This window comes from Sphingomonas sp. SUN039 (genome assembly GCF_024758725.1).
Classification (GTDB): domain Bacteria; phylum Pseudomonadota; class Alphaproteobacteria; order Sphingomonadales; family Sphingomonadaceae; genus Sphingomonas_O.
In genome coordinates this window covers 1714745-1827599 of sequence record NZ_CP096972.1, presented here as the reverse complement: position 1 = coordinate 1827599, position 112855 = coordinate 1714745, and the positions used below count along the sequence as shown (strand labels likewise).

Annotated in this window: 113 protein-coding genes, 3 tRNA genes and 2 pseudogenes (2 of these 118 cut by a window edge); 58 read left to right on the top strand and 60 right to left on the bottom strand. The window is 64.4% G+C overall.

The window, feature by feature from the left end; genetic code table 11:
- A protein-coding gene (gene rpoC / locus M0209_RS08965) for a DNA-directed RNA polymerase subunit beta' (protein WP_258887931.1) crosses the window boundary here: on the bottom strand, window positions 1-2719 show its 5' portion. The gene continues 1550 nt to the left of window position 1, outside the view; 2719 of the gene's 4269 nt are visible here — the first part of the coding sequence; the start codon lies at window positions 2717-2719; its stop codon lies off the left edge, out of view.
- Between the two features lie 75 nt (window positions 2720-2794).
- A complete protein-coding gene (rpoB, locus tag M0209_RS08960; protein ID WP_258887930.1) occupies window positions 2795-6961 on the bottom strand; it encodes a DNA-directed RNA polymerase subunit beta in 4167 nt (1388 codons plus the stop codon).
- 264 nt (window positions 6962-7225) lie between these two features.
- Here rpoB and M0209_RS08955 point away from each other — a divergent pair, with 264 nt between their 5' ends.
- Together M0209_RS08955 and M0209_RS08950 are read left to right on the top strand one after the other, a co-directional pair.
- Complete coding sequence (locus M0209_RS08955) at window positions 7226-7576, top strand: beta/gamma crystallin family protein (protein WP_258887929.1); 351 nt, start codon at window positions 7226-7228, stop codon at window positions 7574-7576.
- Between the two features lie 93 nt (window positions 7577-7669).
- A complete protein-coding gene (locus tag M0209_RS08950; protein WP_258887928.1) occupies window positions 7670-8755 on the top strand; it encodes an LPXTG cell wall anchor domain-containing protein in 1086 nt (361 codons plus the stop codon).
- A 103-nt stretch (window positions 8756-8858) separates the two neighbouring features.
- On the opposite strand, the gene rplL is transcribed toward M0209_RS08950, so the two are convergent.
- A complete protein-coding gene (rplL, locus tag M0209_RS08945) occupies window positions 8859-9239 on the bottom strand; it encodes a 50S ribosomal protein L7/L12 (RefSeq protein ID WP_258887927.1) in 381 nt (126 codons plus the stop codon).
- Window positions 9240-9278: 39 nt separating this feature from the next.
- Window positions 9279-9794, bottom strand: a complete 516-nt coding sequence (rplJ, locus tag M0209_RS08940) for a 50S ribosomal protein L10 (protein WP_258887926.1) — start codon at window positions 9792-9794, stop codon at window positions 9279-9281.
- Between the two features lie 363 nt (window positions 9795-10157).
- Here rplJ and M0209_RS08935 point away from each other — a divergent pair, with 363 nt between their 5' ends.
- Together M0209_RS08935 and M0209_RS08930 are read left to right on the top strand one after the other, a co-directional pair.
- The gene (locus tag M0209_RS08935) at window positions 10158-11288 is read left to right on the top strand and encodes an agmatine/peptidylarginine deiminase (RefSeq protein ID WP_258887925.1); all 1131 of its coding nucleotides are present in this window, start codon (window positions 10158-10160) and stop codon (window positions 11286-11288) included.
- Window positions 11285-11737, top strand: coding sequence for a hypothetical protein (locus M0209_RS08930; protein WP_258887924.1), 453 nt, complete (start codon window positions 11285-11287; stop codon window positions 11735-11737). Before M0209_RS08935 ends, M0209_RS08930 begins: the two co-directional genes overlap by 4 nt.
- Before the next feature lie 96 nt (window positions 11738-11833).
- Here M0209_RS08930 and M0209_RS08925 read toward each other — a convergent pair whose 3' ends face one another.
- The 14 genes from M0209_RS08925 to M0209_RS08860 form a co-directional block, all read right to left on the bottom strand.
- A complete protein-coding gene (locus M0209_RS08925) occupies window positions 11834-12454 on the bottom strand; it encodes a murein L,D-transpeptidase catalytic domain family protein (protein ID WP_408988194.1) in 621 nt (206 codons plus the stop codon).
- 5 nt (window positions 12455-12459) lie between these two features.
- A complete protein-coding gene (locus M0209_RS08920; protein ID WP_258887923.1) occupies window positions 12460-12771 on the bottom strand; it encodes a hypothetical protein in 312 nt (103 codons plus the stop codon).
- Window positions 12772-12773: 2 nt separating this feature from the next.
- Window positions 12774-14216: a L,D-transpeptidase family protein gene (locus tag M0209_RS08915; protein ID WP_258889607.1), complete on the bottom strand. Its 1443-nt coding sequence runs from the start codon at window positions 14214-14216 to the stop codon at window positions 12774-12776.
- 190 nt (window positions 14217-14406) lie between these two features.
- Entirely contained in the window at window positions 14407-15102 is a 696-nt protein-coding gene (gene rplA, locus M0209_RS08910; RefSeq protein WP_258887922.1) for a 50S ribosomal protein L1, read from the bottom strand.
- A gap of 2 nt (window positions 15103-15104) precedes the next feature.
- Window positions 15105-15536 carry a 50S ribosomal protein L11 gene (rplK, locus tag M0209_RS08905; RefSeq protein WP_258887921.1) on the bottom strand — a complete coding sequence of 144 codons (432 nt, stop codon included), beginning with the start codon at window positions 15534-15536 and terminating at the stop codon, window positions 15105-15107.
- A 173-nt stretch (window positions 15537-15709) separates the two neighbouring features.
- Window positions 15710-16015 carry a PspC domain-containing protein gene (locus M0209_RS08900; RefSeq protein ID WP_258887920.1) on the bottom strand — a complete coding sequence of 102 codons (306 nt, stop codon included), beginning with the start codon at window positions 16013-16015 and terminating at the stop codon, window positions 15710-15712.
- A gap of 264 nt (window positions 16016-16279) precedes the next feature.
- Window positions 16280-16816 carry a transcription termination/antitermination protein NusG gene (gene nusG, locus M0209_RS08895; protein ID WP_258887919.1) on the bottom strand — a complete coding sequence of 179 codons (537 nt, stop codon included), beginning with the start codon at window positions 16814-16816 and terminating at the stop codon, window positions 16280-16282.
- A gap of 23 nt (window positions 16817-16839) precedes the next feature.
- Entirely contained in the window at window positions 16840-17040 is a 201-nt protein-coding gene (gene secE / locus M0209_RS08890) for a preprotein translocase subunit SecE (RefSeq protein ID WP_258887918.1), read from the bottom strand.
- A gap of 144 nt (window positions 17041-17184) precedes the next feature.
- Window positions 17185-18153 carry a serine protease gene (locus M0209_RS08885; RefSeq protein ID WP_258887917.1) on the bottom strand — a complete coding sequence of 323 codons (969 nt, stop codon included), beginning with the start codon at window positions 18151-18153 and terminating at the stop codon, window positions 17185-17187.
- Window positions 18150-20009: a di-heme-cytochrome C peroxidase gene (locus M0209_RS08880; protein ID WP_258887916.1), complete on the bottom strand. Its 1860-nt coding sequence runs from the start codon at window positions 20007-20009 to the stop codon at window positions 18150-18152. Before M0209_RS08880 ends, M0209_RS08885 begins: the two co-directional genes overlap by 4 nt.
- 108 nt (window positions 20010-20117) lie before the next feature.
- Entirely contained in the window at window positions 20118-22913 is a 2796-nt protein-coding gene (locus tag M0209_RS08875; RefSeq protein WP_258887915.1) for a DUF3857 domain-containing protein, read from the bottom strand.
- Between the two features lie 139 nt (window positions 22914-23052).
- A tRNA-Trp gene (locus M0209_RS08870) sits at window positions 23053-23129 on the bottom strand.
- A gap of 64 nt (window positions 23130-23193) precedes the next feature.
- Window positions 23194-25548: a bifunctional diguanylate cyclase/phosphodiesterase gene (locus M0209_RS08865; protein WP_258887914.1), complete on the bottom strand. Its 2355-nt coding sequence runs from the start codon at window positions 25546-25548 to the stop codon at window positions 23194-23196.
- Between the two features lie 63 nt (window positions 25549-25611).
- Window positions 25612-27366 carry a fatty acyl-AMP ligase gene (locus M0209_RS08860; RefSeq protein ID WP_258887913.1) on the bottom strand — a complete coding sequence of 585 codons (1755 nt, stop codon included), beginning with the start codon at window positions 27364-27366 and terminating at the stop codon, window positions 25612-25614.
- A gap of 84 nt (window positions 27367-27450) precedes the next feature.
- Between M0209_RS08860 and M0209_RS08855 the strand changes: the two genes are divergently transcribed.
- From M0209_RS08855 to M0209_RS17375, 5 genes and pseudogenes are all read left to right on the top strand, one after another.
- Window positions 27451-27981 (top strand): regulatory protein RecX, encoded by a 531-nt coding sequence (locus tag M0209_RS08855; protein ID WP_258887912.1) that lies wholly within the window; start codon window positions 27451-27453, stop codon window positions 27979-27981.
- A 107-nt stretch (window positions 27982-28088) separates the two neighbouring features.
- Window positions 28089-28604: a cold-shock protein gene (locus M0209_RS08850; protein ID WP_258887911.1), complete on the top strand. Its 516-nt coding sequence runs from the start codon at window positions 28089-28091 to the stop codon at window positions 28602-28604.
- On the top strand, window positions 28604-29071 hold the full coding sequence (locus tag M0209_RS08845) for a DUF192 domain-containing protein (protein WP_258887910.1): 468 nt from the start codon (window positions 28604-28606) through the stop codon (window positions 29069-29071). Before M0209_RS08850 ends, M0209_RS08845 begins: the two co-directional genes overlap by 1 nt.
- A 19-nt stretch (window positions 29072-29090) precedes the next feature.
- Window positions 29091-29495: an NADH:ubiquinone oxidoreductase subunit NDUFA12 gene (locus tag M0209_RS08840; protein WP_258887909.1), complete on the top strand. Its 405-nt coding sequence runs from the start codon at window positions 29091-29093 to the stop codon at window positions 29493-29495.
- A gap of 1 nt (window position 29496) precedes the next feature.
- Window positions 29497-29889, top strand: a pseudogene (locus M0209_RS17375) (DUF2155 domain-containing protein); the annotation flags it as partial.
- A 35-nt stretch (window positions 29890-29924) separates the two neighbouring features.
- Here M0209_RS17375 and aat read toward each other — a convergent pair.
- The 10 genes from aat to M0209_RS08785 all read right to left on the bottom strand — a co-directional run bounded on the left by aat (window position 29925) and on the right by M0209_RS08785 (window position 36514).
- Window positions 29925-30671: a leucyl/phenylalanyl-tRNA--protein transferase gene (gene aat / locus M0209_RS08830; protein ID WP_258887908.1), complete on the bottom strand. Its 747-nt coding sequence runs from the start codon at window positions 30669-30671 to the stop codon at window positions 29925-29927.
- On the bottom strand, window positions 30668-31408 hold the full coding sequence (locus M0209_RS08825) for a ParA family protein (RefSeq protein WP_258887907.1): 741 nt from the start codon (window positions 31406-31408) through the stop codon (window positions 30668-30670). Before M0209_RS08825 ends, aat begins: the two co-directional genes overlap by 4 nt.
- A gap of 9 nt (window positions 31409-31417) precedes the next feature.
- The gene (locus M0209_RS08820) at window positions 31418-32368 is read right to left on the bottom strand and encodes an alpha/beta fold hydrolase (protein WP_258889606.1); all 951 of its coding nucleotides are present in this window, start codon (window positions 32366-32368) and stop codon (window positions 31418-31420) included.
- A gap of 618 nt (window positions 32369-32986) precedes the next feature.
- A complete protein-coding gene (locus M0209_RS08815; protein ID WP_258887906.1) occupies window positions 32987-33724 on the bottom strand; it encodes a hypothetical protein in 738 nt (245 codons plus the stop codon).
- A gap of 45 nt (window positions 33725-33769) precedes the next feature.
- Complete coding sequence (locus M0209_RS08810; protein ID WP_258887905.1) at window positions 33770-34126, bottom strand: arsenate reductase family protein; 357 nt, start codon at window positions 34124-34126, stop codon at window positions 33770-33772.
- Window positions 34123-34728 (bottom strand): aquaporin, encoded by a 606-nt coding sequence (locus tag M0209_RS08805; protein WP_258889605.1) that lies wholly within the window; start codon window positions 34726-34728, stop codon window positions 34123-34125. Before M0209_RS08805 ends, M0209_RS08810 begins: the two co-directional genes overlap by 4 nt.
- A 32-nt stretch (window positions 34729-34760) precedes the next feature.
- Window positions 34761-35231: an ArsI/CadI family heavy metal resistance metalloenzyme gene (locus M0209_RS08800; RefSeq protein WP_258887904.1), complete on the bottom strand. Its 471-nt coding sequence runs from the start codon at window positions 35229-35231 to the stop codon at window positions 34761-34763.
- Window positions 35228-35563: a helix-turn-helix transcriptional regulator gene (locus tag M0209_RS08795; RefSeq protein ID WP_258887903.1), complete on the bottom strand. Its 336-nt coding sequence runs from the start codon at window positions 35561-35563 to the stop codon at window positions 35228-35230. Before M0209_RS08795 ends, M0209_RS08800 begins: the two co-directional genes overlap by 4 nt.
- A gap of 32 nt (window positions 35564-35595) precedes the next feature.
- Complete coding sequence (locus M0209_RS08790; protein ID WP_258887902.1) at window positions 35596-36099, bottom strand: GNAT family N-acetyltransferase; 504 nt, start codon at window positions 36097-36099, stop codon at window positions 35596-35598.
- A 115-nt stretch (window positions 36100-36214) separates the two neighbouring features.
- Complete coding sequence (locus M0209_RS08785) at window positions 36215-36514, bottom strand: putative quinol monooxygenase (protein WP_258887901.1); 300 nt, start codon at window positions 36512-36514, stop codon at window positions 36215-36217.
- A 145-nt stretch (window positions 36515-36659) separates the two neighbouring features.
- Between M0209_RS08785 and M0209_RS08780 the strand changes: the two genes are divergently transcribed.
- The gene (locus M0209_RS08780; RefSeq protein WP_258887900.1) at window positions 36660-37139 is read left to right on the top strand and encodes a hypothetical protein; all 480 of its coding nucleotides are present in this window, start codon (window positions 36660-36662) and stop codon (window positions 37137-37139) included.
- 1 nt (window position 37140) lies between these two features.
- Here the strand turns inward: M0209_RS08780 and M0209_RS08775 are convergent, their stop codons facing one another.
- Genes M0209_RS08775 through aroQ form a run of 4 tightly spaced genes read right to left on the bottom strand, consistent with a single transcriptional unit; the run spans window position 37141 to window position 40245 of the window.
- Window positions 37141-37920, bottom strand: coding sequence for a hypothetical protein (locus tag M0209_RS08775; RefSeq protein ID WP_258887899.1), 780 nt, complete (start codon window positions 37918-37920; stop codon window positions 37141-37143).
- 37 nt (window positions 37921-37957) lie between these two features.
- Window positions 37958-39316: an acetyl-CoA carboxylase biotin carboxylase subunit gene (accC, locus tag M0209_RS08770; protein WP_258887898.1), complete on the bottom strand. Its 1359-nt coding sequence runs from the start codon at window positions 39314-39316 to the stop codon at window positions 37958-37960.
- Window positions 39317-39781: an acetyl-CoA carboxylase biotin carboxyl carrier protein gene (gene accB / locus M0209_RS08765; protein WP_258887897.1), complete on the bottom strand. Its 465-nt coding sequence runs from the start codon at window positions 39779-39781 to the stop codon at window positions 39317-39319. It abuts the gene before it with no gap.
- Between the two features lie 32 nt (window positions 39782-39813).
- Window positions 39814-40245: a type II 3-dehydroquinate dehydratase gene (gene aroQ, locus M0209_RS08760; protein ID WP_258887896.1), complete on the bottom strand. Its 432-nt coding sequence runs from the start codon at window positions 40243-40245 to the stop codon at window positions 39814-39816.
- 198 nt (window positions 40246-40443) lie between these two features.
- Here aroQ and M0209_RS08755 point away from each other — a divergent pair, with 198 nt between their 5' ends.
- A complete protein-coding gene (locus tag M0209_RS08755; RefSeq protein ID WP_258887895.1) occupies window positions 40444-41598 on the top strand; it encodes a hypothetical protein in 1155 nt (384 codons plus the stop codon).
- A gap of 222 nt (window positions 41599-41820) precedes the next feature.
- Window positions 41821-41955, top strand: coding sequence for a hypothetical protein (locus M0209_RS08750; RefSeq protein ID WP_258887894.1), 135 nt, complete (start codon window positions 41821-41823; stop codon window positions 41953-41955).
- Window positions 41956-41959: 4 nt separating this feature from the next.
- On the opposite strand, the gene M0209_RS08745 is transcribed toward M0209_RS08750, so the two are convergent.
- Together M0209_RS08745 and M0209_RS08740 are read right to left on the bottom strand one after the other, a co-directional pair.
- Complete coding sequence (locus tag M0209_RS08745) at window positions 41960-42556, bottom strand: 2-hydroxychromene-2-carboxylate isomerase (protein ID WP_258887893.1); 597 nt, start codon at window positions 42554-42556, stop codon at window positions 41960-41962.
- A complete protein-coding gene (locus tag M0209_RS08740) occupies window positions 42556-43284 on the bottom strand; it encodes an SDR family oxidoreductase (RefSeq protein ID WP_258887892.1) in 729 nt (242 codons plus the stop codon). The genes M0209_RS08745 and M0209_RS08740 overlap by 1 nt, the downstream gene beginning before the upstream one ends.
- 76 nt (window positions 43285-43360) lie before the next feature.
- Here M0209_RS08740 and thiS point away from each other — a divergent pair, with 76 nt between their 5' ends.
- Together thiS and M0209_RS08725 are read left to right on the top strand one after the other, a co-directional pair.
- Window positions 43361-44356: a sulfur carrier protein ThiS gene (gene thiS, locus M0209_RS08730; RefSeq protein ID WP_309547057.1), complete on the top strand. Its 996-nt coding sequence runs from the start codon at window positions 43361-43363 to the stop codon at window positions 44354-44356.
- An 86-nt stretch (window positions 44357-44442) separates the two neighbouring features.
- Window positions 44443-44625: a CsbD family protein gene (locus tag M0209_RS08725; RefSeq protein ID WP_258887891.1), complete on the top strand. Its 183-nt coding sequence runs from the start codon at window positions 44443-44445 to the stop codon at window positions 44623-44625.
- Window positions 44626-44678: 53 nt separating this feature from the next.
- Here the strand turns inward: M0209_RS08725 and M0209_RS08720 are convergent, their stop codons facing one another.
- From M0209_RS08720 to M0209_RS08710, 3 genes are read right to left on the bottom strand one after another with little or no spacing between them, the layout of a single operon-like run.
- Entirely contained in the window at window positions 44679-45386 is a 708-nt protein-coding gene (locus M0209_RS08720) for a hypothetical protein (RefSeq protein ID WP_258887890.1), read from the bottom strand.
- Entirely contained in the window at window positions 45383-47038 is a 1656-nt protein-coding gene (locus M0209_RS08715) for a thiamine pyrophosphate-binding protein (protein ID WP_258887889.1), read from the bottom strand. Before M0209_RS08715 ends, M0209_RS08720 begins: the two co-directional genes overlap by 4 nt.
- Window positions 47035-48465, bottom strand: coding sequence for an NAD-dependent succinate-semialdehyde dehydrogenase (locus M0209_RS08710; protein WP_258887888.1), 1431 nt, complete (start codon window positions 48463-48465; stop codon window positions 47035-47037). Before M0209_RS08710 ends, M0209_RS08715 begins: the two co-directional genes overlap by 4 nt.
- 70 nt (window positions 48466-48535) lie before the next feature.
- Here M0209_RS08710 and M0209_RS08705 point away from each other — a divergent pair, with 70 nt between their 5' ends.
- The 10 genes and pseudogenes from M0209_RS08705 to leuC all read left to right on the top strand — a co-directional run bounded on the left by M0209_RS08705 (window position 48536) and on the right by leuC (window position 56765).
- Window positions 48536-49453, top strand: a complete 918-nt coding sequence (locus M0209_RS08705) for an SMP-30/gluconolactonase/LRE family protein (RefSeq protein WP_258887887.1) — start codon at window positions 48536-48538, stop codon at window positions 49451-49453.
- A gap of 1 nt (window position 49454) precedes the next feature.
- Window positions 49455-50146: pseudogene (locus tag M0209_RS08700) on the top strand (VIT family protein).
- A gap of 68 nt (window positions 50147-50214) precedes the next feature.
- Window positions 50215-50922, top strand: coding sequence for a CoA transferase subunit A (locus M0209_RS08695; RefSeq protein ID WP_258887886.1), 708 nt, complete (start codon window positions 50215-50217; stop codon window positions 50920-50922).
- Complete coding sequence (locus M0209_RS08690) at window positions 50922-51557, top strand: 3-oxoacid CoA-transferase subunit B (protein ID WP_258887885.1); 636 nt, start codon at window positions 50922-50924, stop codon at window positions 51555-51557. The genes M0209_RS08695 and M0209_RS08690 overlap by 1 nt, the downstream gene beginning before the upstream one ends.
- Window positions 51558-51977, top strand: coding sequence for a nucleotidyltransferase substrate binding protein (locus M0209_RS08685; protein WP_258887884.1), 420 nt, complete (start codon window positions 51558-51560; stop codon window positions 51975-51977).
- Window positions 51964-52290 (top strand): nucleotidyltransferase family protein, encoded by a 327-nt coding sequence (locus M0209_RS08680; protein WP_258887883.1) that lies wholly within the window; start codon window positions 51964-51966, stop codon window positions 52288-52290. Before M0209_RS08685 ends, M0209_RS08680 begins: the two co-directional genes overlap by 14 nt.
- Window positions 52287-52967, top strand: coding sequence for a glutathione S-transferase family protein (locus M0209_RS08675; protein WP_258887882.1), 681 nt, complete (start codon window positions 52287-52289; stop codon window positions 52965-52967). The genes M0209_RS08680 and M0209_RS08675 overlap by 4 nt, the downstream gene beginning before the upstream one ends.
- Window positions 52968-53093: 126 nt before the next feature.
- Complete coding sequence (locus M0209_RS08670; protein WP_258887881.1) at window positions 53094-54380, top strand: serine hydrolase; 1287 nt, start codon at window positions 53094-53096, stop codon at window positions 54378-54380.
- Between the two features lie 43 nt (window positions 54381-54423).
- The gene (locus M0209_RS08665; RefSeq protein WP_258887880.1) at window positions 54424-55323 is read left to right on the top strand and encodes an alpha/beta hydrolase; all 900 of its coding nucleotides are present in this window, start codon (window positions 54424-54426) and stop codon (window positions 55321-55323) included.
- Window positions 55324-55331: 8 nt separating this feature from the next.
- Window positions 55332-56765 (top strand): 3-isopropylmalate dehydratase large subunit, encoded by a 1434-nt coding sequence (gene leuC / locus M0209_RS08660; RefSeq protein WP_258887879.1) that lies wholly within the window; start codon window positions 55332-55334, stop codon window positions 56763-56765.
- A gap of 4 nt (window positions 56766-56769) precedes the next feature.
- On the opposite strand, the gene M0209_RS08655 is transcribed toward leuC, so the two are convergent.
- Window positions 56770-57177, bottom strand: a complete 408-nt coding sequence (locus M0209_RS08655; RefSeq protein WP_258887878.1) for a hypothetical protein — start codon at window positions 57175-57177, stop codon at window positions 56770-56772.
- A 55-nt stretch (window positions 57178-57232) separates the two neighbouring features.
- Window positions 57233-57517, bottom strand: coding sequence for a helix-turn-helix transcriptional regulator (locus tag M0209_RS08650; protein ID WP_258887877.1), 285 nt, complete (start codon window positions 57515-57517; stop codon window positions 57233-57235).
- Between the two features lie 62 nt (window positions 57518-57579).
- Here M0209_RS08650 and vapB point away from each other — a divergent pair, with 62 nt between their 5' ends.
- From vapB to grxD, 7 genes are read left to right on the top strand one after another with little or no spacing between them, the layout of a single operon-like run.
- Entirely contained in the window at window positions 57580-57828 is a 249-nt protein-coding gene (vapB, locus tag M0209_RS08645) for a type II toxin-antitoxin system VapB family antitoxin (protein ID WP_309547056.1), read from the top strand.
- Between the two features lie 11 nt (window positions 57829-57839).
- A complete protein-coding gene (locus M0209_RS08640; protein ID WP_258887876.1) occupies window positions 57840-58241 on the top strand; it encodes a PIN domain-containing protein in 402 nt (133 codons plus the stop codon).
- Window positions 58238-58837, top strand: a complete 600-nt coding sequence (gene leuD, locus M0209_RS08635; protein ID WP_258887875.1) for a 3-isopropylmalate dehydratase small subunit — start codon at window positions 58238-58240, stop codon at window positions 58835-58837. The genes M0209_RS08640 and leuD overlap by 4 nt, the downstream gene beginning before the upstream one ends.
- Window positions 58834-59832 (top strand): NADPH:quinone oxidoreductase family protein, encoded by a 999-nt coding sequence (locus M0209_RS08630; RefSeq protein WP_258889602.1) that lies wholly within the window; start codon window positions 58834-58836, stop codon window positions 59830-59832. The genes leuD and M0209_RS08630 overlap by 4 nt, the downstream gene beginning before the upstream one ends.
- Window positions 59833-59865: 33 nt before the next feature.
- Window positions 59866-60189 (top strand): DUF1476 domain-containing protein, encoded by a 324-nt coding sequence (locus M0209_RS08625; protein WP_258887874.1) that lies wholly within the window; start codon window positions 59866-59868, stop codon window positions 60187-60189.
- Window positions 60189-60422: a BolA/IbaG family iron-sulfur metabolism protein gene (locus tag M0209_RS08620; RefSeq protein WP_258887873.1), complete on the top strand. Its 234-nt coding sequence runs from the start codon at window positions 60189-60191 to the stop codon at window positions 60420-60422. Before M0209_RS08625 ends, M0209_RS08620 begins: the two co-directional genes overlap by 1 nt.
- A 6-nt stretch (window positions 60423-60428) precedes the next feature.
- Window positions 60429-60761 carry a Grx4 family monothiol glutaredoxin gene (gene grxD / locus M0209_RS08615; protein ID WP_258887872.1) on the top strand — a complete coding sequence of 111 codons (333 nt, stop codon included), beginning with the start codon at window positions 60429-60431 and terminating at the stop codon, window positions 60759-60761.
- A 203-nt stretch (window positions 60762-60964) separates the two neighbouring features.
- Here the strand turns inward: grxD and M0209_RS08610 are convergent, their stop codons facing one another.
- Window positions 60965-62197, bottom strand: coding sequence for a DNA sulfur modification protein DndB (locus tag M0209_RS08610; RefSeq protein WP_258887871.1), 1233 nt, complete (start codon window positions 62195-62197; stop codon window positions 60965-60967).
- A 275-nt stretch (window positions 62198-62472) separates the two neighbouring features.
- Here M0209_RS08610 and M0209_RS08605 point away from each other — a divergent pair, with 275 nt between their 5' ends.
- The 6 genes from M0209_RS08605 (at window position 62473) to M0209_RS08580 (ending at window position 68992) form a co-directional block, all read left to right on the top strand.
- A complete protein-coding gene (locus M0209_RS08605) occupies window positions 62473-64599 on the top strand; it encodes a S46 family peptidase (protein ID WP_258887870.1) in 2127 nt (708 codons plus the stop codon).
- A 529-nt stretch (window positions 64600-65128) separates the two neighbouring features.
- Window positions 65129-66004 carry an MBL fold metallo-hydrolase gene (locus M0209_RS08600; RefSeq protein ID WP_258887869.1) on the top strand — a complete coding sequence of 292 codons (876 nt, stop codon included), beginning with the start codon at window positions 65129-65131 and terminating at the stop codon, window positions 66002-66004.
- Window positions 65989-66672, top strand: coding sequence for a DUF4230 domain-containing protein (locus M0209_RS08595; RefSeq protein ID WP_258887868.1), 684 nt, complete (start codon window positions 65989-65991; stop codon window positions 66670-66672). The genes M0209_RS08600 and M0209_RS08595 overlap by 16 nt, the downstream gene beginning before the upstream one ends.
- Before the next feature lie 59 nt (window positions 66673-66731).
- Complete coding sequence (locus tag M0209_RS08590) at window positions 66732-67526, top strand: hypothetical protein (protein WP_258887867.1); 795 nt, start codon at window positions 66732-66734, stop codon at window positions 67524-67526.
- 81 nt (window positions 67527-67607) lie between these two features.
- Window positions 67608-68594 (top strand): quinolinate synthase NadA, encoded by a 987-nt coding sequence (gene nadA, locus M0209_RS08585; RefSeq protein ID WP_258887866.1) that lies wholly within the window; start codon window positions 67608-67610, stop codon window positions 68592-68594.
- Window positions 68591-68992, top strand: a complete 402-nt coding sequence (locus M0209_RS08580) for a hypothetical protein (RefSeq protein WP_258887865.1) — start codon at window positions 68591-68593, stop codon at window positions 68990-68992. The genes nadA and M0209_RS08580 overlap by 4 nt, the downstream gene beginning before the upstream one ends.
- Before the next feature lie 90 nt (window positions 68993-69082).
- On the opposite strand, the gene M0209_RS08575 is transcribed toward M0209_RS08580, so the two are convergent.
- Complete coding sequence (locus M0209_RS08575; protein WP_258887864.1) at window positions 69083-71362, bottom strand: penicillin acylase family protein; 2280 nt, start codon at window positions 71360-71362, stop codon at window positions 69083-69085.
- A gap of 130 nt (window positions 71363-71492) precedes the next feature.
- Here M0209_RS08575 and M0209_RS08570 point away from each other — a divergent pair, with 130 nt between their 5' ends.
- Window positions 71493-71966: a TspO/MBR family protein gene (locus M0209_RS08570; RefSeq protein ID WP_258887863.1), complete on the top strand. Its 474-nt coding sequence runs from the start codon at window positions 71493-71495 to the stop codon at window positions 71964-71966.
- Here the strand turns inward: M0209_RS08570 and M0209_RS08565 are convergent.
- The gene (locus M0209_RS08565; RefSeq protein ID WP_258887862.1) at window positions 71963-72760 is read right to left on the bottom strand and encodes a glucose 1-dehydrogenase; all 798 of its coding nucleotides are present in this window, start codon (window positions 72758-72760) and stop codon (window positions 71963-71965) included. The two genes, M0209_RS08570 and M0209_RS08565, sit on opposite strands and share 4 nt — an antisense overlap.
- A gap of 53 nt (window positions 72761-72813) precedes the next feature.
- Here M0209_RS08565 and nadC point away from each other — a divergent pair, with 53 nt between their 5' ends.
- From nadC to M0209_RS08550, 3 genes are read left to right on the top strand one after another with little or no spacing between them, the layout of a single operon-like run.
- The gene (gene nadC, locus M0209_RS08560) at window positions 72814-73662 is read left to right on the top strand and encodes a carboxylating nicotinate-nucleotide diphosphorylase (RefSeq protein ID WP_258887861.1); all 849 of its coding nucleotides are present in this window, start codon (window positions 72814-72816) and stop codon (window positions 73660-73662) included.
- 37 nt (window positions 73663-73699) lie between these two features.
- Window positions 73700-74143: a hypothetical protein gene (locus M0209_RS08555; RefSeq protein ID WP_258887860.1), complete on the top strand. Its 444-nt coding sequence runs from the start codon at window positions 73700-73702 to the stop codon at window positions 74141-74143.
- Entirely contained in the window at window positions 74095-74838 is a 744-nt protein-coding gene (locus M0209_RS08550; protein ID WP_408988193.1) for a ribonuclease T2 family protein, read from the top strand. Before M0209_RS08555 ends, M0209_RS08550 begins: the two co-directional genes overlap by 49 nt.
- On the opposite strand, the gene M0209_RS08545 is transcribed toward M0209_RS08550, so the two are convergent.
- Together M0209_RS08545 and M0209_RS08540 are read right to left on the bottom strand one after the other, a co-directional pair.
- Entirely contained in the window at window positions 74835-75254 is a 420-nt protein-coding gene (locus M0209_RS08545; protein ID WP_258887859.1) for a DUF4112 domain-containing protein, read from the bottom strand. The two genes, M0209_RS08550 and M0209_RS08545, sit on opposite strands and share 4 nt — an antisense overlap.
- 95 nt (window positions 75255-75349) lie before the next feature.
- Window positions 75350-76813 carry an ABC transporter substrate-binding protein gene (locus tag M0209_RS08540; RefSeq protein WP_258887858.1) on the bottom strand — a complete coding sequence of 488 codons (1464 nt, stop codon included), beginning with the start codon at window positions 76811-76813 and terminating at the stop codon, window positions 75350-75352.
- A gap of 162 nt (window positions 76814-76975) precedes the next feature.
- On the opposite strand from M0209_RS08540, the gene M0209_RS08535 reads away from it, so the two are divergent.
- Window positions 76976-78025 carry an aromatic ring-hydroxylating dioxygenase subunit alpha gene (locus M0209_RS08535; RefSeq protein ID WP_258887857.1) on the top strand — a complete coding sequence of 350 codons (1050 nt, stop codon included), beginning with the start codon at window positions 76976-76978 and terminating at the stop codon, window positions 78023-78025.
- Window positions 78026-78105: 80 nt separating this feature from the next.
- Here M0209_RS08535 and M0209_RS08530 read toward each other — a convergent pair.
- The 7 genes from M0209_RS08530 to aroA form a co-directional block, all read right to left on the bottom strand.
- Window positions 78106-78191, bottom strand: a tRNA-Leu gene (locus M0209_RS08530).
- A gap of 22 nt (window positions 78192-78213) precedes the next feature.
- On the bottom strand, window positions 78214-78492 hold the full coding sequence (gene ihfB / locus M0209_RS08525) for an integration host factor subunit beta (protein WP_258887856.1): 279 nt from the start codon (window positions 78490-78492) through the stop codon (window positions 78214-78216).
- A gap of 166 nt (window positions 78493-78658) precedes the next feature.
- Complete coding sequence (rpsA, locus tag M0209_RS08520) at window positions 78659-80377, bottom strand: 30S ribosomal protein S1 (RefSeq protein ID WP_258887855.1); 1719 nt, start codon at window positions 80375-80377, stop codon at window positions 78659-78661.
- Window positions 80378-80623: 246 nt separating this feature from the next.
- On the bottom strand, window positions 80624-81658 hold the full coding sequence (locus M0209_RS08515; RefSeq protein ID WP_258887854.1) for a retroviral-like aspartic protease family protein: 1035 nt from the start codon (window positions 81656-81658) through the stop codon (window positions 80624-80626).
- Between the two features lie 12 nt (window positions 81659-81670).
- On the bottom strand, window positions 81671-82291 hold the full coding sequence (cmk, locus tag M0209_RS08510) for a (d)CMP kinase (RefSeq protein ID WP_258887853.1): 621 nt from the start codon (window positions 82289-82291) through the stop codon (window positions 81671-81673).
- A complete protein-coding gene (locus M0209_RS08505) occupies window positions 82288-82542 on the bottom strand; it encodes a CBU_0592 family membrane protein (protein WP_258887852.1) in 255 nt (84 codons plus the stop codon). The genes cmk and M0209_RS08505 overlap by 4 nt, the downstream gene beginning before the upstream one ends.
- Entirely contained in the window at window positions 82539-83855 is a 1317-nt protein-coding gene (gene aroA, locus M0209_RS08500) for a 3-phosphoshikimate 1-carboxyvinyltransferase (protein ID WP_258887851.1), read from the bottom strand. The genes M0209_RS08505 and aroA overlap by 4 nt, the downstream gene beginning before the upstream one ends.
- 110 nt (window positions 83856-83965) lie before the next feature.
- Between aroA and M0209_RS08495 the strand changes: the two genes are divergently transcribed.
- Together M0209_RS08495 and M0209_RS08490 are read left to right on the top strand one after the other, a co-directional pair.
- A complete protein-coding gene (locus tag M0209_RS08495; RefSeq protein WP_258887850.1) occupies window positions 83966-84286 on the top strand; it encodes a TIGR02300 family protein in 321 nt (106 codons plus the stop codon).
- Between the two features lie 64 nt (window positions 84287-84350).
- Window positions 84351-84426: transfer RNA gene (locus M0209_RS08490), tRNA-Ala, on the top strand.
- A 16-nt stretch (window positions 84427-84442) separates the two neighbouring features.
- On the opposite strand, the gene M0209_RS08485 is transcribed toward M0209_RS08490, so the two are convergent.
- The 3 genes from M0209_RS08485 to M0209_RS08475 form a co-directional block, all read right to left on the bottom strand.
- On the bottom strand, window positions 84443-88135 hold the full coding sequence (locus tag M0209_RS08485; RefSeq protein WP_258887849.1) for a tail fiber protein: 3693 nt from the start codon (window positions 88133-88135) through the stop codon (window positions 84443-84445).
- A gap of 286 nt (window positions 88136-88421) precedes the next feature.
- Complete coding sequence (locus tag M0209_RS08480) at window positions 88422-89435, bottom strand: OmpA family protein (protein ID WP_258887848.1); 1014 nt, start codon at window positions 89433-89435, stop codon at window positions 88422-88424.
- Between the two features lie 76 nt (window positions 89436-89511).
- Entirely contained in the window at window positions 89512-90723 is a 1212-nt protein-coding gene (locus M0209_RS08475) for a S8 family serine peptidase (protein WP_258887847.1), read from the bottom strand.
- A gap of 24 nt (window positions 90724-90747) precedes the next feature.
- Here M0209_RS08475 and M0209_RS08470 point away from each other — a divergent pair, with 24 nt between their 5' ends.
- Window positions 90748-91293: an RNA polymerase sigma factor gene (locus tag M0209_RS08470; RefSeq protein WP_258887846.1), complete on the top strand. Its 546-nt coding sequence runs from the start codon at window positions 90748-90750 to the stop codon at window positions 91291-91293.
- Window positions 91290-91991: an anti-sigma factor gene (locus M0209_RS08465; RefSeq protein ID WP_258887845.1), complete on the top strand. Its 702-nt coding sequence runs from the start codon at window positions 91290-91292 to the stop codon at window positions 91989-91991. Before M0209_RS08470 ends, M0209_RS08465 begins: the two co-directional genes overlap by 4 nt.
- Before the next feature lie 9 nt (window positions 91992-92000).
- Here M0209_RS08465 and M0209_RS08460 read toward each other — a convergent pair whose 3' ends face one another.
- The 3 genes from M0209_RS08460 to M0209_RS08450 all read right to left on the bottom strand — a co-directional run bounded on the left by M0209_RS08460 (window position 92001) and on the right by M0209_RS08450 (window position 95720).
- The gene (locus M0209_RS08460; RefSeq protein ID WP_258889600.1) at window positions 92001-93500 is read right to left on the bottom strand and encodes a CoA-acylating methylmalonate-semialdehyde dehydrogenase; all 1500 of its coding nucleotides are present in this window, start codon (window positions 93498-93500) and stop codon (window positions 92001-92003) included.
- 100 nt (window positions 93501-93600) lie between these two features.
- On the bottom strand, window positions 93601-94896 hold the full coding sequence (locus M0209_RS08455; RefSeq protein WP_258887844.1) for an MFS transporter: 1296 nt from the start codon (window positions 94894-94896) through the stop codon (window positions 93601-93603).
- Between the two features lie 11 nt (window positions 94897-94907).
- Window positions 94908-95720, bottom strand: a complete 813-nt coding sequence (locus M0209_RS08450) for a 2-keto-4-pentenoate hydratase (RefSeq protein WP_258887843.1) — start codon at window positions 95718-95720, stop codon at window positions 94908-94910.
- A gap of 100 nt (window positions 95721-95820) precedes the next feature.
- On the opposite strand from M0209_RS08450, the gene M0209_RS08445 reads away from it, so the two are divergent.
- The 5 genes from M0209_RS08445 to M0209_RS08425 all read left to right on the top strand — a co-directional run bounded on the left by M0209_RS08445 (window position 95821) and on the right by M0209_RS08425 (window position 101133).
- A complete protein-coding gene (locus M0209_RS08445) occupies window positions 95821-96885 on the top strand; it encodes a LacI family DNA-binding transcriptional regulator (protein ID WP_258887842.1) in 1065 nt (354 codons plus the stop codon).
- A 73-nt stretch (window positions 96886-96958) separates the two neighbouring features.
- Complete coding sequence (gene kduI, locus M0209_RS08440) at window positions 96959-97798, top strand: 5-dehydro-4-deoxy-D-glucuronate isomerase (RefSeq protein WP_258887841.1); 840 nt, start codon at window positions 96959-96961, stop codon at window positions 97796-97798.
- Window positions 97795-98550 carry a 2-dehydro-3-deoxy-D-gluconate 5-dehydrogenase KduD gene (gene kduD / locus M0209_RS08435; RefSeq protein ID WP_258887840.1) on the top strand — a complete coding sequence of 252 codons (756 nt, stop codon included), beginning with the start codon at window positions 97795-97797 and terminating at the stop codon, window positions 98548-98550. Before kduI ends, kduD begins: the two co-directional genes overlap by 4 nt.
- Window positions 98547-99557 carry a sugar kinase gene (locus tag M0209_RS08430; protein ID WP_258887839.1) on the top strand — a complete coding sequence of 337 codons (1011 nt, stop codon included), beginning with the start codon at window positions 98547-98549 and terminating at the stop codon, window positions 99555-99557. Before kduD ends, M0209_RS08430 begins: the two co-directional genes overlap by 4 nt.
- Window positions 99544-101133: a carboxylesterase/lipase family protein gene (locus tag M0209_RS08425; RefSeq protein WP_258887838.1), complete on the top strand. Its 1590-nt coding sequence runs from the start codon at window positions 99544-99546 to the stop codon at window positions 101131-101133. The genes M0209_RS08430 and M0209_RS08425 overlap by 14 nt, the downstream gene beginning before the upstream one ends.
- A gap of 2 nt (window positions 101134-101135) precedes the next feature.
- On the opposite strand, the gene M0209_RS08420 is transcribed toward M0209_RS08425, so the two are convergent.
- The gene (locus M0209_RS08420) at window positions 101136-102485 is read right to left on the bottom strand and encodes a polysaccharide lyase family 1 protein (protein WP_258887837.1); all 1350 of its coding nucleotides are present in this window, start codon (window positions 102483-102485) and stop codon (window positions 101136-101138) included.
- A 231-nt stretch (window positions 102486-102716) separates the two neighbouring features.
- Between M0209_RS08420 and M0209_RS08415 the strand changes: the two genes are divergently transcribed.
- From M0209_RS08415 to M0209_RS08405, 3 genes are read left to right on the top strand one after another with little or no spacing between them, the layout of a single operon-like run.
- Entirely contained in the window at window positions 102717-105596 is a 2880-nt protein-coding gene (locus M0209_RS08415; protein ID WP_258887836.1) for a TonB-dependent receptor, read from the top strand.
- A 12-nt stretch (window positions 105597-105608) separates the two neighbouring features.
- Complete coding sequence (locus M0209_RS08410; RefSeq protein WP_408988230.1) at window positions 105609-107225, top strand: family 43 glycosylhydrolase; 1617 nt, start codon at window positions 105609-105611, stop codon at window positions 107223-107225.
- Entirely contained in the window at window positions 107222-108208 is a 987-nt protein-coding gene (locus M0209_RS08405; protein ID WP_258887835.1) for an alpha/beta hydrolase, read from the top strand. Before M0209_RS08410 ends, M0209_RS08405 begins: the two co-directional genes overlap by 4 nt.
- Here the strand turns inward: M0209_RS08405 and M0209_RS08400 are convergent.
- A complete protein-coding gene (locus M0209_RS08400; protein ID WP_258887834.1) occupies window positions 108205-108990 on the bottom strand; it encodes a DUF2189 domain-containing protein in 786 nt (261 codons plus the stop codon). The two genes, M0209_RS08405 and M0209_RS08400, sit on opposite strands and share 4 nt — an antisense overlap.
- Before the next feature lie 113 nt (window positions 108991-109103).
- Here M0209_RS08400 and M0209_RS08395 point away from each other — a divergent pair, with 113 nt between their 5' ends.
- The 4 genes from M0209_RS08395 to M0209_RS08380 are packed head-to-tail and all read left to right on the top strand — an operon-like array spanning window position 109104 to window position 112703.
- Window positions 109104-110030 carry an ATP-binding protein gene (locus M0209_RS08395; RefSeq protein WP_258887833.1) on the top strand — a complete coding sequence of 309 codons (927 nt, stop codon included), beginning with the start codon at window positions 109104-109106 and terminating at the stop codon, window positions 110028-110030.
- Window positions 110030-111685 carry a magnesium chelatase subunit D gene (locus M0209_RS08390; protein ID WP_258887832.1) on the top strand — a complete coding sequence of 552 codons (1656 nt, stop codon included), beginning with the start codon at window positions 110030-110032 and terminating at the stop codon, window positions 111683-111685. Before M0209_RS08395 ends, M0209_RS08390 begins: the two co-directional genes overlap by 1 nt.
- Complete coding sequence (bchO, locus tag M0209_RS08385) at window positions 111682-112569, top strand: alpha/beta fold hydrolase BchO (RefSeq protein WP_258887831.1); 888 nt, start codon at window positions 111682-111684, stop codon at window positions 112567-112569. Before M0209_RS08390 ends, bchO begins: the two co-directional genes overlap by 4 nt.
- Window positions 112566-112703 (top strand): hypothetical protein, encoded by a 138-nt coding sequence (locus M0209_RS08380; RefSeq protein WP_258887830.1) that lies wholly within the window; start codon window positions 112566-112568, stop codon window positions 112701-112703. The genes bchO and M0209_RS08380 overlap by 4 nt, the downstream gene beginning before the upstream one ends.
- Window positions 112704-112729: 26 nt before the next feature.
- Here M0209_RS08380 and M0209_RS08375 read toward each other — a convergent pair whose 3' ends face one another.
- A protein-coding gene (locus M0209_RS08375; protein WP_258887829.1) for a M48 family metalloprotease crosses the window boundary here: on the bottom strand, window positions 112730-112855 show its 3' portion. The gene runs 1053 nt beyond the window's last position; the window shows 126 of its 1179 coding nt (coding positions 1054-1179); its start codon lies off the right edge, out of view; the stop codon is at window positions 112730-112732.

Below are 112855 nucleotides of genomic sequence, written 5' to 3'. Positions count from 1 at the left end.
TGTTCACCGGCGTTCCGCGGGCAAGATCACGTCCGTAGCAAGCGCCGCAGACGCCGCCGACGCTTTCGCAGATCAGCGGGCTGCGGATTTTGACGGCCTGCGTGCCGACGGCTTCGATCTGAATGATCATCGCTTCGTCGAGCAACGTCCCCGAAGCGATGACGGTTTCACCCGTCTTGCTGTCGGTGATGTCCTCCGCCGTCGTACGGCCGAGGATACGCTCGCCGAGCGACGCGATGACCGAGCCGCCCTGAACGATCGCCTTCATTTCGAGTGCGCGCTCGGTGCCGCAATCGAGTTCGACGATGACGCAGTCCTGCGACACGTCGACCAGACGGCGGGTCAGGTAACCCGAGTTCGCGGTCTTCAACGCCGTATCCGCGAGACCCTTGCGGGCGCCGTGGGTCGAATTGAAGTACTCAAGGACGGTCAGGCCTTCCTTGAAGTTCGAGATGATCGGTGTTTCGATGATCTCGCCCGACGGCTTGGCCATCAGCCCGCGCATACCCGCAAGCTGCTTGATCTGTGCCGGCGAACCACGCGCGCCCGAATGCGCCATCATGTAGATGGCGTTGATCGGCTTCTCGCGGCCCGTTTCCGGATCGCGCTTCACGCTCTTGATTTCGTCCATCATGGCCGCCGCCACCTGGTCGCCGCAACGGCTCCAGGCGTCGATCACCTTGTTGTACTTTTCCTGCTGCGTGATCAGGCCGTCCTGATACTGCTGCTCGAAGTCCTTCACGAGCGCGCGGGTATCGTCGACTGTCGCTTCCTTGCTGTCCGGAATGATCATGTCGTCCTTGCCGAACGAAATGCCCGCTTGGAACGCGTGCTTGAAGCCCAGTGCCATGATCGCGTCCGCGAACAGCACCGTCTCTTTCTGGCCCGCGTGGCGATAGACGATGTCGATGACGTCGCCGATTTCCTTCTTGGTCAGCAGGCGGTTGATCGTTTCGAACGGCACTTTGTGGTTCTGCGGCAGGGTCTCACCCAGCAACATACGACCCGGTGTCGTTTCCACGCGCTTGAGGTAGCTCTTGCCAGCTTCGTCGACCTGCGGAACGCGGGTCGTGATCTTGCTGTGGAGGGTCACGGCCTTGGCGTTCAGCGCCTGGTGCACTTCGGACATTTCGCCGAGCAGCATCCCTTCGCCGGGTTCGCCTTCCTTCATCATCGACAGGTAATAAAGCCCCAGCACCATATCCTGCGACGGCACGATGATCGGCTTGCCGTTGGCGGGCGACAGGATGTTGTTGGTCGACATCATCAGGACGCGCGCTTCCAGCTGCGCCTCGAGCGACAGCGGAACGTGCACGGCCATCTGGTCGCCGTCGAAGTCGGCGTTGAACGCCGAGCAGACCAGCGGGTGAAGCTGGATCGCCTTGCCCTCGATCAGGACGGGCTCGAACGCCTGGATGCCGAGACGGTGAAGCGTCGGCGCGCGGTTCAGCATGACCGGGTGCTCGCGAATGACCTCGTCGAGGATGTCCCAGACTTCCTTGCGCTCCTTCTCGACCCACTTCTTGGCCTGCTTGAGCGTCATGCTGAGGCCCTTGGCGTCGAGGCGCGCGTAGATGAACGGCTTGAACAGCTCGAGCGCCATCTTCTTGGGCAGGCCGCACTGGTGGAGCTTCAATTCCGGCCCGGTCACAATGACCGAACGACCCGAATAATCGACGCGCTTGCCGAGCAGGTTCTGGCGGAAGCGGCCCTGCTTGCCCTTCAGCATGTCGGACAGCGACTTCAGCGGACGCTTGTTGGCACCCGTGATCGTGCGACCGCGACGGCCGTTGTCGAACAGCGCGTCGACGGCTTCCTGCAGCATGCGCTTTTCGTTGCGGACGATGATGTCCGGCGCACGCAGCTCCATCAGCCGCTTCAGGCGGTTGTTACGGTTGATGACGCGGCGATACAGATCGTTGAGATCCGACGTCGCGAAACGGCCGCCGTCGAGCGGCACCAGCGGGCGCAGTTCGGGCGGAATGACGGGCACGACTTCGAGGATCATCCATTCGGGGCGGTTCCCTGAATCGATGAAGCTCTCGACGACCTTCAGCCGCTTGATGATCTTCTTGGGCTTCAGTTCCGACTTGGTGACGGCCAGCTCGTCGAGCAGGTCCTTGCGCTCGCCTTCGAGGTCGAGTTCCTCGAGCATGCGGCGTACGGCTTCGGCACCGATGCCGGCGCTGAACGCGTCTTCGCCGTACTCGTCCTGTGCTTCTAGGAGCTCGTCCTCGGTCAGCAGCTGGAATTTCTCGAGCGGGGTCAGGCCCGGCTCGATGACGATATAGGCTTCGAAATACAGGACGCGCTCGAGCTGCTTCAGCTGCATGTCGAGCAACAGGCCGATGCGCGACGGCAGCGACTTCAGGAACCAGATGTGCGCGACGGGGGCGGCCAGCTCGATATGGCCCATGCGCTCACGACGAACCTTCGAGACGGTGACCTCGACGCCGCACTTTTCGCAGACAATGCCCTTGTACTTCATGCGCTTGTACTTGCCGCACAGGCATTCGTAATCTTTGATCGGACCGAAGATGCGCGCGCAGAACAGGCCGTCACGCTCGGGCTTGAACGTGCGGTAATTGATGGTTTCCGGCTTCTTGATCTCGCCGAACGACCACGAGCGGATGCGCTCGGGCGACGCGATGCCGATCTGGATCTGGTCGAACGTCTCGGCCTTGGCGACCGGGTTCATGAAGTTGGTCAGTTCGTTCATTTCTTCATCCCTCAGCAGGGTAAAAATCTAGGTGCGGACGTTGCAGGAGCGCGGCGGTCGCCGCGCTCCGCATTGTCACTCCGCCGCGATCGCCGGTGTGTCGTCCTCGTCGGGGATCACGTCGTTCATATTCAGTTCGACGTTGAGACCCAGCGAGCGCATTTCCTTGACGAGCACGTTGAAGCTTTCGGGAATGCCTGCCTCGAACGTGTCGTCACCCTTGACGATCGCCTCATAGACCTTGGTGCGGCCGACGACATCGTCGGACTTCACCGTCAGCATTTCCTGCAGCGTATAGGCGGCGCCGTAAGCCTGGAGCGCCCAGACCTCCATTTCGCCGAAACGCTGTCCGCCGAACTGCGCCTTGCCGCCCAGCGGCTGCTGGGTGACGAGCGAGTACGGCCCGATCGAACGTGCGTGGATCTTGTCGTCGACCAGATGGTGCAGCTTGAGCATGTAGATATACCCAACCGTTACTTTGCGGTCGAACGCATCACCCGTGCGGCCGTCGTACAGCTCGACCTGACCCGACGTATCGAGGCCCGCGAGCGTCAGCATCTCCGACACATCGGCTTCGCGCGCGCCGTCGAAAACCGGCGTTGCCATCGGCACACCGTTCTTCAACAAGCCTGCCATATCGACGATTTCCTCGTCGGTACGTGCAGCGATTTCGGCGTGATACTTCTCGCCGTACACGGTCTTCAGCCGCTCGCGGACGGCCTCGGGCGGTTTCGCCGCCTTGGCATCCGGATTGGCTTCGCGCCATGTTTCGAGCGCCTCGGTGATCTGCTTGCCAAGACCGCGCGCGGCCCAGCCCAGATGCGTTTCGAAGATCTGCCCGACGTTCATGCGGCTCGGCACGCCCAGCGGATTGAGCACGATGTCGACATGCGTGCCGTCCTCGAGGAACGGCATGTCCTCGCACGGCAGGATGCGCGAAATCACACCCTTGTTGCCGTGGCGGCCGGCCATCTTGTCGCCGGGCTGCAGCTTGCGCTTCACCGCGACGAACACCTTGACCATCTTGAGCACGCCGGGGGGCAGCTCGTCGCCGCGCTCCAGCTTCTCGACGCGGTCCTCGTACTTGGCGTTGATGATGCCGACAGCGTCGTCATACTGCGCCTTGACCGCTTCCAGATCGGTCTGACGCGCATCGTCGGCCACCGCGATCTTCCACCATTCGAACTTTTCGACGAGGTCGAGTGCGGCATCGTCGATGACGGCACCTTTCTTGAGCGCCTTGGGCGCGGCGCTGACCGTCTGGCCGAGCAGCATTTCGCGCAGGCGCGACCAGCTGGCCCGATTCAGGATCGAACGTTCGTCGTCGCGGTCCTTGGCGAGGCGTTCTTTTTCCTCGGCCTGGATCGCCCGCGTACGGTCGTCGATGTCGATACCGTGACGGTTGAACACGCGCACTTCGACCACCGTTCCGGCAACACCGGGCGGCAAGCGGAGCGAGGTATCGCGGACGTCCGACGCCTTTTCACCGAAGATGGCGCGGAGCAGTTTCTCCTCCGGTGTCATCGGGCTTTCACCCTTCGGCGTGATCTTGCCGGCAAGAATATCGCCCGGCTCGACCTCGGCCCCGATGTAGACGATGCCCGCCTCGTCGAGGTTGCGCAGCGCTTCTTCGCCGACGTTAGGGATGTCGCGGGTGATGTCCTCCGGCCCCAGCTTGGTGTCGCGGGCCATCACTTCGAACTCTTCGATGTGGATCGACGTGAACACGTCGTCCTTCACGATGCGCTCGGAGATGAGGATCGAGTCCTCATAGTTATACCCGTTCCACGGCATGAACGCGACGAGCGTGTTGCGGCCTAGCGCCAGCTCGCCGAGTTCGGTCGAGGGACCGTCGGCAATGATCTGGCCCTTCATCACCGCGTCGCCGACCTTCACCAGCGGACGCTGGTTGATGCAGGTGTTCTGGTTCGACCGCTGGAACTTCATCAGCGTATAGATGTCGACGCCCGAATGGCCGCTGTCGATCTCGCCGGTGGCGCGGATGACGATACGCGTTGCATCGACCTGATCGACGATGCCCGCGCGGCGGGCGCCAATGGCGGCACCCGAATCGCGCGCCACCGTCTCTTCCATGCCGGTGCCGACGAACGGCGCCTCGGCCTGGACGAGCGGCACGGCCTGACGCTGCATGTTCGATCCCATCAGCGCGCGGTTGGCGTCATCGTTTTCCAGGAACGGAATGAGCGAGGCCGCGACCGACACCAGCTGCTTGGGGCTGACGTCCATCAACGTGATGATGTCGCGCGGCGCCATCAGGAATTCGCCGGCCTGACGCGACGAGACGATGTCCTCGATGAAACGGCCGTCCTTGTCGAGTTCGGCGTTGGCCTGCGCGATAGTGTGCTTGGCTTCTTCCATCGCCGACAAATACTGGACGTCGTTGGTAACCTTGCCGTCGACGATCTTGCGGTACGGCGTTTCGATGAAGCCGTATTTGTTGACGCGGCTGAACGACGCGAGGCTGTTGATCAGGCCGATGTTCGGCCCTTCCGGCGTCTCGATCGGGCAGATGCGGCCGTAGTGGGTCGGGTGAACGTCGCGCACTTCGAAGCCCGCACGCTCGCGCGTCAGACCGCCCGGCCCGAGCGCCGAAACGCGACGCTTGTGCGTCACTTCGGACAGCGGGTTGGTCTGGTCCATGAACTGCGACAGCTGCGACGAACCGAAGAATTCGCGCACCGCGGCGACCGCAGGCTTGGCGTTGATCAGGTCGTTCGGCATCACGGTCGAGACGTCGACCGACGACATGCGCTCCTTCACGGCGCGCTCCATGCGGAGCAGACCGACGCGATACTGGTTCTCGAGCAGTTCGCCGACCGAACGGACACGGCGGTTGCCGAGGTTGTCGATATCGTCGATTTCGCCCTTGCCGTCCTTCAGGCCGACCAGCGTCTTGACGACCGCCAGAATGTCCTCGGTGCGCAGCGTCGTGTGATCGTCGGGCGCGTCGAGGTCGAGGCGCATGTTCAGCTTCACGCGACCGACGGCGCTCAGGTCGTAGCGGTCGGCGTCGAAGAACAGCCCGGCGAACAGCGATTCCGCCGTCTCGCGCGTCGGCGGTTCGCCGGGGCGCATGACGCGGTAGATGTCGCTCAGCGCGTGATCGCGGTCCTCGGCCTTGTCGGCGCGCAACGTGTTGCGGATCCAGGGGCCGGTGTTGACATGGTCGATGTCAAGCAGTTCGAGCCGGTCGAGACCCGCCTTGTCGATTTTTTCGAGGTTCTCGGCCGACACTTCGTCGCCTGCCTCGATGTAGATTTCGCCGGTCTTCTCGTTGATGAGGTCCAGAGCCGAATAGCGGCCGAAGATCTCCTCGGTCGGGATCAACAGGGCTTCGAGGCCGTCCTTGGCGGCCTTGTTGGCGGCACGCGGCGAAACCTTTTGCCCCGCCGGGAACACGACTTCGCCGGTCTTGCCGTCGACGACGTCATAGGTCGGCTTCTGCCCGCGCCAGTTCTCGGCGACATAGGGAACCTGCCAGCCGCCGGTGCCGCGAACCCAGGTGACGGTGTTGTAGAACTCGGCGAGAATGCCCTCGGGGGTCAGGCCGAGCGCGAACAGCAGCGCGGTGACCGGCAGCTTGCGCTTGCGGTCGATACGGACGTTGACGATGTCCTTGGCGTCGAATTCGAAATCGAGCCACGACCCGCGATACGGAATGACCCGCGCGGCGAACAGATATTTGCCCGACGAGTGGGTCTTGCCGCGGTCGTGATCGAACAGGACGCCGGGCGAGCGGTGCATCTGGCTGACGATCACGCGCTCTGTGCCGTTGATGATGAAGGTGCCGTTCTGCGTCATGAGCGGCATGTCGCCCATGTAAACGTCCTGCTCCTTGATATCGAGGACCGAACGGGTTTCGGTCTCGGTGTCCACTTCGAACACGATCAGGCGCAAGGTCACGCGCATCGGGGCGGCATAGGTGATGCCGCGCTGGCGGCACTCGTCGGTGTCGAACTTGGGGTCTTCGAGTTCGTAATGGACGAAGTCGAGCTCGGCGGTGCCGGCGAAATCGCGGATCGGGAACACGCTGCGCAGCGTCTTTTCGAGGCCCGAGACATAGCCGATACTTGGGTTCGAGCGCAGGAACTGCTCATAGGATTCGCGCTGCACCTGAATCAGGTTCGGCATCTGCGTGACTTCGTGGATGTTGCCGAAGACCTTGCGGATGCGGGGACGGTTCGCGTCGGTATGCGAATCGGGAGCGAGCTGCGTTGCCATAGGAATGTCGTACCTTCGTTCGTGTCTCGAAACGCACATGACGACACGATAAGCCCCCATACGGAGGCTCGTTTCCGGTGTCGCATGAAGGCCCGGGTCAGTTCATTCGTTCGGCACGCTGCGCGACGGCGTACCATGTCTCGAACGGAAGGGCAGAGCGGGTATATAGGAAGCGGTGGACGGCTTGTCCAGCATCGGCGCAAAGCCGGTTGACGGGTTCGCCCGAATGACGAAAGAACTCACATCCCGTCAGGAGTTCAAACCATGATCCGTACTGCTATCGCCTGCTCAGCCGTTCTTGCCATCGCGGCATCGGCCGCTGCGGCAAAGCGGGAGCCCGGCAACATGACCGATCAGGGTGTCGTGACACTCTATGAAGGGCAAAAGTTCGAAGGCGAAACCGTCGAAATCAAAAAGGATATGCCCAGCATCTCCTACGACATAACCATCGGCAGCATCGGCATTTACCCGGGCGAAAAATGGGAGCTGTGCGAACAGACGCGGTTCCGCGGGGTGTGCAACATCTTGTCGGCCAACGAGACCAAGCTCGGCAAGATCGTCATCCGCTCGGCCCGGATGATCAAGCCGCCGGTGGCAACCAAACCCGCGATGTGAAAAAGTCGACCGGTCGGACGAAACACGTCGGTTCAGCGCGTTTCGGTGCGGTTTGCGCGACCGAATGTGCGCATGCGCTGTTGACGCAGCGTTATGAAACAGACCTCACCCGCTTCGTCCTGTGCACTGGTCCTGCTCGCAGCCACTGCGCTTTCGGCAACCCCGCTCGTAGGGCAAGAGGCGGTAACCGCACCGCCTGTCGTTGCCACGGTGCCGCCGCCCGCCGAGCAGCCGGCGCCGGCATCTGCAACGCCTCCGGCCATTGTGTTCGCGCCCCGGCAGGAGGTCGTCCAGCAACTGCCGGTTCGCCCTTCGCCTGTCGCGACGCCCGAGGCGGCACCGGAACAGGCGCGCACCATTCCGCGTGCGGAAAGACGCGCGCCAGTCGCCTCGACTGTCGCAACCGCACCGGTGCGGTCGCAGGTCTCCGCCCCTGATCTGGACGGGCCTTCGGCGGTCGCCGCTGCGCCCTTGCCGGTTCCACAGCCGCCGGTCGCGACCGAGACGCTGCCACCCTCAGCGCCTGTCCCCGCTGAAACGCCGGTGGTCGAGACCACAGCAACGACCGGAACCAGCATGTGGACGTGGGTCGTCGGCGCGGCCGTCATCCTGCTCGCAGCGCTCGGGTTGCTGTTTTCGCGCCGCCGTCGTCCGACCGGTTATGCCGAAGAACCGGTTTACGGGGCCGTACCTGTCGCCGGAGTACAACCCGTGGTCGTTCCGGTTGCCGAAGCGATCGCGACGCCAGCGGGTGTTCCCGCAACCGAAACCTTTGCGGAGCGTCCGTGGATACGGATGACGCTGGAGCCGACGGCCACCGAGCCGCGCGGAAGTGACATGATCATGACTTACCAGCTGATCGTGGAAAACGAGGGGCCGGTAGACGCACATGACGTGCAGATTTCGAGCTTCCTGTTCCGTGACCGTGAGTCGTCACCGATGGAACAGTTGCTGATCGACCCCAGGGCCCTGCGCGGACGCGTCGATGTTCCTGCCGGTCGCAGCGTCCGCGTCGAAGCGAGCGTTGTCGTTCCGGGCAGCGAGGAAGCGAGAATCGTGGCCGACGCCCGCTATCCGCTGCCTGACGGTGGAGAAGGCCACCTTGCGGCGCGTTTCGCGGTCGATACCGCCTCCGCCGAAATGGAAACTCGGGTCGACGACGTGCTCGACCGGGTCTGACCGACGATAACTTCGATAAAAAAAGGCGGGCCTCCGGAGAGGACCGCCCTTTTTCTAAGGCAGGCTTGCGGGGCGGCGCAGCATGCACCGCCTCCGCTTCGCCTTACTTCAGTTCGACCGTCGCGCCGGCTTCTTCGAGCTGCTTCTTCAGCTTCTCGGCCTCGTCCTTGTTGACGCCTTCCTTGACCGCCTTCGGGGCGCTCTCGACCAGCGTCTTGGCTTCGGTCAGACCGAGGCCCGTGATCGCACGGACTTCCTTGATGACGTTGATCTTCTTGCCGCCGTCGCCGGTCAGGATCACGTCGAATTCGGTCTGCTCTTCGGCAGCGGGGGCGGCAGCGCCACCGGCGGCAGCGGGACCGGCAACCGCGACTGCGGCAGCAGCGGACACGCCCCACTTTTCTTCGAGCAGCTTCGACAGCTCGGCAGCTTCGATAACGGTCAAGGCCGACAGGTCGTCGACGAGTTTGTTGAGATCAGCCATGTGAATGTTCCTTGAGTTGATTGAGATTGCAGTTGAAAACTACGCCGCTTCTTTCGCCGCATAAGCGCCGAGGACGCGGGCGAGCTGCCCGGCCGGTGCCTGTACGATCTGGACGAGCTTGGTCGCCGGTGCCTGGACGAGACCCAGGATCTTGGCGCGCAGTTCGTCGAGCGAGGGAAGGGTCGCGAGCGCCTTCACGCCGTTCACGTCGAGGAGCGTATCGCCCATCGCACCGCCCACGAGTTCGAACTTGTCGTTCGTCTTCGCGAATTCGACCGCTACCTTGGCGGCAGCAACCGGGTCGGTCGAGGTGGCGAACGCCGTCGGACCGGTCAGCATCGAGCCGATCGGTTCATAGGGCGTGCCCTGGATCGCGAGCTTGGCGAGGTTGTTCTTCGTGACCTTGTAACTGGCCCCGGCATCGCGCATTTTCGTCCGCAGATCGGTCGATTGGGCGACCGTCATCCCGAGATTTCGGGCGACGACGACCACGCCGACTGTGGCGAGGCTTGCGTTCAGTTCGGTGACCAGATTGGCTTTTTCGAGCCGATCCATGCCATTACTCCACGTGTTACGGACAGCGCGACATGCACTGCCCGGTGCTTGAGCCGCATCTGGTCTGGAGCGTCCGGCAATGCCGGGGTCCGGGCCATAACGGCCCGTCCGAGGGGTTGGTCACCCGTCGGTACGCGGCAGTGGACCCGTACCGATGAAAACTTTTCCCCGTCTCGGCGAGAAATCAAGCCGGGCAGAACCCCGGCACTCGCTGTCTCGAACGGAACGCCTACAGGCAGGCCTGCATGCGAAGTACTCGCCTATAACGGGGCGGGCGCGGAGGTCAAGCGCGAGAGGGTGTGTCCGGCGGAATGCCTGCATTCGTGCATGACAGTAAGGATGGCGGTAATTAGGACTGTCGAGATGGAGAGAGAGCGCATCCAGCAAGGCCGAAGGCAATTGTTGCGCGCAAGCGTTGGCATGGCGATTACGCCATTCGCGTTTGGGTACGCCGAAGCCAAATCCGCCGCTGCACCGGCATTAAGCGGCTTCGAAATGCCACTCGAGTCCGCGCCTCACGAGCGCACCTTCATGCAGTGGCCGACCAGCCTCGATGTCTATGATCGGGCTTCGCTCGTTGATGTCCAACTCAGCATTGCACGCATCGCCAATACCATCTCCCGCTACGAACCGGTCGTGATGCTCGTCGGAAGGGACAAGGCGGCGGCGGCGCGCAGGACCCTGTCTGGCGATGTTGCGCTTTGGGACATACCTGCCGACGATTTATGGTGTCGTGATTCTGGGCCGACATTCGTGCGAAATGCTAAGGGTGAACTGGCCGTAGCGCACATCCGTTTCAACGGATGGGGCAACAAACAGACACATCGCAACGATGCGATGATCGCTCCCCACATTGCCAAACGCCTTGGGCTGTCCTTGCTAGATACAGGGCTGGTCGGCGAACAGGGCGGGGTGGAGCATGACGGGGCCGGAACGCTGCTGGCCCATGCAAGCTGCTGGGCCAATCCCAATCGCAACCGGCAGAGCGAGGCAGAAGTCGGAAAACGGTTGCTTGGCGCGCTGGGTGGTAAGAAGATGATTTGGGCACCCGGCGTCAAGGGCAAGGACATCACCGACGATCATATCGACGCGCTCGCCCGCTTCATCGCGCCCGGCAAGGTGCTGATCCAGCTGGACGACCAGATCGACTACAGCGACCCCTTCTCCGTTTCCGGCCATGAAACGCTGCGGATCCTCGAACAGGCGACCGATGCCCGTGGAAAACGCCTTGAAATTATCCGCCTGCCAAATCCGGTCGATATTCGCAGCAAAAACGATGATTTTGTTGCCAGCTACGTCAATTACTATGTCTGCAACGGCGCCGTGATCGCGGCGCAATTCGGCGACCGGCGGGCGGATGCACAGGCGAGGGCATTGCTGCAATCGCTTTACCCGACGCGCAAGGTGGAAATGATCGACATCGACCCCATCGGCGAGTCCGGTGGGGGTATCCACTGCGCGACACAGCAACAACCACAGACGGGGCACGCGTGAACTACTGGCTGGAACTGAACTCCAAGGCGTTGCAGAGCCTGGGCGCGATCGTAATGGCCGTTGCATCGGTGGCAGCGTTGGTCGGCGTCAAGGTTCAGATTGACTCCAATGCCCGCCAGCAGCGTGAGCAATCGGCGCGTGACATTTACCGCGAATTTCTGAACCTTTCGATCAGCAAACCCGAACTCGCCAGTCCGGACTATTGCGCGATCAAGGGCAGCGCGAACGCCGGGGCATATGAAAATTACGTCGAGTATATGCTCTACACGACCGACCAGCTTCTTGCTGTGTCGCCCGAATGGGAGCCAACGATGACCGAGCATTTTGCAGGGCACCGCGACTATTTATGCGCCCAGCAGGACTGGTCGGACGATTCAAAGGAAGTCCGCGCGATTATGGCGCGCTTCCACGCAAGGCAGTGCAAAGGCCTGAAGCCATCATGCCCCTGAGCCAAGGCATCTAAGTCCCGGTACTCATTGTTTGTCGAACGCCTGTGTCCGGCACGCGTGCCAAATGTCCGAAAGCTTGTCGTGCGCTGAACCGGTTTACACCTTGTCCGCGAACAGCATCCGCCCCGGCCCCAGCAGCCCGAGCACCGCCTCCAGCATGTGCGGGGCGACGGCGAAGCACCCTTCGCTGCGGCCCAACTTGCCCCATTTGGCGACATGGTCCTCGGTCGCATAGGGCGCGCCATGGATGACGATGGCACGCGGGTCGGCAAGGTCGTTGGTCGGCTCCAGCCCGATCAGGCGCATCGCGCGGCCATGGACGCCGAAATAGATGTCGCCGGTCTTGTACGTCCCCGCCGACGTTGCCAGCGACCCCATGTCGTTGGAAAAGCGCTGCAAATAGCCGGTGTGTTCGGGGTCCGATCCTTTGCCGTGGGCAACGAGGTACGACCAGCTTTGCCCGCTGATCAGATCGACGATGTGGAAGCGCATGTCGCGTGACGCGATGCTGAAATCGGCGAGTGCGACGCGGTCGCGCAGGTCGAACTGGCTGTGGTGGCGGTCGAGCGCGGCCCTGGCGCGTGCAAGCAGCGGGGCATAGCGTGTGGTCGAGACGCTCGGCGGCGGGCCGCCGGGCAATTGCGCGCGGGCGACCACCGGCAGGGCGGCGAACCCCGCTGCAGCGATCGCCTGTTTCGCAAAATCCCGCCGGTCCACGGTCGTTACTTTACCGGTGCGGTTTCGTTGCCCGACGGGGCCGCGTCATCGGGCAGGCGCGCGGTCATGCCGGTCGCATCGGCATCGTCGTGCATCTGCTGGTCGTCGGTAAAGCCGGGCGCTGGTGCAGCCTTCGCAGTCGTCGCATTGGTCGCGTTCGCGGCGTTAACCGGCGGCGGGGCGACCGCGACATTGGCATTTTCGGTCGCGTTGACGGCATCGACAACATTATCCTCGAGCGGCTGTTGCTCGGGGCCGCGGTTGCACGCAGCCAGCGCAAAGGCAGTGGCAAGGATCAGCAAGGCGGTTTTCCGCATGGTCATTTCCCCGTGGTCGAAAGCGTGTTGGTGGCGATTTGCAGGGCAGCGGCACGTTTGCCTGCCGCGTCGATCTTGGCAGCGAGCAACTTGTCCCAGCCATAGGGGTCGGCACGGAAGTTCATCGTGCCGTTCGCGCTCGAAAAGGCCGTCCAGTAGAGCAGATAGACCGCAACCTTCTGCGGCAGCTGGACACGCTGCGTCTTGGTCGTGTCGATCAGCGTCTGGACCTGGCCGCTGACCGCCGGGTCGCCCTTCAGCAGCAATTCGGCGAGCGGAATGGGCTTTTCGAGGCGGACGCAGCCATGGCTGGCCAGCCGGTCGAAACTGGCGAATTTCGCGCGGCTCGGCGTGTCGTGGAGGTAAACCGCGAAGGGATTGTCGAAGTCAAACTTGAGCTGCCCGAGCGCGCTGTTCGGCCCGGCGGGCTGGACGATGCGCTCGCCGGTTTCGGGTGTGCCGACGATCTTATACCCTTGCGCGAGCAGCGCCGCGCGCCCCTTGGGCCACAACTCGCGCTTGGCGATGCTGGCGGGAACATTCCACGGCGGATTGACGACGATCGAATGGATTGCCGACGACAGCATCGGCGTCTGGTTGGTCGGGCTGCCCGTCACCGCGCGCATCGAAGCGATGGGGGCGTCGCCCTCGAACACGGTCAGGACAGCGGCGGCGATGTTCACCTGCACCCGATTGACCGGCAATTCGCGCGGCAACCAGCGCCAGCGCTCCATATTCGCCATGATCGATCCGATCCGGTCGCCGACGGGCACGTTGAGTTCGGCAAGCGTGCGCGCGTCGAGCGCGCCGGTCGGGTTCAGGCCATAGCGCCGCTGCGCGCGTTGCAGCGCACCGACGAGCGGCTCGGTGGGGGTGACGCTCTTGTCCTCCAGCGCCAGACGCGCGCGCACGGCTGCGGCGTCCGATTTGGCGGTCAGCGCTTTCCAGCCGCCCGCATCGCGGATCGCTTCATAGGCAGCCAGTCCCGCCTTCAGCCCTTCATAGCCCGAATAGCGCGGCGTCATGCTGGCCGCCCATTGCGGCAGGCGGTCGGCCGCGACGGCGGCGGCAAAGGCGGGCAGCGGATCATAGGCGGCGGGGCGCAATGACCAGACCTCGAGGAAATCGCCGGTGCCGATCCGCCCGGTGCGCAGCGCCCGGGCGCGGTCGAGCACGGCGCGGACCAGCGCCTCGCCGGTCGGCGCATTGGCGACCGCGCCGATGACATCCTTGTCCACCGAAAGCCCCTGATCACGCCCGCCGCTCAGCCAGGCCGCTGCCCAGGCGGCCTGCGCGGGGGAAAGCGTGGGGAGCGGGACGACCGGGGCGGGGGGAGCGGGCGCGAGGGTCGGCACCACCGGCGGCGGGGCAGTCGGGACCGTTGCAGCAGGCGATACCACTACAGGTTTGGCCGAAGCTGCGGGTGCACGCTCGATGGGAACCATCTGCGCGGCAACCGGCGCGGCCAGCGAAAGGAACGATAGCGCGAACGCAGAGGCGAATGTGTTCATGGGGCGCGCAAATACCGCGTCCGGCCCGCCGATGGAACTGCGTTTATCGTTGTTTTCATTATCCAACGAAAAGGGCCGGCGCATTGCTGCCCCGGCCCCTCGTGTTCAGTGCAGATCGAAAGCGTTACGCCGCGACTTCCGCGACATCGACCTTAATCCCCGGCCCCATCGTCGACGAGACCGCGATCTTTTTCAGATATTTGCCTTTCGCGCCCGACGGCTTGGCCTTGACCACGGCATCGACCAGCGCGTCGAAGTTCGCGCGCAGGTCGGCGGCGGGGAAGCTCGCCTTGCCAATGCCAGAGTGGATGATGCCGGCCTTTTCGACGCGATATTCGATCTGGCCGCCCTTGGCTGCCTTGACCGCTTCGCCGACGTTCATCGTGACGGTGCCGAGCTTGGGGTTCGGCATCATGCCCTTCGGCCCGAGAACCTTACCCAGACGGCCCACGAGGCCCATCATGTCGGGTGTCGCGATGCAACGGTCGAAATCGATGGTGCCACCCTGGACGATTTCGAGCAGGTCTTCGGCCCCGACGACATCGGCACCGGCTTCGCGGGCTTCGTCGGCCTTGGCGCCCTTGGCGAACACGCCGACGCGCACTGTCTTGCCGGTCCCCTTGGGCAGTGTCACGACACCGCGGACCATCTGGTCGGCGTGGCGCGGATCGACGCCGAGTGCGAGCGCGACTTCGATGGTTTCGTCGAACTTCGATGTCGCATTGCCCTTGGCCAGCGCAATCGCTTCATCGACGCCGTGCAATTTCAGCGTGTCGACGGTTTCGGCGAGCTTCTTCGCCTTCTTGCTCACGAATGCCATGTTCAGCCCTCCACCACGTCGAGGCCCATTGCGCGGGCGCTGCCTTCGATGATCCGCGTCGCGGCCTCGATGTCGTTGGCGTTGAGGTCCTTCATCTTGAGCGTGGCGATCTCGGCGACCTTGCTGCGCGCGATCTTGCCCGCGCCGACCTTGCCCGGTTCCTTCGAACCCGACTTCAGACCGGCAGCCTTCTTGAGCAGGAAGCTTGCGGGCGGCGTCTTGGTGACGAACGAAAAGCTCTTGTCGGCATAGACGGTGATCGTGGTGGGAATGGGCGTGCCCTTTTCCTCCGAACCCGTCGATGCGTTGAACGCCTTGCAGAATTCCATGATGTTCACGCCGCGCTGGCCCAGAGCCGGGCCGATCGGCGGTGCCGGTTTTGCGTCGCCGGCGGGGACGTGCAGGTTGATATAACCCGCGATCTTCTTAGCCATGTCTCACTCTTTATGTTGCGGCTTCGCGGTAGACCGCTACGCCGTGGTTCAAGTTTAGCGGTCCGAACGGCTGGCCGAAGCCTGCCTCCCGCAGATGTTCCCGAATGACCGGAAGCGCGCGCCGTTAGACGAAAGCGCGCGCGAAGGGAAGGGCAGACTTCACCCGGCGTGCTTCAGGCCGCGAGTGCAAGTTCTTCCACGCCATTGGCGGCGGCAGGGACGGCGACTGGATCGGTCGGCTCGACCGTCGCGGATGCCCGGACGGAGGTTGCGCGCACCGGTGCGGCAAGACGCGATGCAACGACCGCCAGTGCCAGCACCACATAGGCGACAACCGACATCCACGGGTTGAAGATCACCGGCAGCGCCAGCGCAACGCGCAACCAGTTCGGATTGAAACCGAAGTCGTCGCCGACGGCCTGGCAAACGCCGAAGAAGGTGTCGTCGCGGCGGACGAGGGCGAGGAGCGTGTCGGTCATGAGCTGAAGGTTCCGGCATGAAGTTGGCGTTGCCGGAGCTATTGCAGCGACCGTGCCAATTCGAATCGCGTTTAATTACAAGCGGTTAAAAAATTGCTGCGTTGCAGCGCAGTCAACGCCATGCGGACTATTGGGAATTTGCACCGCAAAGTAGGAAGTCAGCGGCGTAAATCCGCTGACTCGTCGGTCGGGTCGATGTCGCGGCTCCGCCGCTGCCTCGCCCGCCGTCCGGTCGAGCGCTCAGATGCGATTAGCTGCCGCCAATCACTTCGATCGCTCGACCTGCTCGAACTCGAGTTCGACTGGCGTCGCGCGACCGAAGATCGACACCGACACCTTGACGCGGCTGCGGTCGAAATCGAGTTCCTCGACGATGCCGTTGAAGCTCGCGAACGGCCCTTCGAGCACCTTGACCGAATCGCCGATCTCGTAATCGACCTTGATCTTCTGCTTGGGCGCGGCAGCGGCTTCTTCCTTGGTGTTGAGGATGCGCGCGGCTTCGGCCTCGCTGATCGCCTGCGGCTTGCCGCTGCTGCCGAGGAAGCCGGTGACCTTCGGCTGGTTCTTGATCAGGTGATAGACGTCGTCGGTCATGCTCAGCTTGGCCAGCACATAGCCCGGGAAGAACTTGCGTTCGGACTGCACCTTCTTGCCGCGACGAACTTCGGTCACCGTCTCGGTCGGCACTTCGACCGATTCGACGAACGGCTCGAGCCCCAGCCGCGTCGCGTCCGCCAAAATGGCCTCGCGGACCTTGTTCTCGAACCCCGAATAGGCGTGAATGATGTACCAACGCGACATGGAAAGTCCCTGTGATCTGTTTGTTATTTGGCGACAAAGCCCAGCAGGAACTGGACGATCCCGCTGAACGCGCTGTCGAGCGCGAAGAAGAATACGGCGAGGAGCACAGCCATCAGCACGACCATCAGGGTCGTCTGCATCGTCTCGCGTCCCGTCGGCCACACGACCTTTTTGGTTTCGGCCTGAACCTGGCGGACGAATTCACCGGGAGATGTGCGTGCCACTGCGTCGTTTCCTTATCATACGCTTCCGGACAGCCGCCCGGCCCCGCTGCTGCGGAAAAGAGAGGCTCGCCGATGTCGCGAAGCCGCTGACATAGCGACGGGGAAGGGGGATGGCAAGGCGGGCGCATCCCGCCCGTGCGCGGGTCAGCCGAGCGCGGCGAAGCGCTGGAGCGCCGCAAAAATATCGGCATCGACGCGCCGCGCGCGGTTGGCGCGGTCATTGCCCGAGGTGTGGATGCCGACAACAACACGCTGGGTGTCGAAGCGTGCGAAGATCGGCGCGCCGCTCATCCCGCCGACGGTGTCGAAGGTGTAGCGCAGGAAAGCGGCATCCATATCGTCGAGGCGGCCGCCGTTGAAATGCTGGGTGCGCGGCTGGCGGTCGGTCGGGTAGCCGCTGACGTTGAGCAGCATATTCGAAAGCTGACGGTTGTCGTACGCTGCAACGCCGAACCAGCCGAGCCGCTGGCCCACGGTCGCGTCGTCGATTCCGAGCGCGCCGAAATCGAGCACAGGGTCGGTGTCGCCCGCCAGCCAGCGTGGATCGGCCCAGGTCTGCGTCGCGCGGAAGGTACCGAAGGGGGCGGTGCTGCCATCGTACGCAGGCGACACCATGATCTCGGTTGCCTTGCCGAAACGGGGATGGCGGATGTTATGCCCTGCGGTGCCGAGCGTCCGTTCGCCCGCGAACCACGCGGTGCCGGTCGCCCGATTGCCGTCCTCATAGGTGATCGAGAGCAGCGCGATGCTGCGCCACGGCAGCGCGGTGGTGTCGGGCACGGGGACGAGGTTGTCGCGCCCGATGACGTTTTCGAGGGCGAAGCCGTCGCTGCCCGCATTGGCTCCCGCGCCCGCCACCGTCGGCAGTGCGGCCAGCGGGAAAAGGCCGCGATTGCGCGCGCGAAAAGCGTCGAAGCCCGCGACATCCTCGAGCGCGCTGCCGCCATTGGTTTCGACCATCCGCCCGAGCGCGAGCAGGTCGGCGGCGGGCACGGCGGCGGCGCGAACCCCGGTCTCGTAGGGCGGTGGGGCGCGCGGCGTGTCGAGAGCAGTCAGTCCCTTGCGGAACGCGGCGGCGGCCATGCCCCGCCGACCGGGGGCGGGGCGCTTCACAGCGACTTCATATAAGCGACGAGCTGGCGGCGCTCCGTCTCGGTCATCCGCGCATTGCCGTAATCATGGCCTGCGTTCGAGTTGCCGTTGCCGGTGTTCGCGCGGAACAGCGACACGCGCGGCCCCGGCGCATCGAGGAACCCGACGTTCACCACATCGAACTCGCGGTTGCCCACCCAGAATTCGCGGTCGCGCTGCGCGGGCGGCAACAGCAGTTCGTAAAGCGACTTTACCGACCCGTTGTGGAGATAGGGCGCGGTGGCCCAGATGCCGTTGAGCGGTCGCGCCTTGTACGCGAGCGTTCGGCGGTTCTGGCTTTCGGGCGGATCCGAGGCAGCGGCGGCGGTCGCGTCCTTGCAGGCCTGCAGACGTATGGCTGCGTCGATCTGATTGCCCGGTCGCTGCTTCTCGACGCCGGCCTCCTCGACGAAAATCTCGCTGCCGATGCCTAGCGCATCTTTGGCGAGGATCCAGATGACCTTTTCCTTGTTGGCAAGCAGGACGCCGACAGCCTGTGTTTTCAGATACCCCGCCGTCGGGCCGAGACCGGGCAAGGGCGGGCCGCTGAAAATCGTGCTCTTGGTGCCGGTCAGCAACCCCCCTTTTGCCTGATAGGTGAAGGTGTTGCACACCATCCACGGGTCGGTGCCGACGCCATTCGCACCCCAGATCGGCGACATTCGTGCGACTATCGGCGTCTTTTGGTCGCCGCGTTCGAGCGGCTCGTGGCACGACACGCAGCCGAAACCGGCGAACAGCCGCTTGCCCGCATCGACGTCCACCTGATCCAGCGCGCCGAACGCGGCCGGCCAGGCCGGGGACATCAGGCCGCCCAGCTGGCGTTCGAGCGCGTGCAGATTGTTGATCGCAACGCTCGACCGATAGCCCCCGAGTCCGACCTTCTCCCTGGTTTTCATATCGGCAAACACGCCGACGACTTCGCTGGTGTTGCGGACGAGCGGGCCGATGGCGGGCAGCTTGATCCCTGCAAGGTCGAAATTGTTCGGCACCAGCCCGTTCCACTGGACGTAATCGTGCTGACCGGCGTTCCAGATGAAGGGATAGCTGACCGGGGCGTTCGGTTCGCCGCGGATCGGCATGGGGTCGGCGTTGAGATAGGCGACCTTGTTCAGGATATGTCCGACCGCATCGAGGCGACCGTAGCCATAGACGCTGTCGGTCGCGTTATAGAGGGCAAGCTCGTCGAGGTGCGCGAGCAGTGCGGCGAAGGCACCCTTGAGCATCGCACGGTCGCCGTCGATGCGCGTGTCGCTGCGCTCGCTGCTGCGGCGCGGAGCGACGACCCGCCCCTCGAAGCGTGCCCATTTTGCCGGATCGGCAACGGTGGCGTGCATCGCCAGCCGCAGCGCGCCGGTAAACCCTTGAAAATCGGCAAGCGTCGGCGCGCCGTCGACGCGGACGGTCGTGCCGCCATGGCTGATTTCGGCGGTGTGGCAGGCAGCGCAGTTCAGGCCGACCCAGGGTTCGCGCTGGCCCTGACCCTTGAACCAGCGCAGACCGGTGACGGGCAGCCCCTTGTCGGATTGCGCGTCGCGGGCAAAGCCGATGGGCAAGGTCGCCGTCTCGCCGGGCGCGGGCGGCAGATAGTTGAATCGCGCGAAATTGGCCGGGTCCATGAACATTGTCGTCGAATTGGCGTCCTCCAACGCGGCCAGCCATGCCTGCGGAATCAGTCGTGATCCCTGCGATCCGCGATACCAGGCGATCTGCTGTTTCGCGCTCCACCCTTGCGGTGCCGAATTCGGCAACGGCGGCCCTGCCCAGCGCTGGGCACAACCCGCAAGCGCACACAGGGTCAGGATAATGATGCCCAAACGACTCGGTTGGCTCCGCATGACGCCCTCCCCCGAAAGTTTGCACGAATGTAACACGGAAGCGCGACTATGTGCAAAAAACAAACAGGGTGGTTATCGCGCGATTAACGTCGAAAACCCGGGGTTCGCCTAAGAACCCACGCCGTATTTCGCATAGGGTTCTGCCACCCGCGGCCAGATGATTTTTGCGCCCTTCAGGTCGAGTGCCGCACCTGCCGCATTACCGCTGCGCTGGCGGATCAGGCCGCGCAGGTAGAGGCTCTCTGCCTTGTCGGGGGATTGTTTCAGCACCGCCTCGAGGTCGGTCAGCGCGTCCTCGGTGCGACCGAGGCGGAAATAGGCGAGCGCCCGGCTGTCGAGTGCGGCGACATTGGCGTCGCTGAGTTCGATGGCCTTGGTGCAGTCCTTCAGAGCGGTGTCGAGCGCGGTGTTGAACAGCCCCTTCATCCAGCAGCGGGTGTTGAGCAACGATGTGTTGCCGGGAAACTGCACCAGCGCGGCATCGACGGTCGCAAAGGCGCCCTCGCGGTCGCCGCCGTCAGCGAGCATCTGCGCCTTTGCGCCGAGCAATGCGGGCTTGTTGTCGCCGCCCACATCGATGCGGTCCTCCAGCAATGCCAGCGCGCCCGCACGGTCGCCGCCCTCCGCTTGCGCGGTCGCCACGCGCGTGATCGCCTCGACCGATTCGGGATCGAGGTCGCGCGCCGCGGTCGCATCGGCCAGCGCCTTTTTTGTGTCCGACAGCGCGTAATAGAGCGCGGACCGACGCAAATGGAGATCGGCGCTCGGCTCGATCTCGATGGCGCGGGTCAGGTCGGCGATGGCGGCAGTGCGGTCGAAGATGCTGGCGTTGAACCACGCGCGCGCGGCATAACGGTCGGCCTTGTCGGGCTTGTCGGCAATCCGTTTGGTAAGCACCGCGAGCATCGGCGCGGTCAGCTTGCGGCGCTTGGCCTCTTCGGCCTGCTGCCAATAGGCGGGCGCGGGTTCGGGAGCGACGATGCGGAGCTGCTGCGCTTTCAGATCGGCGAGGCGGCGGCGCTCGGCGGGGATGGCGCTCGCCGGGATTTCGGTACCCGAGCCCTGGGCGCGCGTCACGACGGTCCAGACGCCGCCCGCCAGCACCGAGGTGCGGACAACCTTGCCCCCGACGATCGCCTCGTCGAGCGGACCTTTGCCTTCCAGCGCATAGCCGCTGCCGCCGTCGGGCAAGGTCAGGCGCGTTGTGACCGTCGTGCTGCCCGGCCGTCCGGTCGCCACCGGAATGTCGCGCCACGCCGGTCGGGTGCGGTCGGGCGAGAAGTTATTGGCCGACAGCACCTTGTCGAGCGAAAGCTTCCAGCGCTCGTTGTCGCGATCCCAACCGGTGTAGCTCAGACCCGCCGCCTCGATCTGGGCGGTCCCGGCGGTTTCGTCGAACTTGAAGCTGTAATTGGCAATCACAGGGCTCGCCACGAACGGACTGACGGTGCGCGAAACGAGCTCGTCGAGCTGGTCCTTGTCGGCCTGCGCCGACATCATGCGGATCGCCTCGCCAAAGCCGCCGCGTACGGTGATGCCGATGGTGAAAGGCGCAGGCATGCGAAATCCGGCGCGCTGGTCGAGGTCGAGCGCGACCTCGAACCCGGGACGCGCGGGCGCGCGGGTCACCACTTTGAGCAGGTCGGACCCAGTCGCACGGACCGGCAGCACCCAGCCGAGCGGCGGGGTGTCGCGGATATCCTCGAACCGGCTGCCCGCGCCGGTGCCGTCGAGCCACAGCGTCTCGCCACCCACCGTCGCCTTGACCAGCACATGGTCGAAGGCGGCGGCGGCAGGCAGACGCTTCGCGACGACATCGCCTGCCGACAGGCTGGCCATCACCGGCTCGGCCTCGATCCCCAGCCTGTGCAGGATGGCGAGCAGCATCAGCGTCTTGGCCTTGCAGTCGCCGTATCGCAGCGACCAGCTTTCCGCCGGGGATTGCGGCACATAATTGCCTGCGCCGAGCGCCACGAGCTGGTAGCGCAGCTTGTCCTGCACCAGCCGCAGCGTCGCAGCGGTACGGCGCAGCGGGTCGCTTTCGGCGGCAGCGATCTTTGCCACTTCGCCGTCGAGCGGGCTGCCCGGCGCGATCAGGCCGTCGGTCTTGTACAGCGGGGCCATGACGGTGGCGACATCGGCCCAGCCGGTGAAGCTCGACGCTTCGACCAGCGGAATCGGGCGAAAACGCAGCGGCGCGTCATTAGGGATTTCGGGCAGCTTGGGCAGGGGGCCGGTGATTTCGAGCGTCTTGAAACCTCCCGCCTCGACCGGCGTCCGCGCGACGCCGTCGCCTGCCTGCCAGCGGATATCGGTGTCCTTCGGCCACATCAGCCGTGCACGGGCGTAGGTCGTCCGTGCAGGCAGGAAGACGAGCGGCGCGGCGCTCTGTACGCGGCCCTTGAGCGTCGCGTCCTTGAGCGTGGTCGAGACCACGATCCGCAGCAGGTCACCGACCCGCAATCCTTCGACCGGCATTGTCGCGGTCAGCACGCCGTCGAGGATGCGCTGGTTGAGCTGCTGCTCGCGGCGGAGCACGGTGAACGGGGTGCCGCCCTTGATCAGGTCGATATGCTCGCTGCCTCGAACGATTTCGACCTTGTGGACGATGAGGTCGCCGTGCTGCGGCTGCCAGGGAATCGAAATCGTGCCGATCCGTCCGAGCACCTGCGTCGAGGCGGCGCGCTCGACCGTCTCACGGTAGGTCCACACCTGCCCGCTTTCCAGACGTTGCTGCACATCGAGAACCAGGTTGACTGGGGCGTCGCTGCCAAGCTTTGCCGGGTCGAGCGGCGGGGCGGGGACGATCCAGGCCGGGGCAGCGGCATAGAGCGGCTTTTCGCCGGACAGGGCGGCGGTGGAAAGGGCGATCAGCGGAAGGGTGAGCGCGGCGGCGCGAATCATGTGGCGGGGGTGCTCCGAAATTTGGATCACGGTAGCGGGGGTAGGGCCATGGGCAAAGCCCGTGTCGTCGGTCGCTGCGCGCCGTCCGGCCGTTCGGCGAGTCCGCGAATAGCGTCGCTATTCGCGGCCGCCTTCGGCTTGGCAGGGGAGCTCGGACTCGAACCGAGGGCCTTCGGTTTTGGAGACCGACGCTCTAACCAGCTGAGCTACACCCCTGCAGCCGTGACCGTGCCCATAACGTCGAGCAGCACGGCGCGCAATGGCGCCCTCGGTCCTGTTTTCAGGCGACTTGGCGTTTTGCGGTTTCGAACAAGGCGCGGGCGTCGGCGGGCGCCATCGGGCGGCCGAACAGATACCCCTGAACCTTGCGGCACCCGAGGCGCCGGACGAGCTGGTATTCTGCGTCGGTCTCGACCCCTTCGGCCGTGGTGCTCATGCCGAGGCTGTCGGCCATCGCAACGACGGCGCGGATGATCGCCAGCGCCTCGGGGACGTTCTTGGCAGCCCCCTGGACGAAGCTGCGATCGACCTTGATCGTCGAAAATTTCGTCTTCGACAGATAGCCGAGCGACGAATAGCCCGTGCCGAAATCGTCGAGCGCGAGGCGGATACCGAGTTTCAGCAGCTGTTCGAGCACGGCAATGGCACCCGTTCCTTCGCGCATGAATACGCTTTCGGTGACCTCGAGTTCGAGGCGGTGCGCGGGCAGGCGGCTGTGGGCAAGCGACGATACCACCGACGTCACGAAGTTGGGGTCGGTCAGCTGCTCGGCAGAAACATTGACCGCGACCCGCACCGTATCGGGCCAGCGCATCGCCTCTTCGCAGGCGGAGCGTAGCACCCATTCACCGATCGGCGCGATCAGCCGCGCTTCCTCGGCGACCGGCACGAACCGCGCCGGGCTGACATTGCCGAGTTCGGGATGCTGCCAGCGCAGCAGCGCCTCGAACCCTTCGATCACACCGCCATCGGCACTGACGACGGGCTGGTAGTGGATGTGGAACTGGCTCTTTTCGAGGGCCTGGCGCAGCGCGATCTCGAGAACGCGGCGTTCCTCGGCATGGGCATGGAGCTGCGGCTCATAGGGATTATGCGCGCCGCCGCCCTCGTCCTTCGAGCGGTAGAGCGCGAGGTCTGCCGAACGGATCAGCATTTCGACCGACCGCCCGTCGCGCGGGCCGATGGCCGTGCCGACCGAGGCGCCGATGTACAGCGTGTGCTGGTCGACCTCATAGGGCTTCGACAATGTTTCGATGATATTGCGGGCGAGCCGCGTCAGCTTGGCCGAATCGGCGACGTCGCGCACGACCACGCCGAACTCGTCGCCGCCCAGCCGCCCGCACATGTTCTTGTCGTCCATCAGGCTCTGCAACCGTTCGGCAACCCGCGTGAGCAGCCGGTCGCCGATGGGATGACCGAGCGTATCGTTGACCGCCTTGAACCGGTCGAGATCGATCATCATGAATGCACAGCGCGTGCGCCAGCGTTCGGTTTCGGCCATGGCTTCGCCCAGCGCCTCGGTGACTTGCAGGCGGTTGGGCAGGCCGGTGAGCGTGTCGAAACGCGCCATGTGGTTGATCTTGTCCGCCGAGCGCCGCTGGGCGGTAACGTCGGACCCGACGCCGCGAAAGCCGAGGAACGATCCGCGTTCGTCATAGCGCGGCGAGGCCGACATTTCCCAGAAATGCGATTCACCGCCGATGGTGACGGGAAGGATCAGGTCGGAAAAGCTTTCACGCCGCTTCAGTTTTTCGGCAAGCTCGCGCAGGCCGGCGGAGAAATTGCCCGCCTCCCAGGTTTCCCCTGCCAGAATCTGGAGCAGCGGCTTGGATTCGAGTACGTCGCTCTCGACCCCGAGAGCATAGGCAAAGCGCGGACTGACGTGCGTCAGGCATTTTGCCGCGTCGGTCTGCCACATCCAGTCGCCGCCCGAGTCGTCGAATTCGCGCAACAACAGGCTCACCACTTCGTTCTTTTCGGCAAGCGACAGCTCGGCGGATTCGTGGAGGACGAAGGTGCGCCCTGCATGCAGGCAAGCGCCGACGAATCCGCCGGTAAACAGGGCCGCGATGCCGCTGACCAGTTTCAGGTCGAGTTGCCACATGGCAAAGGCGACCGAACTGCCGACGATCAGCAGGAAAATCGAGGTTGCGAGCGGTACTGCCGACAGCGCAAAAGCGCACCCGGCCATGATTGCCGTCATTACCGCCCACAGGACCAGCAACTGCGGTGCACTGGCGTGCGGGGCGAACAGGACGAATGCCGCGCTCCATCCCAGTCCCATCAGGGTGGACCAGATGGTTTCATACTGGAGCTCGGCCCGGGTTGCGGTCTGGACGGTAAACCCGCGGTGACGTAATTTGGGATAGCCCGCCATGGCGACCAATGTGCCGAAGCCCAAGGCCCAGCCATAGATATACGCCGTGGGGGCATGGCCCATCACGGCGACGACGATCGTCGCAATTGCGGCTAGCGCGACAACCATGCGGGCCGTGGCAAGTTGATGCACCACGTCCAGCTGGGCACCCCGCACCCGTCCCCAGTCGAAGCCGCTCGGCTCTTTGAACCCCAGGACGGTTGCCCAGTCGATAACCGGTGCTACCGATTCGGTCAGCGGAGGCGATTTCTTTTTCACCCCACCGTCATAGGGACAACCTATTAGCGTTCGGTAACCGAGCGGACGCCTAATATCCTTTGGTCAGGCCGCCAGTGCGTAAGGCTGAATCTCGCCGGACAGGTAAAGATTGCGCGCCTTTGCTCGGCTCAGCTTGCCCGAACTCGTGCGGGGCAGGGTGCGCGGCGGCACAAGTTCGACCACGCAGTTCATGCCGGTAATCCCGCGCACCTTTTCACGGATCGCATCGCGCAGCCGGGTGCGTTCCTCGTCGTCGGTGGTGCGGCACTGGACGAGCACGGCGGGCGTCTCTTCGCCTCCGGGGGTCGTAATGGCAAACGCCGCGATATCGCCGGGTTTGAACCCGGGCAGCTGCTCGACCGCCCATTCGATGTCCTGCGGCCAGTGGTTCTTGCCGTTGACGATGATCATGTCCTTGGCGCGACCAACGATGTAGACATAGCCGTCGCTGAGATAGCCCATGTCACCGGTATCGAGCCAACCGTCCTTCATGCAGGCGACGGTCGACACCTCGTCGCGGAAATAGCCTTGCATGATCGAGGGGCCGGCACACCAGACTTTGCCGACCGCGCGCTCCGGCAGCGGCGTGCCGTCCTCCTCGCGGATTTCGATGGCCATGTCGCGTGCGGGTTTGCCGCAGTTGACGATCGCCCGGTAGCGTTGCGGGCGCTTTCCGTCCTCGGGCACGCCCGACAGGTCGGTCTCCTCGACCAGCTCGACGACGATCCCTTCGCCCGGCGGCATGATCGACACCGCCAGCGTGGCCTCGGCAAGGCCGTAGCTGGGCAGAAACGCCGACGCCTTGAACCCGGCGGGTGCGAATGCATCGACGAAGGCCTGCATGACGTCAGGCCGGATCATGTCGGCGCCATTGCCCGCCACGCGCCAGCGCGACAGGTCGAGCCGGTCGGCGATGTGCGACTGCGACGAGATGCGCCGCGCGCAGATGTCGTAACCGAAAGTCGGCGAATAGCTGAGCGTCGTGCCGGGATTGCGGCTGATCAGATCGAGCCACGCCAGCGGACGTCGTGCGAAATCCTCGGTCTTGAGGTAATCCGCCGACACTTGGTTCGCGACCGGCGACAACAGGCAGCCGACCAGCCCCATGTCGTGATACCAAGGCAGCCACGACACGCAGCGGTCGCCCGGCACGACTTCCATCCCGTGCGAATGCGCCGCGAGGTTATTGAGCAGCGCATGGTGGGTAATGACGACACCGTGCGGGAAACGCGTCGATCCGCTCGAATATTGCAGATAGGCAATGTCATCGGGTTGCGCGTTATGAGCAACGAATGTCGGAGCGGGTCGCGCCGCGAAATCGTCCCAGCCGATGGCGCGTGTTCCCGCAGCCCGGGCGGCGTCGCCCGCCATCGCGTCGAGTTCGGCGGGATGGAACAGCACGACCGGCTCGGCGCTTTTCATCTGGACGGCAAGCTGATCGACAAAGGCGTCGCGCCCGCCGAACGAGGTCGGCAACGGCAGCGGCACCGGCCATGCGCCCATATAGATGCAGCCGAAGAACAATGCCGCAAATTCGGGGCCGGTTTCGGCGATCAGTGCCACCCGGTCGCGCGGCGCGATACCATAAGCGACCAGCCGCGCCGCCATGGCACGGGCATCGTCGCGCAGCTCGCTGTAGGGATATGCACGCACCAGATTGCCGCGCGGATCGTGGAAATTAAGTCCTGTCGCCCCCTCGGCCGCAAAGTCGAGTGCATCGCTCAGCGTCGCGAAATCGGCAAATCGCCGGGGACGCCCGTCGTCGCTGGGTGTAGGGGCGCGCGTGATCGGAATCGGCGCTTCGGCGGTATCGGGCAATCTTTTCGCTCCGGTTGCGACTGTCTTGGAACTGCTCAACGCACGGTTCTCATTCCGGTTCGACTGTGGCACAAAAACGGCGCTGTGCCGCAGAGCAGATCAGCCCGGCCCCCGCGCCCCCTCGATCCGTCGACGCTTCAGGCGCTCGCGATCCGCTATGTCGGGCGCTATGCAACGACCGAGGCAAAGCTGCGCACCTACCTTGCCCGCAAGATCGGCGAACGGGGTTGGGCCGACGAGACGGTCCCGCCCGTTGCCGAGATCGTCGCGCGGTGCGTCGGGGCCGGTTATGTCGACGATGCCGCGTTTGCCGAAACCAAATCGCGTTCGCTGGCACGGCGCGGATACGGGTTTCGCCGCGTCGCGTCTGCGCTGCATAAATCGGGTGTTGCCCGCGATATCGCAGAAACACTGCGCCCTGACGCCGACTCGGCGTATGAAAGTGCCCGGACTTACGCCCGAAAGCGGCGTATCGGCATGTTCGGCACCGAACCGGTCGACAGCGCGACGGCACGCCGCCAGTTCGCCGCGATGATCCGCGCCGGTCATAGCGCTGAACTTGCCGGACATTTCGTCCGTAGTGTCCCCATCGAAGACGTCGAAGACCAAATTTAGGAAATGCGGCATATTGTTACCAAAGGTGGCGAGCCGTATACGAGTGCCGGGGTGGAAGCGCGATGGAGACTGGTCCAGCGGATCGGGACGGACAAACGGAGTCGGGTATGCCCGACGACGGCGCAACGCGCTGTGCCGGTCTGGTCAAATGGTTCGACTCCACCCGAGGCTTCGGTTTTGCCGTCACCGAAATCGGCGATGTACTTGTCCATTTCTCGCTCCTTCGCGAACACGACCGGCGGACTTTGCCCGATGGCGCAGGCGTTGTGCTCGATGCGATCGAAACGGGACGCGGCTGGCAGGCATCGAAAGTCGTGTCGATCGACCTGACGACCGCGACTGGCCCCGATGCGGACATCCGTGCTGCTGAACGGCGGGGGCGAGGCGATCCGCAAGCGTTGCTGGAACATGCAGGCCCGCCCGAAGAGGTCGAGGTCAAGTGGTTCAACCGGTTGAAGGGCTATGGCTTCGTCGTCAGGTCGGGGGCAAGCGAAGACATTTTTCTCCACATGGAAACGTTAAGGCGTGCCGGGTTCACCGACGTCGTGCCCGAGCAGACCTTGCGCGCCCGCATTGCGGCGGGGCAGAAGGGGCCGTTGGTGGTCGAGGTGGAGCCTGGGTAATGCGTATAGTCTTGTCGAGCGTGCTGCTGGTGCTCGCGGTAACGGGGTGCAGTGGCGCGGGCAGCGACGCGGCGGCAAGGACGGCATCGGCCTCGGCTGCTTCACTGACGATTACGACGGCTGCCAAAAGCCATGTCTTCCATATCGAGGTCGCGCGAACCGAGGCGCAGCAGGAACGCGGCCTGATGTTCCGCAGCCACCTTGCCCCCGATCAGGGCATGATCTTTCCGATGGACCCGCCGCGTATGGCGAGCTTCTGGATGAAGAACACGGTTATCCCGCTCGACATGATCTTCATCCGTGCCGACGGGACGATTGCGCGGATTGCGGCGGAGACAGTACCCTATTCGCTGGCCCCGGTCTCATCGGGCGAACCGGTGGCGGCAGTGCTCGAGATTGCGGGCGGTCGCGCCGCCGAACTCGGCATCAATGAAGACGACAAGGTAGTGTGGACGGACAAGCGCTGAATAGCTAAGCGGCGTCCGCATGGGCATTTTCGGAACGCTTCTCGGCTGGGCTACTTGGTGGGACGGGGCCGCGCTGACGCATCGCCTCGGCATCCGGTCGAACCGGCGCATGGGTGCCGACGCCGCCGGTAATGTCTATTTCGAGGGTAAGCCCGACATGAACGGCATTCCCCGGCGCTATGTGCTCTACAAGGGCGCGAACGACGCCAGCCGGGTTCCGCCCGAATGGCATGGCTGGCTGCACCACCAGGTCGACGATCTGCCCGACTCCAGCCTGCCGCCGCCGCGCCGCTGGGAAAAAGAGGCCAAGCCTAATCTGACCGGTACCGCTGCGGCCTATCGTCCGGCAGGCGCGCTCGAATCGGGCGGCAAGCGTGCGCCCGCGACGGGCGATTACGAAGCCTGGACGCCGGACGCCGTCTGACATGAAGCGGGCGGCGGTCATCGGTGTCGTTCTTGCCGCGGTCGGTGTGGCGGTGGCCGCGCCGATGATCGGCAATCTGGCCGCGCCTGCCGATCCCGCGCCGAAACCCAACCCCCAGGTCGAGACACTGGTCCAGCCGCAAAAGGGCGACACGCCGATGGCCGAGCGCGTCGCGACGCTCGGCATCCTCAACAAGCGTAACGGCCTGTCGCGCGACCTGAAGCTGAAACCCGGTCAGGGCGTCCGCATCGGCGACCTCGTCGTCAAGCTGAAGGCGTGCGAATCGACCGCCGACTGGGAGGCCGACAAGCTGACCGGCGCGTTCGTGCAGGTGATCGTCAAGAACACCACCGGCGACAACTGGCGCAAAGTGTTCTCAGGCTGGCTGTATAAGGAAACGCCGTCGCTCAACGTCGTCGAGCATCCGGTTTACGATGTATGGGCCAAGGATTGCACGATGCGCCACGCCGAGGTCGGCCCCGACACGGTGACGCTGTCGGGCGATGCGGCAGGCGGCGATCCGTCGTCGGGCAGGCGGTCGAGAGCGCCGAAATCGGGCGGCGAGGATGCGCCTGCCGCCGACACGGCCCCCGAAACAGCGGCGTCGAGCAACGCCATATAGGCCGACCGGCTGACTTCGACCGCGCCGAGCGAGGCGAGATGGTCGGTCATGAACTGGCAATCGAGCAGCGAGAACCCGCCGGTCCGCAACCGCGCGACGAGATGTGCCAGCGCGACCTTCGACGCGTCGGTCGCGCGGCTGACCATCGACTCGCCGAAGAACGCCCCGCCGAGCGAAATGCCGTAAAGTCCGCCGACGAGCCGCCCGTCCTTCCAGGTCTCGACCGAATGGGCATGGCCATGTTCGTGGAGCACCTGCACCGCGCTCTCGATCTGGGCGTTGATCCAGGTGTCGGGTCGGTTTGCCGCCGCTTCGGCGCAGAGCTTTACGACACCGGCGAAATCGCGGTTGGCAGTGGTCTCGTAGCGGCCAGAGAGCAGCGTCTTGCGGAGCGATTTCGAGAGATGAAAATGGTCGAGTGGCAGGATCGCCCGCGTCTTGGGCTCGACCCAGTAAACCGAAGGCGCATCGCGGCTGTCCGCCATCGGAAACACGCCGACAGTATAGGCGCGAAGGAGCAGGTCGGGATCGAGCGGCGGGAGTGGCGCGCTCACTTGGCGCGCACCCGCGACAGCTTGCGCTCGACCCCCGTCCACAGCCGTGCAAACGCCTCGCCCGCCGGGGAGTTCGCCGCGAATGTCCCCACCGGTGCGCGGCGGACACTCATCTGTTCGACGGCGCTCGCCATGGGGATGACGGGCCAGGCGGTGTCGCGCTCGATGGCCTCGCGGTGGAGCAGGCGGCGACGGTCGACCATCGAATAGACCGGCAGGATCGGCGCGTGCTTGCCGTGTTCGCGGGCGAGATAGGCGATGACCTCGTCCAAGGCGCGGCGCGACAGCGGCGAGGGGATAACGGGCACGAGGATCAGGTCGGCGGCGCGCATCACCTGTTCGCTGGTCTCGGTGAGACCCGGCGGGCAGTCGAGCACGATGCGGTCGTAGGTCTTGTCGAGATCGCCGAGCAGCCGCGCCAGCCGCTTGCGTTTGCCGAGTTCGAAGAAGAACTGGTCGAGCCCGCGCAACGACGTGTCCGCACGCAGCAGGTCGAGGCCCTCGATGGCGGTCGGGACGATCAACTTTTTGGGGCTGACGTCCCTGGCAAAGACGGTCTGAGCCGCGTCCTTTGCCTTGGTGCCGGTATCGAGCAGCCAGCTTGAGGCGGCCTGCGGGTCGAGGTCCCACAACAAGGTACGCCGCGACGACTGGACGGCGGCGCTCCACGCCAGATTGACCGCCAGCGTCGTCTTGCCGACGCCGCCTTTCAGTGAATAGACCGCGATCGTTGCCATCGCGGCAAGCTACTGCGCCTTCGGCAGTTTTGCGAGCCAGGTTTTGAGATCGGCGGCGCTCCGTTCCGGGATTTCCTCCATCGGCAAATGGCCGACATTGGGGTAAATAATCTCCTGCGCGTCGGGCAGCTGCGCCTTGAACCAGGCCGCCGACGACACCGGAATGAGCTTGTCCGCCGCGCCCCACATGATGAGCGTGGGAATGGGATGCGGCAGCGGTGTTGTGATGGCGGTCTCGCGTCCGGCGCTGAAGCGATAGACGGTGGCGACACGGTTGCCGGGATAGCGCAGCAACTCCCAGTAACGGTCGATCTTGGCCTCGGTCACTTTCGACGGATCGGCGAACGATCCGCGCAGGCCGTCGGCGACCAGCGACCGCGGGGTGATATAGGCCATCAGGTCGCGGGCCACCGGTGTGCCCGCCAGACGAAAGCCGAGCGGCAGTTTCGCATCGGCAGGCTGCGGTGCCCCGGTCGCATCGACGAGGACGAGTCCCGTGACCTTGAACGGATATTGGTGCGCATAGGCCCAGGCGACGCCGCCGCCCATCGAATTGCCGCCGAGGACGAAGCGGCTGACGCGCAGCTTCTTGGTCACGGCATCGATGACGTCGACATAGTCGCTGCGGTTGTAACTGCGCGCGCGGTAATCGCCGGTCAGGCCGTGGCCGGGCAAGTCGAGCCGGATGACGCGGTAGGTGGGTGTCAGCGCGCGGGTCCAGTCATCCCATGTTTGCAGGAAGCTGTTCGACCCGTGGATCAGCACGATCACCGGCGCATCGCGCGGCCCCTCGTCACGGTAATGGACGACGAACGCATCGCCCATGTTGAGATATTTCGACGCCGCCGACCCGTATTTGGCGCGCATTGCCGCCTTGTCGGTGTCGGGCGTCCAATAGGCAAAGCCAAGACCGATAATGGCGACGAGCAGCAGGCCGACAGCCCATTTCAGGAAACGCATCACGTCAACCGATCCTCCCCGTGCCAGTACCGGACCGCGCGAGCAGACCCCCTTCGGGCGGTCCGAAACGCTGTGCGGCACTGAATTCCAACGCAGGAGAAGTGTCGCAGGAAAGCCGCGTGTAGGACAGCACTGGTTGAAAAGAGCGTGAATACAAAGGGATGCGTGGTGTCGACGTGATGCCGGACGGGCGTTGCCGCGCAGCGACCGGTAATCGCCAGTTGCGAACGCATTTCGCAATAGCGCAAAAATGGCGGAATTCCGGGCAGGCGAGCGGTTGAGCGGATGGGGCGCGACCGGCGTGCCGGATGGCGCGAATTCCTGTTTGTGTCCAACCACTTGGCGCTCGGTCGACGGGCGGGGAGACGGGCGCGGGCTGTATGATCGCCGTTCGTCCGGAATGTCGTGCGCGATGAGCGGGTTACGCGCGAGGAGAGGGTTCGGCAGGGGGTGCCGAGTCGCGTGCGCCGTACTCTCCCTCTCCCTGAAGGGGAGAGGGACCCTCGTGCGCAGCGCGGGAGGGTGAGGGGGCTGCTTCAACTGCCATTGCACACGCCCTCACCCCGCCGCGCTGGGGCGCGTGTCGCCCTCTCCCCAGAGGGAGAGGGAGAGGGAAGGCTAACGCTCCCCGCGCTCGATCCAGTCGAACCTGATCCGCACCCAGGCACCGATGATCGGCTGGCCACCGCGCCGGGGCGGGCGGACCTTGAACTGCCACGATGCCTGACGCAGCGCGCTGGCAAGGCGCGAGCCGGGCGGGGATTCGCCAAGGCTCCGGCAATTTTCGACGCGGTAGGCGGGGGCGGTCTGGCACATGATGAGCGCCCAGCCGGGCTTCGGCCCGCCCGGCGGCAAATACAGCGCGAGTTCGCCCGGGGTCGGTTCGACATACCATTCGGCGTTGTAGAGCGGGGCACCGTTCGGCCCTTCGCCCGGGCCCATGGCGGTGCCGCTGTCGGCAAGGCCGGTTTCGCCTTCGCCGCTGCGCTCGCCGCGCCGGTTGGGCACTTTCGAGATGTCGCCCTCGGCCAAATCCTTGCGGGTGAATTCGACCCAGGGCGGCTTCGACGGCAGCGGCGGCACGATGGGCGGCGGGACCGGACGCGGCTTGGTCGGGGTCTCGACGGCCTTTTTCTCGGCTTTGGCCGGACTGCGCGTCGAGGCGGCCGCCGATGTTTCGGGTAACACCGATATGGTCGTCATCGCGGGGGTGGTCTTGCGCGCGAGCGGGCTGAACGGCGCAAAAAAGGCGAGCAGGAACAGGATCTCGAACAGCAGCGCCAGCACGAACGCGACCGCGCGCCGCCGGAGGGCCGGGTTTGCGGGCACCAGAAATCGGGGCAGGGGCAGACGCATCGGCGCGCCGCCTAGAGGGTGCGGCGCACCGCGACAACCGCGCCGTCAGAGGATTTCGTGAACTACATCCTGCGGACGGCACAGGCGGACGCCCTTCGGCGTTTCGACGAGCGGGCGGTTGATAAGCACCGGATGCGCCATCATCGCGTCGAGGATGACGTCGTCCCCGGCATCGGCAAGCCCGAGTTCGGCACATAGCTCGGCGGCAGGCGCGTTATGCGTCCGCAGCCCCTGTCGCGGGGTCATGCCCGCCGCCGCATAGAGCGCGGACAGGCGTTCGCGGCTCGGCGGCGCTTTCAGATATTCGATGACCTCGACCTCGACGCCGGGGGTCTCGTTCAGGATCGCCAGGGTCTTGCGCGATGTGCCGCACGCGGGATTGTGCCAAATGGTCGCTTTCATGGGCGTTGCTCCTCTGCGGTCAACCAGCCGCTCACATGGTATCCGGCGAAGGCGCCCGCCAGTTGCGCGAGGACGAAGGCGGGAACGTCGATCATCCGTATCCCGGCAAAACTGTCGGTCAAGGCGCGGGCGAGGGTGACGGCGGGGTTGGCGAAGCTGGTCGACGAGGTGAACCAGTAACCGGCGACGATCCACGCCGCGACGAGCGCCGGGACCGACTCGGCGCGGTAGCGCAGGCCGAGGCGGATGGTCAGCAGCAGCCCGAAGGTCGCCACGAATTCGCCGAGCCAGATTGCCGGGCCGGTGCGGGCCTTTGCGCCGATTTCGAGCGCGGCATGACCGAACATCAGATGCGCCAGCACGGTGCCGGCAACGGCGGCCAAAATCTGGACTGCGATGACCGCCGCCCGCGACCGCGCCCCGAGCATCAGCGTCACGGCTGGATTGAACTGCGCGCCCGATATGGGGCCGAGCAGGGCGATGAGGACATAGAGCACCGCGCCGGTCGCCGCCGTATTGCCGAGCAGCGCGACCGCATCGTTTCCGCCCGCGAGGCGCTCAGCCATGATGCCCGAACCGATGACAGTGGCGACAAGTAGCATCGTGCCGACTCCCTCGGCAACGAGAACACGCTTCACGCGATTTTCGGGGCGCAGCAGGTGGTGGCGGAGGCGTTGGCACTTTCGAGCGCATTCAGACTGGCGTGGGCGTTGGCGACCTGTAGTTTGTCGCCGTACACCGTGGCCTCGCCATTGGTCAGGAACGCTTCCCAGACGACGCCGTCGGGGTCGGTAATCCAGTTCTTGTCCGACTGGGCGTAGCAACAGGTCGTCGCCCCTTCCTCGAGCACCGGACGTCCGGCGGCTTTCAACCGGCCATAGATTTCGCCGAGCTCGTCGAGCGTTTCGGCCTGGATACCGATGTGTTCGATGCCTTTTTCGGTGTGGTCCCCCGACGAGATCGCGAAGTTCACGCGCGGGTCGTCGAGCATCCATTTGGCATAGTCGGACTTGGTCACGGTCGGCTCCGCGCCGAACAGGCCGGTGTAAAAAGCGATGGAGGTATCGAGGTCGCTGACCCCGACGTGGAGATGCATCCGTTTCATGCGGCGTTCCTTTCATTGACGGGTTCGCAAGCGGGCGCGCAGTTGGTTGCTCCGCCGCAGCAGTTTTCCATGAGATAGCCGACCAGCGCGTTCATCGCGGCAAAGTCGGCGGAATAGATCAGCGACCGGCTCTTGCGGACCCGCATCACGAGGCCCGCACGTTCGAGCTGGCCCAGATGAAATGACAGCGATGACGCCGGGATGCCGAGATGGTCGGCAATCGCGCCTGCCGCCGCACCGTCCGCACCCTGTTGAACTAGAAAGCGGAACGCCTGAAGCCGGTGTTCCTGCGCGAGGGCGGCGAGGGCGGTGATGGTGTGGGCTGCTTCCATGATTCGATATCTGTCGAAATATCGAATTGAAGTCAAGCAGGATCGGTTAGCCCTCGCTGCATATACACCGTATCGAGTAGCCGCCCGAACTTCTCGCCGACGCGCTCCATGCGGCCCGCGTGGCGGAAGCCCGCCTTGGTATGGAGCGCGACCGAGGCGGGCTCGCCGCCACCAGCAACGGCGATCATCTCTTTGAAGCCGCTCGCTGCTGCCGCGTCGAGCAGCGCGGCGATGAGCACGGTGCCGATGCCGCGCCCGATCATGCCGGGGCGGATATAGATGCTGTTCTCGCAGGTGCGGGCATAGGCGGGGCGGTCGCGAAATTGCGTCGCATAGGCATAGCCAACCACTTCGCCTGCATCCTCGGCGACGAGAAAGGGCCAGTTGCGGGCGGCGAGCGTGGCGATCTTTTCGGTCCAGAATTCAGGCGAAGGTGCTTCGGTATCGAAGGTCGCAGTGCCGTGGCGGACATGGTGCGCGTAGATTGCGGCGATGGCGGGGGCGTCTGCTGGCGCGGCGGGGCGGGTGGGGGTCATGGTAAAGCGATCAATCCTAACCCGACTTGGCTGAGCTTGTCGAAGCCCGATCCTGCTCGTTCCGGCTGATAGTGAAAGAAGAAGGGCGCTTCGACAAGCTCAGCGAAGGCGGTTCCTATCGGCCAGCGATCTCGTTCGCCTCGTAAAGCTGCATCGACGGCGGTTCGGTGGTGAGCGCCGCCATCGCGCGGACGGCATCGCCCGAGGCAGGGACCGCGAAATGAACCTTGAGCGCCGCCATATCGGTCCAGCGCTCGAAGAAGAACAGGCGGTTCGGGTTTTCGCTGTCGCGGTGGACGGCGTGGCTGATGCAGCCGGGCTCGGCGCGCGAGCGCAGGACGTGTTCGGTGGCGATGGCGAGCACGGCGTCGAACTGTCCCTCGCGCGCGGTCACGGTGCCGGTGACGATGATCATGCGGCCTCCCTTTCAAGCCAGACTTTCAGGTCCTTGATCGTATGTTGGCCGTTCGGGCTTCAAGCCGATATACGTTGCTGCTATGGAAACCTGTGTGGTACAACATGAAAATGGCAGGCCGGTGTTCGCCTTAGGGTCTCTGAGAATGCGTTTAATCCTTGCAGCAGTTGCGATTTGTCAAACAGTTGCCTGTGCTGGACCACAGCGCGGAGTTGTAACTGAGCACTACTCAACATTCGTCGAGAAAAGTCGAAACGCGTCGGGTCAGTTGGTTTTTGTTCAGCAGTTGGGTGGGCAATCGAGAAGCGATGCGATTTATGTGGATGAAAGACAGGCATCAGCGTGGTTCAAGCAAAATGCTGGTATAGTTGTAGAAGGAACCGCGACGTGCAGAGTTAGTGCTATCAATAATTCAAAACATGATTGTAAAGTCAACTATATTAGCGATAAATCTACTAAAGTATCGACTGCAGTGGAAAATCTATTGAACATTACTGCCGCCTCGCTCCTAAATTATCAAGAAGGCGAAGCCACATTACAATTTTTGTTCGAAGATAATTCTACGTCCGGTACAATCTCTTGCACGATACCGGCGTGCGGCTTTCGGCATAGTGAACGTAGGTAATCTACCATCCAGAAGAGTGAGTATTATAAATTTGCTGCGGATCGACAGGTCCGGTGTATCCGCCCGGAGTTACGAGCTGCCCAGCGGGATATTCCACGTCCAAGGAAATCTCAGCTGACATCGCATGCATCAAATCGTTCGCGAAAGCTTCGACGTTGCGCGAATAATCGCTCGGATAAAAATCGCCTCGATGAGCTGCCGGTTCGGATTGCCATTTCGTGTAATTCTGTACGAAAAAATTATACCCACCTTCAGTGAGATGTGCCAATTCGTGAAGAACTAAGGCCGACATTCCTTCATCGTCGGGATAATTTGGGTGAGCATATCCAAGTATTCCTTCAAAATTAATTTCATCAGCGTTAGTTCCATTAGGGTCGTAATTAGAAGATCCAACACCTTCGTTTTTATACTCGCTAGGCGGTCGATCGCTAACGGTCCATTGTGTATTCTCTAGCGACGTCAATATCTGGGCAGTCGTAAATATTGTGCCTTTAATTATAACAAATTTATTGGGGTTTTCCGAAAGTTTTGCCCGTATTCGGGATATTGCGGTTATCAGTCTCTGGGCAGCCTGCTTGGCGCTTTGCTTATTATTGGGGTTTCTAACCACGATTTCGATTGAGATCGCAAGATCTGGGTTCTCGCCTGGTGCATCAGGGGGAATGTTGCGCGGTGACCATCCTTCAACGCCAGACGAGGAAACGGTCGAAAAGCCGAGAAAGTCTCCACCTTCGTCATAGTGCCCTGTGCAGACAATCGTGTCCTCAGGAATACTCGCCATGCCTAACTCCCACACTTGTGAGTCAATAAATGATTAGTTACTTCGATTCGAGAGCATTGTTGAGCCATTCCTCAAGCCATTTGATCGTATAGTCGCCGTTCTGGATATCGGGCTCGTTGAGCAGCGCCTGATGCAGCGGGATCGTCGTCTTGACGCCCTCGATCACGGTTTCCTCGAGTGCGCGGCGCAGGCGCATCATCGCGGCTTCGCGGGTCTTGCCATAGACGATCAGCTTGCCGATCATGCTGTCGTAGTACGGCGGGATGCGATAGCCCGCGTAAAGGCCGCTGTCGAAGCGGACGTGCATGCCGCCGGGCGCGTGGAAATATTCGACCTTGCCGGGGGACGGCGCGAAGGTCTTGGGGTCCTCGGCATTGATCCGGCATTCGATGGCGTGGCCGGCGAATTCGACCTCGTCCTGGGTGACGCTCAATGGCAACCCCTCGGCAACGCGGATCTGTTCGCGGACGAGGTCGAGGCCGGTGATCATCTCGGTGACGGGATGTTCGACCTGAAGCCGGGTGTTCATTTCGATGAAGTAGAACTCGCCGTCTTCCCACAGGAATTCGATGGTGCCCGCGCCGCGATAGCCCATGTCGGCCATTGCCTTGGCGACGATGCCGCCCATGCGTGCGCGTTCGCTGGCGGAGATGGCGGGGGAGGGGGCTTCTTCGAGCACTTTCTGGTGGCGGCGCTGGAGCGAGCAATCGCGTTCGCCGAGGTGGACGGCATTGCCCTGTCCGTCGCCGAAGATCTGGAACTCGATATGGCGCGGATTGCCGAGGTATTTTTCGAGATAGACGGTGGCGTCGCCGAATGCGGCTTTGGCCTCGCTGCCCGCCTGTTGCATCAGGGTTTCGAGCTGGTCTTCCGACGTGCACACCTTCATGCCGCGCCCGCCGCCGCCCGAAGCGGCCTTGATGATGACGGGATAGCCTGCCGCCGCCGCGATTGCCTTGGCTTCGGCGAGGTCGCTGATCGGCCCATCGGAGCCGGGCACCAGCGGCAGGCCGAGCGCGCCTGCGGTCCGCTTCGCCTCGATCTTGTCGCCCATCGTGCGGATATGCTCGGGCTTGGGCCCGACGAAGATGATGCCGTGTTCCTCGATGATATCGGCGAACTTGGCGTTCTCGCTGAGGAAGCCATAGCCGGGGTGGATCGCATCCGCGCCGGAGATTTCGGCGGCGGAGATGATCGCGGGGATGTTGAGATAGCTGTCGGCAGCGGCTGGCGGCCCGATGCAGATCGCCTCGTCGGCGAGGCGGACGTGCATCGCGTCGGCGTCGGCGGTCGAATGCACCGCGACCGTTTTGATCCCCATTTCATGCGCCGCGCGGTGGATACGCAGCGCGATTTCGCCGCGGTTGGCGATGAGGAGTTTTTCGATTGCGGGCATCTAGTCGATCACGACGAGGGGCTGGTCGTATTCGACCGGCTGGCCGTTATCGACGCAGATACGCGTGACGGTGCCGCCCTTGGTCGCAGCGATGGGGTTCATGACCTTCATCGCCTCGATAATGACCAGCGTCTGGCCCTCTTTCACCGTGTCGCCGACGTTGACGAAGGGCTTCGCGCCGGGTTCGGGGAAGAGATAGACGGTGCCGACCATCGGCGATTTGAGCGCATTGGCGGTGTCGGCGACGGGTGCAGCAGCCGGGGCAGCAACCGCAACCGCGACGGGGGCTGCGGCCGGGGCGGCGGCAGGCGCGGAGGCGACCACCGAAGCGGCCTTGCGTGCAACCTTGATGCGGCGTTCGCCGTCCTGAACCTCGATTTCGGTGAGTTTGGTTTCGTCGAGCAGCTCGGCAAGCTGGCGCACGAGCGCGGCATCGACCTGCATCGCGCCTGATTTTTCGGTCATGTGGACCCCTGTTTAGCGTTTGTGCCCAATTGTCAGAGCTTGGCCGCCGCGTCCAGCGCCAGCGTGTACGACGCCGCGCCGTGGCCGGCAAAACAGGCGACAGCGGCCATGCCGATATAGCTCAGGTGGCGGAATTCCTCGCGCTTGTGCGGGTCGGACAGGTGGACCTCGATCACCGGCACCGCGATCGACTTGATCGCGTCATGGATCGCGATCGAGGTATGGGTATAGCCGCCCGCGTTGAGCAGCACGGCCTTCGCACCCACCGCATTCGCCTCGTGCAACCAGTCGATCAGATGCCCCTCGTGGTTCGACTGGCGCATGTCGATGGTCAGGCCGAGCGGGCGCGCCTGATCCTCGAGCATCCCCGCGATGTCATCGAGCGTCTGGTGCCCGTAAATCTCCGGCTCGCGCGTGCCGAGCAGGTTGAGGTTGGGGCCGTTGAGGACGAAGATTGTGGGCATGGGGCGGGGCGTAGCGCGGGCTTGAGCGAAGGAACAGCGTGTGAGGCCACCTTGTTGGCTGGCCCCTTGTGGAGAGCCAAAGCAAGCGATGAGTCCGAATTTTAGCCGAATTTCGCAACTGTTACCGTAATTCACCATGCCATTTGCAAAGGCAGGCAGACAACATATAGTCGATGATGTGGTGGGACGGAGAGCGAAATGACCTGCGAGTCGGAAAAGAGCGATTTTGAGAACAAGCTCTCAGAAGTGCAAACTGCTCTTAACAACGAGCTTGCATCAATTGCGATTTCTACCGAGCAACGCGCGAACGAGATTGCGAACGACTTCGAAGCCGACAACGACTTGGCGGCCGGTGTGGGCGCGGTTGCAGGAGCAACAGTTGGCGGCCTACTTGGCGGTCCGACAGGCGTCATTGTTGGCGGTACGATTGGCCGAGCAATTGGTTCGCTCTTTACCCTAGAGATTACAACATATCGGCAGAGTGTAGTGCTAGATGTCCCACAAACCTCGTTGACGACGCGGGCGTTCAGCTTCGATCTTCCGGTTGTCTCGATACATGACGCCGACTTAAGTTTTGATATTCCGACAACTGAGATGAGGCGACAAGAAGGTCCTCCTATCCCTCATTCGCGTACACGAATGGTCACTCATTGTGTGGGACCAAGCTGGGCGCGAGTGTGTACCGACTTGCCGGAGGTTACTGTAGAGTGGGAACCGACATACATCGATGTTCCGGTGATAGTAATGCGGACGCAGCATATCATTTTTGGCGTCCCGAGCGTATCGATGGAGCGCAGGGAGATAAAAGTCGATATTCCTGAGATATCGATGCAACCTACGTCTATGTCCGTAGATGTGCCGAGCATTACTCTGCGTTTTATTAAGGATGCGGGTCGACGCACAGCCGCCTTAGCAGCCGCGCTCGCCCAATCTGCTCAACAAGAAGCCGCCCAAAAGCAAATCGCATTCCAGCAAAGATTGAGATCAGAAGTTGCTCCCTTCGCTCTAAAAATGTTTGCCTGCTATCGCGAACAAATTATGTCCGGTCGATCTGCTGCAATGAGTCAGTTTGAACCGCAGATCGCAACGCTCACTGCGGCAATAACTTCGATGGCTGGCCGCAGCGTGCCAGATTCTGCGCCCGAATTTGTAGCAGCTCGTGCTGAATTGGAGGCAGCAATAAAGGCGCGTGATAACGGTCTGATCGAATTTGATAACGCCTTAGCAAAACTAAACGTAGCAGCTCAACAAGCTATGGAACAATTTCTGGGTCATAGTGCCAGTTCTTTGGTTGAACCAGAATTATTATCGTCGGGAATAGGTTCTCTAGTGGCATTTAATTCCCCCGCCTAGATTCCTCATTCGAAATTGCGGTTCTGTTAGAAAATCCAACCTCGTTCCCCGATTATTCGCGTGCGCGACCTCTGTTCGCTTCAACGTCGTCTCCACCTAGCCCCAATAAAGTGCGATGCCGATATTGATTTTCAGACGGCGTAAGGCTAGGGAATTGTCATGGCTACCGCTCCACAACATGAAGTGCTCGACATCGAGTAGCAGCTTGTCCGCATTGCGGAGATGCGGGTGCGGACCGACAAGCTGATTCAGGAAACGCGGCTCGCCACGCCGCAGATGTTTTTTCAGGGCGCGCTGGCGATGGCGGCGTTGATCGGTGCCGGTGCGGCGCTGGGCAAGCTGTTCTTTCCGGGCTGACCGCTCACCCCAACGCAGCCTCGACCTGCGCCAGCCGCTCCTTCCCCCAGAACATCTCGTCCCCGACAAAGAATGTCGGCACGCCGAATACGCCGCGGGCAGCGGCGGCTTCGGTTTGGGCGACGAGGGTGTCCTTGATGTCTTGATCGGCGGCGCGGGCGAGGAGGGCGGGGCCGTCGAGTCCGGCTTCGTCGAGCGTTGCGGCGATCACCGCCGGGTCGCCGAGGTCGCGTTCCTGTTCCCACATCGCGGCCATGGCGGCGGGGACGAAGGTGTCGAGGCTGCCTGCCGCTTCGCACGCGACGGCGACGCGCATCAGGGTGAGCGTGTTTTGCGGGAATACCGGGTTCATCCGGAACGGGATGCGGTGCGCGGCGACGAAGCGCTGGAATTCGAGCTGTTCATACGCCCATTTGGCGGGACTGTCGGCATAGCGGACCAGCGGGGGGCGGTTGCCGGTCAGCTTGAACAGGCCGCCTAGCGACACCGGGCGATAGACGAGCGTCGCGCCCGTGCGTTCGAGGATCGGCGGCAAGGCCTTCCACGCCAGATAGCTGTTCGGCCCGCCGGGATCGAACACGAATTCGAGCGTTTTCGTCATCAGAAACTCTCCGTCCAGGGGCGCAGGTCGAGCTCGTGCGTCCAGGCGCTGCGATGCTGTTTGTGGAGCATCACATAGGCCGCCGCGATGGCGTCGGGGCTGAGCACCGCGTCGCGAGCGCGCATCGCGTCGATGTCGGGCACGCGGGTCGCGATGAAATCGGTGTCGATGGGGCCGTCGATGATCGAATGCGCGACATGGATGTTCTTGGGCCCGAGTTCGCGCGCCATGCTTTGGGCGAGCATCCGCAAGCTGGCTTTTGCGCCGGCGAACGCCGCATAGCCGCTGCCGCCGCGCAACGATGCAGTCGCGCCGGTGAAGATGATCGTGCCGCGTCCGCGCGGGAGCATGACGCGCGCGGCTTCGCGGCCCATCAGGAACCCGCCGAAGCACGCCATTTCCCAGACCTTGCGGTACACCCGCGCCGTCATTTCGGTGATCGGGAAATTGACGTTCGCGCCGATGTTGAACACCGCGACTTCGATGGGGCCGATATCGCGCTCTATGGCCTCGACTATTGCGACGACGTCATCCTCCTCGCGGGCGTCGCCGGGGTAGGCGCGCGCGGCGTGGCCCTCTGCGCGGATCGACGCTGCCAGCGCCTCCAGCTTGTCGGCGTTCGTCGCGCGGCGGTTGACGCAGGCCGTCAGCCCTTCGCGCGCAAACGCCCGGGCAATCGCGCCACCGGTGGCATCGCCCGCGCCCACGATCAATGCTGCCCCGCCCATGCGTTTCTCCTTAATCGGTTGCCCGTCGTCGAAGCCACTCCCTATATGCGCGGGCATACACACGCAAAGGCAGACGATGAGCGCAGACGGCACGATCAGCATCCGGGTGAACGGCGAGCACCGCCGCGTGGCGGCGGGGATCAGCTTTGCCGATCTGGCGAACGAGCTGGGACTGGACCCGGCGCGGGTGGCGGTCGAGCGCAACCTGGAAATCGTGCCGCGTTCGACGCTGGCGCAGGTGATTGTCGAAGACGGCGACGAGATCGAGATCGTGACGTTCGTGGGCGGCGGCGATCACGAAGACGCCGATACATGGACGGTCGCGGGCCGCACCTTCACCTCGCGGCTGATCGTCGGGACGGGCAAGTACAAGTCGTTCGAGGAGAATGCAGCTGCGGTCGCGGCATCGGGGGCGGAGATCGTTACCGTCGCGGTGCGGCGGGTGAACGTCAGCGACCGCAATGCGCCGCTGCTGATGGATTATATCGACCCCAAGAAGATCACCTACCTGCCGAACACCGCCGGGTGCTTCACCGCCGATGACGCGATCCGCACGCTCCGGTTGGCGCGCGAGGCGGGGGGGTGGAACCTCGTCAAGCTGGAGGTGCTCGGCGAAGCCAAGACGCTTTACCCGGACATGCGCGAAACGCTGAAAGCGACCGAAGTGCTGGTCCGCGAGGGCTTCGAGCCGATGGTCTATTGCGTCGATGATCCGATTGCCGCGAAGCAGCTGGAGGAAGCGGGTGCGGTCGCAATCATGCCCTTGGGCGCGCCGATCGGCTCAGGGCTGGGCATCCAGAACCGCGTGACGATCCGCCTGATCGTTGAGGGGGCGAAAGTGCCGGTACTGGTCGATGCGGGTGTCGGGACGGCGTCGGACGCGGCGGTCGCGATGGAACTCGGTTGCGACGGCGTGCTGATGAATACCGCCATTGCCGAGGCGAAAGACCCGATCCGGATGGCGCGCGCGATGAAGCTGGCGGTCGAAAGCGGGCGGCTGGCGTATCGCAGCGGGCGGATGGGGCTACGCCGCTATGCCGATCCGAGCTCGCCGCTTGCGGGGCTTATCTAGCTCACCTTATCTGGCGGAACCGGAACGGATTTCGCCCGTTTGCATCCCCGACACCACCCCCGGTGCCGTGTAAATGGAGATGCGTCATGGGCGAACTGATCGACAAGGCCAAGGGCTACACCAATGAAGCCGTCGGCAAGGCCAAGCGCGCCATCGGCGAGGCGACCGACAACGAGCAGCTGAAGGCCGAAGGCGATGTCCAGGAAGCCAAGGGCGACCTGCAAAAAGGCGTCGGTGCCGTAAAGGGCGCTTTCAACGACAAGATCTGACGCATTCGTCAGCGGAAGAAGGGCCGTGCCGGGAAACCGGTGCGGCCCTTTCGCTATTTGCGGCGCGCGCGCTCGTAGATGCCGCGAAACGCGACATTCATCCCGCCGCAATTGTTGTTGTCGTCGACGAGCAGCCAGCGTCCGACGCGTTGCATTTTCACCGCGCAGTCATAAAGTCCCGCCGACCGATACGGCAGGGTAGCATCGTCGCCCATCGCAAAGCTCAGACCGTTTGCCTCGGGCTTCGCAACCGCCGCAATTTCGCCGGTGTGGATCGCGCCGATTTTGACGCGTTGCGGGTCGAGGGCACCGTATGTTGCCTCGCCGGAAATTTTCAGCCGTCCGCCGGACAACGCCTTGATCGTAATCGACGCTTCGATTTGCCCCCATTCCCCGACCCATGCCGACAGCGGCACCGTTGCTGCCGGTGCGACCGACAAGGCCGCACGCGGTAGCCATCCCGCCGTGTCGCGCCCCTTCGGACTCAAGAACACGGCGCATGCGCGTGTCGCCGCGAGGTGCTTGACGATGACCTCGTCACCTGGAACGACATAGGCGCTTTGGCGACAGCCCGGCGCAGCGTCGGCGCAATCCGGGTCGCGCCGGAAAAGAACCCGCGCCGCGCCCGGCTTGACCCGCCCGACGGCCAGATCGACTGTATATTCCTGACCGCCCAAATCGACTCCCCCTTTGCACTCGGGGGTCTGCGCGAAGGCGACGGCGGGCGAGAGCAGCGCAAGCGGGAAGAAAAAGCGGATCATCGCTGTCCTCTCAGCTTGCTGATCGTCGTGCCTGCCGAAATCCGCTCGATGTCTGTCTTGATATGCAGCAGCTTCACGCCCGGTTGCGCCAGCGCACGGTCAAGCGCGGGGGCGAAACCGTCAGTGTCGTCGACGGTTTCGGCCCATGCGCCATAGGCGCGCCCGAGCCCGGCGAAGTCGGGATTTTTCAGTACGGTGCCGCTTACTCTTGAGGGGTATTCGCGTTCCTGGTGCATGCGGATCGTGCCGTAGCCGCTGTTGTCGATGACGAGCACCAGCATGTCCGCGCCGTGCTGTACGGCGGTTGCCAGTTCCTGCCCGTTCATCAGGAAATCGCCGTCGCCTGCGAGCGCCACGACCTTGCGTTGCGGGTGGCGCAGCGATGCGGCGACGGCGGCGGGGACGCCGTAACCCATTGCCCCTGCCGTGGGGGCGAGCTGGCACGACTGGCCCGCGTAGTGCCAGTAGCGGTGCCACCAGCCGCTGAAATTGCCCGCGCCGTTGCAGATGAAGGTGTCCATCGGCAGCCGCTCGCGCATCGCCGCGACGCACATGCCGAGGTCGAGCTTGGTGTCGAACGGGGCGGGCGTGCTCCACGCCTTCCACTCCTCGTTCGCCTCGTCGCCGTCCTTGAACCGGATGATATCGTCATCCCACAGCGCCGCCATCTCGGCGAATTCATGCGGATAGGCGCAGATGGGCAGGTCGGTGCGGTAAACGCGGTTGAGTTCGGTCGGGTCGGGGTGGACGTGGATGAGGATCTGGTCGGGATGGTCGGGGGTGATCAGCGTGTAGCCGTCGGTCGTCGCCTCCCCCAGCCGCGCGCCGAGCACGAGGATGAGGTCGGCATTTTTGATCCGCTCGACGAGCTTCGGGTTCGGACCATAGCCCAGATTCCCGGCATAGACCGGGCAGGCATTGTCGATGGCATCCTGCCGCCGGAACGCTGCCGCCACTGGCAAGCCGATCCGCGTCGCGAATTCGGCGAAATAATGCCCGCATCCCGCGTCCCATCCGCCGCCGCCGACGATGGCGACAGGCGCGACGGCATCTTTCAACAGCGCCATTACCTGTTCCATCGCGGCGCCATCGGGGTCCTGCTCGGGCGGGGTGATGCGCGGGCGGTCGCGCGCCTCGACGACGTCGCACAGCATGTCTTCGGGGAGGGCGAGCACGACCGGGCCGGGGCGTCCGGCCATGGCGGTGGCATAGGCGCGCGCGACATATTCGGGGATGCGCGCGGCATCGTCGATCCGCGCCGCCCATTTGCACAGAGGCGCGAACATCGCGGCGAAATCGACTTCCTGAAACCCCTCGCGGTCGCGCATGCCGCGGTCGACATCGCCGATGAACAGGATCATCGGCTGCGAGTCCTGCATGGCGACATGCACGCCGATGCTGGCATTGGTCGCCCCCGGCCCGCGCGTGACAAACGCCACCCCCGGACGCCCCGTCATCGCGCCATCGGCGCACGCCATGAAGGCGACGCCGCCTTCCTGTCGGCACGTCACGGTCTGGATCGACGGCGTGTCATGCAACGCATCGAGCACGGCGAGAAAGCTCTCGCCGGGAACGTGGAAGATGCGGTCGCAGCCCTGAAGGATGAGCTGATCGACGAGAATGCGGCCGCCGGTGCGGGGAGTGTTGGTCATGCCTGGTGGATTGCCTTCACCACCATATAGCTGTCCAGCCCTTCCGGCCCGCCTTCGCTGCCGAAGCCTGAATCCTTGACCCCGCCGAAAGGGGCGTCGTGGCCCGAGATCGCGAAAGTGTTGATGCCGACCATACCGCTTTCGATCGCATCGCCGAGGAGGTTCGCGCGGCGGCCGTTTTCGGTGAAGGCAAACGCGGCAAGGCCATAGGGCAGGCGGTTGGCCTTTTCGATGGCCTCGTCGAAGATATCGAACCGCGCGGTGACGGCGACAGGGCCGAAGGGTTCGTTCGACATGATGTCCGCGCTGTCGGGTACGTCGGCGAGGAGGGTCGGCTGGAAGAAGAAGCCGCCGTCTCCCCTTTCGCCACCTGCCAGGATGCGCGCGCCCTTTGACCGCGCATCGTCGACCAGCGCGCCGATGGCCGAGGGGCGGCGAACGTTGGCGAGGGGGCCCATCTTCGTTGCCGCATCGAGACCGTTGCCGATCTTTACGTTTGCCGTGCGTTTGGCGAACCCATCGAGGAACGCATCGTAAATCCCTGACTGCACATAGAATCGCGTCGGCGACACGCAGACCTGCCCGGCATTCCTGAACTTCTGCGGCACGACCATGTCGAGCGTCTTTTCCAGATCGCAGTCGTCGAACACCAGCACCGGCGCATGGCCGCCCAACTCCATCGTCATGCGTTTGATGCCGTCGGCGGCGAGGTGCATCAGGTGGCGTCCGACCGGCACCGAACCGGTGAAGCTGATCTTCCTGATCGTCCGCGAACCGATCAGGTGGCGGCTGACCGTATCCGGTACACCGAAGACGAGTTGTGCGACACCGGCGGGCAATCCCGCATCGGCGAGGCAGTGCATGACGGCGGTGGTGCAGCCCGGCGTTTCCTCGGGCGGCTTGCAGATCACAGAGCATCCGGCGGCGAGCGCGGGCGCGAGCTTCTTCGCCATCAGATATACCGGGAAATTCCACGGGCTGAACGCGGCGACCGGCCCGACCGGCTGTTTGACGACGATGCTGCGCTGTCCGGCGGGGCGGACGAGGACGCGGCCGTAGTTGCGCTTGGCCTCCTCGGCATACCAGTCGAACATCGCCGCGCTGCTCAACACTTCGCCACGCGCTTCGGCTAGCGGCTTGCCCTGTTCGAGCGTCATCGTCTGCGCGATCGTGTCGGCACGTTCGCGCATCAGCGACGCCGCCTTGCGCAGGATGCCGCCGCGCGTCTCAACGTCGGTCGCGCGCCAGACGGCGAAGCCGCGCTCGGCCGCCGCCAGTGCCTCGTCGAGGTCTGCCGGACTTGCCAGCGGCAGTTCGGCAATCGTACCGCCGGTTGCCGGGTTGACCACGGCGTGCGCGTCGCGCCCCTCGCCGATCCGCCAGCTACCGTCGACGAACAGGGCGAGGTCGGCGTTGTAGTCGGTCATGCGGCATCCTTTGATGGGGTGACGCGCATGTAGGACGTGCTAGCCTGCAATCAAAGCAGGGGAGAGCGAGATGAGTTGGGAAACGATGACGTCGGGCCTGCGCTTTTCCGAAGGGCCGGTGGCCTGCGCCGATGGCAGTGTCATCGTCACCGAAATCGCGGCAGGGCGGGTGACGCGGTGTTTGCCCGACGGAACGACTCAGGTAATTGCAGAGACGGGCGGCGGGCCGAACGGCCTCGCCTTCGGGCCCGACGGCATGCTGTACTGCTGCAACAACGGCGGGTTCGATTATGTCGAGGCAGGCGGGCTGCTGATCCCGCATTGCATCGCCAGCGATTATTCGGGCGGGCGGATCGAGCGGATCGACGTCGCGACCGGCAAGGTCGAAGTGCTCTACAAGTCGGGCGACTTCGGCTGCACACTGCGCGGGCCGAACGATATCGTGTTCGATGATGCGGGCGGTTTCTGGTTCACCGATCATGGCAAGAACGACCAAAAAGCGCGGACGCGAGACATCACCGGGATTTTTTACGCCAAGGCCGATGGCAGCCATTTGGAAGAAGTCGTCTGGCCGAGCGAGAATCCGAACGGCGTGGGCCTCTCCCCCGATGGCAAGATGCTTTATGCGGCGGAGACCTACACCTGCCGCCTCATGGCGTTCGCCGTCACCGGTCCGGGCAAGGTCGACCTGACCGCAGGTCTAGGCGGTGCGGGCATCCCGCTTTACCGGCCTGCGGGGTACAAGTTCTTCGACTCGCTGGGTGTCGAGGCATCCGGTAACATCTGCGTGGCAACGATAGGCGAGAGCGGGATTAGCGTGGTTTCCCCGGCGGGCGAACTGGTCGAGTTCGTCGCGACCGACGACCCGTTTACGACCAATATCTGCTGGGGCGGCGAGGACATGATGACGGCCTATGTCACGCTGTCGGGCACGGGGCGGCTGGTGAAGCGGCAATGGGCGCGGCCTGGCCTCAAGCTGGCGTACTGAGATGCTGCGTCACAAGGAAGCGCACCTCATCGAACGCATCGGCTGGCTGCGCGCGGCGGTGCTGGGCGCGAACGACGGAATCGTCTCGACCGCGAGCCTGATCGTCGGCGTTGCCGCAGCCAATGCGACTCAGCAGTCGATCTTGGTGACCGGCGTCGCGGGACTGGTTGCGGGGGCAATGTCGATGGCGGCGGGCGAATATGTCTCGGTCAGCTCGCAGTCGGACACCGAGAAAGCCGACCGCGCGCGCGAGGCGACCGAATTGGCAACGGTGCCCGAGGCTGAACGCGAGGAGCTGGTCCGCATTTATGAGGGGCGCGGCCTCGACCGGGCGCTGGCCGAACAGGTCGCGACCAGCTGATGGCGCGCGATGCGCTGGGCACGCATTTGCGCGACGAACTGGGGCTTTCGGAAACAACGACAGCGCGGCCGATACAGGCGGCGCTGTCCTCGGCGGGTAGTTTCGCGATTGGCGCGGCGATGCCGCTGCTGATGGTGTTCCTGACGCCGGGCAAAATGCTTGTCCCGGCCGTGGCGGTTGCCTCGCTGCTGTTCCTCGCGATCCTCGGGATTGTCGGCGCACGCGCAGGCGGCGCGAACGTCTGGCGCGCGACGCTCCGCGTCACTTTCTGGGGCGCGCTCGCCTTTGCGCTGACCGCCGGGATCGGGCGGCTGTTCGGGGCAAGTGTCTAGCTGTGGAGGTTGCCCCTCAAAGCCGTGGCTCCTAAGGCGCGGCGAACTTCCATCGCTTCGAGGATTCGATGCAGAAACTCTATCCCGATGCCACCGCCGCGCTCGACGGATTGCTTTGCGACGGCATGACAATCTGTTGCGGGGGGTTCGGGCTGTCGGGGATGCCCGAGCGGCTGATCGACGCCATCGAGGCGTCGGGGGTAAAGAACCTGACCATCGCCAGCAACAATGCGGGCATCGACGGTGTGGGCCTCGGCAAGTTGCTCCGTTCGCGCCAGGTGAAAAAGATGATCTCTTCCTATGTCGGCGAGAACAAGGAGTTCGAACGGCAATATCTGGCGGGCGAGCTCGAGGTCGAATTCTGTCCGCAGGGGACGCTGGCCGAACGGATGCGCGCGGGCGGGGCGGGCATTCCGGGGTTTTACACCAAGACTGGCGTCGGCACGCTGGTGGCCGAGGGCAAGGAAGTGAAGGCGTTCGACGGCGAGGACTATATCCTCGAACGCGGCATCCGCGCCGATTTGTCGATCATCAAGGGGTGGAAGGCCGACGAGAGCGGCAACCTCATCTTCCGCAAGACCGCGCGCAATTTCAACCAGCCTGCCGCGACCGCGAGTTCGATGACCGTCGCCGAGGTCGAGGAGATCGTGCCGGTCGGGTCGCTCGATCCGGACGCGATCCATGTGCCGGGCATCTACATCAAACGCCTGATCTGCGGCGCGCCGTATGACAAGCAGATCGAGTTTCGGACGGTGCGCATGCGGGAGGTCGCATAATGCCCTGGACCCGCGACGAAATGGCGGCGCGCGCCGCGCAAGAACTGCAGGACGGGTTCTATGTGAATCTGGGTATCGGCATCCCGACGCTGGTGGCGAACCATGTGCCTGCCGGGATTACCGTCACGCTGCAATCCGAAAACGGGATGCTCGGCATCGGGCCGTTTCCCTATGACGACGAGGTTGATCCCGACCTGATCAACGCGGGCAAGCAGACGATCAGCGAGCTGCCGTCGTCGAGCTATTTCGGGTCCGAACAGTCGTTCGCGATGATCCGCGGCGGGCATATCGACCTGACCGTGCTCGGCGCGATGGAGATTGCGGAGAACGGCGACATCGCCAACTGGATGATCCCGGGCAAGATGATCAAGGGCATGGGCGGTGCGATGGACCTGGTCGCGGGCGTCAAGCGCATCATCGTGGTCATGGAGCATACATCGAAGAACGGCGACCCGAAGTTCATCCCGGCGTGCACCCTGCCGCTGACCGGCAAGAATGTGGTCGATATGGTGATCACCGATTTGTGCGTGTTCAAGCGTGACGATCACGCCAGTCCGTTCAGGCTGATCGAAATGGCTCCCGGTGTGACGGCGGACGAGGTAGCGGCGAAGACGACGGCACGTTATACGGTCTGAATGGACACGCCACGCTGGCATCTCAGGCTCGATAACTTCCTGGCGGCGCTGGCCTCGCTTGAAGCATCGGCACGACTGGCATCGGAACGCGAGCTCAGCGAACTGGAAAAGGCCGGGTTCGTGCAACAGTTCGAAGTCTGCTGGGAAGCAGGCTGGAAGGTGATGCGCGATTATCTCTGCGCGGCAGGCAGTCCCGTCGATGTGCCTGTGCCGCGCAACGTCATCCGGGCAGCGTTCGACGCCAATGTCATTTCCGACGGTGACATGTGGGTGGAGGCGATGAAGGCGCGCAATGTCATGTCGCACGATTATGACTGCAGCGCGTTCGGCGAAACCGTCATCCGGATAGGCGCCGACTTCGTGCCGCTTCTGGTCGCGCTGCGCGCTAAACTGATCGGGGAGCGCGATGCCGGAAATTGAGCTGACCGGACCGCAGCGTCAGGCGCTTTTGACAGCAATAGCGCCGTTCGCTGATACGTTCGATTCTGTCGGTGTGTTCGGATCGCGGGTCACCGGCAGCTCGCGACCCGGATCGGATATCGACCTGGTTTTCTATGGCGTGTCCGACGAGGCTATCATTTCACGGTTGCGTGAAGCGCTTGAAGAGAGCGACCTGAGCATCTTTGCCGACGTGCACCGTTACGAAACGATCGAGCATCCACCGCTCAAAGCCGAGATCGACCGATGGGCAACGCCGTTGTTCGCGCGTGAGGAGCTTCGCCGCGCGGCATGACCTACACGCTTGTCACCGCGAACCGGAACTATTCGAGCTGGTCGTTGCGCCCGTGGGTGCTGATGAAGGCGCTGGGGATCGCGTTCGAGGATCGTGTCGAGCCGTTTCTCGCGCCGGGAAATCCGCAGTTTCTGTCGTTCTCGCCGACGGCCAAAGTGCCCGTTCTGATCAACGGAAACCGGACGGTTCATGATTCGCTCGCCATCGCGCTCTATCTTGCCGAGCGGCACGATGGTGTCTGGCCCACCGATGACGATGCGCGGGCCTGGGCGATGAGCGCGGTCGCCGAGATGCACAGCGGATTCGGAGCGCTCCGCAACGACTGCACTATGAATGTCGGGGTCCGCGTCCGGCCCAAGCCGATGTCGGACGCACTGAAGGCCGATGTCGCGCGGATCGCGGCGCTGTTTGCGGAAGGGCTCGACTGCTTCGGTGGGCCATGGTTGGCGGGCAGAGCGTTCACTGCCGCCGACGCGTTTTTCGCACCGGTCGCCTATCGCATCCGCACCTACGGACTCGATGTCGGTGTTGGGCAGAGTTGGGTCGATCATTGTCTGGCGCACCCTGCCATGCGGCAGTGGGAGGCCGAAGCGCTGACCGAAAGCTGGCGCGAACAGGCGCATGAGGACGAGTTGCGCGACTGCGGCGACGTCATCGCGGATTATCGTTCCGCCTGATCGACTCGGTTGACAGCGTCCAGCCAACGACTCACCGAAAACGTGACATGCTTATTTGCATTCCCGCTTGCCCCGGAGCCAAGCACCTGATTCAATTGCTTAACGGGTTTGGGCTAGGGTCGCTGAATGTCGAGTAACCGTTATGTTCGCGGGGCAGCGCTCGCCGCGATTGCCGGAATGGGCATCACTTTTGCCGCATTCGGTCATGCCTCGGTGCCGGGCGCCGCTGAAGCCTGGCGGACCTGGGGCCAGTCGGCGACCGCCTATATCCCCGCCAGCATCGACACCCGGTTTCGCGGGCGTGTCGATTACCGCGACTTCGACGGCCGCGTTGCCGGCGTCATGGCCGATCCTTCGATGGTCGGGCTGTCGGTGGCGGTGATCGAGGACGGACGGATCAGCTTCGCCAAGGGGTACGGCACGACGCAGGCGGTCGGCGGCACGCCGGTCGATAGCCACACCGTGTTCCGCTGGGCCTCGCTGTCGAAGGGCGTTGCCGCAACGATGGTCGGCGAGCTGGCGGCAGAGGGCAAGGTGTCGCTCGACGCGCCGGTATCGGCCTATGCCACGACCTTGCGCCTGCCGATGGGCGGCGAAACGCGCGCGACCGTCGACGATCTGCTGTCGCACCGGCTGGGCATCGTCCGCAACGCGTTCGACAACAAGCTGGAGGCGGGGATGGACCCGCGTGTCCTGCGCCCGCAACTGGTCGGGGCCAAATTCCAGTGTGCGCCGGGCGCGTGCCACACCTATCAGAATGTTGCCTTCGACGCGGCTAGCGAGATCGTCCAGAACCTGACCGGCAAGACGTACCAGTCGGCCGTGCAGCAGCGCCTGTTCCAGCCGCTCGGCATGGTCGATGCGAGCGTCAGCCGCGCCGGGCTGGTGGCGTCGCGAAGCTGGGCAAAGCCGCATGTCGGCCTGCGCCGCACGGTCACAGTCAACGACAATTATTACCGCGTACCCGCCGCCGGCGGGGTCAATTCGTCGATCCTCGATCTCGCGCGCTGGATGCAGGCCCAGATGGGGGCAGCCCCCGAAGTCGTGCCGAACCGCGTGCTCGACGTGATCCACGCGCCGCGCATCTATACCGACCGCCATCGCGGCATGTTCAACCAGGCAATGGGCGCGTCGCAATATGCGCTGGGCTGGCGCGACTATAATTATCTCGGCCACCGGCTGATCGGGCATCAGGGCGCGGTGATGGGATACCGCGCGACGGTGCTGTTCGATCCGGTCAAGCGGTCGGGCATTGCGATGCTGTGGAATTCGCAGAGCGGCAAGCCGGTGGCGTTGCAGCTCGAACTGCTCGACCGGTTGTACGGCCTGCCGCGCCGCGACTGGCTGGGACTCGACAAGGCGCAGACGGTTTCGCCGTTGGCGCAAACGGTGACGACGCCGCTCGAGGATTGAGCATCGATCTTGGCTTTGCCGTGCGGCCTGTTACGGCGGCGGCATGAACCGCACCTTCCGCATTTCAGCTATCGTCGTCGCCATTCTGGGAATCGGCGTTGCCGGGGTCGCCTATACGGCAGGGCCAGGGACGCTGGACGTCATCGACCGCTTTACCCCCGGTGCGGGCGGGACAAGGGTCGCGGCGGATGTCGCCTTCGGCGCGCACGGACAGCGGCTCGACGTCTGGCGCAGCGGTGACGCCCAGCCCGGCGGCGCGCCGGTGCTGGTGTTCTTCCACGGCGGCGGCTGGGTGAAAGGCGACCGTCAGTCCTATGGCTGGGCGGCGCGCGCCTATGCGTCGAAGGGGTTCGTGGTCGTCGTCCCCGATTATCGCAAAGTGCCGCAGGTCCGCTTCCCCGCTTTTGTCGAGGACGGGGCGGACGCGGTGCGCTGGACAAAGGACAATATCGCGAAGTACGGCGGCGATCCCGGGCGGATCGCGGTCGCGGGGCATTCTGCAGGCGGGCATACTGTCGCGATTCTGACGCTCGACCCGCAATGGCTGGCGAGGGCGGGTGCGCCGGGGGCGATCAAGGCAGCGGTCGGCCTGTCGGGGCCCTATGACTTCTATCCTTTCACCGGACGTGCCGTGGCCGCGATGGGCGACTGGCCGCACCCGCAGGAGACGCAGCCGCTGAACTACGCGCGCAAGGACGCGCCGCCGATGATGCTGGTGACCGGGACCAAGGACACGACCGTGCGCCCCAAAAATGCGCGCAATCTGGCGGCGAAGCTGAAGGCACTCGGCGCGGCGGTCGAGGAAAAGGAATATGCCGGGCAGGGACATGAGGACATTGCGATGGCGCTGTCGCTGCCGTTTCGGGGGAAGTCGTCCGTTCTCGACGACAGCGCGGCGTTCCTGAACGCGCATCTTGCGAAGCGCGCCCGCCCCGCGCAATAGGCTCGGCCATGGCCAGCCGACCGCGCACCCTCTACGAGAAAATCTGGGACGACCATGTCGTCGAACGCCGCGATGATGGCACCTGCCTGATCTATATCGACCGGCACCTCGTCCATGAAGTGACCAGCCCACAGGCGTTCGAGGGGTTGCGACTGGCAGGACGGGACGTGCGGCGGCCCGACCTGACTCTTGCAGTGCCCGATCATAATTTGCCGACGACGCCGCGTGTGGGGGCGGACGGCAAGCGGCTGCCCATTGCCGATCCCGAAAGCGCGCAGCAGCTGGCGGCGCTGGAGGCCAATGTCGCGGCGTTCGGCGTGCCCTATATCGACGCGACGGCGGCGCGGCAGGGGATTGTCCACGTCGTGGGGCCGGAGCAGGGCTTCACCCTGCCGGGCACGACGTTGGTCTGCGGCGATAGTCACACCGCCGCGCACGGGGCGCTGGGGGCACTGGCGTTCGGCATCGGGACGAGCGAAGTCGAACATGTGCTGGCCACACAGACGTTGCAGCTCGCACCGTCCAAAACGATGGAAGTGCGCGTCGATGGTACGCTTGGCTTCGGGGTCAGTGCCAAGGATGTCGTGCTGGCGATCATCGGCAAGATCGGCGCGGCGGGCGGGACCGGCTATGTCATCGAATTCACTGGGTCGGTCATTCGCGATCTCAGCATCGAGGGACGGCTGACGATCAGCAACATGGCGATCGAGGGCGGCGCACGGAGCGGCCTGATCGCGCCCGACGAGACGACCTTCGCCTATCTGAAAGGTCGCCCGATGGCCCCGCAGGGCGCGGATTGGGACGCCGCAGTCGCGTACTGGCGGACGCTGCCGACCGACGCGGGCGCGGCGTACGACAAGACGGTGGTGCTCGACGCTGCCGACATCGGGCCGAACGTCACGTGGGGGACCAGTCCCGAGGACGTGGTCGCCATCGGCGGCGTGGTGCCCGACCCGATGAGCTTTGCCGATCCGGGCAAGCAGGAGGCTGCGGCGAAGTCGCTCGCGTACATGGGCCTGACGCCGGGCATGCGGATGCAGGACGTCGCGGTCGAGAACATCTTCATCGGCAGTTGCACCAACAGCCGCATCGAGGATTTGCGCGCGGCGGCGGCAGTGCTGAAGGGCCGGCACAAGGCAGCAGGCGTGAAATGGGCCATCGTCGTCCCCGGCTCGGGCCTGGTGAAGGCGCAGGCCGAAGCCGAAGGCCTCGACCGCATCTTCACCGACGCGGGATTGGAATGGCGCGAACCCGGCTGCTCGGCATGTCTGGGCATGAACCCCGACAAGGTGCCATCGGGCGAGCGCTGTGCCTCGACCAGCAACCGCAATTTCGTCGGCCGCCAAGGCCCGGGCGCGCGGACGCACCTGCTCAGCCCCGCCATGGCGGCGGCGGCGGCGGTGACGGGGCGGCTGACCGATGTGCGGGAGTTGGTGGGGTAAGCCGCTACTTTCGAAGGTGATTTATTGACCTTACACGACCATGTGCGTCCGTGTAGGTCCAACTGCCGTTCCAAACATTTTCAGCGCCGGCGGCTATCGACGCATTCAATTGATTGAGCGAGCGGTAGCCTTTGCCGCTGTCCAAGCGGACCCACTTTCCGTCCCGTGCCTCGGCGGCATATAACTTGCCTTTGTACTCCCGTTCAATTCTGAAGCCTGCCGGAAAGTCGACCATATTCCGACGATCAAAGAAGCCAAAGTTCGCCACCTTCGTCTCCGGCTTTCTATCGCTGGAGATTGGTTTGGCGGTGAGGATGCGCTCAAGGATTTGTGACTCGGTTTCCTCTCCGTCGCCCCGAGCAGCCCAAATCGCTGCATACACTGAGGTTGAAACGTCGATTGATCTAAGCATCTCGAATCTCCTTAAATCTACAAATAGTAGAAAAGAGAATCGTCGTCAATCCGTTTCAAACCAACCCCAGCTGCACCCGTCGCCCCACCAGCGCCGCCGCGCGCTGCAACGTCTCGATCGTCACATTGCCGTTCTCCGGATCGAGTACGCGATCGATCTGCGTCCGGCTCGTGCCCATTGCGGCGGCGAGGCCGGTCTTGGTCATCTTGCGGTCGCGCATCGCCTCGGCAAGTTGCCACGCGATCACTTCCTTGATCGCCTTGGCCTGAAATTCGCCGAGCACGCCATCGCTGTCGAGGAAGCTGTCGAGCGTCGAGCCGCGATGTTTGTTGTCAGCCATATTCACCACCTTCGCTTGCATATCCCATTGACATATCCCCATGCTCACATCAAGATAATGCGATGAACGCACCCGCAAAAGTCGGCCGGATGGCCTCGCTGTTCAAATCGAACCGCAATCAGGCGGTCCGCATTCCCAAAGACATGGAGTTCCCTGCGGACATCAAATCTGTGGTCATCCGCAAAGTCGGCAATTCGCGCATTTTGACGCCGAAGGACCAGATTTGGCTCGAGTATTTCGCCGAACCGGGTGTCGCCGACTTTCCGGATCGCGACCCACAGGGGGAATATGAAGAGCGCGAGTCGTTCTAGTGCCCCGCTTTATGCTCGACACGAATGTCTGCATCCGCGTGATCCGCAATCGCCCTGCGGCGGTCGCCGCGCGATTTCAATCTGAGGTCGACGATCTAGCGATTTCCACGATTGTCTGGCACGAACTGCTTCATGGCGCAGAGAAATCGGACCGTCCTGCGTACCATCGCGAGAAGGCTGAAGATTTTGCGACGCGCCTGACAATACTCAATTTCGATCAGGCTGCGGCAGCGGATGCGGCCAACATCAAGTTCGTATTGGGGAAGAAGGGGCAGATGATCGGCCCCAACGACCTTTTGATTGCAGGGCACGCGCGCAGCCTCGGTCTACAATTAATTACGGGCAATCTTGGCGAGTTCCGCCGTGTCGATGGCCTGCGCTGCGAAGACTGGTTAGCCGAGGAAACCGAATGACCCCCGTCACCACTATCGAAGGCCGCGCTTATCCCTTCGGGCGCAAGAACGTCGATACTGATGTCATCATTCCGGCGAAGTGGCTCAAAACCATCACCCGCGCGGGCCTTGCCAAGGGCGCGTTCGAGACGGTGCGGGCTGAGGACGGGAACGTGTTTGACGATCCCGCCTATGCGGGCGCGCCGGTGATTATCGCGGGCGACAATTTCGGCTGCGGGTCGAGCAGGGAACATGCCGCCTGGGCGCTCGACGACATGGGGGTGAAGGCGGTGATCGCGCCGTCGTTCTCCGATATCTTCTCGGGAAATGCCTACAAGAATGGCATATTGACCGTGGTGCTGCCGCAGGCCGCCATCGACCGGTTGATGGAGGTCGCCGCCGCAGGCGACCCTATCCATATCGACCTCGAGCACCAGAGCGTTACCACGCAGTTTCAGGACCGGTTCGGCTTCGACATCGATCCGTTCCGAAAGTCATGTTTGATGAACGGCACCGACGAGATCGGATTGACGCTTGCCAGCGACGCCGCAATCGGAAACTACGAAGGCCGTAAGGCCGGGGCGCGGCCGTGGCTGAAACCGGAGATCGCAGCGTGAAGGCACTTTTATCGACCACTGTCGGCGGCCCCGAAACGCTCGTGATGCAGGACATCGCCGAACCCGTCGCGGGTGCGGGCCAGTTGCTCGTCGCGGTCAAGGCCTGCGCCATCAACTTTCCCGATGTCCTGATCATCGAGGACAAATACCAGATCAAGCCGCCGCGCCCGTTCGCGCCGGGCGGCGAGATTGCGGGCGTGGTCGAAGCGGTGGGCGACGGTGTGACCGGTTTCAAGCCCGGCGACCGCGTGATTGCGGTTACGGGGCATGGCGGACTCGTTGAAAAGGTCGCGATTCCGGCAGCTTCGGCCTATCATTTGCCCGAAGGGCGCAGCTTTGCGGATGGCGCGGCACTGTTGCTCACCTATGCAACATCGATCCACGCGCTGGTCGACCGCGGGCGCTTGCAAGAGGGTGAGACGTTGCTGGTGCTGGGGGCCGCAGGCGGCGTCGGGCTGGCGGCGGTCGAGCTCGGCGTGGCATTCGGCGCGCGGGTGATCGGCGCGGTGTCGACCGAGGAGAAAGCGGTGGCGGTGCGCGCGGCGGGCGCGTCCGATGTGGTGCTCTATGGCTCGGCCCCGTTCGACCGCGACCAGTCGAAGGCACTGGCCGACAGCTTCAAGGGCGTCCTCGGCTCGGGCGGCGCGGATGTGATCTATGACGCCGTTGGCGGCGATTATTGCGAACCGGCGCTGCGCTCGATTGCGTGGGAGGGGCGCTATCTGGTCGTCGGCTTCCCGGCGGGCATCCCGAAATTGCCGCTCAACCTGACCCTGCTGAAAAGCTGCGACGTCTGCGGCGTGTTCTGGGGCGCTTTTGCGGCGCGTTCGCCCGCCAAGAACGCCGATCACATTGCGCGCCTGTTCCGGCTGTGGGCCGAGGGAAAGATCGCGCCGAAGGTCACCGAAACTTTCCCGTTCGAGCGCGGCGGCGACGCCATCGCGCACCTCGCCAGCCGAAAGGCAATCGGCAAGGTTGTCGTGACGCTCGGCTGACCCTATTTCTTATCCAAGCATCTGGAGGCCATCTTGACCCAATTCGACGAACGCGAGCGCGCCTTCGAAACCAAATTCGCCCGCGACGAGGACATGGCGTTCCGCGTCACCGCGCGCCGGAACAAGCTGCTCGGGCAATGGGCAGCGGGGCTGATGGGCCTGACTCCCGAGGAAACCGCTGCCTATGCGACCTCGGTCGTGCAGGCCGATTTCGAGGAAGCGGGCGACGACGATGTGGTCCGCAAGGTGCTGGGCGACCTGACTGCTGCTGCCGTCGAAACCGACGAAGCCGCGATCCGTCAGGCACTTGCCGACAAGACCGTCGAAGCGCGCCGCCAACTGATGGAATCGCAATAATGGCGATGGCCGCTGCCGAGATCGAGGCGCTGATCGTGGCGGGCATCCCCGATGCTGCTGTCGAAATCACCGACCTGGCCGGCGACGGCAATCATTATGCTGCCAAGGTGACTGCCGCGAGCTTTACCGGCCAGTCGCGTATCGCTCGCACCAAGGCGGTTTATGCCGCGCTCGGCGGGCGAATGGGCGGCGAACTACACGCATTGCAGCTCAGCTGCGCGACCCCTGAATAGGAACTGATGATGGACGACAGCCAGACCCGTATCGCCGACCTCGTCGCCAAGAACGACGTCCTGCTGTTCATGAAGGGAACCCCGCTGTTCCCGCAGTGCGGCTTTTCGTCGAAGGCAGTGGCGATCCTCGAACATCTCGGCGTCGAATTCGGCAGCGTCGACGTGCTGCAGGACATGGGCATCCGCCAGGGCATCAAGGAATTCAGCGACTGGCCGACGATCCCGCAGCTCTACGTGAAGGGCGAATTCGTCGGCGGATCGGACATCATGATGGAGATGTACGAGGAAGGCGAGCTGGCCCAGTTGATGCTCGACAAGGGAGTCGTGGCGGCGAGCTAGAACTTTGGTTGTGGGGCGAGAGTGTTCCCGCCCCACAGCGCATCAGCTACCGTTGAAGCGCTTGCCGTTTAGGACTTCTGATACCCGACCCTGATTGATGTCGAGTGCAGCCGCAATTTGGTGCTGATAGAGGTCTGTGTTCTGGTGCAACTGCCAGATTTTCGCCGCTAGTTCAGGCGTCAGCACCTTTCGCGCCCGCCGGTTCATTGAACCGCCTCCGGTTCTGCTGAAACAAGTCGTTCGGCAACTCCTGTCTTGGCCCGAACGTAATCAAGAATGTTCTGAACATTCGACCTTCCCGCTCCCGCAATCGACAATCTCCTTCGTCCGGAGCCATCGGTCACTTCTTCACCTGTTACTTTATCGATCTCGGGCTGTCCGAGCATCGGAATCCAGTCAGGGTTATAGCGACTCCAATCAATTTTTGCGGCTTCGCGCGCCACGTTCTGGAGATCGACCTCACCCAATTTCAGACGGTACTTCAAATCGTGGTGGAAAACGCCGAGCGCTTGCCAACCGGGTGACGTGAGATGCAAACTGTCACGGTCTTTCCACCTGTCGCCCATTGCCTCGGCAAAGGCGCTCAAAAACTGATCGACGGACACCACCGTCGCGTTGAAGTTCGACCGTGTGAGGTTTGGCTCATCAGTAGTGGCAAGGTTTGACTCCTGAAATGCTCGTCCTTCAAGCGCTCCGCGGGTGAAGCGCGCCAGAACAGTCTGGACGACCAACTCGGTACTCTTCTTGCCGAGGCTCGCCGCTCTTTCTGCGACCCCGCCATTGTCGGCGATCGCCGGTAAGTCCTTAAGGCGGGACGCAAAAGTGATATACAAGTCGCTTGTATCGAGCGCGATAGCATGACTCCGGGAAACCGGCTGAACCTTGAAATTCATGTCGTGGAAGAGCTGCCCTAGCTCCTTGTAGCTGAGCGGCTTTTGTCCCGGCCGTGGGGCAAAAATCGTAACAGGAAACACAACATTCTCAAGGACGTCTTGGCGGCCCTCGTCAAACAGATCGAGTGCACCCGTGACCCGGCCCAAGCCGTCAAGCATGACACGCATGTTTGACGGCGATAGATCTACCTGGAGCGTGCCTATTCCAGCCACTTCGGAACTCTGGGTGAACTCAAGATTGTCGATGAAGCCAACAGAAATAGCGGGAAAGGCGCCAATCGTCAGCGCGTCGGGGGCGAAGCGTTCTTCCATGTAGCCAGCAATGCTATCGCGGCGACTTTTCGCCGTTTTTCGCTGTAGGAATTCGTATATTTCGCGGACGTCTGGATGGAGCTGTTTCCAGTTCTTGCTGCGTGGATCATGACCCAAAAGAGAGACGATGCTTCGAGGCTTGGCCTGGGTGGCATACGTGACCAAGCGATCACCGAAAAACCCTTGGATCGCGGAGATGGGGAGCTTGTATTCAAGTGTTCCGAGTGTCATGTGAAATCATCCTATGGTGACGTGGGACTGCGCCGGCGGGGTCCAATCCCGACCGGCGCTTCTTTTTTGTTTATTCCCCGCAAGATTGCAACAGTTCCCCGCATATAAATGTGCGGGGAAAAGAAAAAGATTTGCGGGGAACGTGTAAGCAATTGGAATTCAAGTCAAAATTAACCGTTCGGATACCGGTGCAAGGTACTTTTCGTCCCCTTGCCCCCGCTCGCTCCTCCCGATACGCCGCCGTGCATCATACAAATTTCGAGGATGCCCGCCCCATGTTCCGTACGCTTGCCATGCTCACGCTTCCGCTGATTCCAGCCGCTGCTATCGCCGATGAAGGCATGTGGCTCCCGTCGCAGACCGGCCAGATCGGGGCGAAGATGAAGGAGCGCGGGTTGCAGATGGACCCCGCCAAGCTCGGCGATTTCAAGGCCGCGCCCTTGAACGCCATCGTCTCGCTCGGCGGCTGTTCGGCGGCGTTTCTCAGCAATCAGGGGCTGGTCGCGACCAACCATCACTGCGTCTATGGATCGGTCCAGTATAATTCGAAAGCGGGGCAGGATTACCTGACCGACGGCTTCACGGCGAAAACGCTCGCCGACGAACTGCCCGCCGATCCCGGCGCGCGCATCTATGCCATCGAAGACCTGCGCGATGTGACCAAGGCGATGAACGCGGGGCTGACCGCATCGATGTCCGGCCGCGCGCGCTACGACCGGCTCGATGCGAACCGCAAGGGCTTGATCGCCGCATGCGAGAAGCAGCCGAGCCGACGCTGCGACGTGCGGCCGTACTATGGCGGCGCGCTGTACCTGTTGCAGCAGCAGCTCGAGATCAAGGACGTCCGCCTCGTCTATGCCCCGCCGTCGGGCGTCGGCAATTTCGGCGGCGAGACCGACAACTGGATGTGGCCGCGCCACACCGGCGACTGGGGCTTCTACCGCGCCTATGTCGCGCCCGACGGGTCGTCGGCGACGTACAGCAAGGATAATGTTCCCTATCGCAACCCCGCCAAGCTGACGGTCGCGCGCGAGGGCGTCAAGGACGGCGATTTCGTGATGGTCGCGGGCTTCCCGGGCGTCACCAATCGCCTCGCGACGGCGGCGGAGGCGAAGTTCAACTATGCGACCTTCGCGCCTACGGACCAGAAAATGCGGTCGGACTATGCCGACCTGATCCTTCGCGAGACGGCCGGGGATCGCGAGGCCGACATCCGCTACGCGTCGATCGTGCGCGGGGTGGAGAATTACAAGAAGAAGATCCTCGGCGAAATCGCAGGGGCCGATGCCATCGACCTGAACGCGCGCAAGGCAAGCGCGGAAGCGGCGTATCGCGGCTGGATCGCGGGCGATGCGGCAAGGACGAAGCTCTATGGTGCATCGGTAGCGGCGCTCGACGCGGTCGTCGCCGAGGACCAGGCCGCGCGGCTCGACGCGTTGCGGACGGCGGCGGTCGGGCGCGCGCAGTTGTTGTCGGCGGCACGCAATGCCTATCGCTGGGCGAAGGAGCATACCAAGCCCGATGCCGCCCGCGAAAACGGCTATCAGGACCGCGATCGCGCGGGAACGGTCGCACGACTGACGGGCATCGAGCGGCGCTATGTCGCGCGGGTCGACCGGGCGATCCTTGCCCAGGCATTGGGCGAATATGCCAAGGCGGGCGCGGGCGCACGCAATGCGGCGTTCGAGGCGGCGATCAAGGAGATCGGCCTCGACCGGCTCTATGCGGATACGAAACTGGGCGACACCGCGACGCGGGTGGGCTGGCTCGACAAGACGCCGGCCGAGTTCGAAGCTTCGACCGACCCGTTCATCCGCCTCGCGGTTGCCATGTACGCGGGCGACATCGCGGCGGAGGCGAAGGCGAAGGATCGTTCAGGGCGGATGCAGGCGGCGCGCTCGGTCTATCTCGGCGGCATGCGCGCCTGGGGCGATGCGACGGGCAAGCCGCTGTACCCCGATGCCAATGGCTCGCTGCGCTTCACCTATGGCAATGTAGGCGGGCGCACGAAGGACGGGCAGACCTGGACGCCGTTCACGACGGCCGAGGGTATTATCGCCAAGCAGACGGGGAAAGGCGATTTCAACGCGCCCGCGCCGTTCATTGCCGCGCTGAAGCGCAAGGACTGGGGGCCGTACGCCCATCCGACGCTGAAGACGCTGCCGATCAATTATCTGTCGAATGTCGATATCACCAACGGCAATTCGGGGTCGTCGACCTTGAACGCAAAGGGCGAGTTCGTGGGCCTCGCGTTCGACGGGACACTGGACGGGGTGATTGCCGACTGGGCGGTCGATCCGGCGCTGTTGACGACGATCCACGCGGATTCGCGGTTTATGCTGTGGACGATGGACAAGGTCGATGGGGCGGGGCGGCTGTTAACGGAGATGGGGGTGCGCTAGCGCGGGAAGAAATAAGGGACTTATTTCTTCCACGCGCAAGCACGGCCGGCGTTGCGAAGCCAACGACCGACGGCGCGGCTTTGCCGCGACGGGCCTTCGAATGACTGCGTTGCGCCGTGGCAAAGCCACGTCGTCGATCCTTGCAAGAGCAAGGTCGGCCGCGCTGGCGCGAGGTAGAAATTACTTCGTGATTTCTTCCCGCGCTGCGCTCGACCCGGCAAAGCCGTGTCGTCGATCATTACTGCGTAATGTCGTCCACGCTGGCGCGTGTGCAATTTAGCGGAGTTAAATTGTGCCCGCGCTGCGCGGCGGGCGAGGGCGGGTCGGTGCGCGAGACCAGGGAAGCTGCACCGACCCGCCGCTCAGGCGGGGGACACCGCCGTTGGGACACGGACAGTAATGCAGAGCGCGTGCCAACTCGCGACTTTGCCGCTTTTCCGGGGTTTACGATGGTTAGCGAAACCCTACCGGTCCCTCCGGGTGTAAGGATTTCCGACATCGCATTGCGCGCAAGCGACAGTATCGCCACATGGGAAGCATGGAAGCGCCCGTCACCGACCAGATTTCCGACATCGCGCAGACACTGACCCCGAGCGTGCGGCGGGTGCTCGCGGCGAACCCGTCGGCGTTCACCTATACCGGCACTCAGACCTATATCGTGGGGATGGACGAGGTTGCGGTGATAGACCCCGGTCCTGCCGATCCCGCGCATATCGAGGGTATATTGCGCGCGACGGCGGGCGAGCGGATCGTCGCCATTGTCTGCACCCATACCCACCGTGACCATTCGCCTGCCGCTGCGCCGCTGAAGGTCGCGACAGGAGCGGAGATCGTGGGTTGTGCGCCGCTGGTGCTCGACGACGACGGCCCGCGCGCCGACGCGGCGTTCGACACCAGCTATGCGCCCGACCGCGTGCTGGCGGATGGCGAGCGGCTGACCGGCCCCGACTGGACGCTGGAAGCGGTCGCGACGCCGGGGCATACGTCGAACCATCTCTGCTATCACTTGATCGAGGACAATGCGCTGTTCACCGGCGACCATGTCATGGGCTGGTCGACCACAGTCGTGTCGCCGCCCGATGGCGATATGGCGGATTATATGCGGAGCCTCGACAAGCTCGCCGCACGGACCGACGCGGTTTATTACCCCGCACACGGCGAACCGGTGACCAATCCGCAGCAATTCGTGCGCGGCCTCGGCGGCCACCGCAAGCAGCGCGAGCGGCAAATCCTGAAGCTGGTCGGCGAGGGTGTCGGCGAGATCGCGGCGATGGTCCCGCGCATGTACAAGGGTGTCGACGAGCGGCTCTATCCGGCGGCGGGGCGATCGGTGCTCGCGCACCTGATCGACCTGCGCGACCGGGGCGCAGTGCGCGAAGGCGGGGGGCAATGGCACCCCGCCTGAAGATTGCCGTTGCGGCGATCCAGCTGCTGTTCGTGGCCGCCGCGATCTGGTGGGCGAACGACCGCGCCGACCGGGCCGAGCGGCAGCTGGGTCTCGACGCCGCGCGGACCTTGTCCGAAACCTTTGCCAAGGCGCGCGATCTGCGCGTGGCGACTTTGAGCGGCGAAGTCATCGCGCGCGGCAGCGACCCGGGTTTTGCGGGGCTGCTGCCGACCAGCATGACGGTGCGCTACCCATATAGCGTCGATTACTTCGTCGATCTGCGCCGGGTGGACAGGAGCGCCTACCGCTGGGATTCCGCCGCGCGCACGATGACCGTCCGCCTGCCCGATGTCGTGCCCGCGCGGCCCAATGTTGACGCTGGCGGGGGCGAGCGGATCGGCACCACCGGTGTGTTCATGTCGCGCGACGCGGCGCAGCGGCTGAACGGACAGGTTGCCGTGCGTGCGGCGTTGCGCGCGGGCGAAGCGGCGAAGAAGCGCGAACATCTCGACCGTGCGCGGGCGAGTGCGCGCGAGGCGATGGCGACGCTGGTCGGGACGCCCTTGCGTGCGGCGGGGCTGGGCGAGGTCAAAGTCGTCGTTCGCTATCCGTGGGAAGCCGACGGCAGCGGGGCTGCGGTGCGCTGGGACGAAAGCCGCACCCTCGATCAGGTGACGCACCGCTAGGGCATTGGACTCGGGCGCGACACCAGTTTACATTTGCCGGATCGATTGCCGCAGGGGGCATGAACATGGCGACACTGGCACCATCATTCGGCGCATCGGCGCGAAGCGGGCGTTTCTTTGGTCTGTTGGCAGTAGCGATGGCGCTGACCGTTGTTGCGGGGTTTTCCACGCAGGTGGCGATGGGACGTTCGACCTTTGCATCGCCGCTGCGGGTCCACCTTCACGCAGTGGTCTTCATGGGCTGGGTCGCGATCTTCGTGACGCAGACGTGGCTGGCGACGCGCGGGCCGATCGCGCTGCACCGGCGGCTGGGCTGGCTCGCGATGGGCTGGATGGTGTTGATGGTGATCGCGGCGCTCAATGTGATCGTAACGATGGCGCGGAATGGCACGGTGCCGTTCTTCTTCACACCGCAGCAGTTCCTGATCGGCGATCCGATGACCTTGGTCGGCTTTGTCGGATTGACGGTTGCGGCTGTTGCCATGCGAAAGCGCACTGACTGGCATTCGCGGCTCCAGATTTGCGCGACGACCATGCTGATGGGGCCGGCGTTCGGGCGGCTCCTGCCGATGCCGTTCATGACACCCTATTCGTTCGAGATCGCCTGTCTGGCCGGCGCGGTGTTTCCGTTGGCCGGGATCGTCCGCGACATCCGGCGGGGCGGGTCGGTGCACCCGGCCTGGGGCGTCGGACTGGCGACGCTGGCTGCCGTGCTGCTGTTGACCGACGCGATTGCCTATTCGCCGGTCGGCGACCGCATTTACGCGGCGACGGTCGCGGGGTCGCCCGGCGAAAAGGTGCCGGGCCTCGCCTTTGCGCCGCCGCCCCTGACGGCCTTGCGGACCGGGCGGTAGCTATCGTCGCCGACGGGCTGTAATTCGGGCTGGCGGTCGCTACATCGTGTTCAGCCCCGTTTCGGGGCGTACGGAGCGGACATGAGTTTTCAATCGGGCAAGTTGCAGGGCGTAAACATCCGCGAGGAAATCGACCGGCTGCGGAAGGAACGTAACGCGGTCATCCTCGCGCATTATTATCAAAAGCCCGAGATTCAGGATCTGGCCGATTTCGTCGGCGACAGCCTCGACCTGTCGCGGAAAGCAGCCGCGACCGACGCGGATGTCATCGCGTTTTGCGGCGTCAAGTTCATGGCCGACACGGCCAAAATCCTGTCGCCCGACAAGATCGTCGTGCTGCCCGATATGGACGCAGGATGCAGCTTGGAAGATTCATGCCCGCCCGAAAAGTTCGCGGCATTTCGCGCGGCGCACCCCGATCACATCGCACTCACCTACATCAACTGTTCGACCGAAGTGAAAGCGCTCAGCGACATCATCGTGACGTCGTCGTCGGCGGACAAAATCCTGTCGCAGATCCCGCTCGACCAGAAGATCATCTTCGGCCCCGACAAGCACCTCGGCGGCTATCTCGCGCGCAAGACGGGGCGCGACATGCTGTTGTGGCCGGGCGTGTGCATCGTGCACGAGGCGTTCAGCGAAACCGAGCTGGTGAAGCTGAAGGCGCAGCACCCCGGCGCGCCGGTCGCCGCGCACCCCGAATGCCCCGCGCACATCCTCGACCATGCGGACTATGTCGGATCGACCAGCGGGATTTTGGCGTTCGCGAAGGACTTCCCCGGCGACACGCTGATCGTCGCGACCGAACCGCATATCATGCACCAGATGGAAAAGGCGCTGCCCGAAAAGCACTTCATCGGCGCGCCGGGCGCGGACGGGAACTGCAACTGCAACATCTGCCCGTATATGGCGCTGAATACGATGGAGAAGCTCTACGTCGCGCTGCGCGATTTGCAGCCGCGCATCGAGATCGAGGAAGGGCTGCGGCTGCGCGCGAAGCGGAGTCTCGACCGGATGCTGGAGATGGCGGGGAGCACCGTCGGGCAGGGGGATTTGGGGGCGCGGTGAGTCGTTACACGGCAAAACTTTTGGTTCGAACCCTTGTCGGTGGCGTCCTGATTGTCGGTTTTTACCTGCTGTGGTGCGGGCTAACAGTTTCCAAGGCGCTGAATGAGGGAGCTCTCGCTGAGCGACCGGCGCTCTGTTTGGATCGAAAACATCTTCGTTTCGAACAGGCCAACACTACTCCAGATCGTATCGTCGATATCACTCTCGAGCGGCAAATATTGTCGCATGAAGGCATATCGTCGAACAGCGTTTCGCATCTGATCAAGGCCGTTTCTGTGCAGCTTGGTTGGTGGCTGTTTTGGTCAAGAAGCGAGCGACGCAGGCTCTATGACGAGCTTCGTGTCCGGCTGAAATCATGTCCCGGCATTGCCTTGCGACCGTCGCTGCCGTCACCCTAAACTTGTTTCAGGGTCCACCCCTCCACCCGAACAGGCCAAGCGATGAGGGGTGGATGCTGAAACAAGTTCAGCATGACGGTGATTGAGGGGTCACTCAGAAATCCGCACCACCGCGCCCACCTTTTCCCGCTCGACCTCCGCCGCCGAGAACGGCAACCGGTGCCACTGTTTCGCCGAGAAGGCCCGCGTCTGGTCGGCGTAGTGGGGCGAGGCCGGGTCGGTCGATTGCGAATAGCTGAGCATCGCATCGGCGACCGGGCCGTTCGCGTCGAAGCTCACGACCTGGATATAACTGCTACCATGTTCGGGCACGAGGCCGCCAGGGACCGCCTTCGACCGCTGCATGTTGAGCACGCCCAGCGACCCGTTTGCGCCGTGGATGGGGATATGGTCAGCGCCGCGCACCGCGAACTGCACGTCGCCCCAGCGCGCGTCGAGCGCGATGCCGTCCTTGCGCACCTTAGCAACTGCGTCGCGAAGCGCCGCCAGCAGCTTCGCCGCATTGTCGCTCGTCGTCGCCAGCGTGCGCGGCGTATTGACCGCGTCATTGGCGTCGAAGGGCACGGCCCAGAGCCCGGGCATGGCGCGTGCGGTTTCCCAGAAGGTCGCGAACAAATAGGCCCCCCGGCTGTCGAGATCGAACCGCCGGTCCCAGCGCGACAGGATGTCGCACGCCTCGTTGAGATCGCTGGCGCTGCGGCACATCCCGACGAGCGGATCGACCGTCATTTCGGCGGCAAGGCTTTTGCTGGCCAGAATCATCGACCGCGCGGTGGCCGCGTCGATCTTGCCGCCCGAACTGTCGAACTGCCGCTGGATTTCGAGCAGGCCCGAGCGCGTCCGCAGCGAGCGTTCGGTGCCATGCGGCCCCAGGATCGGCGACAGCGCGGCAATCGGTGCCCTGGGGTTGGTCAGCCAATAGCTGTCGTTCGAGTTGGCGACATAATCGCGGCGCACGAGGACCGCCTGGTCGCGCGCGGGCATCAGGCCCGGGACGGCCGTGCCCGGCGTCCGTGTCCAGTCGCAGGCGGCGCGGCTGCCGTCGAGCAGGACCAGCCGTCCTGCCAGCTTGGCGCCCGTCGGCGTCGCACAGGCCGCGATCTTGGCGGCGGAGACCCCGGGGACGCCGGTCATATCGGCCAGCATCGCGTTCCCGCTGCGGTCGGCGACGATGGTGTTGACCCAGGGGATTGCCAGCGACGCCTCGACCGTGCGGCGGACGTCGGCCACGTTGCGGGCGCGCCCGATGTCGATCCAGGTCGCGAGCGACCGCTGGTTGCCGGCATTGGCATCGCGCAGGGCAAAGGCCCTTTCGCCGTTCCAGACGGCGCCGATGAACGGGCTGACGACGACCGGACCATAGCGCGTCGTGTACAAGGTGCGCTGCACCGGCGCGGCACCGTCGGGCATCGGAACCGACACCGTCGTCGCGCGCATCCGCTCGCGCTTGCCGTCGACGAGATAGGCCATGGGGTCTTGCGGATCGAGCTTCAGCTCGAACAGCGTGAAATGCTGCGCGGCGGTGACGGTGTGCGTCCAGGCGATGTCGCGGTTGAAGCCGAGTGTCACGATCGGCGCGCCCGCAATCGACGCGCCCATCGCGTCATATTGCCCGGGGATCGTGACGTGCATCTGCCAGAAACGGCTCGGCCCTTCCCAGGGGAAATGCGGATTGCCGACGAGCAGGCCGCGACCGTCGCGCGTGACATCGCCGCCGAAGGCCCAGCCATTGCTGCCGTAACGCGCGGTCTCGCCCTGTTTGGGCAGCGGGTCGCTGCCGGGTACCAGCGCCGCGCTCTTGGCCTTGGGCGGGGCGGCACCGGCAACGAAGGGTGCAAAGGCCAGCGACCCGGCGAGGATCATCTGTTTCTCGTTGAGGCGCAGCATGTCGTCGATGCCGATCGGCCGCACCCAGGACTTGCCCCGGCACCCGGCAGGAACGCCAGCGGGGCCGAGGTCGCGCAGCAGGCGGTTGTAGCCGGCGACATAGCCCGTGAACAATGCCCGCGACCGCGGATCCATCCGCGCAACCCCCGCATGCAACTTCGACAGGTCGACGACGGCACGGAAATAGATGTCCGACGTCAGGTTATCGACCGGACCGAAGCCCAGCACTGCTGTTCCCTTTGGCCCGAAATGCAGCGAGCGTTCGCCCGCGACCGTCGCGAACTCCTCGGCGATCATGCACAGATTGTCCTGCGCATAGGCATAGCCGACGCCGTATCCGGCACTTCCCCAGCTGCGCGCGGTAATGTGCGGGATGCCGTAGGTGGTACGGACGATAGCGGCATCGTAGGTTTCGCGCCGCGCCTCGGCGGCAGTGCCGTGTGCGACGGCGGCAACGATCAGCGCGGCTTTCAGAATGTACACGACGTCACCCCCTCGAATGTCTTTGTCTACACTGTGTCGCGCCAACCGCACCGCAATGCAATTGCACCGCAACCATGCTACGGCAGCCTCGTTGAGGCTTAAAGCCCGTCCCGCTACGTCAGGATATCCCTTGCTCGAAGCCCCCGTCATCGCCGCCATCGCCTGGGCCGTCATTCTGGGCGGCGTGGGCGGCCTCGTGACCGAAATCGGGCCGTGGTACCGCAATCTGAAAAAGCCGAGCTGGCAGCCGCCCGACTGGCTGTTCGGCCCCGCGTGGACACTCATTCTCGGGCTGGCGGCATGGGCCGCCGTAAAGGCCTATTACGGCGCGACCGACGAGACCGGGCGCACGTCCGTTATCGTTCTCTATGCGGTCAATTTCGTCGCGCACTTCCTGTGGTCGCCGCTGTTCTTCAAGTTCAAGCGGCCCGACATTGCGCTGATCGAGGTCGTGTTCCTGTGGGGATCGGTCCTCGCGCTGTGCATCGCCTTGCGCGATTACTCGGTGACGGCGAGCTGGATGATCGTGCCCTATCTGGTGTGGGTAAGTTTTGCGGCGTGCCTCAACTTCATGATCGTCAAACTCAACCGGCCGTTTGCCTAGCCCGGCGACGCGGCGGACCCGGCGAGCAGTCCGCCGTCGATGTCGAGTTCGGACCCCGTGATATAGGGCGCTTCGTCCGACGCGAGGAATACGCACAGCGCCGCGACTTCCTCCACCGTGCCGAAACGCTGCAGCGGCGTGTCCCTGACCAGCGCGGCCATTTTCGCATCACGGTCGGGGCCGTCGCCGATCATGACTTCCCAGATGGGCGTGAGGATCGCGGCGGGGTGGACCGAGTTGCAGCGGATGTTCAGCCCCTGCTGCGCGCACCACAAAGCGACCGTCTTGCTGTGGTTGCGGATGGCGGCCTTCGACGAGGCATAGGCCGCCGCGCCCGGAATGCCGACCAGCCCGGACCGCGACGAGATGTTGATGATCGCACCCGATTTCGCCGGTCGCATCGCGCGGATCGCGTGTTTGCAGCCGAGCATGGTGCCGTCGAGATTGATGCGGTGCACCGCGCGCCATTCTTCAAGCGAGACGTTCTCGGGGTCGTGCGGGCCGCTGTCGGGACCGAAACCGGTGATCCCCGCATTGTTGACCAGCACGTCGAGCCGCCCGTGCGCCGCGAGCACTTCGGCCAGCGCGGATTCCCATTGCGCCTCGTCACCCACGTCGAGAGGGTGGAAGTGGTGCATCGGCCCCAGCGCATCGGCCCGCACCTGTCCGGCCTCGGTGTCGATATCGGTCACCCACACCGTCGCGCCTTCGTGGGCAAAGGCGGTGGCGATAGCGGCACCGATGCCGCGTGCGGCCCCGGTGACGAGCGCGATCTTGTTATTCAGGCGGTTCATGCGGGCTGCCCTAGCCCTATGGGCGGGGCGCGTCGAACTGCTAATCGCGGCGCATGGAATTTTCCCTCGACCGATTCGATCTCGATGCCTTCGTTGCGGCGACGCTTGCCGAAGACCTCGGCAACCCGCCGCGCGACGTGACGTCGGAGAGCGTCATTCCCGCCGATGCGCGCTTTTCGGGGGTGATGGACAGCCGCGATGCGATCGCCGTCGCAGGACTGCCGATCGCGGCGGCCTTCTTCCGCGCGCTCGATCCGTCGGTGGAAATCGAGGTGCTGGCGGGGGAGGGCGAGGCCGTCGCGGCGGGCAGCGACCTGATGCGCCTGTCGGGCAATGCCCGCGCGCTGCTGACGGCGGAGCGGTCGGCGCTGAATACCGTGCAGCATTTGTCGGGCATCGCGACGCTGACGCGCGCCTATGTCGAGGCGATTGCCGGGACGGGCTGTGCGCTGCTCGACACGCGCAAGACGATTCCCGGGCTGCGCGCTCTGGAGAAATATGCGACGCGGATGGGCGGCGCGACGAACCACCGCATGGGGCTGTGGGATGCGGCGATGATCAAGGACAATCATGTGGCCGTTGCGGGGTCGGTGGGCGAGGCGACGCGGCGGGCCAAGGCGGCGGGCGTGACCCGCATCATCGTCGAGGTCGATCGGATCGACCAGATCGAACCCGCGCTGGCGGCGGGGGCTACGCATTTGTTGCTCGACAATATGGACGCGGATGTGCTGCGCGAGGCCGTCGGCATTGTTGCGGGGCGTGTACCGACCGAGGCGTCGGGCGGGGTGACGCTCGAAACCATCCGCGCCAAGGCGGAAACCGGCGTGACCTATATCTCGGTCGGACGGCTCACACAGAGCGCGCCCGCCGTCGATATCGGCTTGGATTTTGCGCTGGCCTGATTAGGCTGGGCGCATAGCAACAACGGGGAGCAAGATCATGGAACGTCCGCAATCGATCGTCTGGTTCGAACGGCTCTATCTCGGTGCGGCAGCGGTGGGGATCCTGAATTCGGTCGTTAACTGGTCGGCGATGCAAGAACGGATCGCCGCGACACCCAATAGCGCGATGCTGCCGAGCTGGTTCGTGCCCGCGACGATGGGGGTCGGCCTGCTGATCACGCTGCTGTTGTGGTTTTTTGTCGCGCGCCGCGGCTCGGTCGTCGCGAAATGGATTGTCACCGTGCTGTTCGTGATCGGCTTGATCGGTGTGCCGACGCTGATTACCGGCGTGTCGAGCGGACTGATCACGCCGCTTCAGGCGGCGTTTTCGCTCGTGACCTTCGCCATGAATGCGGCAGCAGTGGTCATGCTGTTCCGTCCCGATGCCAAGCCGTGGTTCGGCGGCGCGGGCAGGACCGACCTGACGGACACCTTCTCCTGATCAGGATTGGCATCCTGTCGCTGGCATGGGCATCGCCCCTGTCGGCGCAGGCGCTGTCGTGCACGGTGCCGACCCGGATCGAGCGTCCGCGCCCTGATACGCCTGACGTCCGTACGCCCCGTCGGGTGTTGCCGACCGCAAGCTACACGCTCGCGCTCAGCTGGGCGCCGCAATATTGCCGCGAGCGGGGCGGCGGAAGTTTTCAGTGCGGCGCGGACAGCCGGTTCAGTTTCGTCCTCCACGGTCTGTGGCCCGATGGGGCAGGGCGCGACTGGCCGCAATATTGCCGCCCGGTCGAACTGCTGCCCGAGGCGACGATCCGCGCGACCCTGTGCGCGACGCCCTCGGCGCAGTTGCAGCAGCACGAATGGGCCAAGCACGGCAGCTGCATGAACGGCAGCGCCGACGATTATTTCCGCCGCTCGACCGGCCTGTACGGGCGGCTGCGCTTTCCCGATATGGACTTGCTGTCACGGCAGCGCGAACTGACCGTGGGGGCGCTGGCGGCGGCACTGGCGCGGGGCAATCCGGGTGTTGCGCCGGACATGGTGCGTATTACCACGACCAAAGGCGGCTGGCTCGACGAGGTCTGGCTGTGCCTCGACCTGAAATTTGTCTACGCCCGCTGCACCCGCGCACAGGGCGGCGGCGCGGCCTCAACGGCCCGGCTCAAAATCTGGCGCGACGAACGTTAGCCGTCGATGACCGCCGTCCCCGGGTGGTGCTTGTCGAGGTGCTTCTTGATGATTTTCAGATTGCGCGTGTTCGACCGGAAGAAGAAGTCGGGCACCGCGCCCACCAGCGGAATGGCACCCAGCAGCGCATCGACGCCGATATTGCCCGCGATCCGCAGATAGGCGTGCTTGGGCATGCCGAGGTTGCGCGCTTCCCAGGCCAGCCAGCTGCCCATCACCGCCGCAATCACGCTGCCGCCGACGGGAATGAAGTCGAGCAAGACGTCGAGGCCGACCCGCGTGCTGGTGCCGGGAATGACGAACAGTCCCTCCAGCAGCTTTTCCATCCCCTCGATGCGGCGACGGACAGCGGCAGGGTGTGTGCCAGCCAAGCCCGCCTTGGCGGTCAGCGCGTTGAAATCGATCGTGTCGGCCATCGGTGACGGTCTCCTTGCCGGACGAATATGGGAAGGGTGCGCGCGAATGCCAGCATTCTGCCCGGCAGCCACAGTTTTCTACAGTGCTGCGTTGCTCAGTTTGCCCGCTCGCGCGGTGGGCGCAGCTCGTTCAGCGGATGCATGCCGAGCGCATTCTCCTTCCAGCCGCTCAGCGCCGGATCGACCAGCGACCAGCGCATCGGCACACCGAGCGGAATGAAGCTCGCGCGCGTCGTCAGATCGGCGTCGGCATCGGCAATACGCGCCGACCGGGCGGCGAGCGTCGCGGCGCTGCGCGAGGCATTGAGCGATCCGTCGCCCTTGGCATCGCAGACCAGCCCCGCCGCGCACGACAAACGTGTCAGGAACCAGTTCGCGCTGGCATTGGGGGCCACCGCATCGATCAGGCGAAGATCGATGTCGCTGGCACCGGGCGATACGGCAACGGCGCGGACCCCGATCCGGCGCCAGTCGGCGGCAATATGCGCGAACAGGATACGCATTCCGGGTCCGGCGGGCAGGGCGATCCTCAATATGGGCGGCGTCCGCCCGCCGCTGCGCCAGTCCGCGATGCGTTCGGCCGCGGCGGCGCGGCGCTGGCCGATGGAATCGCCGGCCCAGTCGGGCTGTGCAGGCGGCTTGGCGCTATCGAACTGGATGGGCAGCACGGTGTTCGATACCGTCCAGCCGTCGATGTCGAGCGCGCGGGGCAGGGCGCTGCGGTCGATCGCCATCGACAGCGCGTTGCGGACGCTGCTTGTCGACAGGAATGTGGATTTGCCGACGACTTCCAGTCCGAACAGCCCCTGTCCGGCATCGAAGCGCAGGATGCCGGGGCGTGTCCGGGCGGCGCGCACGGTCGGCCAGTCGGCCAGCGTTCCGCCGGTGACGAGGTCGCTCTTTTCCGCCTGAAACCGGGCGATAGCGAGCGCCGCCCGTTCGTAACGGAGCAGCACGGCATCGGGCATCCGGTCGGGGGCATCGTCGTCATGAACGATCGGCACCAGCCGCACGCTGTTGCCGCGCAGGCGGGCGATGCGGAACGGCCCGGTGCCGCGCCCGTCGCGACGGATGCCGAGTTCGGGCTGGGCGAGCAGTTGCAGCAAATTGGGCCGCGGTACTTTCAGCCGCACTTCGACGACGCGCCCGGTCATGCCGACGAAGCTGTCGACGGCGGTCAGCAATGGTTTCATCGGGTTGCGGCTGTCGGCGGCGATGGCGCGGTTCAGGCTGCGTGCGACATCGTCGCCGGTGACGACGGTGCCATCGGGCCATTGGACCTGGCGTATGCGAAAAATCGTGCTGAGGCCGTCGCTGGTAACAATCCAGCTTTCGGCGAGCGCGGGTTCGACCTGTCCGTTGCCGTCGAGCGCGACAAGGCCCATCGCCGTCGAAGCCGCGAGCATCGTATCGCCGGATGACAAGGGCGCGCGATCGGGGTCGACCATTGCCGGCCGGGATCCGATCACGCTGACGTCGATTTCCCCGTCGTCGCGCGGATCGCTGCACGACGCCAGCAAAGCGGGTAGTGCGAGCAGGAGCAAGCGGCGCGCGGACATGCGCTCTTATGCGCTGGCCAGGGTGCCAGCCGCAACCACCCATCGCGTCGCATCCGCACCCGCAGCTGAAGCGGTTGCCGTCACGGACGTGTTGCATTCGGGTCTTGCCAGCGCGCACGAACGCCGCGAAGTCGGGATCCGCTACAAACCGGGAATGCAGTCATGACCCATATTCGAAATGCCTGGTATGTTCTGGGCTGGGATAGCGAGGTCGATACGGCACCGCTCGCCCGCACGATTTGCGGCGTCCCGGTGGTGGCGTGGCGAAAGCTGGACCGGAGCGTTGTAGCCATGCGCGATGCGTGTCCGCACCGCTTGTTGCCGCTGTCGATGGGGATCAAGGAGGGCGATTCCATCCGGTGTCGCTATCATGGGCTGAAAATCGGAGCCGATGGCGTTGCCGAGGAAATGCCGATCAAGACCGATCCGGTAAACCGGCGCGTCTGTACCGAGACCTTTGCTGTGGAGGAACGCCACCGCTTCGTCTGGATATGGGTCGGCGACCGCGCGCTGGCCGACCCGGCGCTGATCCCCGACCTGTGGCCCTGTTCCACCCCCGGCTGGGCGTTCGACGGCGGCTATTACCCGATCAAATGCGATTACCGGCTGGTCATCGACAATCTGATGGATCTGACCCACGAAACCTATGTGCACGCGGGGTCGATCGGCCAGCCCGAACTGATGGAAACGCCCATCGAGACCCGCGTCGAGGGCGACAAGGTCTTTGTGACGCGCTGGATGGCAGGGGTCGATGCCCCACCGTTCTGGAGCATGGCGCTCAAGCAGACCGGCAAGGTCGATCGCTGGCAAATCTGCGAGTTTATTGCGCCGTCCGCTGTCATCATCGACGTCGGCGTCGCGCCACTGGGGGCCGGTGCCACGCTTGCCGACCACGACCGGGGCGTTCGCGGGTTCGTCATCGACGTGATGACGCCCGAGACCGAAACCACGAGCCATTATTTCTGGGGAATGGCGCGCAATTTCCAGACCGACGATCCGGGCTTCACCGCACGGTTCAAGAACGGGCAGGGCGGCGTCTTCCTCGAAGATGTCGAGATATTGGAAGCGCAGCAGCGTTCGATCGATGCCAATCCCGCCCTCAAGTTGCGCGCCTATAATATCGATGAGGGCGGTGTGCGGGTACGCCGGATCATCGACCGGCTGATGACACAAGTTCCGGCGAAAACGACGTCGGTCGAGACCGCGCTGTGATGTCGATGCTGCCGGCGGTGAACCAACGACTGCTAACCACCTAGCGCTCGAGCAGCACCTTGCTGGAGCCAGTCTAACGCTGGTGCGGACGGTGGGACTCGAACCCACACTCCCTGGGGGAAGCGGATTTTAAGTCCGCTGCGTCTACCGGTTTCGCCACGTCCGCGCGAAGTTGCGCCGTCATAGCGTCACACGTTCAAACGGTCGCGCATTTCCTTGCCGGGCTTGAAATAGGGGACGCGCTTCGACGCGATGTCGACCGGATCGCCGGTCCGCGGGTTGCGACCGGTGCGGCCGTCTCGCGCGCGGGTCGAGAAAGTGCCGAAGCCGCGCAGCTCGACACGACCGCCATCGGCAAGCTGGGCGATGATGTCGTCGAAGAAACATTCGACGATGGCTTCGACGTCGCGGACGGTGAGGCCCGGATTTTCGGTCGCGAGTTGCGTGACGAGTTCGGATCGGATCAAGGCATTTCCCCGCTTGCTCGCCCCACCACCGGGACAGGCGCGTGCAGATGCCCAAACTCATCACGCAACGGGCAGTGCGCGCGGCAATCTAGCGAAGGCGGCACCAAGCGCAAGCCGGGTGCCGCCCTTCACAGTATTTGTTACGTTCCCGAACCTAATCAGGCAGTTACGCCTTGGGTTCGCGAGCCTTCAGCGCTTCGCCGAGGATGTCGCCCAGCGATGCGCCCGAATCGGACGAACCATATTGCGCGACCGCCTGCTTCTCTTCGGCCATCTGCATGGCCTTGATCGAGAAGGTCGGCTTTTTCGAACGGTCGAAACCGGTGACCATTGCGTCGAACTTCTGTCCGGTCTGGAAGCGTTCGGCGCGCTGCTCGTCACGGTCGCGACCGAGGTCGCTCCGCTTGATGAAACCGGTCGCGCCATCGTCGCCGATCTGGACTTCGAGGCCGCCGTCGCGAACTTCGAGGACCGTCACCGTCACGATTGCGTTCTTGGCAACGCTCGCGCCGCTGGTCGCCGCAGCCGAACCCGCCATGGCCGGCGCGCCCTTTTCAAGCTGCTTCATGCCGAGCGAGATGCGCTCCTTGTCGGCTTCGATGGCCAGCACGATGGCCTGAACCGTCTCGCCCTTGCGGTGCAGGTTGAGCGCGTCTTCGCCCGAAATGCCCCAGGCGATGTCCGACATGTGGACCATGCCGTCGACGTCGCCGTCGAGCCCGATGAACAGGCCGAATTCGGTCGAGTTCTTGACTTCGCCCTCGACCGTCGAGCCCACGGGATGATCGGCTTCGAACTGCTCCCACGGATTGCTGATCGCCTGCTTGAGGCCGAGCGACACGCGACGCTTTTCGCTGTCGACCTCGAGCACGATGACTTCGACTTCCTGCGAGGTCGAAACGATCTTGCCGGGGTGGACGTTCTTCTTGGTCCACGACATTTCGCTGACATGGACCAGGCCTTCGATGCCCGGTTCCAGTTCGACGAACGCACCATATTCGGTGATGTTGGTGACGCGACCCGACAGCTTGGTGCCGATCGCGTATTTCGCTTCTGCGCCTTCCCACGGATCGCTCTCGAGCTGCTTCATGCCGAGCGAGATCCGCTGCGTGTCCTTGTTGATGCGGACGATCTGCACCTTCACCGTGTCACCGATGTTGATGACTTCGCTCGGGTGGTTGACGCGCTTGTAGCTCATGTCGGTGACATGGAGCAGGCCGTCGATGCCGCCGAGGTCCACGAACGCACCGTAATCGGTGATGTTCTTGACGACGCCGTCGATGATCTGGCCTTCGCTGAGCGTCGAGATAAGGCCGGTGCGCGCTTCGGCACGGCTTTCCTCGAGGATCGCACGGCGCGACACGACGATGTTGCCGCGCTTGCGGTCCATTTTCAGGATTTGGAACGGCTGCGGAATGTCCATCAGCGGCTGCACGTCGCGGACCGGACGGATATCGACCTGCGAGCCGGGCAGGAAGGCCACGGCACCGTCGAGGTCGACAGTGAAGCCGCCCTTGACGCGACCGAAGATCACGCCATCGACGCGCGCCGACTTGGTGAACTCCTGCTCGAGCTTGTCCCATGCGGCTTCGCGGCGGGCGCGGTCGCGGCTGAGCATCGCTTCGCCGTGCATGTTCTCGACGCGGTCGACGAACACTTCGACTTCGTCGCCGACTTTCAGATCTGCTTTCTGGCCGGGAGCGGCGAATTCGCTCAACCGGACGCGGCCTTCGGACTTCAGACCGACGTCGATGACGGCGAGGTCGTTTTCGATGGCGGTAACGATGCCCTTGACCACTTTCCCTTCGAACGTGCCGTCGGCACCGAGGGTTTCTTCAAGGAGGGCCGCGAAATCGTCGCGGGTCGGGAGTGCGGCTGTCGCCATAAAAGATAGATTCCTGTATCGAATTTTTCCGGCCAGGCGGTTGGTTCCGCCGGTCTTTTGACCAGAACGACCGCGCAGACCCCATGTCTGGCACGGTGTCCGGCACGCGGCAGGGGACTTGGCACGAAGGACAACGCTAAAGCGAAAACGGCGCGCAGATTGCTCCGCACGCCTTCCTCCGCGAGGCTCCCGACGCCCGCTGGACGCCGCGCCCATAGCGAAGGAGGGGGCGAAAGACAAGCGCGCTTACCGGAGGCATGCCGCGCTGCTGCCGTCGTCCATCGAGATGCGCGACAGGCTCGACGAGCGGTCAGTGCCGATACTGATCCCGTCGGACTGGCAGCGGCGCAATTGGAAGCGGACCTTGCGCGCGCGAAAGTCGAGCGACACGCGGCGAAACGCGTCCATCATGTCGGTGCCGAGCAGCATCGCGGGCTGATCCGAAAGACCGAAGACGGCAAAAGGCGGCACATCGGCAAAGGCGAGCGGGACATCCCCAAGCACGACCGGCCCGAGACGTAATTCGCGAACCCGCGCGATCTTGAGCTTCATCGAGACACCGGTGACGCCGATCGCCTCGATCTCGGTAAATTTGGTGCCGCGCCGCAGCAACTGGTCGCGCAACACCGAATTGCCGATGGTGATTTCGGAGCCCGTGTCGATGACGGCACTGAGAAGTTTCCCGTTGGCGCGCGCCTGAGTCAGGATCAGCTGTCCTTTGCGGAGGCGGGCCGTGACGACGATTTCGCCGTCATAGCGCGGGGCAGGGCGGCTGGCATCCTCGATCTTGATCAGGCGCTTTTCGAAATCGAGCATCAACCGCTGCTCCGCGAGCGCATCGATGCCGAGCATGCCGTCGCCGCCGAGATCGCGTTCGGCGAGCACGGGCAGCTCGAGATTGGGGACATGCGTGTCGCCGATCGTCAGCCTGTCGACGAGGACGCGCTCGACGCGGCTGGTGGCCGTGATGCCGTTGAGGATCGCGGAGCGACCGGCAGGAAGCGCGAGTGCTTTCGCAATGCGTTGCCCGACCACCGATGTATCGGCGCCGCTGTCGACGACGAAGCGGTAGGGGCCAGTGTCGTTCACTTTCACCGCGACCGTCATGCGCGTGTCGACCTTGCGCGCGGCGACCTCCTTGCCGGCGATGGCGAGGGTGGCGTCGTGTTCGGCAGGGACGAGTGGCGGCATGGGAGCGGGCGGCAGGGATTTCGGCGGTGCCGCGCCGATGCCGAAGGCAGCAACGGTAAAGAGGACGAATGTCGTGCGATGGCCCGCCATGGGGCGAAACTATCAGGTCCGGCGCGTCTCGACGAGCCGGATTGCTTCGGCAACAGCCTCGGCGATGCCCATGGCACTGGTGTCGACCAACACCGCATCGTCGGCCTGTCGCAAGGGCGCCGCATCGCGCCCGGAATCGCGCGCGTCGCGGTCGAGGATGTCGGTCAGGACATGGTCATAGGCGACATGGCTGCCTTCGCCGACGAGCTGGGCGAAGCGTCGCTTCGCGCGGATATCGGGCGTCGCGGTCACGAATAATTTGGCGTCCGCAGCCGGTGCGATGACGGTCCCGATATCGCGCCCGTCGAGCACGGCCCCGCCGGGCTGAGACGCGAAATCGAGCTGTCGCTGGAGCAATTTGGTTCGCACCGCCGGATGCGCCGACACCACCGAAGCGGCCTTGGAGGCGGCTTCGCAGCGGATATCGGGATCGTGCAGCATTGCGTCGCTGAACCCGCAGGCGCGAAGGGCATCGATCTCATGCGCAGGATCGCCGCCATGGCGTAGCACCGACAGCCCCACCGCGCGGTAGAGCAGGCCGGTATCGAGATGCGGCAGGTCGAAATGCCCGGCGAGCGCGCGGGCAATCGTGCCTTTGCCCGATGCGGCGGGTCCATCGACGGCGATGATCATGTCCGCCTTCTACGCGCGTTGAGCGCCGTAACCAGCCCCGCCAGCGCGATGCACGCCCATGCTCCCTCGAGCACGGCCGCCGCCAGATTGAAATTTACGGAGAGCGAGACGAGCAACAGGATGGCGCCGACCAGGTTGAGGATGTTGAACAGCACCTTGTCCATCGACGGAGAGATATTGGCATAGCCGAACGCGCCGATGAAGACTGCGCTGCCGCACAGGCCGATAATGTCGGCGATCAGCGGACTCACGACACACCCAGTTCGCGCAGGCTGGCCGCGAAACCGGGATAGCTGGTGGCAACCGGTGACATATCGTCGATGGTCACCGCCGCGCGGCTCACCAGCCCTGCCACGGTCATGCTCATTGCAATGCGGTGGTCGAGGTGCGTCGTGACAGTCGCGCCGCCCGCCAGAAAATCTCCGCCCGTGCCGTCGACGATCAGGCCGTCGGGGAGTTCCTCGACCCGCGCGCCGCAGTCGGTGAGTGCCTTGGCCATGACCGCAATCCGGTCCGATTCCTTGACGCGCATTTCCTCGATGCCGCGGATCACCGTGCGCCCCTTGGCGAGTGCTGCGGCAACGAACAGGACAGGGTATTCGTCGATCATGGTCGCGGCGATCGCCGGGTCGGGTTCGATGCCGCTCAACGCCGAATGCGTGACGATCAGGTCGGCGACCGGCTCGCCGCCGACGACGCGTTGCTGGCCGAAGGCGATGTCGGCCCCCATGTCGCGCAGCACGTTATACAAGCCCGCACGCGTTGGGTTCATCCCGACATTGGCAATGGTCACCGCCGACCCCGGCACGAGCAGCGCCGCAACAGTGGCAAAGGCGGCGGACGACGGGTCGCCGGGAACGATGATATTCTGGGGCCGCAGTTCCGCCTCGCCGCGTATCGAGATCGTCCGCACGCCCGCGCTGTCGGTTTCGACCGTCAATTCCGCCCCGAATCCGGCCAGCATCCGCTCGCTATGATCGCGGGTCGCGACAGGTTCGATAATCCGGGTGATGCCGGGCGTGTTGAGGCCCGCGAGGAGCACCGCCGACTTCACCTGTGCCGAGGCGACCGGCAGGCGGTATTCGATGGGAATGGCGGGGCAAAGCCCGCGCACCATCAGTGGCAGCCGTCCTCCCGGACTCGCAGTTATGTCGGCTCCCATGGTCGAGAGCGGATCGATAACGCGGCCCATCGGGCGGCCGCTGAGCGAAGCATCGCCGGTGAAGGTCGCGGTAATCGGATGGCTGGTGACAAGGCCCATCAGCAACCGGGTCGATGTCCCCGAATTGCCCATGTCGAGCGCGGACTGCGGCTGGAGCAGCCCGCCGACGCCGACGCCCCGGACGTGCCAGCTATCGCCGCGCTTTTCGATGGTTGCGCCCATCGCCCGCATGGCCGCCGCCGTCGCGAGTACGTCCTCGCCTTCCAGCAGCCCGTCGATCACCGACTCGCCGACTGCCAGCGCCGACAGCATCAAGGCGCGGTGCGAAATCGACTTGTCGCCGGGGACGGTAATGGTGCCACGAAGCGGGCCCGTGGCCGCAAAAGATGCCGGTGTCGCCATGGCGCGCGGCTTTGACAGTGGCCTTATGCTATGGCAAGGGCGCCCGCCTTACGTCGGTGCGGCTCTCTGTCGCCAGCACGAAACCAAATTTTCCGGAGCATCGAAAACCGATGGTAAAGCCTGAATGGGGCACGAAGCGCACTTGCCCGAAATGCGGCACGCGCTTTTACGATCTGACCAAGGAAGATCCGGTCGTCTGCATCAGCTGCGGCAACCAGTGGATTCCCGAACCCGTGCTGAAGTCGAAACAGCCGTTGCCGTTCGATGCGCCCAAGAAGGACGCCGAGAAGGACGATGCCGATCTCGAGGTTGCGGACATCGATCTGGATGTGGTCGACGAGGACGCCGAGAAGTCGCCCGACGATGAGGTCGATCTGGGCGGCGACGACGATCTGGGCGTCGATACCGGACAGGGCGACGACGACGTCTAGGCGATTCGCTGGTAAACTGCTTGCAAGGGCGCGCGTTATTGCATAGGCGCGCGCCTCTGGAATTGGGGCCTTAGCTCAGCTGGGAGAGCGCCACACTGGCAGTGTGGAGGTCAGCGGTTCGATCCCGCTAGGCTCCACCAATTCCAATCAGATTTACTAGAGCACGAAGTCGGTGCCCGCGAAGACATACCCCGGTCCCGCCGTCACCAGCAGCGCGAAGTCGGCAATGCCGTCGCCGTTTACATCGCCTTCGATGTTGAAGACGCCGCCGCCGACATCGGTGAAGCGCAATTGCCCGGCGATATTGCCGAAGGCCGCATTGCCGATGAAGCTGAAGGCGTCGTCGGTACCGCCGGTGATCGCGTCGATCCGCGAGAGGTCGATCCTGTCGCCTGCGGTAAAGTCCAGAATGCGGTCGCGCGTCGCGTCGGTCGTGCCGAATGAATCGGTCAGGCTGTCGTAGCGGAAGATGTCTGCACCCGCGCCGCCCTTCAGCGCGTCACCGCCACCGCCGCCCGAAATTGCATCGGCACCCGCACCACCGGTCAACGTATCGGCTCCCTGTCCCCCGAAGAAGACCAGTCGGCCGTTCGATTCCGCCGACCCGTCTATCGTCATCGCGGTCGATACCTGTGCGCCCCAGACCGTCTTGGTTGCGCCTGCCGCCGTCCACACATCGGTCAGCGTGATGTTGAAATTGTTCGGCGTCCCGCCCGGTCCGGGCAGCAGGGACAATGTTTCGACATCGGCATTCGCTCCGATCGAGATCGTAAAATCGCCGTCGAGCGCGAGCTGGTCGTTCGTGCCGCCGCCGCCGGTCACCGTATCGCCTGCACCCCATTTGCCGGGGCCGAAGTAAAACCCGTCGTTGCCCGCTCCGCCGGTAAAGCTGTCCGTGCCGAGACCGCCATAGACCCGGAAGCTGCCATCGGTTTCCGCCGACCCGTTGAAGGTGAAACTCTCCCCCACGCCCAGATTGCCGCCGAATACCGACAGGGTCTGCCCCACCGCGACATTGGCGTCGTCAGTCGTGATGTCATAGCTGAGGCTAGAGGCATAATTGCCATAGCGGCTATCCGCGCTTGGGAGCAGCGCGATGGTTTCGATGCTGGTCAGCTGGTTCGGCCCAAAACTGACGGCATTGGCCCCTGCGAAATTGCCCTGCAACGCGACCGAGTCCATCCCCCCGCGGCCATCGAGCCGGTCCTGCGCCGAAAAACGCCCTTCACCGAAGTAAAAGGCATCGTCGCCGGCCCCGCCAGTGATGGTCTCCACACCGAAGCCGCCATAGGTGAATATCCGCCCATCGCTCTCCGCCGACGCGTCGAGGAAGAAATTCTCCCCCGGGCGCAGCGTGCTCGCCTGAAAGGTCAGCGTGGCCCCCGCGGTGATATTGGCATCGACCAGGGTGAGATTGTAACTGGTGCTCGCTCCACCCAGATCCGCAAAACGGGTGTCGCTGCCCGGCAGCAGCGCGATCAGCTCGATCCCCACCGTCGCTTGCGTGCCAAAGGTCATGCCGAACGAATAACTGCCCTGCAGGACGATGGAATCGAGCGCGCCCGCCCCGCCATCGACCTTGTCGGTCCCGTCGAAACTTGCCCCGAAATAAAAGCTGTCGTTGCCGCCGCCGCCGATCAGCGTGTCACTGCCCCCGCCACTGTGGATCAGGTCGTCGCCGCCGCCGCCGGTAATGACATTGTCGAAGCGGTTGCCGACCAGTGTCGCATTACTCGTACCGATGTAAGTGATATTCTCGATATCGTCGGGGATGATCGCCAGCGCACGTTCGATCATCAGCGTGTCCACGCCCGCGCCGCCGATGATGTTTACGCCGAAACTGCCCGCGCGGACCACCAGCATATCGTCGCCGTCGCCGCCGCTCAGTGTGACGGGGGCTGTGGCAAGGGTGCCGGTATCGAGGGTGTTGTTGACGGCATTGCCGGTCAGCACCGCGCTGCCTGTGCCGGTGTAGATCAGGTTCTCGACATTGGCGGGCAGCAGATAGTCGGTGCCGGCATAGATCGTATCATTGCCCTCGCCCGACTGCTCGACGATCGCATCGTTGCCGTCCCTGTCGTAATAAATATCGTCGCCCAGGCCCCCGGCGACTGTGAAGTTGCCGCCGCCCAGTCGCGCGACATCGTTGCCGCTGCCCAGCACGAACGCCTCAATCCCGGTAAAGGGCAGGACGCTGCCGATGGTCTGGACCGTTACGGTATCGGTGTCGAGCGTAAGCGTCGTGGCGAACGCCGACAGGTCGAGCGTGTCCGCGCCCGCGCCACCCGCCACGGTAGCGGTAGAGGCACCGGGGCGCACGATGAACCGGTCGTCGCCGCTGCCGCCGGTCAGCGCGATTGCGCCGGTGGCCCCGGTGCCGGTGTCGAGCGTACCGCTACCGCTGCCCACATAAACCAGCTTTTCGAAATTGGCGGGCAGGACAGTGCTGGCGAGCGTGGTGCGGAGTTCGTCCGTGCCTTCGCCCGTCAGCTCGGTGACCGTGTCGCCGACATTGTCGATGAAATATACGTCGTCGCCCTTGCCGCCGGTCAACATGTCCGCGCCGGTGCCGCCATCGATGACATCGTCACCGCCGCCGCCGTCGATAGTGTCGACGCCGCCGTTGCCGAACAAATGGTCCGCGCCGAGCCCGCCGCTGATCGTGTCGGCAAGGTTGCCGCCATAATAGGTGTCGTCGCCCGCGGTACCGACCAGGTTCAGCGCGGGGATATCGGCCATCGTCAGCACCGTGGTCGCCGAGCCGCTGACGGTGCCGACCGGCGATGTTGCCGTCTCGTCGATTGCCGCCCGGCCGCGCAAATCGGGCAAGGCAAAATTGGCAGCGTCGCCACTGCCGTAAGTGTTGCCAAACAGGAAATTCAACTGCGGGTACGTGCTTCTGGACAGCAATTGCCCATTGGCCAGCGCATAGCCCAGCGGCACGGTGCTGCCCGCGAACAGGATGATTTCGCCGACTGTCGAACTATCTATCAAACCATCGGGCGGCGATCTGCCGGTTCCGTCGGTGTCCGGGAATAGTCCGAGGGTCGCCACCAGAAAATTGATGCCAAGCGACGGGCCGTAATTGCTGATCGGGGTCGCGCTGCCGCCCATTTCGACAGGCAGGTTCGCCGCCGTCAGCGCGATCTGGTCGCTGCCGAACTGCCCGCCGAGCGCAATGCCATTGCCCGCGCCGACCGGCACCCGCCCGCGCAGATCGGGCAAAGCGAAATTGGTCACGCCATCGCCACCATAGGTCGTGCCGATGGCGGCGAACAGCTCCGGAAAGTCAGAGATGAGCCGCAAAGACCCGTCGCACCGGAGAACGCCGTCGTGGAAGAAATCAAAAGCGTAGGCAGAGGCCAGGATCTGCCCGGCAAAACCGACAATGGGGGCTGTCGACGTTCCTCGCGTAATAATGCCATAGGCGATGGTCTGCGCCGGTTCGGCCGTCGGCAGCGCGGTACCCGTGCCGCCAAGCGCCACCGGCAGCATGGATTGCACCAGCGATGCCGATGCCGCACCGCGGGTCTGGCCGACACCTAACGGGTTGGATGGGGGGGAAATGGCCGCGCGATCATCGAGATTGGGCAAGGCGAAATAATCGTTGCCCAAGCTGCCAAAAGTTCTTCCGATCAGGCTGAATAGCGCGTCGTTTGCGCCGTAAACATTGAGCCCCTGCAGCGCGCCGTTGGTATCCACGGTGCCACTATGGTTGGCGGCGAACCCCCAGAACCGCAGGAAGCCAATGCCAAAGCCACGGAAAACATCATATGGATTGGAGTAGGTGCCGGCGATCGTGATCGTCGTGTTGATGGTCAGCGAGGGCTGGCGTGTGTTGAATGGCATATAGCTTTCCCCCGGGCACCCTGTGAAATCCGGCAGACGCACCCGCCGGAAACCGATTGTTACGGTTCCGGCTAGCAGAACGAGAAGGCTTGTGGGTAATCCACCCAAATTTGGACAGAATAGCTTTCAGGAGACGAGCATCGGAATGGCGAGCAAGCGGCAGGGTTGATGTAACCGGGGCTAACGCTCGAAGAACGAGGCAACCCGACGAAATCGATCTTCAGGTGCTGGACGTGTCATTCCTCCCCAGCGTAGCGCCGGGGAGGAATAGAAGCGGACTTGCCGCTCAACCCTCGCGCGGGTGGAGGACGATCTCGACGCGGCGGTTGGCGGCGCGTCCGGCAATGGTGGCATTGGTTGCCACCGGTTCCGATTCGCCCATCGCTTCCACCACCAGCCGCGACGGTTCTGCCGAACGGTTGACGAGGAAATCGGCCACGCTGCGCCCGCGCCGTTCGGAAAGCGCCAGATTATAGTCCTCCGACCCGATCGCATCGGTGTGGCCGACGATCTCGACATCGGTTGCGCGGTAGCTGTCGAGCGAACGCGCGAGCGCGTTAAGCGTGCCGTAGAAGCGCGGCTGGATATCCGACTTGTCGAACGCAAAGGTCACGTCCGCGGGTAGCTGCACGACCAGGTCGCGCCCGCGCCGCACCACGGTGGCCCCGGTCCCCTGCATGTCGCGGCGCAGGTCGCCGTACTGGCGATCCATATACGGGCCGACCTGCGCCGACGACAGGAACACGACATCGGGGCCGCCGTAATAGACGCTGCGATCGTAGACCGGATAGGTCGTGACCACCGGCGCCGCGATCACCACGGGGGCGGGCAGGGCCTGTGCCCGGACGAAGACGGGAACGCCGGTCGAGGTCTGGGCGACCCGGCGCAGGCCGCGCGCCGAGGCGGCGGCGATGCCCCGGGTCCGCAAATTGGGCGCGTCGAGCATCGCTTGGCCGTTCGCGCTGCCTTGTGCGGAGAGTACGCCCTTGTCGCGGCTCACCATGCCGTCGACTGCCGCCGATCCGGTAAGTCCGGCTTTCTGGTCGCGGACGCGCTGGCGTTCGGCCTGACGCTCGGCGCGGCGGGCGGATTGCTCGGCCTGCCGCGCGGCGTCGCGGGCACGGTCGGTGGCCGTGGTCGCGGTCCGGGTCGTATCGACCATGCCGCCGACTGTGCCGCCGACCGAACCGCCGACGCCGCCCAGTCCGCCGCCGAGGCCGCCACCGCCGAGGATCTGTGCGGCTGCAGGTGCTGTCGACGCGAGCGCGATAACGGCGGCACCGATCAGGAATTTGGTCATCGTCGTTCTCCTTGAAATTGCCTGTTCAAGGGGCAAACGGATGCGGCGGGCGGTTTAATCCAGGCCGCGGAGAAATTTATTTTGGCGGCGTCCGGCACGGCCCGCAAACGAGGCCGCGTCCGTACCGCGGGCCGAGGCGTTCGGCTGCGGCATCGACACCAGCCAGCGCAGCGGCGCGGCGGGCAGGGTCCGGGGTCGTATAACTGCGGGCAATCGTCGCGGCGACGAGCGGTGCGGCGAAAGACGTGCCGCGCACGACTGACGCATTGCCGCGTTCGTCGGTGGCGAGCATGTCGGCACCCGGCGCGGCATAGTCGAGGTGCGTCGCGCGGCCGGCCTCGATCAGGATACGCTTGCGACCGTCGGTCGCGGTCACGGCGACGACGCCGGGGTAGGAGGCGGGGTAGCTCGGCGGCGAGGCTGCGCCGTCATTGCCGACGGCGGCCACGACGATCGTCCCGCGCATCTGGGCGGCGGCAATGACTCGCCCGAGCAAGGGGTTGGGCGGGCCGACCAGGCTGATCGTGACGACGGGGATACGCTCGCCGACCAGCCAGCCGAGCGCCTTGACAATGGCGGTCGCATTGCCGCCCGCCGGATCGCTGCCATAGACATCCGCCACGAACAATCGCGCGCCCGGGGCCGCGCCGCGAACGCGGCCCGATCCGGCGATCAGCGAGGCGATAGCGGTACCATGTCGGCTCGCGCGCGGTGCGCCGCTGGCGAACCCACGCTGGGTGGCGGTCGATCCGACGACGCCACCGTCGATGATCCCGATGCGTGGGCCATTGCCCGACGCGGGGGGAGGTGCGGTGTCCACCGCGCCGCTCCCGGCATAGAGTTGATCGGCGGAGACGTCCTTTGCCCCCAGCGCCTTCAACAGGCGGATTGCAGATTTGAAGGTAAGCCCCTTCGGCACGGCCAGCCGCGTATAGCCGACCCCCAATGTCTCACTGCGTTCGATGACGGCGAACCCTTTGGCCGTTGCTGCCGCCAGCAGCGCGTCATCGACATCGCCCATCACCAGCTCGCCGCTGCGCGCGGGATAGCCGTCGGGGTCGAGCGCGATCCGGCCCGGATTGGCGCGGACCAGTGCCGCGATGCGCGACAGGCGTGCGTCCGCGAGGTCGCGCACCGTCCGCGTGCCGGTCTCGACCGTGCGGTCGATCATGCGATCGACGGGCCGCAGCACGTCGCCGGTACCGGGAAGCGACGGCAGCAACTGTGCCCCTGCTGCCCCTGAGATCAGCGCGCAAAGCCCCGCCATCAGGATGCCAGTGGTTTTCATCGGATAAAATATGCCATGACAGGGATGAAACGCCCACTCCCGTCCGTTTCATCCACGAACAAGGACTATTTTTCGCCTTTGCCGACGTTCGAGACCGAGCTGCTGGCCCTGTTGCCGCGATTGCGCCGCTTCGCGCAGTCGCTGTCGCGCAACGCCGCCGATGCCGACGATCTCTGCCAGGTGACGGTGGAAAAGGCTTTGAACGCCCGCGTGCAATGGGTGTCGGGAACACGGATGGACAGCTGGATGTACCGGATCATGCGAAATAGCTGGATCGACACGACGCGGACGCGGCGGCGGGCTGCGGAAACATTCGTTGCGGAGGAAGCAGGCGCGACAGTCGTGGGCGACGATGCCGCGACGGTCGAGGCGGGCGTGCTGGGTCGCGACATCGCCGCCGCCATGAACGCGCTGCCCGACGAGCAGCGCGAAGCGGTGGCGCTCGTGCTGGTCGAGGGGTTGGCGTACAAGGAAGCGGCGGCGGTGCTGGATGTGCCGATGGGTACGCTGACTTCGCGACTGGTGCGCGGACGGCAGGCGCTGATGGCGCAACTGGAAGAAGCGGCATGACGTCCTCCGAACCGATCGATGACGAGATGCTGATGGCCTATGCCGATGGCGAACTGGGTCCGTTAGAAGCGAAGCGTGTCGAACGCGCGATGGCGGACGATCCGGCGCTGGCGGCGGCGGTCGAGGCGCATCGCGCCTTGCGGCAGCGGCTCGACACGGCGTTTGCGCCGATCCTCGCGGCACCCGTACCCGACCGTCTGGCCGCGATGCTGGACACGAATGTCGTGCCGTTCGCGCCGCGCCCCGTTGCCGCGCCCTCGCGGCGCCGTTGGCTGGGCGGACTGGCGGTGGCGGCGTCGCTCGTCGCGGGGATTGCGCTCGGCACGCAATGGCCGGGCGCGGAAGGTCCGGTTAGCGCGCAGGGAAGTACGCTGGTTGCGTCGGGCACGCTGGCGAAGTCGCTCGATACCCAGCTCGCCTCGGCGGCGGGGGAGACGCGCATCCTGGCCAGCTTCCGCGCGCAGGGCGGCGGTTATTGCCGGGTGTTCGCCGCACCTGCGCTCGACGGGATCGCCTGTCGGAACGGCGGGAGCTGGCAGTTGCGCCAGACCCGCGCCCCGGCGATGCCGCAGGATGCGGCTTACCGGCAGGCAGCTTCGGGCGACGCGGCGCTGCTGGCTGCCGCACAGGAGATGATGGCTGGCGATCCGCTCGACGCGGCTACCGAAGCGCGCGCGCGGGCGGCGGGCTGGAAGTAGCGCCCGAATCTACCCCATTGTCGGGATGACGAAGCTCTGGTCCTGAACCGCGCCGCCGGTCGGCCAGCGCTGCGTGACTTTCTTGGTGCGGGTATAGAAGCGCACGCCGTCCATGCCGTACTGGTCGAGGTCGCCGAAGCCCGAGCGTTTCCACCCACCGAAGCTGTGATAGGCGACGGGGACGGGGATCGGCACGTTGATGCCGACCATGCCGACCTCCACCTGCGCGGCGAATTCGCGTGCGGCAGGGCCGTTGCGGGTGAAGATCGCGACGCCGTTGCCGTACTGGTGGTTGGTCGGGTGCTGGAGTGCTTCCTCGAGCGTTTCGGCGCGCATGATTTGCAGGACGGGCCCGAAGATTTCTTCCCTGTAGCTCTGCATGTCGGGCGTCACATGGTCGAGCAGGGTGGGGGCGAGGAAATAGCCGTCCTCATAGCCCTGCAACGCGAATCCGCGCCCGTCGACGACGAGTTCGGCGCCTTCATCGACCGCCATCTGGATATAGCCTTCGATCCGCGCTTTGTGCGCCGCGCCGACGACGGGGCCGTAATGGGCGTCGGGATCGGTCGAGACGCCGACGCGCAGCTTGCCGATCTCGACGAGCATGCGCTTGCGGAATTCCACCGCCGTCGCTTCGCCGACAGGAACGACGACGGGCAATGCCATGCAACGCTCGCCGGCCGACCCATAGGCGGCCCCCACGATATCGGCGACAGTCTGGTCCATGTCGGCATCGGGCATGATGATGCCATGGTTCTTCGCGCCGCCCATGCACTGCATGCGCTTGCCGGCGCCGGCACCGCGTTGATAGACATATTGGGCGATGTCGGACGAGCCGACGAAGCTGACCGCCTTGATATCCTTATGATCGAGGATCGCGTCGACGACGGTCTTGTCGCCATGGACGACGTTGAGGATGCCCGCAGGTAGCCCCGCCTCCAGCGCGAGTTCGGCGAGGCGGACAGGGACCGAAGGATCGCGCTCGCTTGGTTTCAGCAGGAAGGCGTTGCCGCAAGCGATGGCGACCGCGCTCATCCACAGCGGGATCATCGCGGGGAAGTTGAACGGCGAGATCCCCGCCGCAATCCCGATTGGCTGGCGCATCGAATAGACGTCGATGCCCGGCCCCGCGCCCTGGCTGTATTCGCCCTTCAGCAGGTGCGGAATGCCGCAGGCGAACTCGACGACTTCGAGGCCGCGCTGGATATCGCCCTTCGAGTCGGCAATGACCTTGCCGTGTTCGGACGAGAGCAGATGCGCCAGCTCGTCCATGTTCGCCTCGATCAGTTCCTTGAAGCGGAACATGACCCGGGCGCGGCGCTGGGGGTTGGTCGCCGCCCAGGCGGGTTGCGCGGCAAGCGCATTGGCGACGGCGGCGTCGACAGTCGCGGCGGTGCCGAGTTCGACCTGCGCCTGCACCTGTCCGATGCAGGGGTCGAAGACGTCGGCCTTTGCGGCGGTTGCCGATGTGACGGCACTGCCGCCGATGAAATGGGTGATCTGGCGCATATCGGGAAACTCCTGAAGTGCGCTGCCCATAGCGGGGCGGCTCCGCCAAGGCTATCGGCGCGCGCCGGAACGAACGCCAGTTATCGCCCTAGGGATGCGGTCAGGCGGCCTCGGTCACCGGGGCGAGGCGCGGGCTGAGCATGTGGACGATCGCAAGCGCCACGAAATAAGCGCTCCCTGCCACGATGAAGATCGGCGTGTAGCTGCCGATGCGTTCGAGGATCTGCCCGACATAGAGCGAGAAAATCATCCCGCCCACGGCACCCACCGTGCCCCCGATCCCGACGACCGACCCGACCGCGGCCCGCGGAAACAGATCGGACGGCAGCGTGTAGAGGTTTGCCGAAAACGCCTGATGCGCCGCCGTGGCAATGCCGATGACGAGCACCGCGACCCACAGATTGTCATAGGATTGCGCGAAGAAAATCGGCGTGACGGCAAAGGCGCAGATCAGCATCGTCATCTTGCGCGCGTAATTGACCGTCTTGCCTGCCTTCATCATCCGCGACGAGGCCCAGCCGCCCGCGATGCTGCCGACGTCGGACAGCACATAAATGGCAACCAACGGCGGGCCGAACGTCTTGAGATCGAGGTGGTAGCGCGTGCCGAGATAGCCCGGCAGCCAGAACAGGAAGAACCACCAGATCGGGTCGATGCAGAATTTGCCGAGCGCATAGGCCCAGGTTTCCCTGACCCGGACGAGCTGCGACCAGGGCAGCGGCACCGACGGGTCGGCGGGATCGCTTTCGATCCAGGCGAGTTCGGCGGCGGACACGCGTTTCTGCTCGCGCGGACGCCGGTAGATCGCGAACCATGCAACCAGCCAGATCACGCTGACCGCCCCGGTCACGACAAAGGCGGTGCGCCAGCCATAGGCCAGCGTCAGCGCGGGGACGACCAGTGGCGTGATGATCGCGCCGACATTTGCCCCGGCGTTGAAAAGCCCGACGGCAAAGGCGCGTTCCTTGGCCGGGAACCATTCGGTCACGGCCTTGATCCCGGCGGGAAAATTGCCCGATTCGCCGAGTCCCAGCGCGACCCGGGCCAGCGCGAACTGGGTCACAGTGTGGACGGCACCGTGCATCATGTGCGCAGCCGTCCAGATGATGAAAGCGACCGAATAGCCGATCCGCGCGCCGACCCGGTCGACGATGCGGCCGAAGCCGATATAGCCCACGGCATAGGCCGCCTGAAACCAGAAGACGATTCCCGCGAAATCGCTCTCGGACCAGCCGAGTTCGGCCTGCAACGTCGGCTTCAGTACGCCGATCATCTGGCGGTCGACATAGTTGATCGCGGTGGCCGCAAACAGCAGCCCGACAATGACCCAGCGGTAGGAGCCCGCCTTTTGAACGGCGCTGCCGACCGCGTCCGTGCCTGCCTCGACTGTCGCCATCCTGCTGGTCCTCAGTTCGTGTCGGGAGTTGCCGCAACGATGCGACATGCGATGCTATCTGAACTGCCGAATTCGGCAACGGCGGTGCTGCCCGCCGCGATTTCATGGACGCCGGTGACGGCCCCCGTCGACACCCAGGTGCCGGGTGCGATGGCGATTCCGCGACGGGCGAGGTTGCCCAGCAGGAACGCGATCGAGCCGCCGCAGCCGCCGGGGAAGCTTGCGGCCTGACCGGTGCCGACGACAGCGCCGTCGATAAGTGTCGTCACCGTCATGCTGTCGATTCCGCCGTTCTGCCAGTCGTCGACGGCAGGGCCGACCAGCAGGCCGTTGTTGTTGCCGAAATCGGACGCTGTGACCGTCGGTCCCATCCGGTTGATCCCGGTGAACGGCGAACTGGCGATCTCGAAGCCGATATGGACCGCCGTCACGCAGTCGAGCGCGTCGGGAATCGACCAGTCGGTGCGTCCGGTGGGGACCGTGCCCAGTTTGAACAGGAACTCGGCCTCGACTGCGCCGAACCCGCCAGTGAATATCGGCGCATCGCGAACCGGTGCGACCGGGTGGACGAGGTCGGCGAAAATGGGACCGGCCAGCCGGGTGGTGCCGAAATGCAGATCGAGCGGCGGCTGAATGCGACCGACTTTCCAGCCCGCGATGGCACCGCCATGCAGCCGGATCGCGGCATCCTGAATGCGGTAAGCTTCCTCCAGCGTCACCGGCACCTCGCCGGGATATTCGGTCAGCGCCTGCGCCGTACGGCGGGCGCCGACAAAGGCACGCGCGGTCGCCTCAGCTCCAAACATCACATCGGCGTCGCTCATGGCGTGCGTTTTCTCCCCTGGCTCTTGCGCTAAAGGAAACCGGTGTCATTGTCGATACCCCTTGCTCCGGCTATGTCCGGGTCGAGTGCAGGAGGCAGGTTTGAGCGACGACAGCATCGGCGACAGTAACGGGGACGCTGCCTTTCGCGGCAAGGCGACGATCAACGATATCGCGCGGCTGGCGGGGGTTTCGAAGAAAACGGTCAGTCGCGTCATCAACCGGTCGCCGCTGCTGAACGAGGCGACGCGGGCCAAGGTCGATGCCGTCATCCAGAAGGCGGGTTACGTCCCCAATCCGCAGGCGCGCGCGCTGGCGCTGCGCCGCAATTTCCTGATCGCGCTGGTCCATGACAATCCCAATGCCCAGATGGTGCTGGGCATGCAGACGGGGTTGCTCGAGGTGCTGGCGGGGACCGAATACGAACTGATCGTTCGACCGGTGAACCGCGGATCGCCGACGATGGTCGACGATCTGCGGCATTTTCTCGAACGCCAGCGTCCGCACGGGATCGTCTTGCTCCCGCCGATTTCGGAGAACGACGCGCTCGCCGCGCTCTGCGACGAACTCGACTGCCGCTATGTGCGGATGGGGTCGGCGCAACTCGACGTGCCCGAGCGGATGGTCGGGTCGAACGACCGCGAACTGGTGCGCGAGGCCGCCACCTTCCTGATAGAACAGGGGCATCGCCGCATCGGTTTTGTCGCGGGGCCGCGCGGATTTCGCTCGGCATTCGAGCGGCGCGCGGGGCTCGATGCAGCGCTGTCGGCGGCGGGGCTGAATCTACCTGACGCGCTGGTTGCGGAGGGAAGCTATCGATTCGACTCGGGCGTCGCGGCGGGGAACCGGTTGCTCGACGCCGACCCGCGCCCGACCGCGATTTTGTCGTCGAACGATGAGATGGCGGCGGGGGTCGTGCACGCTGCGCGTGCCCGCGGTCTCGATGTGCCGCGCGACCTGTCGGTGGTCGGCTTCGACGATACCGCGATTGCCGCGCATCTCTGGCCGCCGCTGACGACGGTTCGCTGGCCGATTGCCGATATGGCGCGCGCGGCGGCGCATAAATTGTTGAGCGATACGCCCGATGCCGATCCGGTCGCGGCGGCCCCGTCGGTGTTTCCGTCGGCGCTGATCCAGCGCGCTTCGGTGGCCCCACCGCAGAGCTGAGTCTTGCTTCACTTCATGACACCGGTTACCTAAAGCGCAACAAACACCAAGATCGACCTTCACGGAGAGAGCCATGTTCGACCGCACCTATTACGCCACCCATCCCGATATGATGGAGTGCGTGTCGAACGACGAACTGCGCGACCGCTATCTGATTTCAGGGCTGTTCCGCACGGGCGAGTGCGTGCTGAACTATACCCATGCCGACCGGTTCGTGATCGGCGGCGTCGCAGTGGGCGATGCGCCGGTTGCGCTGCCCACGCAGACCGAGCCGCCCTCGGCGGTCGGGCATCCGTTCCTCGAACGGCGCGAGCTGGCTGTGGTCAACGTGAGCAGCGTCGAAGGCACGGTCACCGTCGATGGCGAGGCGTTCGCGCTCGGCAACAAGGACTGCCTCTACGTCACGATGGGCGCGAAGGACGTCGTGTTTTCGGGTGCGGGCGCACGCTTCTATCTGGCGTCCTGCCCGGCGCACAAAGCGTTCACGACACGCAAGCTGGGCATTGCCGACGCCAATGCGCTGGCACGCGGCAGCCTCGAGGAATCGAACGAGCGGACCATCTACCAGCTCGTCATTCCCGGGATCTGCGATTCGGCGCAGCTCGTCATGGGGCTGACCGTGTTGAACCCCGGGTCGGTGTGGAACACGATGCCGCCGCACATCCATGAGCGGCGCAGCGAAATCTATTTCTACTTCGAGCTCGACGGGCCGAACGACCGCGTGTTCCATTACATGGGCGAGGGCGAGGCGATGCGGCACATCGTCATGGCGAACGAGGAAGCCGTGATCTCGCCGCCCTGGTCGGTGCATATGGGTTCGGGGACCAAGGCCTATGCATTTATCTGGGCAATGGCGGGCGAGAACCAGGATTATACCGACATGAACGTCCTCGACATTTGCCAGCTCGCATGAGCGCGCCGTTCGACCTGTCGGGGCGGGTGGCGGTCGTCACCGGGGCCAATACCGGCATCGGGCAGGGGATTGCGGTCGCGCTGGCAGCGGCGGGGGCGGATGTGGCCTGCGTCGGCCGATCCCCGTGCGACGAGACGGTGGCGAAGGTGGAGGCGCTGGGGCGGCGCGGCGTGTTCATCGCGGCCGATCTGTCGAGCATCGAACCTGTCCAGCGGGTTGTGGACGAGGCTGTGGAAAAGCTGGGGGCGATCGACATCCTCGTCAACAACGCAGGCATCATCCGGCGCACCGACGCGGTCGATTTCAGCGAGGCCGACTGGGACGCGGTGGTGGACACCAACCTCAAATCGGTGTTCTTCCTGTGCCAGGCCGCGGGGAAGCACATGATCGCGCGCGGGCACGGCAAGATCATCAACATCGCCTCGATGCTGAGCTTTCAGGGCGGCGTCCGCGTGCCGAGCTATACCGCGTCGAAATCGGGGGTGGCCGGGCTGACCAAGCTGCTCGCCAACGAATGGGCGGCCAAGGGCATCAACGTGAACGCCATTGCGCCGGGCTATATCGCGACGAACAATACGGCGGCGCTCCAGTCGGACGAGCAGCGCAACAAATCGATCATGGACCGCATTCCCGCCGGACGCTGGGGCAGTCCCGATGACATGGGCGGGGCGGCGGTGTTCCTCGCGTCATCGGCGTCGGACTATGTGAACGGGCATATCCTCGCGGTGGACGGCGGGTGGCTGGCGCGGTGACGGGCAGGGTTGTCGCCTTTGGGGAGTTGCTGATCCGGCTGACCGCACCGGGGCGCGAGTTGCTGATGCAGTCGCCGAGCCTTGCGCTGCACGTCGGCGGCGCGGAGGCCAATGTCGCGATCGGGCTTGCCAATCTGGGGCATGCAACCGCAATGGTCAGCGCGGTGCCGGACAATGCGCTCGGACGCGGCGCGGTAGCGGCGGTGCGCGGGCAGGGGGTGGATTGTTCGGGCGTACAAATGCGCGACGGGCGGATAGGGCTGTATTTCCTCAGCGTCGGCGCGGGGCTGCGCGCGTCGGAAATCGTGTACGACCGTGCGGGGTCGAGTTTTGCAGACGCGTCTTTCGATGAGTTCGACTGGGATACGCACCTCGCGGGCGTGGGGCTGTTGCACCTGTCGGGGATCACGCCCGCGCTCGGGCCGCAGTCTGCGGAGGCGGCGCTGACGGCAGCGCGCGCGGCGAAACGGCTGGGCGTGCCAGTGTCGTTCGACGGCAATTACCGCGCGATGCTGTGGGAAAGCTGGGACAGCGACCCCAAGGCGGTACTGGGCGAATTGATCGGCATGGCCGACATTTTGTTCGGCAACCACCGCGATATCGGGCTGGTGCTGGGCCGCGATTTTTCCGGTGACGGCCCCGATCGGCGGCGCGAGGCGGCAGATGCTGCCTTCGCAGCGTTCACCGGTTTGAAGATCATCGCCTCGACCGCGCGCCATGTCGTCGATGCCGATTGCCACCGCATCGCCGCGCGGGTCGATACGCGCGACAGGGCGGCGCAGACCGAGGAGATCGCGGTCAGCGGGATCGTGGACCGGATCGGCGCAGGCGATGCCTTTGCGGCGGGTGTGCTCCACGCGCATCTGGGCGGCGGCGATGCAGAGGGGATGGCGCGAACGGGGCTTGCGCTGACGTGCCTGAAACACTCGCTGCCGGGCGACGCGAGTCTGTTCGGGCAGGCCGATATCGATGCGTTCAACGCAGGCGGGCTGGATGTCCGGCGGTAGCAATTTCAGCCGTCGCGCTGTTATCGGCAGCCTTGCAACGCTAGTAGCAGCAAAAGCGATAGCAGCGGAGCCGGTGCAAAGCTCGGACCGTGTGCTGATCAAACTGCCCGCACGAAGCGCCAACGCCACGACGGATGATGGAGCCGTTGCGTTTCTCGGCATCCGTTACGGGCAAGACACGAAAGACCGGCGGTTCCAGCCAGCGGCGCCCACGCGGGATCGAATTCCGCAACTCCGATTTGCGATAGACGAAAACCAGCCTGAGGCTGCGCTTGCGAGTTTCCGGACGGCTTTCGGTGAAGATGTAGTGGTCGAGCGCTCGGCATTTGGTCCCGTTTCTCCGCAACAGGGGAGCCGCTACGTACCGCAGTCCGAGGACTGCCTGTTCTTGAATGTGTGGACGCCAAATCACTACGTCCGCCAACCCCGTCCCGTCATGGTCTATATCCACGGCGGTGCCTATTCGAACGGGTCGGTCACCGATCCTCTTAACGACGGCGCGGCGCTCGCCGAACGCGGCGATGTCGTCGTCGTCACCGTCAATCACCGGCTCAACGCGTTCGGCTATCTCTCGCTGGGGCGAATCGATCCGCGATTTCCCGACAGTGGCAATGTCGGGCAGCTCGATCTGATCCTCGGGCTGCAATGGGTGCAGCGCAACATCGCGGCGTTCGGCGGCGATCCACATAATGTCACCGTGTTCGGCCAGTCGGGCGGCGGCGCGAAGATCGCGACCTTGATGGCGATGCCCGCCGCCAAGGGGCTGTTCCACAAGGCGATCACGATGAGCGGGCAGCAGGTGACGGCGTCGGGGCCGCTCAATGCCGAGAAGCGCGCGCGGGCGTATCTGGCGAGGCTGGGCTTCGATCCGGTGACCGCGCCGGTCGAGGCGCTGGTCGCGGCGCTCGATACCGTCGATCCGGTGATGGGGGGCGGGCTGTATTTCGGGCCGGTGCTCGACAGGCGCAATCTGCTGCGCCACCCGTTCTGGCCCGATGCCGCGCCGCAAGGCAACAGCATCCCGATGATGATGGGCAATTGCATCGCCGAAACGCGCGCGTTCTTTCCGCCCGATCATCCCAAGCTGCGCGGACTCGACTGGTCGAACATTGCAGCGCGCATGGGACCGGAACTGCGCGTCGATATCGACCCCGAGATGGTCGTGCGGACCTATGGCGGCTGGTATCCCGACCTCTCGCCTGCCGATATTTTTATCAAGGCGACGACAGCGGGACGCAGCTGGCGCGGGCAGGTGATCGAGGCGGAGGAACGCGCGAAGGCGGGCGTCCCGGCGTTCGTCTATCAACTCGATTTCGAGCAAGCGATGCACACCGGCGACATCGGCCTCGTATTCGGGACCAAGCCCGACATGACCCCCGCGCAACAGGCGATGAGCGACCGGATGATGGCCGCGTTCGTGCGCTTTGCCCGCACCGGCAATCCCGGCTGGCCTGCTTACGACCTGACCGCGCGCAAGACGATGGTTTTCGACACCGACTCGCGGGTCGAGAGCAACCCGCGCGGGCGCGAGCGGGCGTTGTTCGGGGTCGTGCCGTATATTCAGCCGGGCACCTGACCCTATTGCCGCATCGCCGCGTCGCGGGGGCTGAGCTTTTCCTGGATCGGGCCTTTCTGCCCCGGATACAGGCCGGACTTTGGCTCCATCGTTGCGAGATCCCAGTCGCCGTCCACAAAGGGCGCGCGGGTTTCGGCCTGCACCGGATAGGCGCTCCAGTCCTTCTCGTCGTTGATGATCGTCCCGCGCCCTTCCGCGACGAAGAACAGCACGCGGATGTCGTCGCCATCGCGGTCCCACGGGCGCGCCCCGGCGTGGGCCAGCACATGCGTCTCCACGTCGCGCACCGGCAGGACGGCAATGCCGGCAGGCCATGACACCGGAGTCTTGCTGACAATCAGCTTTGCGCGCGTCTCGCCATATCGGCCGAACATCGGCAGCGGCGCGCCCCATTTGTCGACCGCGATATTGTCCTTGCCGTAATATTCGAGATCGCCATCGCCGCCGAGCGTGAGGAAGGGCAGGCCGACCGCCGTCGATACGCCCCCGCGCAGGACGTTGCCGACCGCGCTCAGCTGGCCGTTCTGATAGGGGTAGCTGCCCCATTCGAGCGCCATCAGGTTATAGTGCACTGCCCGCTCGCCGGGATCGTAGATCAGATTGTTGATCACGGCACCGCGTGCGCCGCCCTTGAACAGCGGATTGCGCTCCTGATTATGCGCCCAGATGTTGCGGTAGAACAGGATGTTCGAGGTGTTGTCGTGGATCAACGACCCCTTGCTGTGTTCGCCCTTGGGGTGGCTCGCATCGGCGAGACCCTCGCTCGCCAGATTGTACGAGAAGGTGATGTTGTGGCTGGTGTTGGCACGCCATTCGTCGGGCGTCTTGCCGTTGAAACGCGGGCCGCTGGCGGACATGTTTTCGTCGATCGCCCAGCTGAATGTGTTGTGGTCGATAATGACATTGTACGCGCCGACGGTGGAGAAGGCGTCCGCCTCCCACCCGCTGCGTTTGGGCTGGTTGTCGGCACCGGTGCGGACGCGGATGTGGCGGATGACGACGTCGTGGCCGTGAACGTCGATGCCGCCCTTGATGATCGTGATGCCGGGCGAGGGGGCGGTTTGCCCCGCGATGGTCAGATATGGCTCGCGGATTTCGAGTGTTGTCCGCTTCAGGTCGATCACGCCGCCGACTTCGAAAACGACGATTCGCGGCCCCTTGGCCTGAACGGCTTCCTTGAAAGAGCCCGGGCCATCGGCGGCAAGCGTCGTGACGCGGATAATGCGACCGCCGCGCCCGCCGACAGTGGTAGCGGCCCAGCCGACCGCGCCGGGAAAGCTGGCCTGCTGCGCGGCGGCAAAGCTCGGCAATGCAAGCGCAAGCGCCGCCAAAAATGTCACACCCAGCCGCATCTTCGCTCTCCTGAAACCGCCGTCTTGACATCGGCGTGCACTCGTCGCTAAACCTTATGACACCGGTTACTTAGACGCAAGTCTGCCGGAAAATCGATTGCCGCAACAGGCAACGATCATGGGATTCGAGGGGCTGAAAGTTCATTTCCGCCAGGAAAAGAGCAGCGAGGCCCCTGTAAGGTCGATTGAAAAAGACACCGGTGTCATAACCGGTAATTGGGGAGGTTTCTAATGACGAGCACTGTCCGGCGTACCGCCACCTTGTTGCTGGGATCGACGGCGCTTATCGCGTTCGGCACGAGCGCCGCGTTCGCGCAGACCCCGGCCCCCAAGGCAGCAGCGCCCGCTGCCGAACCCGAATCGGACACCGCAGAAATCGTCGTCACCGGCTTTCGCGCCTCGCTCGAAGCCGCGCTCAATCTGAAACGCACCTCGGTCGGCGCGGTCGATGCGATTGTGGCCGAAGATATCGCCAAATTCCCCGACCAGAACCTCGCCGAGTCGCTGCAGCGCATTCCCGGTATTTCGATCCAGCGCGATGCGGGCGAGGGCCGTGCAATCACTGTGCGCGGATTGGGTGCCCAGTTCACGCGCGTCCGCGTCAATGGCCTCGAGACCGTCGCGACATCGACCGACGGTGCGTCGTCGAACCGCGACCGTGCATTCGATTTCAACGTGTTCGCGTCCGAACTGTTCAGCAGCATCGTCGTCCACAAGACTGCCGAAGCGTCGCTCGACGAAGGTTCGCTCGGCGCGGTCGTCGATCTCAACACCGGCAACCCGCTGGCGGGCAAGGCGGGCTTGCGCGGCGCGCTGTCGGTCGTCGGATCGTACAACGACCTGTCGAAAAAGCTCGGGCCGCGCGTGGCGGGGCTGCTGAGCTGGCGTAACGAGGATGGCACCTTCGGGGCGTCGTTCTCGGCCGCCTATTCGAAGGTGAAGACGCTTGAGCTCGGCAACAACAGCGTGCGCTGGGCACAGGCACGCTTCGACAGCGTCAACGGCGCACCGTGCTTCACCACAACGGCAACCAGCGGCATCGGCTCGCCCAACGCAGGCGGTGTCTATACTGTCGGGCGCAATGCCGCATGCGACCAGGCTGCGCTCGCCTTTCACCCGCGCATCCCGCGTTACGGCGAGATCGGCCATGACCGCGAACGGCTGGGCCTGACCGGATCGATCCAGTTCGAGCCGACCACGAGCACCAAGATTTCGATCGACGGCCTCTATTCGCGGTTCAAGGAAGCCCGCGAGGAGAAGTGGGGCGAAGTGCTGTTGCGGACGCTCGAGCGGCCAATCGACGTGGTCAATCCGGTCTATGACGCCAACAACAACATGATCGCGGCAACGCTCAACGATGTTTACGTCCGCACCGAACATTATCTGCGCCAGTCGAAGACCGATTTCTACCAGATCGGCGGCACCTGGGACCAGCAGCTGGGCGACAAGTTCCGCTTTACCCTGCTTCTCGGCGCGTCGAAGTCCAACGCCGATATTCCGGTCGAAACGACGATCCTGTTCGACGATCGCGACGCGCAGGGATATTCGTACGACTATCGCACGATGGCGACGCCGAAGCTGACCTTCGGCACCAGCGTCACCGATCCGACGGTGTTCCAGCTTGCCGAAATTCGCGACCGTCCGTCGAACGTGACCAACAAGTTCCGCACCGCTCAGTTGCGGACCGAATGGGACGTCGTCGAAGGGTTCACGTTGAAGGCGGGCGCCGTCTATCGCCGGTTCAATTTCGACACGGTCGGCTTCCTGCGTGATACCGTCGTGTGCGGCAACGGCGGGACCAGCCTCGTCACCAGCACGTCAGGGACGATTGCCTGTTCGCCCTCCGCCCTGTTCGGCGCGACGGCGATCTATGGCTTCCCGGTAACCGCCGCGTTGTCGGAGACGTTCAATATCGGCAATGGCGGCCAGCCTGCGGGGACGACCAGCAGTTTCCTGATCGCCAACCTGCCCGCTGCTGCGGCCTTTACCGGTCTGTACAGCCGCACACCGACGGTCGATGCGGGCAACACCCGTTCGGTCACCGAAACGACCAAGGGCGGTTACCTCCAGGTCGACGTGAAGGGCGATCTGTTCGGCCTCGAATATGCAGGCAATGCCGGCATCCGCTATGCGCGCACCGAACAGAGTTCGACCGGCGTGCTCAGCGGGGCGACGGTGACGGTCGAGCGGTCCTACGAAGACTGGCTGCCGTCGTTCAATGTGGCGTTCTATCCGTCGCGCAACTTCATTATCCGCGGTGCTATCGCGAAGGTGATGACGCGTCCGTCGCTCGGCAATCTGACGCCGGGCGGGACGATCGACGGGTTCAACTTCCGGATTACGTACGGCAATCCGCAGCTCAATCCGTACCGGGCGACCAATTTCGACCTCGGGGCCGAATGGTATTTTGCACCGGGCGCGATCCTGTCGGTCGCGGGCTTCATCAAAAAGGTCGAGAGCTTCCCGATCAGCCAGGCATTCACGGCAACTTATGCCTCGACCGGCCTGCCGCGTGAGGCGCTGCCGACCAGTTCGCCCGCCTATATCAACTTCGACCCGAACCAGCTTTACACGATCACCGCCAACGTCAACGGGACGGGCGCGACGCTGAAGGGTGTCGAGCTTGCGCTGCAATTGCCGTTCAGCACCTTCATCAAGGAGGGCTTCTTCAAGAACTTCGGCCTTCTCGCCAATGCGACGTTCATCGATTCGTCCGCGACCTACAACGTGCAGGGTCCGGCCACGGTCCCCGGCGGCGGGCTGACCAACGCCGTGCGGACGGCCACGCTGTTCGGTGTTTCGAAGAAGGCCTATAATGCCACGCTTTATTATGATGACGGCAAGTTCAGCACGCGCGCCTCGGCAAGCTATCGTGACCGGTACATCGATGCGAATTCGGGCACGGGCAACGTGTTCGAGGGTTATGGGGCAACCTGGAACGTGGATGCGTCGATCCGTTACAAGTTCACCGACTGGATGGAACTATCGGTCGAGGGCACCAATTTGCTCGACACCTATCGTTATCGCTACACCGATTTCGACGCCGACCGGAACTACGAGAACAACCATTTCGGTCGGACGATCCTGTTCGGTGCGCGGTTCAAGATGTAGGCTGCGCGCGTGATTACCCGCCGCGCCGGATTAGTGGGAGCCGGGGCGGCGGGACTGACACTGTCTTTGCCCTGCGGGTCGCACGCGCAAGGCAGTCGGGCGACGGCGTCGCTCGACCCCTATGAGGGGATGCGCTGGGGGACGGGGTATGAGGGACAGCGCAAGGCCGATCTCGGCAACGGGCGGTTCCTCAACCCCGTCTTCGCGGGCGATCACCCCGACCCGACGATCCTGCGCGACGGCGACGATTATTACCTGACTTTCTCGAGCTTCGACGCTTATCCCGGTATCGTCATCTGGCACAGCCGCGATCTGGTGAACTGGACGCCGGTAACTGCCGCGCTCACCACGCCCATCGGGTCGGTGTGGGCGCCCGAACTGATCAAGCATGGCGGCAAATATTATTGCTACATTCCAGCGCGCAGTCCGTCGCGCCGGTCGATCTATGTCATTACCGCCGACCGGATCGAGGGACCGTGGAGCGCACCGGTCGATCTGAACCTGCCCGACCATATCGATCCCGGCCATGCCGTCGACGCAAGCGGCACCCGCTGGCTGTTTCTGTCGGGTGGCGACCGGGTGCGGCTGACACCCGACGGTCTCGCAACCGTCGGCAAGGTCGAACATGTTTACGACCCCTGGCGTTACCCCGCCGACTGGGTCGTCGAGGGATTCTCGCCCGAAGGGCCGAAGATCGTGCGGCGCGGCGCGTGGTATTACATGATTACCGCTGTCGGCGGGACCGCGGGGCCACCGACCGGCCATATGGTGATTGTCGCACGTAGCCGCTCGCTCGACGGCCCGTGGGAGAACGATCCCGGCAATCCGGTGATGCGGACGACATCGCCGCGCGAGAAATGGTGGTCGCGCGGGCATGGCACCTTGTTCGAGGGGCCGGGCGGCAAGTGGTGGATGGTCCTCCATGGCTATGAGAACGGCTATTGGACCCTGGGGCGGCAGATGCTGCTCGCGCCGGTCGAATGGAGCCGCGATGGCTGGCCGCGTCCGGGCGGCGGCGATCTGTCGAAGCCGCTGACGATGCCGCAACGGGCAGGCGGCGCGCAGCACGGACAGCCCCTGAGCGATAATTTCGGCCGCGACCGGTTCGGCGCCCTCTGGGCGTTCTACGACCCCGCCACGAACGAGGCCGCGCGGGTAAGCTATATGCCGGGCGCAATGCGCCTGGCAGGGAAGGGCACGAGCCCTGCCGACAGTTCGCCGGTCTGCGCGATCGCGGGCGACCAGCGCTATGCGATCAGCGTCGGGATCGAGCTGGAGGGCAGTTGCGAGGCGGGGCTGCTGCTCTTCTACAGCCGTCGGCTTTATGCGGGGCTGGGTTTCGGGGCGGACGGGCTGGTCATGCAGCGCTATGGCGTCCGCCGCCCGCGCGCGAAGAGCATCGTGCCGTTGCGGCGTCTGGAAATCAGGCTGGTCAACGACCGCAACATCGTGACGATCTACACGCGGTCCGATGGTAATGCCGCATGGGACAAGTTCGATGTGCAGATGGAAGTCAGCGGCTATCACCATAATGTCGCGGGCGATTTCCTGAGCCTGCGCCCCGCGCTCTATGCGGCGGGACCGGGTGCCGCGCGGTTCTCGAACTTTCGTTACGAGGCGTTGCCATGATCGATCGACGGACACTGATGGGGGCAACGCTCGCGGCGAGCCTCGCGGCGCGGGCCTCGGCGCAGACGCCGCCGCCGGTCAAGAGCGGCGCGCTGCCCGCAGGGCTGCCTCAACCGGTCGAGACCATCGACCTGTGGCCTAAAGGTGCGCCGGGCGCGCCCAAGGTGCCGCTGGTCGAAACCGTCAACGAGCGCAGCACTGACCCGCAACTCACCGACCGCGCGGTGTTCGGCATTTCGCGCCCGCGACTGGTCGTGTTCCGGCCCGACGTCCCCAATGGTGCGGCGGTGCTGATTACGCCGGGGGGCGGCTATAAATGGGTGGTGATCGACAAAGAGGGTTATGAACTCGGCCGCTGGCTGTCGGCGCGCGGGTTCACGGTGTTCGTCCTGTTCTACCGTTTGCCGGGTGAAGGCTGGGCAGCGGGGCCGGACGTTGCGCTGTCTGACGCGCAGCGGGCGATGCGGCTGATCCGCCAGCGCGCCACGCACTATGGCGTCGATCCTGAACGCGTTTGCGCGATGGGATTTTCGGCGGGGGGGCATGTCTGCACCGATCTGGTCGCGCGTTTTGCGGCCCCGACTTACGCGCCGGTCGATGCCGCCGACGCGCTGTCTCCGCGCCCGTTCTGCGCTGCGCCGATTTATCCGGTGGTGTCGATGGACCGCAAGAACGCGCATCCGGGGTCGCGCAAGCTGCTGATCGACGATAACGATGCGCTCGAGGCGGCACATTCCCCGCACCTCAACATCGCCGCAAACAGCCCGCCATGCTTTCTGGTTCATGCCGAAGACGACGATGTCGTGCCGGTCGCCAACACCCTGATGTTTCGCGATGCGCTCAAGGCAAAGGGCATAAAGGTGGAGACGCATTTGTTTGCCAATGGCGGCCACGGGTTCGGGTTGCGCAAAGCCATCGGCAAGCCGGTCGGGATATGGCCGGAACTGTTTCTCGGCTGGGCGAAGAGTGTTGCGCTGATCTAGCGCTCGACCATCCGTGTGTAGAGGTGCCACGTCGCATAGCCGAGCGTCGGCAGCACCACAGCCAGCCCGATAAACGCCGGCAGCGCACCGAGCACGAGCAGGATGCCGACCCGCAGGCCCCATCCGGCGACCGGCCCCGGATTTGCCGACACCGCGCGCAGCGAGGTTTCGACCGCATGCCCCGGATCGACATCGAGGTCGACCGCCATCGGGAACGAGACGAGCGTCGTCATCAGGGTCACGACCGCAAACACCGCGCCCGCCAGATTGCCGAGGACGATCAGCGTCCACCCCTGCGGCGTGGTGAAGACGCGGCGCAGGAAACTCGCGACGCCGGTCGGGAAATCCGGCCCCATCGTGGCGGCATAGATTGCATAGGCCGCGCCGAGCCAGAACAGGAACAGGACGCCGAGGCCGGTCGTCAGCATCAGGATCGTCGATCCCTGCTTGCCCCGCATCGGATCGAAAAAGTGCCGCCAGCTCGATTCGAGGCCCGCCTCGCGTCGTCGCGCCAGCTCGTAAAAGCCCGAGGCCGCAGCAGGGCCGAAGATCGACAGGCCTGCCGCAAAGGGGAAGACCAGCGGCAGCGCCGCATCGTTCAGCGCAAACGCCGCCGCGATCAAGCCGATGGCGGGATACAGCAGCGCCACGAAAATCAGGTCGCCGCGCTTGGCCTGAAAATCGCTCCAACCCTCGCGCAGCGCCCAGTCGAGATCGGCAGTGGTAATTTTACGGACGGGCAGCGCGCCACTTTCCTTCGGTGTCGAAACGGTCGCGGACATGGTCGCACTCCTCGCAGGACGTACGAGCGAGGCTACGCCGATGGTTACATTTTGCAAGACTGTCGCGATGCAGCGACTTGCCGACTGTCCAGCGCATGTTACACGTGAACGCAATGCGGGCGGCTTTCCCCTTTTCGGCAATCGTCGGTCAGGACGAGATGAAGCGCGCGCTGCTGATTGCGGCGGTCGATCCGAAGATCGGCGGCGTGATGGTGTTCGGCGACCGGGGGACGGGAAAATCGACCGCCGCTCGCGCGCTCGCGGCACTGTTGCCGCCGTTGGGTAAGGGCAAGCCAGTACCCTTTGTGGACCTCCCGCTCGGCGCCACCGAGGACCGTGTGGTCGGGGCGCTCGATATCGAACGCGCGCTGGGCAAGGGGGAAAAGGCGTTCGAACCGGGGCTGCTGGCGAAGGCCGATCAAGGCTTTCTCTACATCGATGAAATCAACTTGCTTGAGGATCATATTGTCGATTTGCTGCTCGATGTGGCGGCATCGGGCGAGAATGTCGTCGAGCGCGAGGGGTTGAGCGTGCGGCATTCGGCGCGCTTCGTCCTGATCGGCAGCGGCAACCCCGAGGAAGGCGAATTGCGCCCGCAATTGCTCGACCGGTTCGGCTTGTCGTTGGAGGTGCGAACATCGCAGGATCTCGACACGCGGGTCGAGATATTGCGCCGCTGCGACGCATTCGAACGGACGCCCGACGCGTTCGCGGCGGACTGGGCCAAGGCCGAGAAGAAGACGCTGAACAAGATCGCCAAGGCCAAGAAGCTATTGCCCGAGCTGACGGTTCCCGACGATGTACTGCGTGCCGCATCCGAACTGTGCATCGCGGTCGGGGCCGACGGGTTGCGCGGCGAGCTGACCCTGATGCGTGCGGCACGGGCGGCGGCGGCGCTCGGTGGGAAGACGCTGGTCGGTGTCACGCAATTGCGTGCGGTCGCGCCGATGGCGCTGCGCCACCGGCTGCGGCGCAATGTACTCGACGAGACCGGCTCGACGGCGCGGATCGAACGCGCGCTGAGCGAACTCTTCGACTGATGGACCCGTTCGGCGACGCCTTGCTCGCCGTGCGGTTGCTGAAGCGCGACCCGGCGGGGTTGGGCGGGATGATCCTGCGCGGCGCGGGACCGGGGCGTGATGCCGTGCTCGCGGAACTGGGGCCGATGCGGCGCTTGCCAGTCGGGATCGATGACGAGGCGTTGATCGGGGGCCGCGATCTGGCGGCGACGCTGGCGGGGCAGGGCGGGACGGTTCGCCCGGGGCTACTCGCGCAAGCCGATGGTGGGTTACTGCTCGTGTCGATGGCGGAGCGGATGAGCGATGCGGTGGCGGCGCGGATCGCGTCGGTGATGGACATCGGCGAAGTCGTGATCGAACGCGACGGGGCAGGCGCGCGGCATCCGGCGCGGTTCGGGCTGGTGTTGCTCGACGACGGGCAGGGTAAGGAGCGGGTGCCCGACCGTTTGGCGGAACGGTTGGCGTTCCGGTTCGATCTTTCGGACGTGCGCTTGATGGAGCAGGCACCCGTCACCCCGGCCCTGAGCCGGGGAACCGCTTCTTCAAGCAATATCGCGCCTGTGAGCGGGACCCCGGGTCAAGCCCGGGGTGACGGGATAAGGGCTTTGGCGTCCGTATCGTTGGCCCTTGGGATCGACTCGGTGCGGGCGCCCGTCATGGCTTCCCGCGTCGCGAGCGGGCTCGCTGAACTTGAGAACCGCGCCGAGCCCAATGAGGCCGACATTGCGACCGCTGCCTGTCTCGTCCTCGCCCATCGCGCGACGCGGATGCCGAGCGCAGCCGAGGATGACGCACCGCCACCGCCGCCCTCGTCGAGCGATGGCGAGTCCCAAATCGGCGACACGCTTGACGATGTCGTGCTGGAAGCGGTGACCGCAGCCCTGCCGCCCGATGTCCTCGCCGCCATTGCGGCAGGTGCAGGACGCTGCACGTCGAACAGCAGCGGGGGTGGCGAGCGGCGCAAGTCGCCGATGCGCGGGCGGCCGCTCGGTGCGAGGGCAGGCTTGCCGAGAGGTGGGGCGCGACTGGCGCTGATCGATACGTTGCGCGCGGCGGCACCTTGGCAGAAACTGCGCGGGGCCGATCTGGCATCCGGCGACCGCATTGCCATTCGCCGCGACGATCTGCGGATCAAACGATTTGAGACGCGCGCCGATGCGACGACGATTTTCGCCGTCGATGCCTCGGGCTCAGCTGCGGCTGCGCGGCTGGGCGAGGCGAAGGGCGCGGTCGAACTGCTGCTTGCCGAGGCCTATGTGAAACGCACCGAAGTCGCGCTGATTTCGTTTCGGGGTGACAGTGCCGAGGTGTTGCTGCCACCGACGCGGTCCTTGACCCGCGCACGGCGCTCGCTGGCCGATCTGCCGGGCGGGGGTGGGACGCCGCTGGCCGCCGGAATCGATGCGGCGCGGCTGTTGGGCGAAGCGGTGCGCGGCAAGGGCCGGACGCCGTTTGTCGTGTTGCTCAGCGACGGTCGCGGCAATGTCGGCGCTGAGGCGACGATGCCCGCTGCGAAGGCATTCGGCGCGAGCGGGCTGGGCGCGGTGTTCGTCGATATTTCGAACCGTCCGCGGTCCGAGGGGGCCGAGCTCGCTGCCGCGATGCGTGCGCGCTATCTGCCGCTGCCGCGCGCCGATGCGGTGGGGCTGCGCGATGCAGTGAAGGCCGCGCAATGAGCCTGCCCCCCGCCGACTGGCCGAACGCGACCGACAGCCGGTCGGTGCGGGTCGGCGGGATCGACTGGCATGCGCAGATCGCAGGCGATGGACCGGTATTGCTGCTGCTCCATGGCACCGGTGCAGCGACGCATAGCTGGCGTGATATGCTGCACCCGCTGGCGCAGCATTTTCGTGTCATCGCGCCGGATTTGCCGGGGCATGGCTTCACCAAAGGACGCCCGCCGAACGGATTGACGATGCCGGGTGTGGCACGCGCACTTGCCGGATTGCTCGGCGAGCTCGATGCCGAACCGGCGCTGGTAGTCGGCCATTCGGCGGGTGCGGCAATCGCGATCCGCATGGCGCTCGACGGGTTGGTGCGGCCCGCTGGGATCGTGGGAATCGCGCCCGCACTGCTACCGTTTCCCGGCATCGCCCAGCATCTGTTTCCGACGATGGCCAAGCTGTTGTTCGTCAATCCGTTTGCGCCGCACATCTTTGCGTCGGTCGCGCGCGGGCCCGGCGCCGTCGAACGGTTCCTGGCGCGCAGCACCGCGTCGAAGATCGATGCGGCCGGGAATGCGGCTTACGCCAAATTGTTCGCAACTTCGGCGCATTGCGCGGGGGCGATCGGGATGATGGCCGATTGGGATCTGGTGCCGCTCAAGCGCGATTTGCCCAAACTCGCGGTGCCCATGCTGGTGCTGCACGGCGAAAAGGACGCCGCCATTCCGGTGTCGGGTGCGCTCGACTCGGTCGCGCTGATCCCCGATTGCGCGCTCGAAGTGCTGCCCGGCCTCGGCCACCTCGCGCATGAGGAAGCACCGCACCTGGCGGTCGATCGCATCCTGCATTTTGCGCGCACGCAAGCTATACTGGCGACCGAGGGAGCAGTGGCATGAAGGGCTATTTCGGGATCATCGAGGCGGGGCTGACGCTCGCCATCGTGTTCGGGTTCGGCTTCTGGCAATTGCGCTCGTTGAAACGGATGAAGTCCGATGATCAGCCGGCGAAGAGCGATGACGACCGGCCGTGAGGGTATAAGTGGGAACGGCAGCTAGTTCATGGTTTGGCGACAGGCGGCTCTTTCGGGTGCGCGGCTTTCCATTCCATGGACATACGCATCCGCCGTTCGACCGAGGGATGGTCGTAGAATAGCCATTCCTCGATTAATCCGGGGCGGGGATT

Bases quoted from the DNA above. Each gene is read 5' to 3' on its own strand.
- rpoB (WP_258887930.1), bottom strand. From the start codon at position 6,961: ATGGCAACGCAGCTCGCTCCCGATTCGCATACCGACGCGAACCGTCCC.
- M0209_RS08955 (WP_258887929.1), top strand. From the start codon at position 7,226: ATGATCCGTACTGCTATCGCCTGCTCAGCCGTTCTTGCCATCGCGGCA.
- M0209_RS08950 (WP_258887928.1), top strand. From the start codon at position 7,670: ATGAAACAGACCTCACCCGCTTCGTCCTGTGCACTGGTCCTGCTCGCA.
- rplL (WP_258887927.1), bottom strand. From the start codon at position 9,239: ATGGCTGATCTCAACAAACTCGTCGACGACCTGTCGGCCTTGACCGTT.
- rplJ (WP_258887926.1), bottom strand. From the start codon at position 9,794: ATGGATCGGCTCGAAAAAGCCAATCTGGTCACCGAACTGAACGCAAGC.
- M0209_RS08935 (WP_258887925.1), top strand. From the start codon at position 10,158: ATGGAGAGAGAGCGCATCCAGCAAGGCCGAAGGCAATTGTTGCGCGCA.
- M0209_RS08920 (WP_258887923.1), bottom strand. From the start codon at position 12,771: ATGCGGAAAACCGCCTTGCTGATCCTTGCCACTGCCTTTGCGCTGGCT.
- M0209_RS08915 (WP_258889607.1), bottom strand. From the start codon at position 14,216: ATGGTTCCCATCGAGCGTGCACCCGCAGCTTCGGCCAAACCTGTAGTG.
- rplA (WP_258887922.1), bottom strand. From the start codon at position 15,102: ATGGCATTCGTGAGCAAGAAGGCGAAGAAGCTCGCCGAAACCGTCGAC.
- rplK (WP_258887921.1), bottom strand. From the start codon at position 15,536: ATGGCTAAGAAGATCGCGGGTTATATCAACCTGCACGTCCCCGCCGGC.
- M0209_RS08900 (WP_258887920.1), bottom strand. From the start codon at position 16,015: ATGACCGACACGCTCCTCGCCCTCGTCCGCCGCGACGACACCTTCTTC.
- nusG (WP_258887919.1), bottom strand. From the start codon at position 16,816: ATGTCGCGTTGGTACATCATTCACGCCTATTCGGGGTTCGAGAACAAG.
- M0209_RS08880 (WP_258887916.1), bottom strand. From the start codon at position 20,009: ATGCGGAGCCAACCGAGTCGTTTGGGCATCATTATCCTGACCCTGTGT.
- M0209_RS08875 (WP_258887915.1), bottom strand. From the start codon at position 22,913: ATGATTCGCGCCGCCGCGCTCACCCTTCCGCTGATCGCCCTTTCCACC.
- M0209_RS08850 (WP_258887911.1), top strand. From the start codon at position 28,089: ATGCCCGACGACGGCGCAACGCGCTGTGCCGGTCTGGTCAAATGGTTC.
- M0209_RS08845 (WP_258887910.1), top strand. From the start codon at position 28,604: ATGCGTATAGTCTTGTCGAGCGTGCTGCTGGTGCTCGCGGTAACGGGG.
- M0209_RS08840 (WP_258887909.1), top strand. From the start codon at position 29,091: ATGGGCATTTTCGGAACGCTTCTCGGCTGGGCTACTTGGTGGGACGGG.
- M0209_RS08825 (WP_258887907.1), bottom strand. From the start codon at position 31,408: ATGGCAACGATCGCGGTCTATTCACTGAAAGGCGGCGTCGGCAAGACG.
- M0209_RS08820 (WP_258889606.1), bottom strand. From the start codon at position 32,368: ATGCGTTTCCTGAAATGGGCTGTCGGCCTGCTGCTCGTCGCCATTATC.
- M0209_RS08815 (WP_258887906.1), bottom strand. From the start codon at position 33,724: ATGCGTCTGCCCCTGCCCCGATTTCTGGTGCCCGCAAACCCGGCCCTC.
- M0209_RS08810 (WP_258887905.1), bottom strand. From the start codon at position 34,126: ATGAAAGCGACCATTTGGCACAATCCCGCGTGCGGCACATCGCGCAAG.
- M0209_RS08805 (WP_258889605.1), bottom strand. From the start codon at position 34,728: ATGCTACTTGTCGCCACTGTCATCGGTTCGGGCATCATGGCTGAGCGC.
- M0209_RS08800 (WP_258887904.1), bottom strand. From the start codon at position 35,231: ATGAAACGGATGCATCTCCACGTCGGGGTCAGCGACCTCGATACCTCC.
- M0209_RS08795 (WP_258887903.1), bottom strand. From the start codon at position 35,563: ATGGAAGCAGCCCACACCATCACCGCCCTCGCCGCCCTCGCGCAGGAA.
- M0209_RS08790 (WP_258887902.1), bottom strand. From the start codon at position 36,099: ATGACCCCCACCCGCCCCGCCGCGCCAGCAGACGCCCCCGCCATCGCC.
- M0209_RS08785 (WP_258887901.1), bottom strand. From the start codon at position 36,514: ATGATCATCGTCACCGGCACCGTGACCGCGCGCGAGGGACAGTTCGAC.
- M0209_RS08780 (WP_258887900.1), top strand. From the start codon at position 36,660: ATGCGTTTAATCCTTGCAGCAGTTGCGATTTGTCAAACAGTTGCCTGT.
- M0209_RS08775 (WP_258887899.1), bottom strand. From the start codon at position 37,920: ATGGCGAGTATTCCTGAGGACACGATTGTCTGCACAGGGCACTATGAC.
- accC (WP_258887898.1), bottom strand. From the start codon at position 39,316: ATGCCCGCAATCGAAAAACTCCTCATCGCCAACCGCGGCGAAATCGCG.
- accB (WP_258887897.1), bottom strand. From the start codon at position 39,781: ATGACCGAAAAATCAGGCGCGATGCAGGTCGATGCCGCGCTCGTGCGC.
- aroQ (WP_258887896.1), bottom strand. From the start codon at position 40,245: ATGCCCACAATCTTCGTCCTCAACGGCCCCAACCTCAACCTGCTCGGC.
- M0209_RS08755 (WP_258887895.1), top strand. From the start codon at position 40,444: ATGACCTGCGAGTCGGAAAAGAGCGATTTTGAGAACAAGCTCTCAGAA.
- M0209_RS08750 (WP_258887894.1), top strand. From the start codon at position 41,821: ATGCGGGTGCGGACCGACAAGCTGATTCAGGAAACGCGGCTCGCCACG.
- M0209_RS08745 (WP_258887893.1), bottom strand. From the start codon at position 42,556: ATGACGAAAACGCTCGAATTCGTGTTCGATCCCGGCGGGCCGAACAGC.
- M0209_RS08740 (WP_258887892.1), bottom strand. From the start codon at position 43,284: ATGGGCGGGGCAGCATTGATCGTGGGCGCGGGCGATGCCACCGGTGGC.
- thiS (WP_309547057.1), top strand. From the start codon at position 43,361: ATGAGCGCAGACGGCACGATCAGCATCCGGGTGAACGGCGAGCACCGC.
- M0209_RS08725 (WP_258887891.1), top strand. From the start codon at position 44,443: ATGGGCGAACTGATCGACAAGGCCAAGGGCTACACCAATGAAGCCGTC.
- M0209_RS08720 (WP_258887890.1), bottom strand. From the start codon at position 45,386: ATGATCCGCTTTTTCTTCCCGCTTGCGCTGCTCTCGCCCGCCGTCGCC.
- M0209_RS08715 (WP_258887889.1), bottom strand. From the start codon at position 47,038: ATGACCAACACTCCCCGCACCGGCGGCCGCATTCTCGTCGATCAGCTC.
- M0209_RS08710 (WP_258887888.1), bottom strand. From the start codon at position 48,465: ATGACCGACTACAACGCCGACCTCGCCCTGTTCGTCGACGGTAGCTGG.
- M0209_RS08705 (WP_258887887.1), top strand. From the start codon at position 48,536: ATGAGTTGGGAAACGATGACGTCGGGCCTGCGCTTTTCCGAAGGGCCG.
- M0209_RS08695 (WP_258887886.1), top strand. From the start codon at position 50,215: ATGCAGAAACTCTATCCCGATGCCACCGCCGCGCTCGACGGATTGCTT.
- M0209_RS08690 (WP_258887885.1), top strand. From the start codon at position 50,922: ATGCCCTGGACCCGCGACGAAATGGCGGCGCGCGCCGCGCAAGAACTG.
- M0209_RS08685 (WP_258887884.1), top strand. From the start codon at position 51,558: ATGGACACGCCACGCTGGCATCTCAGGCTCGATAACTTCCTGGCGGCG.
- M0209_RS08680 (WP_258887883.1), top strand. From the start codon at position 51,964: ATGCCGGAAATTGAGCTGACCGGACCGCAGCGTCAGGCGCTTTTGACA.
- M0209_RS08675 (WP_258887882.1), top strand. From the start codon at position 52,287: ATGACCTACACGCTTGTCACCGCGAACCGGAACTATTCGAGCTGGTCG.
- M0209_RS08670 (WP_258887881.1), top strand. From the start codon at position 53,094: ATGTCGAGTAACCGTTATGTTCGCGGGGCAGCGCTCGCCGCGATTGCC.
- M0209_RS08665 (WP_258887880.1), top strand. From the start codon at position 54,424: ATGAACCGCACCTTCCGCATTTCAGCTATCGTCGTCGCCATTCTGGGA.
- leuC (WP_258887879.1), top strand. From the start codon at position 55,332: ATGGCCAGCCGACCGCGCACCCTCTACGAGAAAATCTGGGACGACCAT.
- M0209_RS08655 (WP_258887878.1), bottom strand. From the start codon at position 57,177: ATGCTTAGATCAATCGACGTTTCAACCTCAGTGTATGCAGCGATTTGG.
- M0209_RS08650 (WP_258887877.1), bottom strand. From the start codon at position 57,517: ATGGCTGACAACAAACATCGCGGCTCGACGCTCGACAGCTTCCTCGAC.
- vapB (WP_309547056.1), top strand. From the start codon at position 57,580: ATGAACGCACCCGCAAAAGTCGGCCGGATGGCCTCGCTGTTCAAATCG.
- M0209_RS08640 (WP_258887876.1), top strand. From the start codon at position 57,840: ATGCTCGACACGAATGTCTGCATCCGCGTGATCCGCAATCGCCCTGCG.
- leuD (WP_258887875.1), top strand. From the start codon at position 58,238: ATGACCCCCGTCACCACTATCGAAGGCCGCGCTTATCCCTTCGGGCGC.
- M0209_RS08620 (WP_258887873.1), top strand. From the start codon at position 60,189: ATGGCGATGGCCGCTGCCGAGATCGAGGCGCTGATCGTGGCGGGCATC.
- grxD (WP_258887872.1), top strand. From the start codon at position 60,429: ATGATGGACGACAGCCAGACCCGTATCGCCGACCTCGTCGCCAAGAAC.
- M0209_RS08610 (WP_258887871.1), bottom strand. From the start codon at position 62,197: ATGACACTCGGAACACTTGAATACAAGCTCCCCATCTCCGCGATCCAA.
- M0209_RS08605 (WP_258887870.1), top strand. From the start codon at position 62,473: ATGTTCCGTACGCTTGCCATGCTCACGCTTCCGCTGATTCCAGCCGCT.
- M0209_RS08600 (WP_258887869.1), top strand. From the start codon at position 65,129: ATGGGAAGCATGGAAGCGCCCGTCACCGACCAGATTTCCGACATCGCG.
- M0209_RS08595 (WP_258887868.1), top strand. From the start codon at position 65,989: ATGGCACCCCGCCTGAAGATTGCCGTTGCGGCGATCCAGCTGCTGTTC.
- M0209_RS08590 (WP_258887867.1), top strand. From the start codon at position 66,732: ATGAACATGGCGACACTGGCACCATCATTCGGCGCATCGGCGCGAAGC.
- nadA (WP_258887866.1), top strand. From the start codon at position 67,608: ATGAGTTTTCAATCGGGCAAGTTGCAGGGCGTAAACATCCGCGAGGAA.
- M0209_RS08565 (WP_258887862.1), bottom strand. From the start codon at position 72,760: ATGAACCGCCTGAATAACAAGATCGCGCTCGTCACCGGGGCCGCACGC.
- nadC (WP_258887861.1), top strand. From the start codon at position 72,814: ATGGAATTTTCCCTCGACCGATTCGATCTCGATGCCTTCGTTGCGGCG.
- M0209_RS08555 (WP_258887860.1), top strand. From the start codon at position 73,700: ATGGAACGTCCGCAATCGATCGTCTGGTTCGAACGGCTCTATCTCGGT.
- M0209_RS08545 (WP_258887859.1), bottom strand. From the start codon at position 75,254: ATGGCCGACACGATCGATTTCAACGCGCTGACCGCCAAGGCGGGCTTG.
- M0209_RS08540 (WP_258887858.1), bottom strand. From the start codon at position 76,813: ATGTCCGCGCGCCGCTTGCTCCTGCTCGCACTACCCGCTTTGCTGGCG.
- M0209_RS08535 (WP_258887857.1), top strand. From the start codon at position 76,976: ATGACCCATATTCGAAATGCCTGGTATGTTCTGGGCTGGGATAGCGAG.
- rpsA (WP_258887855.1), bottom strand. From the start codon at position 80,377: ATGGCGACAGCCGCACTCCCGACCCGCGACGATTTCGCGGCCCTCCTT.
- M0209_RS08515 (WP_258887854.1), bottom strand. From the start codon at position 81,658: ATGGCGGGCCATCGCACGACATTCGTCCTCTTTACCGTTGCTGCCTTC.
- cmk (WP_258887853.1), bottom strand. From the start codon at position 82,291: ATGATCATCGCCGTCGATGGACCCGCCGCATCGGGCAAAGGCACGATT.
- aroA (WP_258887851.1), bottom strand. From the start codon at position 83,855: ATGGCGACACCGGCATCTTTTGCGGCCACGGGCCCGCTTCGTGGCACC.
- M0209_RS08495 (WP_258887850.1), top strand. From the start codon at position 83,966: ATGGTAAAGCCTGAATGGGGCACGAAGCGCACTTGCCCGAAATGCGGC.
- M0209_RS08485 (WP_258887849.1), bottom strand. From the start codon at position 88,135: ATGCCATTCAACACACGCCAGCCCTCGCTGACCATCAACACGACGATC.
- M0209_RS08480 (WP_258887848.1), bottom strand. From the start codon at position 89,435: ATGACCAAATTCCTGATCGGTGCCGCCGTTATCGCGCTCGCGTCGACA.
- M0209_RS08475 (WP_258887847.1), bottom strand. From the start codon at position 90,723: ATGAAAACCACTGGCATCCTGATGGCGGGGCTTTGCGCGCTGATCTCA.
- M0209_RS08470 (WP_258887846.1), top strand. From the start codon at position 90,748: ATGAAACGCCCACTCCCGTCCGTTTCATCCACGAACAAGGACTATTTT.
- M0209_RS08465 (WP_258887845.1), top strand. From the start codon at position 91,290: ATGACGTCCTCCGAACCGATCGATGACGAGATGCTGATGGCCTATGCC.
- M0209_RS08460 (WP_258889600.1), bottom strand. From the start codon at position 93,500: ATGCGCCAGATCACCCATTTCATCGGCGGCAGTGCCGTCACATCGGCA.
- M0209_RS08455 (WP_258887844.1), bottom strand. From the start codon at position 94,896: ATGGCGACAGTCGAGGCAGGCACGGACGCGGTCGGCAGCGCCGTTCAA.
- M0209_RS08450 (WP_258887843.1), bottom strand. From the start codon at position 95,720: ATGAGCGACGCCGATGTGATGTTTGGAGCTGAGGCGACCGCGCGTGCC.
- kduI (WP_258887841.1), top strand. From the start codon at position 96,959: ATGTTCGACCGCACCTATTACGCCACCCATCCCGATATGATGGAGTGC.
- kduD (WP_258887840.1), top strand. From the start codon at position 97,795: ATGAGCGCGCCGTTCGACCTGTCGGGGCGGGTGGCGGTCGTCACCGGG.
- M0209_RS08425 (WP_258887838.1), top strand. From the start codon at position 99,544: ATGTCCGGCGGTAGCAATTTCAGCCGTCGCGCTGTTATCGGCAGCCTT.
- M0209_RS08420 (WP_258887837.1), bottom strand. From the start codon at position 102,485: ATGCGGCTGGGTGTGACATTTTTGGCGGCGCTTGCGCTTGCATTGCCG.
- M0209_RS08415 (WP_258887836.1), top strand. From the start codon at position 102,717: ATGACGAGCACTGTCCGGCGTACCGCCACCTTGTTGCTGGGATCGACG.
- M0209_RS08405 (WP_258887835.1), top strand. From the start codon at position 107,222: ATGATCGATCGACGGACACTGATGGGGGCAACGCTCGCGGCGAGCCTC.
- M0209_RS08400 (WP_258887834.1), bottom strand. From the start codon at position 108,990: ATGTCCGCGACCGTTTCGACACCGAAGGAAAGTGGCGCGCTGCCCGTC.
- M0209_RS08395 (WP_258887833.1), top strand. From the start codon at position 109,104: ATGCGGGCGGCTTTCCCCTTTTCGGCAATCGTCGGTCAGGACGAGATG.
- M0209_RS08390 (WP_258887832.1), top strand. From the start codon at position 110,030: ATGGACCCGTTCGGCGACGCCTTGCTCGCCGTGCGGTTGCTGAAGCGC.
- bchO (WP_258887831.1), top strand. From the start codon at position 111,682: ATGAGCCTGCCCCCCGCCGACTGGCCGAACGCGACCGACAGCCGGTCG.
- M0209_RS08380 (WP_258887830.1), top strand. From the start codon at position 112,566: ATGAAGGGCTATTTCGGGATCATCGAGGCGGGGCTGACGCTCGCCATC.